88 protein-coding genes, 1 tRNA gene and 1 pseudogene are annotated in these 93,233 nt (G+C 70.4%); 41 read left to right on the forward strand and 49 right to left on the reverse strand.

The window, feature by feature from the left end; translation table 11 throughout:
- Positions 1-247 (reverse strand): annotated as a pseudogene (locus tag AOJ26_RS18235) (DUF485 domain-containing protein); the annotation flags it as partial.
- A gap of 453 nt (positions 248-700) precedes the next feature.
- Positions 701-1,300, reverse strand: coding sequence for a DUF308 domain-containing protein (locus tag AOJ26_RS18240; RefSeq protein WP_053849370.1), 600 nt, complete (start codon positions 1,298-1,300; stop codon positions 701-703).
- A 211-nt stretch (positions 1,301-1,511) separates the two neighbouring features.
- On the opposite strand from AOJ26_RS18240, the gene AOJ26_RS18245 reads away from it, so the two are divergent.
- Both AOJ26_RS18245 and AOJ26_RS18250 read left to right on the forward strand, forming a co-directional pair.
- Entirely contained in the window at positions 1,512-2,696 is a 1,185-nt protein-coding gene (locus AOJ26_RS18245) for a sensor histidine kinase (RefSeq protein WP_053849371.1), read from the forward strand.
- Positions 2,693-3,352 (forward strand): response regulator transcription factor, encoded by a 660-nt coding sequence (locus AOJ26_RS18250; RefSeq protein ID WP_053849372.1) that lies wholly within the window; start codon positions 2,693-2,695, stop codon positions 3,350-3,352. Before AOJ26_RS18245 ends, AOJ26_RS18250 begins: the two co-directional genes overlap by 4 nt.
- Before the next feature lie 22 nt (positions 3,353-3,374).
- Here the strand turns inward: AOJ26_RS18250 and AOJ26_RS18255 are convergent.
- From AOJ26_RS18255 to AOJ26_RS18265, 3 genes are all read right to left on the reverse strand, one after another.
- A tRNA-Gln gene (locus AOJ26_RS18255) sits at positions 3,375-3,447 on the reverse strand.
- Between the two features lie 65 nt (positions 3,448-3,512).
- A complete protein-coding gene (locus tag AOJ26_RS18260; protein ID WP_053849373.1) occupies positions 3,513-4,880 on the reverse strand; it encodes a DinB family protein in 1,368 nt (455 codons plus the stop codon).
- Positions 4,881-4,920: 40 nt separating this feature from the next.
- Positions 4,921-5,862, reverse strand: coding sequence for an NAD(P)-dependent oxidoreductase (locus tag AOJ26_RS18265; RefSeq protein ID WP_053849374.1), 942 nt, complete (start codon positions 5,860-5,862; stop codon positions 4,921-4,923).
- 83 nt (positions 5,863-5,945) lie between these two features.
- On the opposite strand from AOJ26_RS18265, the gene AOJ26_RS18270 reads away from it, so the two are divergent.
- A complete protein-coding gene (locus AOJ26_RS18270; RefSeq protein ID WP_053849375.1) occupies positions 5,946-6,317 on the forward strand; it encodes a winged helix-turn-helix transcriptional regulator in 372 nt (123 codons plus the stop codon).
- Between the two features lie 15 nt (positions 6,318-6,332).
- Here the strand turns inward: AOJ26_RS18270 and AOJ26_RS18275 are convergent, their stop codons facing one another.
- From AOJ26_RS18275 to AOJ26_RS18290, 4 genes are all read right to left on the reverse strand, one after another.
- Positions 6,333-7,079 carry a phosphotransferase family protein gene (locus AOJ26_RS18275; RefSeq protein WP_053849376.1) on the reverse strand — a complete coding sequence of 249 codons (747 nt, stop codon included), beginning with the start codon at positions 7,077-7,079 and terminating at the stop codon, positions 6,333-6,335.
- A gap of 115 nt (positions 7,080-7,194) precedes the next feature.
- A complete protein-coding gene (locus AOJ26_RS18280; protein ID WP_053849377.1) occupies positions 7,195-7,818 on the reverse strand; it encodes a TetR/AcrR family transcriptional regulator in 624 nt (207 codons plus the stop codon).
- A gap of 292 nt (positions 7,819-8,110) precedes the next feature.
- Positions 8,111-9,670, reverse strand: coding sequence for a rifampin monooxygenase (rox, locus tag AOJ26_RS18285; protein WP_053849378.1), 1,560 nt, complete (start codon positions 9,668-9,670; stop codon positions 8,111-8,113).
- Between the two features lie 243 nt (positions 9,671-9,913).
- Entirely contained in the window at positions 9,914-10,597 is a 684-nt protein-coding gene (locus AOJ26_RS18290; protein WP_053849379.1) for a helix-turn-helix transcriptional regulator, read from the reverse strand.
- A gap of 85 nt (positions 10,598-10,682) precedes the next feature.
- Between AOJ26_RS18290 and AOJ26_RS18295 the strand changes: the two genes are divergently transcribed.
- The 4 genes from AOJ26_RS18295 to AOJ26_RS44925 all read left to right on the forward strand — a co-directional run bounded on the left by AOJ26_RS18295 (position 10,683) and on the right by AOJ26_RS44925 (position 14,056).
- Positions 10,683-11,120 (forward strand): DoxX family membrane protein, encoded by a 438-nt coding sequence (locus tag AOJ26_RS18295; protein WP_053849380.1) that lies wholly within the window; start codon positions 10,683-10,685, stop codon positions 11,118-11,120.
- A gap of 472 nt (positions 11,121-11,592) precedes the next feature.
- The gene (locus tag AOJ26_RS18300) at positions 11,593-12,606 is read left to right on the forward strand and encodes an RNA polymerase subunit sigma-70 (RefSeq protein WP_053849381.1); all 1,014 of its coding nucleotides are present in this window, start codon (positions 11,593-11,595) and stop codon (positions 12,604-12,606) included.
- A gap of 163 nt (positions 12,607-12,769) precedes the next feature.
- On the forward strand, positions 12,770-13,225 hold the full coding sequence (locus AOJ26_RS18305) for a DUF6069 family protein (protein ID WP_053849382.1): 456 nt from the start codon (positions 12,770-12,772) through the stop codon (positions 13,223-13,225).
- Positions 13,226-13,357: 132 nt separating this feature from the next.
- Positions 13,358-14,056: an Lsr2 dimerization domain-containing protein gene (locus AOJ26_RS44925; RefSeq protein ID WP_373413156.1), complete on the forward strand. Its 699-nt coding sequence runs from the start codon at positions 13,358-13,360 to the stop codon at positions 14,054-14,056.
- 76 nt (positions 14,057-14,132) lie between these two features.
- On the opposite strand, the gene AOJ26_RS18315 is transcribed toward AOJ26_RS44925, so the two are convergent.
- The 3 genes from AOJ26_RS18315 to AOJ26_RS18325 all read right to left on the reverse strand — a co-directional run bounded on the left by AOJ26_RS18315 (position 14,133) and on the right by AOJ26_RS18325 (position 16,051).
- Positions 14,133-14,579 carry an SPW repeat protein gene (locus AOJ26_RS18315; protein ID WP_053849384.1) on the reverse strand — a complete coding sequence of 149 codons (447 nt, stop codon included), beginning with the start codon at positions 14,577-14,579 and terminating at the stop codon, positions 14,133-14,135.
- Between the two features lie 459 nt (positions 14,580-15,038).
- The gene (infA, locus tag AOJ26_RS18320) at positions 15,039-15,263 is read right to left on the reverse strand and encodes a translation initiation factor IF-1 (protein WP_053849385.1); all 225 of its coding nucleotides are present in this window, start codon (positions 15,261-15,263) and stop codon (positions 15,039-15,041) included.
- On the reverse strand, positions 15,260-16,051 hold the full coding sequence (locus tag AOJ26_RS18325; RefSeq protein WP_053849386.1) for a GNAT family N-acetyltransferase: 792 nt from the start codon (positions 16,049-16,051) through the stop codon (positions 15,260-15,262). The genes infA and AOJ26_RS18325 overlap by 4 nt, the downstream gene beginning before the upstream one ends.
- A 463-nt stretch (positions 16,052-16,514) precedes the next feature.
- Here AOJ26_RS18325 and AOJ26_RS18330 point away from each other — a divergent pair, with 463 nt between their 5' ends.
- A complete protein-coding gene (locus tag AOJ26_RS18330; protein ID WP_053849387.1) occupies positions 16,515-16,889 on the forward strand; it encodes a hypothetical protein in 375 nt (124 codons plus the stop codon).
- A gap of 578 nt (positions 16,890-17,467) precedes the next feature.
- A complete protein-coding gene (locus tag AOJ26_RS18335) occupies positions 17,468-21,331 on the forward strand; it encodes an XRE family transcriptional regulator (RefSeq protein WP_053849388.1) in 3,864 nt (1,287 codons plus the stop codon).
- A 61-nt stretch (positions 21,332-21,392) separates the two neighbouring features.
- On the opposite strand, the gene AOJ26_RS18340 is transcribed toward AOJ26_RS18335, so the two are convergent.
- The 7 genes from AOJ26_RS18340 to AOJ26_RS18370 form a co-directional block, all read right to left on the reverse strand.
- Positions 21,393-21,740 (reverse strand): hypothetical protein, encoded by a 348-nt coding sequence (locus AOJ26_RS18340; RefSeq protein ID WP_053849389.1) that lies wholly within the window; start codon positions 21,738-21,740, stop codon positions 21,393-21,395.
- A 3-nt stretch (positions 21,741-21,743) separates the two neighbouring features.
- A complete protein-coding gene (locus AOJ26_RS18345; protein ID WP_053849390.1) occupies positions 21,744-22,136 on the reverse strand; it encodes a peptidase inhibitor family I36 protein in 393 nt (130 codons plus the stop codon).
- 163 nt (positions 22,137-22,299) lie between these two features.
- Positions 22,300-25,329: a caspase, EACC1-associated type gene (locus AOJ26_RS18350; protein WP_053849391.1), complete on the reverse strand. Its 3,030-nt coding sequence runs from the start codon at positions 25,327-25,329 to the stop codon at positions 22,300-22,302.
- Positions 25,326-25,760, reverse strand: a complete 435-nt coding sequence (locus tag AOJ26_RS18355; protein WP_199828853.1) for an effector-associated constant component EACC1 — start codon at positions 25,758-25,760, stop codon at positions 25,326-25,328. Before AOJ26_RS18355 ends, AOJ26_RS18350 begins: the two co-directional genes overlap by 4 nt.
- A gap of 587 nt (positions 25,761-26,347) precedes the next feature.
- Positions 26,348-26,884, reverse strand: a complete 537-nt coding sequence (locus AOJ26_RS18360; protein ID WP_053849393.1) for a GNAT family N-acetyltransferase — start codon at positions 26,882-26,884, stop codon at positions 26,348-26,350.
- A gap of 171 nt (positions 26,885-27,055) precedes the next feature.
- A complete protein-coding gene (locus AOJ26_RS18365) occupies positions 27,056-27,631 on the reverse strand; it encodes a hypothetical protein (RefSeq protein WP_053849394.1) in 576 nt (191 codons plus the stop codon).
- Between the two features lie 196 nt (positions 27,632-27,827).
- Positions 27,828-28,808, reverse strand: a complete 981-nt coding sequence (locus AOJ26_RS18370) for an ArsR/SmtB family transcription factor (protein WP_053849395.1) — start codon at positions 28,806-28,808, stop codon at positions 27,828-27,830.
- An 89-nt stretch (positions 28,809-28,897) separates the two neighbouring features.
- On the opposite strand from AOJ26_RS18370, the gene AOJ26_RS18375 reads away from it, so the two are divergent.
- Positions 28,898-30,214 carry an MFS transporter gene (locus tag AOJ26_RS18375; protein WP_053849396.1) on the forward strand — a complete coding sequence of 439 codons (1,317 nt, stop codon included), beginning with the start codon at positions 28,898-28,900 and terminating at the stop codon, positions 30,212-30,214.
- A 19-nt stretch (positions 30,215-30,233) separates the two neighbouring features.
- Positions 30,234-30,869: a DinB family protein gene (locus AOJ26_RS18380; RefSeq protein WP_053849397.1), complete on the forward strand. Its 636-nt coding sequence runs from the start codon at positions 30,234-30,236 to the stop codon at positions 30,867-30,869.
- 282 nt (positions 30,870-31,151) lie between these two features.
- On the opposite strand, the gene AOJ26_RS18385 is transcribed toward AOJ26_RS18380, so the two are convergent.
- The 6 genes from AOJ26_RS18385 to AOJ26_RS18410 form a co-directional block, all read right to left on the reverse strand.
- Positions 31,152-32,249, reverse strand: a complete 1,098-nt coding sequence (locus AOJ26_RS18385) for a MerR family transcriptional regulator (protein WP_053849398.1) — start codon at positions 32,247-32,249, stop codon at positions 31,152-31,154.
- Between the two features lie 84 nt (positions 32,250-32,333).
- A complete protein-coding gene (locus AOJ26_RS18390; protein WP_053849399.1) occupies positions 32,334-33,218 on the reverse strand; it encodes a LysR family transcriptional regulator in 885 nt (294 codons plus the stop codon).
- 165 nt (positions 33,219-33,383) lie between these two features.
- Positions 33,384-34,241 (reverse strand): NAD-dependent epimerase/dehydratase family protein, encoded by an 858-nt coding sequence (locus tag AOJ26_RS18395; protein ID WP_053849400.1) that lies wholly within the window; start codon positions 34,239-34,241, stop codon positions 33,384-33,386.
- 554 nt (positions 34,242-34,795) lie between these two features.
- Positions 34,796-35,239: a MarR family winged helix-turn-helix transcriptional regulator gene (locus AOJ26_RS18400; protein WP_053849401.1), complete on the reverse strand. Its 444-nt coding sequence runs from the start codon at positions 35,237-35,239 to the stop codon at positions 34,796-34,798.
- A 319-nt stretch (positions 35,240-35,558) separates the two neighbouring features.
- Positions 35,559-36,119 (reverse strand): quercetin 2,3-dioxygenase, encoded by a 561-nt coding sequence (locus AOJ26_RS18405; protein ID WP_053849402.1) that lies wholly within the window; start codon positions 36,117-36,119, stop codon positions 35,559-35,561.
- A gap of 108 nt (positions 36,120-36,227) precedes the next feature.
- A complete protein-coding gene (locus tag AOJ26_RS18410) occupies positions 36,228-36,851 on the reverse strand; it encodes a MarR family transcriptional regulator (protein WP_053849403.1) in 624 nt (207 codons plus the stop codon).
- Between the two features lie 424 nt (positions 36,852-37,275).
- On the opposite strand from AOJ26_RS18410, the gene AOJ26_RS18415 reads away from it, so the two are divergent.
- The 3 genes from AOJ26_RS18415 to AOJ26_RS18425 are packed head-to-tail and all read left to right on the forward strand — an operon-like array spanning position 37,276 to position 43,355.
- The gene (locus AOJ26_RS18415; protein WP_078959949.1) at positions 37,276-40,380 is read left to right on the forward strand and encodes an FAD-binding and (Fe-S)-binding domain-containing protein; all 3,105 of its coding nucleotides are present in this window, start codon (positions 37,276-37,278) and stop codon (positions 40,378-40,380) included.
- A gap of 45 nt (positions 40,381-40,425) precedes the next feature.
- Positions 40,426-42,249 carry a thiamine pyrophosphate-requiring protein gene (locus tag AOJ26_RS18420; RefSeq protein ID WP_053849405.1) on the forward strand — a complete coding sequence of 608 codons (1,824 nt, stop codon included), beginning with the start codon at positions 40,426-40,428 and terminating at the stop codon, positions 42,247-42,249.
- Positions 42,246-43,355 carry an enolase C-terminal domain-like protein gene (locus tag AOJ26_RS18425; RefSeq protein ID WP_234358589.1) on the forward strand — a complete coding sequence of 370 codons (1,110 nt, stop codon included), beginning with the start codon at positions 42,246-42,248 and terminating at the stop codon, positions 43,353-43,355. Before AOJ26_RS18420 ends, AOJ26_RS18425 begins: the two co-directional genes overlap by 4 nt.
- A 38-nt stretch (positions 43,356-43,393) precedes the next feature.
- Here AOJ26_RS18425 and AOJ26_RS18430 read toward each other — a convergent pair whose 3' ends face one another.
- Positions 43,394-43,990 carry a hypothetical protein gene (locus AOJ26_RS18430; RefSeq protein WP_234358590.1) on the reverse strand — a complete coding sequence of 199 codons (597 nt, stop codon included), beginning with the start codon at positions 43,988-43,990 and terminating at the stop codon, positions 43,394-43,396.
- 295 nt (positions 43,991-44,285) lie between these two features.
- Here AOJ26_RS18430 and AOJ26_RS18435 point away from each other — a divergent pair, with 295 nt between their 5' ends.
- The 3 genes from AOJ26_RS18435 to AOJ26_RS18445 all read left to right on the forward strand — a co-directional run bounded on the left by AOJ26_RS18435 (position 44,286) and on the right by AOJ26_RS18445 (position 45,636).
- Entirely contained in the window at positions 44,286-44,516 is a 231-nt protein-coding gene (locus AOJ26_RS18435) for a hypothetical protein (protein WP_143663518.1), read from the forward strand.
- Between the two features lie 3 nt (positions 44,517-44,519).
- Positions 44,520-44,699: a hypothetical protein gene (locus tag AOJ26_RS18440; protein ID WP_053849407.1), complete on the forward strand. Its 180-nt coding sequence runs from the start codon at positions 44,520-44,522 to the stop codon at positions 44,697-44,699.
- Positions 44,700-44,814: 115 nt separating this feature from the next.
- Positions 44,815-45,636 carry a MerR family transcriptional regulator gene (locus AOJ26_RS18445; RefSeq protein ID WP_053849408.1) on the forward strand — a complete coding sequence of 274 codons (822 nt, stop codon included), beginning with the start codon at positions 44,815-44,817 and terminating at the stop codon, positions 45,634-45,636.
- A 201-nt stretch (positions 45,637-45,837) separates the two neighbouring features.
- On the opposite strand, the gene AOJ26_RS18450 is transcribed toward AOJ26_RS18445, so the two are convergent.
- Positions 45,838-46,575 carry an SDR family NAD(P)-dependent oxidoreductase gene (locus AOJ26_RS18450; RefSeq protein WP_053849409.1) on the reverse strand — a complete coding sequence of 246 codons (738 nt, stop codon included), beginning with the start codon at positions 46,573-46,575 and terminating at the stop codon, positions 45,838-45,840.
- An 84-nt stretch (positions 46,576-46,659) separates the two neighbouring features.
- Between AOJ26_RS18450 and AOJ26_RS18455 the strand changes: the two genes are divergently transcribed.
- On the forward strand, positions 46,660-47,301 hold the full coding sequence (locus AOJ26_RS18455) for a TetR/AcrR family transcriptional regulator (protein ID WP_053849410.1): 642 nt from the start codon (positions 46,660-46,662) through the stop codon (positions 47,299-47,301).
- Positions 47,302-47,384: 83 nt separating this feature from the next.
- Here the strand turns inward: AOJ26_RS18455 and AOJ26_RS18460 are convergent, their stop codons facing one another.
- Together AOJ26_RS18460 and AOJ26_RS18465 are read right to left on the reverse strand one after the other, a co-directional pair.
- Complete coding sequence (locus AOJ26_RS18460) at positions 47,385-48,344, reverse strand: sensor histidine kinase (protein WP_053849411.1); 960 nt, start codon at positions 48,342-48,344, stop codon at positions 47,385-47,387.
- Positions 48,341-49,123 (reverse strand): MEDS domain-containing protein, encoded by a 783-nt coding sequence (locus tag AOJ26_RS18465; protein WP_053849412.1) that lies wholly within the window; start codon positions 49,121-49,123, stop codon positions 48,341-48,343. The genes AOJ26_RS18460 and AOJ26_RS18465 overlap by 4 nt, the downstream gene beginning before the upstream one ends.
- Before the next feature lie 191 nt (positions 49,124-49,314).
- Between AOJ26_RS18465 and AOJ26_RS18470 the strand changes: the two genes are divergently transcribed.
- Positions 49,315-49,767 carry a hypothetical protein gene (locus AOJ26_RS18470; RefSeq protein ID WP_053849413.1) on the forward strand — a complete coding sequence of 151 codons (453 nt, stop codon included), beginning with the start codon at positions 49,315-49,317 and terminating at the stop codon, positions 49,765-49,767.
- 146 nt (positions 49,768-49,913) lie between these two features.
- On the opposite strand, the gene AOJ26_RS18475 is transcribed toward AOJ26_RS18470, so the two are convergent.
- Positions 49,914-50,453 carry a hypothetical protein gene (locus tag AOJ26_RS18475; RefSeq protein WP_053849414.1) on the reverse strand — a complete coding sequence of 180 codons (540 nt, stop codon included), beginning with the start codon at positions 50,451-50,453 and terminating at the stop codon, positions 49,914-49,916.
- Between the two features lie 342 nt (positions 50,454-50,795).
- Between AOJ26_RS18475 and AOJ26_RS18480 the strand changes: the two genes are divergently transcribed.
- Positions 50,796-51,074 (forward strand): hypothetical protein, encoded by a 279-nt coding sequence (locus tag AOJ26_RS18480; protein WP_053849415.1) that lies wholly within the window; start codon positions 50,796-50,798, stop codon positions 51,072-51,074.
- Between the two features lie 234 nt (positions 51,075-51,308).
- A complete protein-coding gene (locus AOJ26_RS18485; RefSeq protein ID WP_053849416.1) occupies positions 51,309-51,857 on the forward strand; it encodes a VanZ family protein in 549 nt (182 codons plus the stop codon).
- 45 nt (positions 51,858-51,902) lie between these two features.
- On the opposite strand, the gene AOJ26_RS18490 is transcribed toward AOJ26_RS18485, so the two are convergent.
- On the reverse strand, positions 51,903-53,129 hold the full coding sequence (locus AOJ26_RS18490; protein WP_053849417.1) for a metallophosphoesterase: 1,227 nt from the start codon (positions 53,127-53,129) through the stop codon (positions 51,903-51,905).
- A 463-nt stretch (positions 53,130-53,592) separates the two neighbouring features.
- On the opposite strand from AOJ26_RS18490, the gene AOJ26_RS18495 reads away from it, so the two are divergent.
- Both AOJ26_RS18495 and AOJ26_RS18500 read left to right on the forward strand, forming a co-directional pair.
- A complete protein-coding gene (locus AOJ26_RS18495) occupies positions 53,593-53,919 on the forward strand; it encodes a WhiB family transcriptional regulator (protein WP_053849418.1) in 327 nt (108 codons plus the stop codon).
- 92 nt (positions 53,920-54,011) lie between these two features.
- Positions 54,012-54,332, forward strand: a complete 321-nt coding sequence (locus AOJ26_RS18500; RefSeq protein WP_053849419.1) for a hypothetical protein — start codon at positions 54,012-54,014, stop codon at positions 54,330-54,332.
- 45 nt (positions 54,333-54,377) lie between these two features.
- On the opposite strand, the gene AOJ26_RS18505 is transcribed toward AOJ26_RS18500, so the two are convergent.
- A complete protein-coding gene (locus AOJ26_RS18505; protein ID WP_053849420.1) occupies positions 54,378-55,931 on the reverse strand; it encodes an amidohydrolase family protein in 1,554 nt (517 codons plus the stop codon).
- Positions 55,932-56,119: 188 nt separating this feature from the next.
- Positions 56,120-56,407: a hypothetical protein gene (locus tag AOJ26_RS18510; RefSeq protein WP_053849421.1), complete on the reverse strand. Its 288-nt coding sequence runs from the start codon at positions 56,405-56,407 to the stop codon at positions 56,120-56,122.
- Positions 56,408-56,652: 245 nt separating this feature from the next.
- Here AOJ26_RS18510 and AOJ26_RS18515 point away from each other — a divergent pair, with 245 nt between their 5' ends.
- Positions 56,653-57,159, forward strand: a complete 507-nt coding sequence (locus AOJ26_RS18515; RefSeq protein ID WP_053849422.1) for a hypothetical protein — start codon at positions 56,653-56,655, stop codon at positions 57,157-57,159.
- 111 nt (positions 57,160-57,270) lie between these two features.
- Here AOJ26_RS18515 and AOJ26_RS18520 read toward each other — a convergent pair whose 3' ends face one another.
- A complete protein-coding gene (locus AOJ26_RS18520) occupies positions 57,271-58,545 on the reverse strand; it encodes an ArgE/DapE family deacylase (RefSeq protein WP_234358591.1) in 1,275 nt (424 codons plus the stop codon).
- Between the two features lie 170 nt (positions 58,546-58,715).
- Here AOJ26_RS18520 and AOJ26_RS18525 point away from each other — a divergent pair, with 170 nt between their 5' ends.
- The gene (locus tag AOJ26_RS18525; RefSeq protein WP_053849424.1) at positions 58,716-59,153 is read left to right on the forward strand and encodes an Lrp/AsnC family transcriptional regulator; all 438 of its coding nucleotides are present in this window, start codon (positions 58,716-58,718) and stop codon (positions 59,151-59,153) included.
- Positions 59,154-59,180: 27 nt separating this feature from the next.
- Here the strand turns inward: AOJ26_RS18525 and AOJ26_RS18530 are convergent, their stop codons facing one another.
- The 3 genes from AOJ26_RS18530 to AOJ26_RS18540 are packed head-to-tail and all read right to left on the reverse strand — an operon-like array spanning position 59,181 to position 61,569.
- Positions 59,181-59,990, reverse strand: coding sequence for a MerR family transcriptional regulator (locus AOJ26_RS18530; protein ID WP_053849425.1), 810 nt, complete (start codon positions 59,988-59,990; stop codon positions 59,181-59,183).
- A 14-nt stretch (positions 59,991-60,004) separates the two neighbouring features.
- Positions 60,005-60,766, reverse strand: a complete 762-nt coding sequence (locus AOJ26_RS18535) for an ABC transporter permease (RefSeq protein ID WP_053849426.1) — start codon at positions 60,764-60,766, stop codon at positions 60,005-60,007.
- Positions 60,763-61,569 (reverse strand): ABC transporter ATP-binding protein, encoded by an 807-nt coding sequence (locus AOJ26_RS18540; RefSeq protein ID WP_053849452.1) that lies wholly within the window; start codon positions 61,567-61,569, stop codon positions 60,763-60,765. Before AOJ26_RS18540 ends, AOJ26_RS18535 begins: the two co-directional genes overlap by 4 nt.
- Positions 61,570-62,135: 566 nt before the next feature.
- Between AOJ26_RS18540 and AOJ26_RS18545 the strand changes: the two genes are divergently transcribed.
- The 5 genes from AOJ26_RS18545 to AOJ26_RS18565 all read left to right on the forward strand — a co-directional run bounded on the left by AOJ26_RS18545 (position 62,136) and on the right by AOJ26_RS18565 (position 67,155).
- On the forward strand, positions 62,136-62,516 hold the full coding sequence (locus AOJ26_RS18545) for a hypothetical protein (RefSeq protein WP_143663519.1): 381 nt from the start codon (positions 62,136-62,138) through the stop codon (positions 62,514-62,516).
- A gap of 342 nt (positions 62,517-62,858) precedes the next feature.
- Positions 62,859-64,613, forward strand: coding sequence for an NlpC/P60 family protein (locus AOJ26_RS18550; protein ID WP_053849428.1), 1,755 nt, complete (start codon positions 62,859-62,861; stop codon positions 64,611-64,613).
- 267 nt (positions 64,614-64,880) lie between these two features.
- The gene (locus AOJ26_RS18555) at positions 64,881-65,900 is read left to right on the forward strand and encodes a DUF4232 domain-containing protein (RefSeq protein WP_053849429.1); all 1,020 of its coding nucleotides are present in this window, start codon (positions 64,881-64,883) and stop codon (positions 65,898-65,900) included.
- Entirely contained in the window at positions 65,897-66,445 is a 549-nt protein-coding gene (locus AOJ26_RS18560) for a hypothetical protein (RefSeq protein WP_053849430.1), read from the forward strand. Before AOJ26_RS18555 ends, AOJ26_RS18560 begins: the two co-directional genes overlap by 4 nt.
- Before the next feature lie 137 nt (positions 66,446-66,582).
- Positions 66,583-67,155: a DM13 domain-containing protein gene (locus tag AOJ26_RS18565; protein WP_053849431.1), complete on the forward strand. Its 573-nt coding sequence runs from the start codon at positions 66,583-66,585 to the stop codon at positions 67,153-67,155.
- A gap of 241 nt (positions 67,156-67,396) precedes the next feature.
- Here the strand turns inward: AOJ26_RS18565 and AOJ26_RS18570 are convergent, their stop codons facing one another.
- Both AOJ26_RS18570 and AOJ26_RS18575 read right to left on the reverse strand, forming a co-directional pair.
- Positions 67,397-67,675, reverse strand: coding sequence for a GlsB/YeaQ/YmgE family stress response membrane protein (locus AOJ26_RS18570; RefSeq protein WP_020120489.1), 279 nt, complete (start codon positions 67,673-67,675; stop codon positions 67,397-67,399).
- A gap of 396 nt (positions 67,676-68,071) precedes the next feature.
- Complete coding sequence (locus AOJ26_RS18575) at positions 68,072-68,989, reverse strand: LysR family transcriptional regulator (RefSeq protein WP_053849432.1); 918 nt, start codon at positions 68,987-68,989, stop codon at positions 68,072-68,074.
- Positions 68,990-69,077: 88 nt separating this feature from the next.
- Here AOJ26_RS18575 and hisD point away from each other — a divergent pair, with 88 nt between their 5' ends.
- The 7 genes from hisD to AOJ26_RS18610 all read left to right on the forward strand — a co-directional run bounded on the left by hisD (position 69,078) and on the right by AOJ26_RS18610 (position 77,060).
- The gene (hisD, locus tag AOJ26_RS18580) at positions 69,078-70,397 is read left to right on the forward strand and encodes a histidinol dehydrogenase (protein WP_053849453.1); all 1,320 of its coding nucleotides are present in this window, start codon (positions 69,078-69,080) and stop codon (positions 70,395-70,397) included.
- An 88-nt stretch (positions 70,398-70,485) separates the two neighbouring features.
- Entirely contained in the window at positions 70,486-71,847 is a 1,362-nt protein-coding gene (locus tag AOJ26_RS18585) for an ABC transporter substrate-binding protein (protein WP_063790288.1), read from the forward strand.
- A complete protein-coding gene (locus tag AOJ26_RS18590; RefSeq protein WP_053849434.1) occupies positions 71,844-72,857 on the forward strand; it encodes a carbohydrate ABC transporter permease in 1,014 nt (337 codons plus the stop codon). The genes AOJ26_RS18585 and AOJ26_RS18590 overlap by 4 nt, the downstream gene beginning before the upstream one ends.
- On the forward strand, positions 72,854-73,660 hold the full coding sequence (locus AOJ26_RS18595; protein ID WP_053849435.1) for a carbohydrate ABC transporter permease: 807 nt from the start codon (positions 72,854-72,856) through the stop codon (positions 73,658-73,660). Before AOJ26_RS18590 ends, AOJ26_RS18595 begins: the two co-directional genes overlap by 4 nt.
- 2 nt (positions 73,661-73,662) lie before the next feature.
- Complete coding sequence (locus AOJ26_RS18600) at positions 73,663-74,511, forward strand: nitrilase-related carbon-nitrogen hydrolase (protein ID WP_053849454.1); 849 nt, start codon at positions 73,663-73,665, stop codon at positions 74,509-74,511.
- Positions 74,508-76,178 (forward strand): glycoside hydrolase family 13 protein, encoded by a 1,671-nt coding sequence (locus AOJ26_RS18605; RefSeq protein WP_053849436.1) that lies wholly within the window; start codon positions 74,508-74,510, stop codon positions 76,176-76,178. The genes AOJ26_RS18600 and AOJ26_RS18605 overlap by 4 nt, the downstream gene beginning before the upstream one ends.
- Positions 76,179-76,286: 108 nt before the next feature.
- The gene (locus tag AOJ26_RS18610) at positions 76,287-77,060 is read left to right on the forward strand and encodes a hypothetical protein (protein WP_143663521.1); all 774 of its coding nucleotides are present in this window, start codon (positions 76,287-76,289) and stop codon (positions 77,058-77,060) included.
- A gap of 143 nt (positions 77,061-77,203) precedes the next feature.
- On the opposite strand, the gene AOJ26_RS18615 is transcribed toward AOJ26_RS18610, so the two are convergent.
- The 8 genes from AOJ26_RS18615 to AOJ26_RS18650 form a co-directional block, all read right to left on the reverse strand.
- On the reverse strand, positions 77,204-77,368 hold the full coding sequence (locus AOJ26_RS18615; RefSeq protein WP_159044317.1) for a hypothetical protein: 165 nt from the start codon (positions 77,366-77,368) through the stop codon (positions 77,204-77,206).
- 65 nt (positions 77,369-77,433) lie between these two features.
- Entirely contained in the window at positions 77,434-78,183 is a 750-nt protein-coding gene (locus AOJ26_RS18620; protein ID WP_234358592.1) for an SDR family NAD(P)-dependent oxidoreductase, read from the reverse strand.
- Between the two features lie 290 nt (positions 78,184-78,473).
- A complete protein-coding gene (locus AOJ26_RS18625) occupies positions 78,474-79,373 on the reverse strand; it encodes a LysR family transcriptional regulator (protein WP_053849439.1) in 900 nt (299 codons plus the stop codon).
- Between the two features lie 323 nt (positions 79,374-79,696).
- Positions 79,697-80,614 carry a Gfo/Idh/MocA family protein gene (locus AOJ26_RS18630; protein WP_053849440.1) on the reverse strand — a complete coding sequence of 306 codons (918 nt, stop codon included), beginning with the start codon at positions 80,612-80,614 and terminating at the stop codon, positions 79,697-79,699.
- A gap of 73 nt (positions 80,615-80,687) precedes the next feature.
- Positions 80,688-81,887, reverse strand: a complete 1,200-nt coding sequence (locus tag AOJ26_RS18635) for an ROK family transcriptional regulator (RefSeq protein WP_053849456.1) — start codon at positions 81,885-81,887, stop codon at positions 80,688-80,690.
- A 19-nt stretch (positions 81,888-81,906) separates the two neighbouring features.
- Entirely contained in the window at positions 81,907-82,773 is an 867-nt protein-coding gene (locus AOJ26_RS18640; RefSeq protein ID WP_053849441.1) for a carbohydrate ABC transporter permease, read from the reverse strand.
- Positions 82,773-83,789 carry a carbohydrate ABC transporter permease gene (locus tag AOJ26_RS18645; protein ID WP_053849442.1) on the reverse strand — a complete coding sequence of 339 codons (1,017 nt, stop codon included), beginning with the start codon at positions 83,787-83,789 and terminating at the stop codon, positions 82,773-82,775. Before AOJ26_RS18645 ends, AOJ26_RS18640 begins: the two co-directional genes overlap by 1 nt.
- Positions 83,790-83,820: 31 nt before the next feature.
- Positions 83,821-85,224, reverse strand: a complete 1,404-nt coding sequence (locus AOJ26_RS18650; RefSeq protein WP_053849443.1) for an ABC transporter substrate-binding protein — start codon at positions 85,222-85,224, stop codon at positions 83,821-83,823.
- 125 nt (positions 85,225-85,349) lie between these two features.
- Between AOJ26_RS18650 and AOJ26_RS18655 the strand changes: the two genes are divergently transcribed.
- From AOJ26_RS18655 to AOJ26_RS18670, 4 genes are read left to right on the forward strand one after another with little or no spacing between them, the layout of a single operon-like run.
- Positions 85,350-86,396 carry a zinc-dependent alcohol dehydrogenase gene (locus AOJ26_RS18655; RefSeq protein WP_053849444.1) on the forward strand — a complete coding sequence of 349 codons (1,047 nt, stop codon included), beginning with the start codon at positions 85,350-85,352 and terminating at the stop codon, positions 86,394-86,396.
- Positions 86,397-86,415: 19 nt separating this feature from the next.
- The gene (locus AOJ26_RS18660; protein ID WP_053849445.1) at positions 86,416-87,216 is read left to right on the forward strand and encodes a sugar phosphate isomerase/epimerase family protein; all 801 of its coding nucleotides are present in this window, start codon (positions 86,416-86,418) and stop codon (positions 87,214-87,216) included.
- On the forward strand, positions 87,213-88,568 hold the full coding sequence (locus AOJ26_RS18665) for an MGH1-like glycoside hydrolase domain-containing protein (protein WP_053849446.1): 1,356 nt from the start codon (positions 87,213-87,215) through the stop codon (positions 88,566-88,568). The genes AOJ26_RS18660 and AOJ26_RS18665 overlap by 4 nt, the downstream gene beginning before the upstream one ends.
- Positions 88,565-90,475: a glycogen debranching N-terminal domain-containing protein gene (locus tag AOJ26_RS18670; RefSeq protein WP_053849447.1), complete on the forward strand. Its 1,911-nt coding sequence runs from the start codon at positions 88,565-88,567 to the stop codon at positions 90,473-90,475. The genes AOJ26_RS18665 and AOJ26_RS18670 overlap by 4 nt, the downstream gene beginning before the upstream one ends.
- A 189-nt stretch (positions 90,476-90,664) precedes the next feature.
- On the opposite strand, the gene AOJ26_RS18675 is transcribed toward AOJ26_RS18670, so the two are convergent.
- A complete protein-coding gene (locus tag AOJ26_RS18675; protein WP_053849448.1) occupies positions 90,665-91,792 on the reverse strand; it encodes a GH12 family glycosyl hydrolase domain-containing protein in 1,128 nt (375 codons plus the stop codon).
- A gap of 245 nt (positions 91,793-92,037) precedes the next feature.
- Positions 92,038-93,060 (reverse strand): LacI family DNA-binding transcriptional regulator, encoded by a 1,023-nt coding sequence (locus AOJ26_RS18680; RefSeq protein ID WP_053849449.1) that lies wholly within the window; start codon positions 93,058-93,060, stop codon positions 92,038-92,040.
- Positions 93,061-93,233 lie beyond the last annotated feature (173 nt).

Consider the following 93,233-nt stretch of genomic DNA (forward strand, 5'->3'; position numbering starts at 1 on the left):
TGACGGTGAGGGTGAGGAAGAAGGCGAAGTAGCCGAGGGCGACGAGGGTGGCCACACGCCGCTGCCAGCGGCAGGCGCGGCGCAGCACGCGCAGGGCGCGGTGGTAACTGGACCACGAACGCTGGCGGGCCCCGCTTCCCGGGCGCTCTCCGGCCGCCGGGAGGGGCTGCGGCCGGAGAGCGGTGGGGGAGGGGACCCGTCCGTTGTGCCGGTGCGGCAGGGATAACTCCGAGCGGTCGTAGGACATCCCAAAACTCCTAGCGCGGTGGGCCCGGCGGTCACGGACCGCAAGAAGGTGGGGGAGCGGAGGCGGTTCGGGTCACCGCACGTTATGCGGGTGTCAGGGCCGTGGATGTGTGTTCCGTTGAACTTTCTGCCGACGGCCCCGCGAACGAGGCGGCCTCGACGGGTGCCCGTGATGGCGACGTGACGGAAGGGACCACAGGTGTCCCCTGTGGTCCCTTCTCCTCACCATCGGTCGTCCGTACGTCGTACACCAGTCCTGATCAGTGTTGGCCGCTCTGACGGAAGCCCACCGGTCGGCGGGACGAGGGGACGTACGTCGAATGCCGCAGGGATGGGCCGTACATCGAGGGGGTGGTACTGCTGGCATATGCCCGCCGACTATCGGTCCGCCTGAATGTGCCCCGGTGCACGGTCAGGCGCCCCACCTCCGGTCGGCCGCTTCCACGGCAGTGTGTCAGCGCTCCGCGCGCCGGGCGCGGATGCTCAGGGCGATGGCGGAGACGAGGAACCAGAAGGCACCGAACGCCGAGTACCCGGCGACGGTGGACAGACTGCTCGTCGCAGAGCCGGAGGAGGCGGCGATGGTGGCACCGGCGAGAACGGACTGCGCGCCGCTGACGACCATGGGCCACTGGGCGCCGACGGTGCGCCGGCGCCGGACCGCCACGACGAGTTGGACCGCTCCGGACAACAGGGCCCAGACGCCGAAGACGAGGAGGGCCGTCCTGACGGAGGAGAAAGCGGCGACGATCATTCCCACGGTGGTGGCGAGGCCGAGAGCCATGTTGACGGCACTGACGTTGTCCGCGGAGCCGGTGCCGGCCAGGCGGCGCTCCAGGAGCGTGGCGATCACGTCCCACAGGGGGTAGACGACGAGCAGCACGGCCGCGACCGCGGTGGGCCTGTCCGTCGACTCCAGCGAGGCGGAGGTCGTCAGGACCAGCGCCACCCAGACCAGGGAGAAGACGACACGGATCAGGTGGAGCGACCGCAGCCCGGAAGGTGTCGGCGCGGTCGCGGTCGTAGCCGGCGAGGTGACGGTGGTCTGTGTCATCGGGAGTCCCGTTGCGATCGTGAGCGGTGTGAGGCGGGTGCCTCGACGACGAGTCTCAGCGGCCTCCGGCGCGGGCGCGTACTTCGAACGAAGTAGTTGTGCCCTCCGCTTCGACGGGACGGGTCTCCGGTGCTCCCGGCGAGCGAAGCGGGCTCGTCGTGTACATCGTTCGAAGTACACGGTCGCGGTGCGCGTGAACGAGAATCGGCACATGGCCGACGCGCACAACACTCAGGACGGACCGGCGGCGCCCCTGTGGGTCCGCCGCCCCGAGGTGCTGCACCGAGGCGCCTACGGGGTGGCCGCGCTGGTGTTCACCGGTCAGATCGTGGCCGTGGCGGTGCGGGGGTCGGACTGGCCGACGGCCCTCGGCGTCCTGCTCGCCGGAAGCGGTGTCGCCCTCTCGTGGCGGCAGCCGTGGGCGGGACTGGTCGTGGTGAGCGCGGCGTCTTTCGCCGTCACAGCGGTGGGGCACGATCCGCTGTCGGTATGGATGATGGCGGTGCTCGTGCTGTTCTCGGTCAGCCTCAGGGGAAAGCAGCCGCTGGTCGCGACCGGCGTCGTGGCGGCGTTCTTCCTGGGCGCGTTCATGACGGTGGGAGGGTTCCGGGGCGGCGCGGTGGTGGGAGCCGCCGCCCTCTTCTCCGCGATGGCGGGAGGTGCGACCGGGGCCGCGCTCCGCATTCACCGGGACCACTGGTGGACCCTGGAGGAACGGGCCGAGAGCGCCATCGCCACCCGTGAGATGGAAGCCACCCGACGAGTGACCGAGGAACGGCTCCGTATCGCCCGGGACCTCCACGACGTCATCGGTCACCAGGTCGCGATGCTGAGCATGCACCTCGGGGCCGCGGAGATCGGACTGCCCGCAGACGCCGAAGCCTCCCGGCAGGCCCTCGTGTCCGCCAGGTCCAGCGCCCGCACGGTCGTCGTCGAGACGCAGCGCATCCTCGCGCTCCTGCGCCTCGGGGACGACGTGGACGGCGACGAGGCGCTCCGGCCGACCCCGGCGCTCAGCGGTCTGCGAGGACTCGTCGCCTCTTTCGGGAGTGTCGGCCTGGACGTCCGGGCCGACATCGAACTCCCCGACGGTTTCGTGGAGCCCAGCGTCGGGGTGACGGTCTACCGGGTCGTCCAGGAAGCACTCACGAACGCCTACCGGCACGGCGAAGGGACAGCGACCGTGGAGGTGCGCGAGCGCGACGGCAGGATCGCCGTCACCGTGGAGAACCGCGTCGCCCGCTCCGCACGTGGCTCCGGCCCCGGCAGCGGACTGGGGCTCGTGGGGATGCGTGAACGCGTCGAGTCGTCCAACGGACGACTCACGATCGACAGCCACAACGGGCGATTCCGGGTCCACGCGGAGTTCAGCCTGCTGGGAGCCGTCGTCCGATGACGCGGATTCTGATCGTCGACGACCAGGACGACATCAGGGCCGGGATCCGGGCGATGCTCCGGCTCGACCCGGGGCTCGTGGTCGCGGGGGAGCTCTCCGACGGGCTCCAGGTGGTGCCCTTCCTCCGGGACCACCCCGTCGACCTCGTGCTGATGGACATCCGGATGCCGGGCATCGACGGTGTCGAGGCCACGCGCCGGATCCGTGCGGAACACTCGCCCCAGGAGACGCGGGTGATCGTGCTGACCACGTTCGACCAGGACGACATCGTGCTCGCCGCGCTGCGCGCGGGCGCCAACGGCTTCCTGAGCAAGACGGTGAGCCCCGCCGAACTCGTCGCCGGAATCACCGAGGTCGTCGGTGGTGGGGGTGCGCTGTCGGCCGCCGCCACGGCCGCGCTCATCGGGCACATGACCGACAGTCCGCCTCCGGTGGTCGACCGGGAACTGCTGCGGCGCTTCGACGCGTTGACCCCCAGGGAGCGGGACGTGGTCCTGCTCGTGGCGAGCGGACTCGGCAACGACGAGATCGCGGCCCAGATGTCCGTGTCGCCGTTCACCGTGAAGACGCACGCGGTACGGGCGATGACGAAGGTCGGCGCACGGGACCGAGCGCAACTCGTCTCGTTCACCTTCCGCGCCGGGCTCTGCCCCTGACGCCGAGCCGCCTGCTTAGGGGCGACGAGGGCAGGATTCGAACCTGCGTCCACCCGGAATCAGAGCCGGGCGCTCCTCCGCAGAGCTTCCTCGTCGCCAGCGCGATCATTGCCCGAACCGCTGTGCGGGGCAACCGATTTGTGCGCGAGGACCGGCTCGGTCACGTCCACTCCTGAGCGGCGGCACGCTTCTGCTTGCCGGAGAAGACCCCCGCCGACCGGAGCGCACCGGCCATGAGCGGATCGGCGACGGCCACTCCGTGGACCAGCTCGGGTGTACGGCGGAAGGCGACGGCCTCCGCCGTCGGCCGGGCGGCGGTCCAGGCACCGGCGACGGGGTCCACCCGATGACGGGCGCAGACCGCTTCGACGAGCGAGCGTGGACACGGCCGCTCCCCCCGCAGCACTTCCCACGGCAGCGGGAGTTCCGCCCAGACGTAGGTGTCGGGATGCAGTCCGCCACCCCTCATGCGGTGCCAGTACGCCACGTCGGCAGCCATCAGCCGAGGCACCTTGCCGGGGCAGATCCGGTCCAGGATCTCGTCCTGCCCGAGCTCGGTCAGCAGCGCGAACCAGTGGGCGCGCGCCGTGTTCCAGGCCTGGGCCGCCTGGTTCCACGTCGACGAGTCGTCACCGCGGCGCACGATCATCGTGTCGCGCTCCAGGGGATGCCGGTTCCAGGCGTCCTCCAGCAGATCCGCGACCTGGCGCAGGAAACCGTTCCACCGCACCAGCAACCGCGTGAGGTCCTCGTCGGACACATGCGCCAGCACTTCGCCCGTGGGGTGCACGTGCGCGACCGCGTACCAGCGGGCCCGCTCGGGTGTGAGGCGCTGGAACAGGGCCTGGGCGACCTCGTCGTAGACCTGACGCTGCCGGCCGTTGGTGAAGACGCTGCGCATGTGGCCGCGCGCCGTGATGTAGGCGATGAAGGCCGCCGTGTCCGGATCCGCGGCGAACAGTTCGTACGGCAGGGCGTGGGCGAGGGCGCCCTTGCCGGTCATGACCACCTCGAGTCGGCGCTGCTCGTGGATGACCCGGGCCAGTTTGCCCTCCATCCGGCGCAGGAGCCGGAAACGCTTGTTGTACTGGCGCTTCGAGATGTCCCCGAGGCCCGCCGCCGCGCGCTCGCTCCGGTCGAGGCGATCCATGCCGAAGTCGTTCTGCCCGTACGCGCGGCCGATCTCCTCGCCTGCTCGCCGGATCACCTCCTCGATCCGCGCCGGGTCGTCCCCCGCGCTGCCCGGGAGGTGCGGCACGTTCGTGAACAGGCTTGCCGCCCGGGCGAGTTGGCGTTGGGCACCGACCGGACGGGCGAACTCCTCCCGCATGGAGGTGTAGCCGTGCCAGAGATTGCGCAGCGAGTGCGCGGCAGCCTTCGCGAGCGCCGTGTCGGTCGCCGCGTCGAGGTCGGTGCCCTGGGCGGCGTACATGTCCTGGATGAGCCGGGCCACGTCCTCCGGACGCTTGCGCAGGGTGAGTGAGGCGTGCAGTTCCCGGAGGATCTGTTCGCTTGTGGGCGACGGCATGCGCCACAGCCTGTCATCACCAGGAACGGGTCTCCACTGGTTATCCGCTTGGCTGTTCAGCGCTCGCTCGGCCGTTGCTGTCCTTTCGGATGCTGTCGATGATGCGGGTCCAGTTGTCGCCGCCGTGGCCGTGTTCGATCGCGTGACGGTAGTGGGCCTGCACGGCCAGGGGCAGCGCGAGGTCGAGACCGAGTGCCGTGCTGGTCTCCACGATGTGGTCGGACGTGGCACCCATCATGGTGACCGTGCTGAGGTCGCCGGGATGCTCTCCGGCGTCGAGCGCGGCACCGAGGTTCGCCTCACCGGCCCTGAGGATGTCGCCGATCGAGTCGGTGAAGGAGGCCAACTCGGGCAGCGCCTCCGCCGCCTTCAGGCCGGCGGCGCCCAGCATGGCGGTGGCGTGCATCAGTGCCGACAAGGTGGTGAGGAACACCGCGAGTTGGGCTTGGTACATCATCTGGGCGAGGCCCGGGTCGACGCCCAGATAGCGGGGCCTTCCCAGTGGCGCCAGCGTCGCCCGGTGACGCTCCATCAGCTCTTCACGGCCGCTGTAGTAGACGTGGGACGCCTCCGTTCCGACCATCGGTGCCGGAACCATGACGCCTCCGGTGAGGAAGTCGGCGCCGTGGCTCGCCGCCCAGGCCGCCGCCTCACGGGTGCGGTCGGGGGTGTCGGAACTCAGGTTGACCAGGGTGCGGCCGGCGAGCGACGCGGTGGCGCCGCCGAGGATGTCGTACATCGCCCGGTAGTCGGTGAGGCTGAGGATCACGAGGTCGCTCGCTTGGACCGCCTCGCCCGGTGTGGTGGCGAGCGTCGCTCCGTCGGCGACGACGCCGTCGGCCCGGCGGGCGGTGCGGTTCCACACGGTGACGGGGTGGCCGGCGGTGAGGAGGGTGCGGGTCATGGCCTGACCCATCGGACCGAGCCCGATCACGGTGACGGGGCTGTTCTGCCTGGCGGGGGCGTTCAGTTGTTCGTTCACCCCTCCATGGTCGGAGAGCGTCGCTAGGGTCGGAAGTACCCACTATTTTCTGCGGTACTTACCTTTTAGTAAGGGGGGCAGGGATGGCCAAGGCACCGAGATGCGGGCCTTACATCTGCGGCATCGACGCGGCGCTCGACGTGGTGAGCGGGAAGTGGAAAGGGCTGATCCTCTGGGAACTCGACGCCCACGGGATTCGCCGCTTCGCGGAACTCCGCCGTGGACTGCCGGGGGTGAGCGAGAAGATGCTGACGCAGCACCTGCGGGAGATGGAGGAGGACGGCCTGGTGCACCGCAAGGTCTACGCGGAGGTGCCGCCGCGCGTGGAGTACTCCCTGACGGAGCACGGCCGTACGCTCAACAAGGCGCTGGAGCCGTTGGGGGCGTGGGGAGTTGAGCGGATACGGCGCGAGGGCGCCGTGGAGGTCGAGGTGGCGGAGGCATCACACAGCTAGCAAGCCCGCGGTGCCTCACATGCGGGCTTTCAGCACGTCGACCTCGCACCCCGGCGCGAACGGGTCGAAACCGTGCTGGACCAGCCAGCGGATCACCAGCAGACTGCGCAAGGACCACCACGCGCGGATCACATCGAGGTCGACGTCCGTGCCGTAGCCGGCGATGACGTCGTCCAGACGCTCCTCGTGTCCGAGGGTGAAGGTGGCGAGGTCGCACAAAGCGTCGCCCTGGCCCGCCTCGGACCAGTCGATGATGCCCGTGACCTCGTCGCCGTCGACGAAGACGTGCGCTATCTGGAGGTCGCCGTGGGTGAACGCCGGAGTCCACGGCCGGAACGCGGCCTCGGCGACCTGCCGGTTGCGGGTGACCAGGTCGGCGGGAAGGACGCCGTGCGTCACGAGCCACTCGCACTCGTCGTCGAGTTCGGCCACCAGCGAGGCGACGCTCCGGCCGGCCCTGCCAGGCCGGGGCGGCAGGGGTGCGTCGTGCAACGTCCGGATGGCGGCACCCGCGGCGGCCCATGCCGTCGGCGCCCCGGTTGCCGGTCCACCGAGGCTTCCGACCGTGGTCCCGGGGAGCGCGGCGATCGCGAGCGCGGGCGGCTTGCGCCACAACACCTGTGGGGTGGGAACCGGCGCGAGGGCCATTGCCTCGACCTCGGCGTCGAGGCGCGACTGATCGGCGTCCACCTTCAGAAACACATCGCCGACGCGCAGCGTCGCACGCTCGGAGTGAGCGACGACGACCTCGACCTCGTCCATGGCCGACCAGTATCCCGGGGATGCCTGCCGACGTCGCGGGGTTTCTCACGTGCGACGACGCGGCCGGCGGTGGTCCGTCACCGGGTGAGGTACGCCTGCGGAGGGCGCGGGCCGCTCACGGTTCGCCGTGGGCTGCCGCGGGCCGGGACCGGTCGGGTCGGCCCAGTCCTGCGACGAGGAGTGCGACCAAGGTGCGCGGGTTGTAGTCGGGGTCGTTCTCCGCGCCCACGCAGAGGTTGCCCACGCCGCGCATCAGCTCCAGCCCTCCGATGCCGGAACGGATCTCGCCGGCCGCCGCGGCGGCGTCGAGGAGCTGTGTGCACACCGGTACGAGATGGTCGATGAAGTAGGCGTGCAGGCTCTCGAAGCCGGCGTTGTCGTGTTGCAGGGCGGCGGCGAGTCCGTGTTTGGTCACCAGGAAGTCGACGAAGAGGTCGATCCACTGTTCCAGCGCCTCGTACGCGGTGGGGCAGCTCGCCAGCAGAGCGGGACCGGCCTCGGCGCAGGTCTCCACCTGGTGGCGGAAGACCGCGACGATCAGGTCCGCCCGGGTGGGGAAGTGGCGGTAGATCGTGCCGATCCCGACACCTGCCCTGGCCGCGATGTCGCGGACCGGCGCCTCCACGCCCGAGGTGACGAAGACAGCGGCAGCCGCGTCCAGCAGGATCTGCTTGTTGCGCCGGACGTCCTTGCGCTGGGACGCGGCGGCTTTCTCCGTGCCCTGGCGACTGTCGCTCACTGCGGGGCTCCTCTCGGCGGATCGCGGTTCCGCATACAGATGGAACGGGGTTCCGTTTCGGCCATGATGGCAGATCGGGCCGGCGGACCGGCCACCGCCACTGCTGTCCTTTCCGCCCGGTTCCCATCCCGCCGACGCCCGCTGACGCCCGCCGACGCCCCCCGACGCCCGCGGACGTCCAGTGCGGGGCACGACCACGCGCGGGCGTGCGTCTGCCCGCGCGTGGTCTGCAACCGCCCCCTCAGGCGAGGGAAGAAGGGGCGACGTACGGCGGCTTGACGGCCTCCCGTGCTCAGTCGCCGACGGGCCTGCCGAACCAGCGCGCGAGGTGCCTGTCGAGGTCCTGCTGATCGTCGCCGATCCAGGCGACGTGGCCGTCAGGGCGTAGCAGGACGCATGGCGCGTCCAGTGCCGCGGTGGGATCCGCGAGGTGGTCCACCCGGTCCGACCAGCCTCCGACGGTCAGGCGTTCGGTGCGGTCCAGCAGGAGTCCCCGGCCGTGGTGCAGCAGATCGTAGAGTCGGCCCTGCTTCACGTCGATGTCGCGCAGGCGGCGGCCGAGCAGCTGGGGGCCTTCGCCGAAGTCGTAGCGGACACTGATCGCGGTGATCTTCTCGATGAGGTGACGGTTCACCTCCTCGAAGTCCATCAGTTCCGTGAGGAGCCTGCGCACGGCCTGCGGCCCCGGCTCGGTGGACAGCAGTTCCGTCTGGGCGCGGGTGTTGTCCAGTACGTCCTCGGCGACCGGATGACGTTCGGCCTGGTAGGTGTCCAGCAGCGTCTCCGGTGCCCAGCCCCGGACCTGAGCGGCCAGTTTCCAGCCGAGGTTGAAGGCGTCCTGAAGGCCCAGGTTGAGGCCCTGTCCGCCGATGGGCGGATGGATGTGCGCCGCATCGCCCGCCAGCAGCACCCGGCCCACGCGGTAACGCTCCGCCAGCCGGGTGGCATCCCCGAAGCGGGACAGCCAGCGCGGGGAGTGGACGCCGAAGTCGGTTCCGGCGACGGCGCGCAACTGCTCCCGGAAGTCCTCGATGGTCGGTTGTGCCGAGCGATCGCTGACTCCCGCGGCCGGGACCAGGACGCTGTAGACGCCCTCGCCGAAGGGCCGGAGCCAGAACCGGTGATGGATCTCGCGGACCTCGGCCGTCCTCGCGGCGATCTCCTGCTGCGGCACACCCACTTCCATCTCGCCCATCAGCGTCTCGTTCCGCGAGGGCTCGCCGGGAAAGCCGACACCGAGGAGTTTGCGCACCGTACTGCGCGCACCGTCACAGCCGACGAGGTAGCGCGAGCGGACCCGCTCCCCGTCGTCCAGTTCGACGGTCACCCCCTGCTCGTCCTGCTCGAATCCGGTGACGGCCCGGCCGCGAAGCACCTGCGCGCCGACTTGAGCCGCGTGCTTCTCGAGCAGGTCGACGAGGACGGGCTGCGGGATGCCCAGCAGATAGGCATGCGCGGAATCCAGGCCCTGGGGTGCGGGTTTGTCGATGGCGGCGAAGAAGCCGCCGGCCGGACGCTGCCTTCCGTGCGGCCGAACGCGGTCCAGCAGTCCGCGCATCGCCAGCAGTTCGAGGCTGCGCATGTGCAGACCGACGATGCGGACGAACGACACGGGTTCGGTGTCCTTCTCCAGGACGAGTACCCGTACGTCGTGCAGCCGTAGTTCGGCGGCCAGCATCGCGCCGGTCGGCCCACACCCGGCGATGATCACGTCGAAGTCGAACCCGGCGGGTTCGCGATCGACACCGGCTCCGGCTTCCGACGGCCGACATCCGGAGACCACGCGTGCGGTGGAGTCGCGGTCGACCGCGTCGTCCGACGACGTCTCGGCGGTGAACTGCGGAGAGTCCATAGGTGTTGCCTTTCGGGAGTGCCTTGTTGTCGAGGCGCTCCCGGCGACACCTACGTCAGTCGCCGGCCGTGACGGAAAGGGGGAGCACCCACATCGCTACAGCGTTCATGGGACTCACCTCCTCGGGCGGTGTCACGGACAACGGCAAGCTACAAGCCCCGCCCTCACCCGTCCACTCCTTTTCCCAGCCGCTCGGAGCACCGCCGTTCCCGGGACCTCGTCTCCCCGGCCCACGGCAGGCGTTCAGGCCCCGGCAGGCTCCAACCGGACGCAGCACCGGCCCGGGGCGGGCGCCAGACAGGCCGTGTACGCGCGCTCGCCCAGGCCCTGAAGGACACCGCGCAGCAGGTGCAGGTTCATGCCGCACACCGTCTGGGTGTGCTCGCGCGCCAAGGCGTGGAAGGGGCAGTTGCCCAGCACGATGGCGCCTGTTTCCTCCTGCCGTGGTTCGAACCCGTACCGCTCCAGCAGCTCGAAGAGGCTTGCGCCGCCCGGTTCTTCGAGTCGCGCGCCGAGTTCCTCGGCCTTGCGGTGCAGTACGTCCCGCACCGGTGCGCCGGTCGCCGCGGACTCCTCCACCGCCTGGGCCAGGAGGCGCCCGGCGAGCTCGTAACGCCGATCCGGGAGGCTGACCGCGATCTGCTTCCCGGAGCGCCGGTACAGCTTGGCCGGTCGGCCCGCTCCCGGTCCCGTCCGCCCGCTGCGCCGTTCATAGACCACGTCGAGGAGGGACTCGTCGGCGAGCCGGTCGAGATGGAACGCCGCGGTCTGCCGCGCCAGGCCCAGTGCGGCGGCCGCGTCATCGCGGCTGACGGGCCCGGGCTGGCGCACCACATGGTCGTACAGCCGCCTGCGGGTCGGCTCGTCCAGGGCGGCGATGGCCGAGACATCGGTGTCGCGTACTTCCTTCGGGTCGTCCACGAACACCAGTGTAAAACCCATGGCCATTGACTAAAGAAGAGAGCGGGGCTTCTATAGGTAATGAAAGTTGTCGATAGAAGGAGAGGTCGTCATGTCCTCCGCAACCGCAAGCACCCCGTCCGCCGCCGCCTCGCGGCGCGGGCAGTTCGCTGATCCCGGCTACCAGGCGTTCGTGATCCTGCGTACGGCCTTCACCGTGGCGCCGATCCTGTTCGGGCTGGACAAGTTCGCGAACCTGCTCGTGGACTGGCCCGCCTACCTCGCGCCGTGGATCAACGACCTCGTCCCCGGCAGCGCCCAGGCGGCCATGTACGCCGTGGGCGTGATCGAAGTCGTCGCCGGGATCGCCGTGGCCCTCGCGCCACGTTTCGGAGCCTGGCTGGTGGCCGCCTGGCTGGCCGGCATCATCGTCAACCTCCTGACCATCCCCGACTACTACGACATCGCCCTGCGCGACTTCGGCCTCCTGCTCGCCGCCGTCGCCCTCGCCCGTCTCGCCGCCCGCTACCACGGCGGGAGGGAGCGCTGACCAAGCCGCGGGCCGTTGTCTCCGGTGGCGGGGCCTGGCACGGCCCGCCACCGGAGGCGTGGGTGCGAGGGGGTACGGCGTCTGGCACGGTGCGGCGGCCGGGAGGGCGGTCACCTCGCGGTATCCGCAGGGGTGGGCGGACCAGGAGGCATGCTTCGCCGACGTCAGGGCGTCGGGTGGGAGGGTGAGCGGGTCGGCCCCCGGCGGAGCGCGGACGAACACAAGAACCTTGGGACTACGCGTGCATGGTCCGATTGACACCGGGCAGACGGGGGTCAGGGCCTTGCAGCGCTGTTCCCCCGTGGTGCTGCAAGGCCCTTTCCGTCGGCTGCCGCCTTGACCCCACCGCCAGGTCCGTCGACCTCGCCGTCAGGTGGACCCACCTCAGCCGCACCGGCCGCCCGGTGATGAGTTTTCGCGTCCGCGCCCGTCATATCTACGACAGGACACGACGAGGCGGACGGATGACGTGATGAGCGTGGACACGCGGCTGGGGGACCTGGGCGATCGCAGGCTGGACGAGGTCGACGAGTCGGCGTTCTCGGGGCTGGCGGAACGGCACCGGCGAGAGCTGCACGTGCACTGCTACCGGATGCTCGGGTCGTTCGAGGATGCCGAGGACACCGTGCAGGAGACGTTCCTCCGTGCCTGGCGGCGACGGGAGACCTTCGAGGGGCGGTCCACGTTCCGGGCGTGGCTGTACCGGATCGCGACCAACGCCTGCCTGGACCTGCTCGCCAAGAGCCGGCCGGAGCCCGCGACCGGCGGCGAGGTGTCGTGGCTCCAGCCCTACCCGGACCAGCTTCTCGACGAGCTGCCCGCGGGCGGCGCGGACGAGCCGGAAACCGTCGCCGTCGCACGGGAGACGATCGAACTGGCGTACCTGGTCGCGCTCCAGCATCTCGCTCCGCGCCCGCGGGCCGTGCTGATCCTGCGGGACGTGCTCGGCTGTCCGGCGAAATACGTCGCGGAGTACCTCGGCGACTCCGTCAACTCAGTGAACAGCGCGCTGCAACGGGCCCGGGCCGGCATGCGCGAACACCTGCCCGCTGAGCGGCAGGACTGGACCGGCGGCGAACAGGACGCGGGGACCCGCGCACTGGTGCGCCGCTACACCGACGCCAGCGTGGCCACGGACGTCGACGCGCTCGCCGCACTGCTGCGGGACGACGTCCGCTGCTCCATGCCGCCCACGCCGGGCCTCTATGTCGGCCGCGACGCGGTGGTCAACGACTGGATCGAGGGCGGCTTCGAGGGCATGAAGGGCCTGCGCGCCGTCCCGACCTCCGTGAACCGGCAGCCCGCCGTCGCCTTCTACCTCTGGCGGCAGGGGGACGGAGAGGGCGCGGAGGGCGCGTACCTGCCGCTGACGATCGACGTCCTGCGCGTCACCGGCGGAGCGATCACCGAGATCATCACCTTCCACGACGACCAGTTCCCGCGTCTCGGGCTGCCCGAGCGGCTGCCGTCGGACGGTACGGCCTGACCCCGCAGCGGACGCTCAGCCGCGCGGCACCCGTGCCCTGGCCGGCGCGGGCGAGCGCGGGCGAGCGGCGATCCCGGTCGAGCCCGGCTGCGACCCCGAGGGACGGGGCCCTCTCATGCCTGTGAACACCCTTACACCTGTTGCCAGATGATGGAGGAGAGACATGAACAGCGTGCACGACAGCGGGCTCGTCGTAGCCCCGGAAACGGACCGGACCAGCAGCATCCGCCGACCTCGCGGTCTCGTGGGCGCCGGCCTCATTGCGGCACTGGTGGCGGTGTCGGCCACCACGCTCGCGGCAGCCCTCGCCCAGGCTGTCGGCGTCGACTTCGAGGTCCCTGACGGTGGCGAGGCGATTCCGCTGTCCGGGTTCGCCGTGGTCACCGGTTTCTTCTCGGTCGTCGGCATCGTCATTGCCGTCGTTCTGCTGCGCTGGAGCGCCCGCCCCGCCGTGCGGTTCGTGTGGGTGACGGTCAGTCTGACCGCGATCTCCCTGGTCCCGCCCCTCCTGGCCGGGGCAGACGCGGCCACCGCCATCGCGCTCATCGGGCTGCACGTTCTCCCCGCGACGGTGATGATCCCCACCCTTGCGCGGTGCCTCCGCAGCCGGACCCGTTGACGGGGCTGCGCCGGGACACATGGTCGGCCCACCACTGTCAGTGGTCCTGCCTACGGTTCTCCGTACGGGTGGGCGCGCTCAGCAAGTGGGCGCCTCCTGCCGGGGTGGAGATCACATATGAAGGGGGCTCCGATGGCCGGGACCGGAGATGTACGTGAGGCGTGGGGCCGGATCACCGCGTGGCTCGAACGGAACGAACCGGATGTTCTGGCGGCACTCGGCGGTCCGGTCAGCCGGTCTGCCGTCAGAGACGCCGAACTGCGCATGGGTGTGGAACTGCCGGAGGAGATGTGGCAGTGGCTGCTGGCGAACGACATCGATGCGGGCAGGCACCCCGATGACCGATCCTGCCTGGTGGCCTTCGGGCTCCCGTTCCCTCTCCCCGGCGGGCATCTCCTCCTGGGGCTGACGGACATCCAGCGGGTCTGCCTCAGCCAGAGGGGACTGGAGGAGGCACAGCCGTCCGCTGACTCCGACCGTCCGCTGTGGCGCCGAGAGTGGGTGCCGATCGCCGCCGAGCGCGACGGTCTGTACGGGACGTTTCTGGACACGCGCAACGGAACCGTCGGGACGTGGGCCGAAGCGCACGGTCCCGAGGAGGGCGTGTACGCCTCGTTGTACGCGTTTTTCCAGGAGGCGGCGGACCGACTGGAAGGGGTCTCCTCGGGAGACTGGAGTGGTCCTGGGGCGCCTGACAGGGCCCTACGGCTCGATTCCCGTCCCGACGACGAGCCGATACGTCTCTGGGCACGCGCCCACGGTTATCAGGTGAATGATCGTGGGCGTGTCCCGGCGTCCATTCGTGAGGCTTTCGAGGTGTCGCGGCGGTGATCGCCGGGTCCGGTTGTATCCGCTGACGACCGACGAATGACCGCCGATGACTTGGATATCCGGGGGAGGGTGACGATCACATGCGCCGGGAGGAGCGGTCGCGGGACGACTGATCCACCGGGCGGGCGGCTGCGGCGGCCATGAGGGCCAGCAGAAGCCCGACCACGCCGACGATGATGTTGTTGACGATGGTCCTGGTGGTGCTGACGTCTCCTGCCACGACCCAGGGAGCGACGATCGTCCACGCGCTGAGTGCGCAAGCGGCCCAGGCCATGCTGTGCGACCGCTCGTATGCCCGGCCGAAACCACCGCTCATGATCACGGCGTATGCGATGCCGACGATCAGATTGTTGACCGTCAAGGTGGAGAAGCCGTTGAATCCCGCGATCCAGGGTGAGGCCGCCAGATAGAGGCCCGTGATCAGGGCCATCGCCTCGACGGCCTGTGCCCTCGGAGTGGTCGCGACACGCTCGGCCATCTCGTGCCGATTGTGCATGTCGAGGATGTCGGGATGTGTTGCCATGTCCGACCGGGGTTGGGTTGTCATTTCGCTATCTCCTGTATGTCTGTTTTGTGTCGTACATGTAGGTGAGTACCCCACGGGGACGAAGTAGTCGTCGCCGAGTCGCCCGCGTCCGAAGGTTTCGCGGGCCCGCGACCTGGCTGCGGCGGCGCGCAGAGGTGGCGTCGAGCCCGTCAGGATGCCGGATGCCCTCGTTGTTCCGCGGCCGTGGCAGTGGCGAGCGCGTGGTCGGCTGTTCCCTCGTCGGGCGGTGGCCCGACAGCCAAGTCGGCCGAACGCGACTGCGACCCGACGGCGACGCCGATTGCGCGGCTCGCGCCCACGGCGCCGACGCGGCCGCGACACCTGTGCCGTCGGCGTGCATCGGCCCGGCGTCCGGCGTCATCGACGCCCCAGTCAGGCGGACACTGTGACCGGGGCGTCGAGTTCAGCTGTCAGGAATGGTGCGACCGCTGTTGACTAGTTCCGGTACCGGAACACGATCCGGCCGCGGGTCAGGTCGTAGGGCGGGAGCTCGACCAGTACCCGGTCCGCCAGCATGATCTTGATGTAGTGCTTGCGGATCTTCCCGCTGATGTGCGCGAGCACTTGGTGGCCGTTCTCGAGCTCCACGGTGAACATGGCGCTGCGCAGGCACTCGACGACCTTGCCCTCGACTTCGATGACGTTCTTGTTCTTGGTCATCGCACCAGCTCCAGATTGCTGCTCATCCGCCGGGCGCCGATGCCCTCGAACAGTGCCGAGCCTGCTCGGTTGGACTCCTGGACCTCGGTCCAGGCCTCGGTGAATCCGGAGCGGTGCAGGGTCGCCAGCGCGTGCGCAAGCAACGCCCGTGCGATGCCGCGGCGCTGCTGGTCGGCCCGGACCGCGATCAGGCCGATGCGCGGGCGGATCGCCGTCACGACGCGGATCAGACCCAGGTAGCGGTCCGGGGCCGCGGCCACCGCGTACTTGGACGGGTCGACGATGGTGTCGCCTTCGCGACGGCGGACCACCTCGGCGGGCATCGACTGCCACCCGACGGTCGCCTCGACTTCGTCACGGATCGCGCGGTCCACGGCCCGCAGCAGACGTTCGTCCGCCTGACCGGCGGGGAGGATCGTCACGCCCGAGGGCGGCAGGACCGCGTCGAGGCGTGTGACCTGGGGATCGGTCGGTACGACGTACTCCCACTCGCGGCGCCGGAGGGTGAATCCTGCCCGCCGCCAGGCGGCTGTCAGCTCGATGTCGGCTTCGTCGACCACCGTGTACAGCGGGGACGGCAGCTCCTTCAGCATCGCTTCGGCGAGACGGTCGAAGGCGGTGTCGTGCCAGGCGTCGATGCTGATGAACAAGCGGCCGTCGGGGCGGTGTTGTGCATGCCCGCGACCGACCACCAGGTCGTCGTCCAGGGCGTGCCATTGCCTGTCCGCGACGCGCGTGATCATGACCGCGTGCTCGCTCAGGCCGGATGTGAAAGGCGTTGGTTTCATCGGAGTCTCCCTCCAGGAGTGCCTCGATCTCAGGCGCTCCTGGCGACACCGAACGTCAGCCGCCGGACCGTGACGGGTTGAGGGAGCACCCACGGGTAACTGCGTTCACGGGGCTCACCTCCATATGACGACTTCACGGTCCACCCGGAAAGTAGCAGCGGGTCGGCGCCGGGCTCAAACCTTTTTCCGGCAGCGCCGGCAGACGTCGGTGGCGTCGGTTGCGTCGGCGGTTCGACCACCAGCGGGCAGGGCCGGCCGCCGGCGACAAGGGCCTTCCGCCGGGTCACTTCGAGCAGGATCGAATGCATGGACGAGGCGACGCGGTCGTCGCAGGGTTGGTGTGCCTGACGGCGGCGGCGGGGGAACTCCTTCGGCCGCGTCGCCAGGGAGGTCCGGCCCGGCATCCGCCAGGGGTCGGTGGTGACGGTCGGCGAGGAGCCGGCCGGGACGGAGGGACACCACAATGCGCAGGATCACGCGGGGCGCCGCCGCGCTCGCCATGGCCACGGCCGCCGTGGCGGCGATCGGAACCAGCTCGGCCGACGCGAGCGACAGGACCGTGTTCGGCTGCCCCGGTGGAGCGGTCTGCATCTATCCGGAGGGCGCTGACATCCACACCAGCAATCCGACGAACGTCTACTACAGCTACGGAGCCCACAACCTCAGCAACCAGTTCGGCAACCACTATGTACTCAACAACCAGTACGGCAGCGCCAACGCCACCGCCCAGCTGTGCAACGGCTACAACGGCGTCAACTGTGTGATCACCATCGGGCTGAACGAGTTCGGCTACTACAACCTGACGCCGATCAACTCCGTCGTCCTCAACCGGCCGTAGCCGCCCCTCAGCAGCCGGGACCGAGGCACGGTTCGCACGCCGACCGCCTTCTCGGTCGTGGAACCGTCCCCGTTCCCGGCTGCGTTCATTTCGACTGGTTCGACCATGAGCCGTCCCCTTGAACGGCGAGCGGAGCTGAGTTCCACGGCATTCGAACGGCGCTCTCGCTGGTACGACCACCGGCGACCCGCGACCCGCGACCGGCGACCGGCGACCGGCGGCCGATGGCCACGACCGTCACCGCCGCGCCACCACCGCCCTGGTCCCGTTGCTGCTGATCCCCTTCTCCGGCGACCCGGTAGCCGCCACCGTCCTGACCTTCCTCGTGGGGGCCTCGGGCGAAGCCAGCGCGAGCGCCCCTCCTGCGCCATGAGCAGGAACCTGTTTCGCCTCATGTGTTCTCTCCTTCCACGAGGCCCGTCCCTGTGCGGAGTGCGGGCCGGCTGTCTGGCCAAGGTGTAGCGGACCGCGCGTCGTTCGCGTTCGGTGACTGGTGTCGAACAGACAAGTCCTGAAAAATGTGGCGACGCAGCCGACCACTGCGACGTGCGGGAAGAGCAGAACGGGGAGGTGCGGCGATGCCGCGCAGAGAGCGTCCGCTGGACGCGGGGGAAGGTCCGTTACTGGAGCTGGCCGCGGGGCTGAGGCAACTGCGGCGCAAGGCGGGCAACCCGCCCTACCGGGAGCTGGCGGAACAGGCGCACTACTCGATCTCGACCTTGTCCTCGGCGGCGTCCGGGCAGCGACTGCCCACGCTGGCGGTGACGTTGGCGTACGTGCGCGTCTGCGACGGCGATCTGGCGGAATGGGAGCGCCGCTGGCAGGAGACGGCGGAGCAACTGGGGGAGGCGTACACCGAGCCCGCCCCGGTGGAGGAGTCCGGCCGGGCCTCGCCGTACGCGGGGCTGCGGTCGTTCCGGGAGCAGGACGCGCAGTGGTTCTTCGGCCGGGAGCGGCTCGTGGAGGACCTGACCGAGCGGTTGCGGCGACAGCGGTTCGTGGTGGTGATCGGAGCCTCCGGGTCGGGCAAGTCGTCACTGTTGCGGGCGGGTGTGGTGCCACGTCTGCGGGCCGCGATGACGACGGTGGTGGTGACGCCGGGGCCACGGCCGCTGGAGGAGTGCGCCGTACGGCTGGGCGCGCTGGCGGGGCTCACGCCGGGCGGGGTGTACGAGGAGCTGCGGCAGGATCCGGCGAACCTGGGCCGGGTGGTGCGTCAGGTCGCCGCCCGTTCCGAAGCCGGTGATGGCGACGGCGATGGCGGCGGCGAGAGCACGGGCGACGGCAACGGCGACGTGGTGCTGGTCGTCGACCAGTTCGAGGAAACCTTCACGCTGTGCCCGGACGACGGCGAGCGGGACTGCTTCATCGAGGCCCTCGTGACCGCTGCCCTGGACAAGGGCGGCCGGTGTCGGGTGGCCCTCGGGGTGCGCGCCGACTTCTACGCGCACTGCACCCACCATCCGCTGTTGGTGGAGGCGATGCGTGACGCGCAGGTGCCGGTCGGACCCATGAGCCTGGACGAACTGCGCCGGGCCGTGGTGAGACCCGCCCAGCGGGCCGGACTGACCGTCGAGGGCGCGCTGTTGGCCTCGCTCACGGCACAGGCGCACGGCCAGGCCGGAGTGCTGCCGCTGCTGTCGCACGCTCTGTTGCAGACCTGGCGGCGACGGCGGGGCAACGCCCTGACGCTGGCCGCGTTCGAGGCGGTGGGCGGACTCGAGGGCGGTCTGGCGCGCACCGCCGAGGAGTTCTACCAGCAGTTGGAGCCGGGGCGACGCGAGCTGGCCCGGCGCGTGTTCGTACGCCTGACCGCGCTGGGGGAGGGGACGGAGGACACCCGGCGCCCGGCGCGCCTTGCGGAGCTGGAGGGGCTCGCCGGGGCCGGTGACGGCGGCCTCGGCGCCGTACTGGACCGTGCGGCCCGGGCGCGGCTGCTGACGTTGGACCACGAGCGGGTGGAGCTCGCCCACGAGGCTCTGATCCGGTGCTGGCCCAGGCTGCATGGATGGCTGTCCGAGGACCGGGAGGCCCTGCGGACCCTGCGTCAGCTCACCGGCGCGGCGCAGGTCTGGGAGGGACTGCGCCGGGACCCCGGTGCGCTGTACCGGGGCACCGGCCTCGACCTGGCCGCCGGGCTCGACCGCGCGTCCTTGTCCGTGGTGGAGCGGGAGTTCCTGGACGCGAGCCTCGCCGCCCGGACGGCCGAACAGGCGGCGGCGCGGCGGCGCGTGCGGTTCCGGCGCGGAGCGGTGGCGCTGCTGACCGCTCTGGTCGTCGTCGCGAGCACGACCGCGGTCTTCGCCGTGCGGGCACAGCGGGCGGCGGACCGGCAGCGAGACGCGGCCAGTTCGCAGAGGGCCGCGGAGAAGGCCACGGCACTGCGGGCGTCCGACCCCGCGCTGGCCGCGCAGGTGGGGCTGGCCGCCTACCGGCTGTCGCCCACCCCCGAGGCCCGGGGCACCCTGCTCAGCACCTTCGCCACCGCGTACGCCACGCAGTTGCCCGACTGGACGAGCACCGCCACGACAATGGCCTTCAGCGCCGACAGCCGGGTGCTGGCGACTGGCGACAGCGACCGGACCGTGCGCCTGTGGCGTGCCTCGGACGCCCACCGGCCGGCCGAGTTGAGCAGGCTGCCGCGACTGACCGGACCTGTCCGCACGGTCGCCGTCAGCCCGGACGCCGGTCTCCTGGCCGCGGGAGACGACCTCGGCGCGACCCAGCTGTGGGACATCGGCGATCCACGGCACCCGCGACTCGCCGCCCGCCTGCCCGCCGCCGCGGGCCCCCTCACAGGACTGGGTTTCGCTCCGGGCGGCCAGACCCTGGCGGCGGTCTCCCGCGACGAGATCCGGTTGTGGCGGCTGTCCGATCCACGACGGCCGCGTCTGTCGGCCGCCGCCCGTGTGCCCGCCGCCGTGACCGCGGTGGCGTTCCGCCGGGACGGGCGCGCGCTGGCCACGGGCCACTCCGACCGTACGGTGCGGCTGTGGCAGGTGACCGAGTCCGGTCGGCGGCTGCGGCAGTCGCCGCCCGCGACCGCCCACGGCGGTACGGTCGACGCCCTCGCGTTCGCCCCGGACGGCCGCACCCTGGCGACCGGTGGCGCCGACTTCACGGTCCGGTTGTGGGACGTGGCCGGGTCCCGACGGCCGCGCGCGACGGAGGTGCTCTCCGGGCACACCGACGCGGTCGACGCCGTGGGCTTCAGCCCCGACGGCCGCACCCTCGCCTCCGCCGGCGTCGACGGCACGGTACGACGCTGGGAGTTGACCGGACACGGTCCCGGCCGGGCGTCGGCCGTCCTCATGGGCCACACCGGACGTGTCGTGTCGCTGGTCTTCAGCCCTGACGGCCGCACTCTGGCCACCGGCAGCGAGGACCAGACCGTACGGCTGTGGGACCTGCCCGGACCGGCGATGACGGGTCACACCAGCTCGGTCTACTCCGTCGCCTTCAGCCCGGACGGCCGCACCCTGGCCACCGGCAGCTACGACCGCAGCGTGCGCCTGTGGAACCTCACCGACGCGCGGCGCCCCCGTCAGCTCACCGAACTCACCGGGCACACGGCCCCCGTCAACTCCGTGGTGTTCCGGCCGGCCGGGCACACCCTGGCCAGCGGCAGTGCCGACGGCACACTGCGCCTGTGGAACGTCGAATCCGCGCACCGCGCTCGCCAACTGCACGCCGTGGCCGGTCACATCGGCCACATCAACTCGGTGGCGTTCAGTCCCGACGGCCGCGTCCTGGCCACCGGCGGCGAGCGGGGCAGCGTACGGCTGTGGGACACGACGGACCCACGACGGCGTCCCCGTCCCCTGTCCGCGATGCCGGGCACCCATGCCGTGGACTGCGTGGCCTTCGCCCCGGACGGCCGCACACTGGCCGTGGCCGACAGGAACCGCAAGGTCACCCTGTGGAACGTGGCCGGGCCACGGCATCCCGCCCGCGCGGCCGTTCTCGCCGGCCACACCGGGGCGGTGAAGTCGGTCGCGTTCAGCCCGGACGGCCGCACCCTGGCCACCGGCAGCGAGGACCGCACCGTACGACTGTGGGATCTCACCGAGCCGCGGCGTCCGCTCGCACGGGACCGGTTGACCGGCTACACCGACGGCGTCATGGCGGTCGCCTTCGCCGCGGACCGTCGCACGCTGGCCGCCACGAGCTCCGACAACACCGTACGGCTGTACGGGCTTACCGAGCGCGGGCGAGCCCGGGAGCTGGCCGTGCTGGCGGGTCACACCAAGCCGGTGGACGCCGTCGCCTTCAGCCCGGACGGCCGTACCGTGGCCACCGGCAGCGAGGACTGGACCGCGTTGCTGTGGGACCCCGCCGTCGGACGGGTGGCCTCCCGGATCTGTCACACCGTCACTCCGGAGATCACTCGCGCCGAATGGCGCCAGTACTTCACGCAGCAGAGGTACCGCCCACCGTGCTGAGTTCCCGTCGGCGGAAGGGCCGTTCACCCGTCAGGTGGTGAACGGCCCTTCCGCGCGCCCGTCAGAAGAAGCAGTCCGAGACCCATCCCCGCACGAGGATCCGGTAGTTGAGCACGTCGTGCCAGACATGGCTGACCCGGCCGTCCGGACAGGCCGTCGAGGGGCCCGAGGTGGACGCGTACCAGTGGACGCAGTCGCCGTTCTGGGCCGTACCGACCCACCGTCCACCGGGTGCGTCACGCATGGTGACGTTGGTTCCCTTGATGACGCTGACCGGGCCGCCCGGAGTACAGACCTGGGCGGCCGTGGCCCGGGTCGGCGTCGGCGAAGCCGCCTCGGCGGAGGTCGCCGTGGCGCTCAGGACCATCGCGCACCCGAGCGCGGCTGCGGCGAAGTGGCGTAAGGGCATGGTTCAGTCCTTGGCCAGGCAGGAGACGCAGGCGGCTTTGAAGCTGTACGCGTTGAACCCGATGTCGGGATTCTCGGAGTGCGCCCGTACCGCGTGGGACCTTCCGGTGCAGTTGCTGTTCGCGTAGAAGTACCCCTCCTGACGGTGATAGTGGGCGTACGAACGCACGGAGCCGACGTGCGAGGTCAGGTAACACCCTCCGGAGACGAGATCGCCGGTGTACGAGATGCCGCTGCCGCTGAAGTTGGCGCCGGACCACCAGCAGTACGACCCCTGGTTGCAGGGGGCCGCGGCCGGTGCCGCCGACGACGGGGACGCGCCCAGCATCAGCAGAGCGGCCGCGGCGCCGGCGGTGAAGGCCTTGGCGAGGTGCGTGGAGACCGTGGGTAAAGCCATGTCGTTCCTCTCCGGGAGTTCAGCAGAAGTCGCGCGGTGTTCGGCTCAACAGGTAGCAGCTCGGGGTTGTTCGCCTTCGGGGCGCCGGTGCCGAACAAACAACGCACGGAAAATGCCGGGCAGGCTCTGAGCCCCCCCATCGCCCACGACCTCGATGGGGGGCTCAGGGGACCTTCACGGTGAAGTGCGAGACCGCGTGCGGTGCCGCCGTCCGGAAGGACGCGATGTCTCCGAAGAGGGCGAGCCCTACTCGGTCACCCTTGGGGGACACCGCGATGGCCATCGGGGTCTGTTCCACGTCGACAGGACTCGCCAGAGCCTTCATCGTCCTCGTGTCCACGACCGAGACACTGCCGCCGTCGAAGCGGTTGTTGATGACGTACAGGCGACGGCCGTCGGGGCTCACGGCCATGCGGTGCACGACGGAGTCGGGCAGGTCGGTCATGCCCTGCACCGTGCCGCTCTCCGTGTCGACGGACACGGCCACCGAACGCTTGTCGTCGACTTCACCGCCACTGGTCTCCACGACCGCGAAGAGGCGCCTGCCGTCGGCGGGGTCCGCAGTGAGCGACCCGGCCTTGCCTCCGAGTTCGATCGGGGTCCCGACCGCCTTGCCGGTGTCCGGGTCGATCACCGAGACAGAGGTGCCGCGGGCCACGTAAAGACGACGGCCGTCAGGACTTACCGTCGCATCCGCCCAGTCCTTGCCCAGCGGAACGCGGCGGCCGGAGACCTGGTCGGTGCCGGTGTCGATCGACGCGGCCTCGTCGGGCGTCTTGCTGAACACCCAGGCACGGTGGCCCGGTGCTGTCTCGATCTTGACCGGCGTGCCGCCGAGGCGCAGGGGTGCGCCCACGGGTTCCAGTTCCGGTGTGGCGACCACCGTGACGGTACGGGCGGCGGGCTGTACCAGATACAGATTGCCGTCGTCACTGCGGGCGATGTCCGTGGCCGCCGCGTCGAGCGCGACAGGGCCCTTGACGGTCCGGCCGTTCACAGCGTCGACAGCGCTGATCGATCCCGGCGGGTCGTCGCGCGCCTTGATCGCCCAGTACAACTCGGTGATGACATAGAGGTTCCTGCCGTCCTCGTCGTAGGCGATGCCCAGCGGCGTCACCGCGGAACGGTCCGCCATGCGGCCGGCGAGAACGCCACCTCCGAAGGTCAGGGCGGCAAGCATGACGAGGCACGCCACCGGTGTCGGCCACCGCGGCCGCCGTGGCGGCCCCTCCGCGGCACGGCCCCAGCGCGCCAGGATTGCCGCGAGGGCGGCCAGCGCCACCGGTGCGGCCGCGGCCGGCACGAAGTTGATCAGGGGCTCTCCGAACCCGCCCAGCCACACGTACCCCGCCGTCATCACCCCGAGCGTGACCGCCGTCCAGCCGAGCAACAGGGTGTGGCCGAATCGACGTGGGACGAGTGCGGCCGCGCTGACGGGGACGACGGCCGCCGTCACGCCGGTGACCTGGAGAGCCTGGAACCACCGAGAGACATCCGGGCGCGGGTTGACCTGTCGAAGCCCGGCGAGCTGGTGCAGCAGAAGTGCGCACCCGAGGACGCCGACCAGGACGACCGCGCACGCCGCGCCCAGCACGATCCAGCTCCGGACACCACGCGGCGGCCGGAGATCGAGGGTGGCCTCCCCGGCGCGTACGAGAGAGAACACGGCGAGTGCAGTGGCCGCGAAGACCAGCGCGTGACCGGCGAGTTCGAACCAGGCGACGTCCTTCAGCAGGTCGAAGTCGCCGGTCGCGTCGTCGGCGAAGTACACGATGCCCCATGAGGACGCGGCCGCCGCTCCGAGGATCAGACCTGTCCCGGTAGGCCTCCGGAACTTCGGAACGATCAGGAGAACCGCCGCGCCCAGGGTGACCGCGGACATGCCCACGGCATACCAGCCGATGCCGCCCCCCGCCTGTGCGCCGAACGGGGAAAAAGCCGCACTGTGCCGCAGCAGTCCTTGGATCATCAGCGCGGAGGCGAGGACGGCCAGGCCACCGGCCAGCCCCCGCAGGCCGAGGGCGTACAAGCGTGTCCCGACTCGCTGGGCAAGGATGTGGGCATCCGAACGAAGGCGTGCCGCACCAAGCCGGAGACTCTCCTTCAACAAGTCCGCGACAGACGGCACTTCGGGGTCACCGCTTGGGGGTTCCGGCGGGTTCTTCTCCGGCGTCCGGGGTGTGCTCGGAGCCGGCGCCTCCGCGACCTGCTCGCCGGGCACCGTGGTGTCGGCGGTCACGTCCGGCTCCGACGGTTCCCTCCCCAGCAGTGCCCTCGCCGCCGCCGACACCTTGCGGCTGTCGTCCCCGGCCAGCCGTTCGAGCTGCTCTCCCACCTTCGTCCGCACCATCTCGTTGCCGACCCGGCGCAGATGGGCGAGGCCGTCGAGGGCGGACAACCGGTCGTCGGGGACGGGGCTGCTCAGGGCGTTGCCGAGATAGGTGGGCAGGGACCAGTGGATGTTGCGGGCGATGACGATACGGCCCTCGACGTCGTCAAGCCGCTTGGGCCGTTGCTGAGGCATCTCGTCGACCACGCGATCGTGGACGTACCGGTACAGCTCGTCGAGCGTGATGTCACCGTCGCCGTCCAGGTCGGCGGTCCCCTCCCGCAGGCCGGTGACCAGGTGACGGGTAAAGACCGACTGGACGGCGGAGCCACTGAGCCGGTCGCCCTCGTAGGAGTACTGCATGGCGTCGGACGCGGTCAGGACCGTACGGCCCCGGCCCTGGAAGCGTTCGAGCGTGTGTATCTGCGGGTCCGACTTGGTCAGGCGGGCCGCCGGGAAGGCGCCGCTGTAGCAGCAGTCGAGAATCAGGACCTTGCGCCGCGACTCGCTGCCGCTCATGGCCTGATCGACCTGCTCGGCGGCCAGTGAGGTGAACAGGAGGCTGCCGCGGCGGGTGTTGCGCATGGCCAGGTACAGTCGGCCGTCCTCGTCCTTGAGCCCGTGGCCGGTGAAGTACAAAAGGACGAGGTCGTCGCTGCGACGGTTGTCGAAGAGGTCGCCCACCGCTTCGCCGACCCGGTAGTGCGGTTCGTTGACGAGGAGGGTGACGTCGAAGCCGGCGACGGCCGGGTCACGCAGGACGTCGGCGAGCGCCTCGGCGTCGTGGGCGGGGGCGGTCAGGCGGCTGAGGCCCGGATCGTCGTGCTCGTACGTGGCGACCAGCAGCGCGAGACGACGGCTCATGACGGATCGGATCCACCGTGACGTCGGATGAACGCCTGTATGAGAGCGGCGCGTTCGGAGTCGCCGGCGTGCTCCAGTTCCAGGCTGTCCTCACCGATGGTGACCACGATGCGATCACGTGCGCCGCGCCGCCCCAGCCAGTCGCGCAGGGTGTCCACCAGCGCCGTGAGCACCCCGCCGGACGCGCTGAGAGCCACCACGATCGCGCCGATGGTGACGGCATCACCCTTCGTGCCGGGCGGCGGCGGAGCTGAGGGGGCAGGGCGCGGACGGACGCCGTGCAGGTCTCCGAGCTCCCGGCGCAGAGCACGGGTCAGCCGCTCCACCGTCTCGGCTTCGCCGCCGTCCGGGACGATGCGCAGCCCGACGGCCAACTCGGCCTCCTGCGCGCTGCGTGCACTTGCTCTGTCCATCGGGTCCGACGCGTTCATGAGCACCCCCGTTGCCTGTTCACAGTGTGGCGCTCAAGCAGGTGCCGCGGCAGCCCTTTGCCGCACACGTCAACTCTGCGTGACGTCTTGGGCGAACTGGTGGCCGTTCATCGAGCGATTGCGACCCGGACCGACGGAGAGGCGGTCGAGGGCCGAGTCCGGGGTGTCGGGAAGGGGCACCCGCTGGAGTACCTTCACGACCACGGCTCCACGCCGTGGGCTTTCACTTTCCATCACTCGTTCGCCCTGGAGAAAACACCGGCCAGGAGCAAGCAAATCGGGCCGAAGGGTGACCAAGTTCGCTGAAAAGGGAGCCTGGACGACTGGTTCGCTGTCGAGACGTTCAGCATCCACGTAGAAATGACCGTCCGCCGCTAAGGCTTTGGCGGTGATCGAGCCGACTGCTCCGGTGACGTCACCGACGGTCCGAAAAGGGCTTCCGTACTGTGACGATTCAGGACCATCTCCGAGCGCTGGCCACACGAGCAATGTGCTCTCCATCCGAGACCCGGATATCGTCGGGCCGATCGCGGCAAGCCTGAGGTGTTCCGATGGTCCCGGTACTCGTCTCCACCATGGTCGGTGTGTCAACGTGCCCTGACCGGGGGCCACATGCCGAGCCACTGCTCGGCGTCCCAGGCCTTGAACCGCTCGACTTCGACGAACCCGAGCTTCGCCGCGAGACGTATCGAACTGACGTTGGCGGACTGGGTGGTGAGCACCACCGGTTCGCGGGGAAACGCGTCGGCGAACCAGTCGAGTGCTGCCGCGCACGCCTCGGCGGCGTATCCGCGTCCCCAGACCCGCGGCAGGAACAGATAGCCGAGTTCGGCCTTCCCCGCGGCTGCCGGCCGACGGTGCCCCGTTGCTCTCCGGAGGAGGATGTGGCCGATCATCGACCCGGCCAGCTCGACGACGAAGCTTCCGGGCCACTGCTCGGGCACTTCGGGTATCTCACGCTCGAGTTCGGCACGCGGGCGGGGACCCCCGAGGTAGGTGTGCACCTCCGGCGACGCCAGCAACTCGACGAACACCGCCCGGTCCCGGGCCTCGGGCGCACGGAGCACGAGCCTCTCGGTCCTGATCGGGGGAGGCGGCCAGGAGGCAGGTCCAAGATCAGTCATGCCGGGCAAACTATCGCAGCCCGCTGAGCAGTTGCCGCGGGGACCGGAACAGAGGTGACCTCGTCATTCAGGCGTCGTCTCAGTCGCGGGTAGGCCGAGAGCGGATGAGCCGGGATGCCCCAGTGGCACGACTGTGCAGGCACATTGACGGTGGGGGCCCGTCGTACCGACTCAGTTGCGCAGCCGGGCGAGTTCGTCGGCGCGACGGCGGTCCTTCGGGCGACCGAGGGCCCGGCGCATGCGGATCAGGTCGTCGAGTGCGGCGTAGCGGATGGTGAATCCTGCGGGGTCGCGCGTGGTTTCCGCCGAGGCCAAGCAGGGGGTGACATCCATCGCACCCCAGCGCAGCTCGGGAGTGCACAGGTCTCCACTGGCACCGGTGACCCGGTAACCCACCTGGGAACGAGCGAGATCGGGCAGTTCGGTGCAGCCGCACCGGGCCAGGGCATCGCGCAGGGCGCGTGCCTCGGCTGGGGTGCCGTCCCAGAGCAGGTCGAGGTCTCCGGTCAGTTCGGTGGATCCGTGCATGATGCCGGCGACCTGGCCGATGACTATCGCGCGCGAGCCGGCGTCGTGGATTGCCCGGAGGAAGGGGAAGGGATCGAAGCCGAGTGCCCCGTCTGTGGCGAAGGTGCCCAGGAGATCGTCGGCTTCCTCTGGGCGGCGCCCGATGGGGACACGTGCTCGCGTTGCGTCTTCGGTTCGGGCGATGGCTTGCCGCAGGCGCAGGGCAGCTGTCTGGCTCATGTGCCCATCCAACACGAGCGAACCCTGCCGGCGATCAGAAGGGGTGCGGCCCGGGTTCGCCCGCACCTCGTCGAGTAACGGCGGCGCCGGAGAAGCCTGTTCCCGGTAGTCCCGGCCCTCATCGCGAAGTGTCCGGAAGCCCGTGGCTCGGACGCGGCGAGTGTCGGGTGCGGACAAGCGGTGCTGGTCTGGACGCTCAGCCCGAAGCGGCCACCAGCGCCTCGCCGAGCGGAGTGCGCCGGTAGAGCACCGAGCGTCCTGACCGGGCGCGGACGAGCAGCCCCGCGTCCCGCAGGATGGCGAGGTGGTCTCCCACCGCGCCGGGCGCCATGGCGAGGCTCCGGGCGAGGTGGCTGGTACTGGCCGGGGCGTCGAGCGCCGACAGCAGCCGGGCTCGGGCCCGGCCGACCAGAGCGGTCAGCGCGTCCGGCCGGGGGCCGGTCTCCTGCTCACCCCACAGGGCGGCGGTGCCGCGGGCGGGGTAGATCAGGGTTCTGGGCCAGGGGTCCTCCAGATGGGCGGCGATGTTCGCGACGAAGACCGAGGGGATCAGCAGCAGTCCGTCACCGACGAGGTGGACGTTTCCGGCTGGGGGAAAGGCGCCGATCTCGATACCGCCGGCACGCCAGTCGATGCTCGGGTGCAGGCTCTCGATGGCCGTGGCCCAACCGTGTTCGCCGATCACCCCCACCCGGTGCACGACATCGCGCTCACAGATCGCGCGCAGTTGCGGCCAGTCCGTGGCGAGCAGCTCCTGCCACGCCCGGTCCATCGCCTCCGCGATCCTGGAGACGGCGTCAGCGGAGTCCAGCACCGCACGCACGCGGGGATCCCGGGCGGCCCGTCCGGTCGCGGTGGTGGCGAATTCGAGGCGGGCCGCCTCCAGCGGGGTGGCCCGGATCACGGCCAGGTCGTCCGCCCAGGTCTGTGTGAGGCCGCGCGGGGGCGGGGCCACGAAGTTCGGTCCGGACTGCGGGGTGTGCAGGGCGAGGACGGCGTCCAGTTCCGTCTCGCGGCGAAGCCGTTCGAAAGCGGGCAGGAGCCGGGCTGCCCAGGCGCGCGGCAGCGGCCGGTTCTGGCCGGCGAGCGAGCGCAACAGCAGGCAGAGGTCCATCGCGGGCGACAGTGCGAAGCGGCTGCGCAGCAGGTCCTCGACGGAGACTTCGAAGCGGAGCACCCCGCGATGCTATCGCCGAGGCCCCGCTTGGATTCGTCCAGCGACGAATCATTGGTGAGCGGTAGGGGTGCACGGCGAGGCTGCGCGTCATGACCCCCTCTGCCGGACCCACGCAGGGCGACCACCGTGCCACGTATCGGGAGGTGCTGGCCGAGCCGCGATTCCGGCTGCTGTTCACGACCCGAGCCGTCGCGATCACTGCGGCCTCGCTGCGGATCACGACGTTCTCGGTGCTGGTCTTCACGACCACCGGCTCGGCGCTGCTGAGCGCACTGGCCTTCGGCATCGGCTTTCTCCCGCAGTTGTTCGGCTCGCTGCTGCTGGGCTCGCTGGCCGACCGACTGCCGCCCCGCGCCCTCATCGCCGGGGGGTACGCCCTGGAGTGCGCCGCCGCTCTGCTGCTCGCCCTGGTGCGGATGCCGATCGCGGCAAGCCTCGGTGTCGTGGCGCTGGTCGCCCTCGCCGCACCGGTGTTCGGCGGCGCGTCGAGTCGGCTGGTCGCGCAGTGGCTGGAGGGCGACGCCTACGTACTGGGCCGTTCACTGAACAACATCGCCTCCTCCGGCGCGCAGTTGTTCGGTCTGGCACTGGGAGGTGCGGTCGTCGCCGCAGTCGGCCCGCACCGGGCGCTCGTGGTGAGCGCCGCCCTCTACCTCGGCTGCGCGCTCGCCGTCCGCATCCGGCTGCCCCGGCTGGAGCGGGGAGAGATCGGCGGCACGCCTGGCGGCGCTCGGGGCGATGGCGGGACCGTCCGGGCGAGCCTGCGCGGTGCCGGCCTGCTGCTGCGCGGACGCACCGTACGACGACTGATGCTGGCCCAGTGGCTACCGTCCGCGTTCGTGGCGGGCGCGGAAGGGCTGATCGTCGCCTACGCGGGAGGACACCACTTCGCGCCCGGCCGGTACGCGGTGCTGATGGGCTGTCTGCCGGTCGGCATGCTGGTCGGCGACCTGCTGGTGGGCCGACTGCTACGGCCACGCACCCGGGAGCGACTGGTAGTCCCGTTGATCGCGTTGACGGGGCTGCCGCTGGCCGGCTTCGTCACCGAGCCCGGGGTGGGCGTCTCGTCCTTTCTGCTGCTGCTCTGCGGCTTCGGGCTGGCCTACGGTCTGGGCCTGCAACGGCCGTTCCTGGACGCCCTTCCGCGGGACGGCCAGGGCCAGGCCTTCGGTCTGCTCGGCTCGGGCAGCATGACGTTGCAGGGCGTCGGGCCGGCCTGCCTCGGCCCGGTGGCCGCAGGCATCGGAACAGGCGGCGCGATCGCCCTGGCAGGCGGCGCGACGGTACTCACCGCCGGCTGGATTCTCACCTGGCATCCGGCCACTGCACCGGCCCCGGTCCGGAACCGCTCGACGAGAGCAGAGAAGGGCACAGAACAGCACGCCTGCGGCTCTCCAGCGCTGTGATACGGAAGGCTCATGCCGCATGACCGGTGAATTCGTGAAGGACAGCCTGCACGGGAGACTGCGGCGGGACCGCGAGGCACTGCTCTGGAAACTCGACGGCTTGTCCGAGTACGACGCCCGCCGACCCTTGACGGCGACCGGGACCAACCTCCTCGGCCTGGTCAAGCACGTGGCCACCGTCGAGGCCAGGTATTTCGGCGAGGTCTTCGACCGCCCCTGCCCCGAACCGCTGCCCCGGTGGCAGGACCACGACGGCAGCGACCTGTGGGCGACCGAGGACGAGACCCGCGATCAGATCACCGGGTTCTACCGGCGCACGTGGGAGCACTCGGACGCGACGATCAACGGGCTTCCTCTCGACGCCCCGGGCCACGTGCCGTGGTGGAAGGAGCCGTACCCCAACACGAACCTGTTCGCCATCATGGTCCACGTCCTCGGCGAGACCGTCCGCCATGCCGGGCACGCCGACATCCTGCGCGAGGGCCTCGACGGCCGGACCGGGGTGCGCGCCGAGAACGAGCAGCGGATCGACGAGGCAGCCCGAGCGGCCCACTGGGCGAAGATCGAGCAGGCTGCCGAGTCGGCCGCAGCAGTCGAGGCAGCGGCAGCCGGCAACCAGCCGCTCCTGCCCCCGTCCGGGCACTCGTCTCCATGAGATCCCTGGTGAGCGGGTGGCTCGGCGCCGTGAGGACTTGTCGGGCCGGTCCCTGTTCGACGAGCTTGGCGGCGTCCAGGACGGCGATGCGGTGGGTCATGGCGCCGGCGTCGAGGTCGTGGGAGATCAGGACGAGGGACGGGTCGTCACGCGCTCACCCGCCGGAGCCTCCCCGGCCTCCTCACCACCCTGCTCCGCGACTCGTCGCAGATGAGGACGAGGGCGCGAGCGAGGGAGGCGACCGTCCGGGAGCCGCCATGACGCTGACACTGCCGTTGCGGTTCAGGCGATGAGCAGGCGAAGGCCCAAATCTGCCGCGTCGAGGTCGGCGAGGTCGCTGTTGTGCTCGGCCCACCGTCCGGATGTGAGGTCGTCGGCGAGGTTTCGTACCGCCCGCTCCTCGGCCTCCGGCCCGACCCTCGTCCACACCGACATCGCACGCCGCACGTGATCCTCTAGATACGCCCCGGGCCGGCGCCAGTAGGCCTCGAAGAGGCCGTCGGCGCAGTCCCACGGGACGGGCACCGGCTCAACGCGGGCACCGATCGCGTCGGCCATCCCCGCGAGGGAGGGGAATTCCGCGAGGACGGCGGCGAACTCGGGCAGGTAGTCGCGGGTGAGCCAGAACCGGTCCTGCCAGCCCGGCTCGTCGGTGTCGAACGTGAGCACCACCACACGTCGGGCCACGCGCCGCATCTCACGCAGTCCAGCTGTCGGGTTCACCCAGTGGTGAACGGTGGAGACGGCCATCGCGACGTCGAAGGAGCGGTCCTCGAACGGCAGGTTCTCCGCGGCGGCGGCCACGCACGGCGCCGAGCCGGCAGGCCGCTGCTCCCGCATGACGGCCGAGGGCTCCACCGCGGTCACGTCGCGATCGGCGGGCTCGTAGGAGCCGGTGCCGGCGCCGACGTTCAGCACCGTCCGCGCGTCTCCGAGCGCGTCCCAGATCTGCGCGGCGATCCGCGGATCGGTACGCCGGGTCGCGGTGTAGGCACCGCCGATCGCGTCGTACAACCGCGCGCCGAGCATCTCCAGTTGCTCCTCCGGTGTCACCTTCAGTCCCCTTGCCCGCGCCCTGAGTTCCCTGTCGATGGCCGCCACCATGGCGTCGGCGCGATCACGCCGCTCCAGCATCAGGCCCCGCAGCCGGCGCAGGTGCGCGACCGTGTCGGCGGACGGGTCGCCGACCAGTTCCGCGACCTCCCGCAGCCCGAAGCCCAACCGCCGGTAGGCCAGCACCTCACGCAACCGCTCCACGTCGGCCGCCGAGTAGGCCCGGTACCCGGCCGGGGTCCGCGCCGACGGCCGGACGAGCCCGATCGCGTCGTAGTGATGCAACGTGCGGACGCTCACGCCGGCGAGCTCGGCCACGCGTCCCACGGTCCAGTGATCCTCCACGGCTCCGACTATGCGGCCTGACGTCACGTGAGGGTCAAGGAGTACTCATCGCAGCAAAGTGCAGCACTAGAGCTCCCGCGTCCCGGGCCGGCCCAGCGTCTCCGTCGCGGCCTCGGCGAAGTCGTGGACGAGGGGGGAGCGCCGGGACGACACCCATGCCAGGGCGACCTGGTTGGGGCCGAGGTCCTCCACGGGCAGCGGAACGACGTCCGGGCGGGTGTAGAAGGTCGCGGTGGACAACGGCAGTACGCACACGCCGGCACCGGAGGCCACCAGTTCCAGCTTCTCCTCCACCTGGTGGATGGCCGGGACCTCGGGGCGCCGCCCTTCGCGCAGTTCCACGGCCACGTCACGCCACTCGGGTACGGCATCCGGGTCCTGGAGGAGATGCTCGGAGGCGAGATCGTGCACGGTCACCGAGGCGTGGCCCGCCAGGCGGTGCCCCACCGGCAGTACGACGACCCGGGGCTCCTGGAAGAGCGGCCGCACCTCCAGCCCGCGCCGGTCGACGGGCAGCCGTACGATGCCGATGTCCGCCCGGCCGTCCAGCAGCACCTCCACCTGGTCGTGCCAACTGGTCCGCAGCAGACGTACGTTGACGTCGGGGCGGTGCTTGGCGAACGCGGCCGTGGCCGGGGTGACCGTGATGCCGGGCATGAAGCCGACGGTGAGGGTGGGGGTGTCCCGCGCCGCCGCCCTCGCCCGCCGCAGGAGTGCCTCGGCCGACGCGAGCAACGGCACGGCGTCCTCCAGTAGTTGCTCTCCGGCCGGCGTGAGCAGGGTGCCGCGCCGGTCACGGTCGAAGACCGCTGCGCCGAGTTCGTCCTCCAGGCTCCGGATCTGACGGGACAGGACCGGCTGCGCGATGTGCAGCCGCTCGGCAGCGCGTCCGAAGTGGAGCTCCTCGGCCACAGCCACGAAATAACGGAGCTTCCGCAGATCAAGATCCACCCGGACTCACCGCTCCCTCTCTGCGGGGCGACGGCCCGTCCGGGCAGTCGGCCGTTCTGAACGACTCCGCCGGCGTCCCGTGGGGCGACCGGGGCAACCAGTGACGAATCTACCGTTCCGGTCGTGGTCGGCCGCCGCAGGCAGGGCGGAGGCCGACCCGGCCGGTCACTCGCCGGCGAGCACGGCCAGCGGGTCCGTGTGTGCCGGGACCCACCCCAGTTCGGCCTCGGCGCGCGCCGGGGTGAGCTGCTGGTCCAGCGCGAAGGCGTCCGCGATCGGGCCCATCTGCTCGCGGGCCTGCTCCAGGGTGAGGGAGGCGACCTTGCCGTCCAGACCGACGGACCGCGCGATCGCCAGCGCGCACTCCTTCGCCGTGGGGTTCACGCCGCCTACGCCGACGTACACCGAACCGGGCTTCGCCTTCACAGCGGCGGCGTAGAGCTCCGCGATGTCGTCGACGTGGACCAGCGCCCAGCGGTTGTCGCCGTCGCCGATGTACGGAACGGCGCCCGCTTCCCGGCCCGGACCGGTGTAGAAGATGTCGATCAGACGGTTCTCGCCGCCGTACAGCAGCCCGGGCTGCACCACGACGGGGCGGCCACCCTGCTGGGCGCGGCGCAGTACGGCCTCCTCGACGGGCTTGCGCCAGGCGACCACCGGCGGCGGGTTCCAGGGGGCGGTCTCGTCCACGACTCCGTCCGTGTCGCCGTAGACCCAGGTGCCGCCGGTGTGGACGTAGGCGCCGGTGCCGATGCCGTCCTGCATGGCGGTGGCGGCCGCGAGGTCCTCGTCCCCGGTCTCGGCCTGCGCCAGGTGGATCACCGCCTCGGCGCGGGCGGCGGCCGCGTTCAGCACACTCAGGTCCCGCAGTCCGCCGCGCACCGGCGCCGCGCCGAGGGAGGCGACGGTCTCGGCGGCGCGGTCGTTGCGGGCCAGCGCCTCCACGGTGTGCCCGTGGCGGACCAGCGCGCCGATCGTGGCCTTGCCGATGTATCCGGATCCGCCGGTGAGGAAGATCTTCATGGTCAGGGGCTCCTGTCTTCGCAGGTGTCGTTGGCTTCGCTGATCAGCGTGCGTCCGGCGGCGGTCGTGCGTCCAAGACCTCTTTCGGCGTCTGTGATACCCGGAGGGCATCAGGGGGCTCTGTTCCGGTCCGTCGTGGTGGGGGTCCGGGTCTCCATTTCTCCCGCCGGCTCGCTTCGTCGCCTGCGGCCGCGCCAGCGCTGCGGCGGGGCCGTGACCGGTCCGTCCCACGAGTGCGGCAGCCGTGCGCGTCGGCGGGGCTGTCGTCGGGCACGGTCTGTCCGATCCCGGCCGGACTGGAACCGGAACAGGTCGGCTGGGTGGACAGCGTGCGGGAAGACCTCACCGTGCATGAGCAAGCCGGCCGTCCGCGCCGCCGCTTCCACCGGATCACCGAAGGCGGCGCCGAGCAGGCGTGCGGTGCCCTCGCGCACACCTGCCGCGCCCGCAGACGACCTCTGCCGGGAGGGGCTGCCGCAGGCCCGATCGCCGACGGGGGAGTGTCATGAACGCCCGGCTCCGGAGGGCACAGCGCCCTGCACCGCGGTACCCCCTCAGGGCGCCGTGACCCGCGGGGACTCGCCCCAGTCCGCCGCCAGCGTCTGCCGCAGCGCCTCGACGGCCGACGGGCCGATGCGGTCGGCGAGGACCGACTCGATGACCGCGATGGTGGCCTGGGCCCGTTCGTGGACGCGCAGGCCCTCTGCCGTCGTGCGGATCAGGATCCTGCGCGCGGAGCCGGGGTCGGGGATCTGTTCGAGCAGACCCATGCCGATGAGGGCGTGCACCACCTGATGGGCCGTCTGCCGGGTGACGCCGATGCGGCGGGCGAGTTCCGACACGGTCGTACCCTCGGGATCGAGTCGCGCGAACACCGATGCCTGGGTCGAGGTCACCGGCTGCTCGCCCGCCGCCTCCATGCTGGCGAAGAGGGCGTCCTCGAACCAGCGACGGGATTCGGCGAACAGTTGAGGCAGATTGGCCACGCGCTGGCTCATGGCTCCTTCATGGGGTCGGTGACAGGCGGGATTATCCCCTGCCGCCGTGCCCGACGCCCTTGCCGTCCCTTCCCCGGTCGGCCGCGTCGACATGCCGGGCGGCGAGGTCGAGGCTCGCGGTGAAGCACCGTTATACGTCCTCCTCCTCGATCCCCGCCCACAGGTGGTTGCCGCCCCGCACGCTGACCGTCGATGAGTCCGTCAGCGGTCATGGACGGTGTCCTCGTGCCGGGGCGTGGTGCGGTGCGGGGGAGTCCGGCCGTCCGGCCCGGAGCGGATCGCCGCCGCGGCATGCCGCAGCGCCTTCAGGTACGGCATCTCAGCCCTCCGTACGCCATTCGTGACCCGGCAGGAAGCGCACGTCGTACTTCTGCGGCACGGTGGCGAACTTGCTGCCCTCCGGGACGAACGGCTTTGCGGGCAGGGTCAGTTCGTCGGTGGGGGTGCCGAGGCTCTCGAAGAAGCGCTCGAAGGTGCCGCCCGGTCCGGCGGCCACGCCGACGATCTGGGTGTGGTGCCGTTCCATGCGGTAGGCGTGGGGGCAGTTCTTCGGGACGAAGCCGAAGTCGCCGGGCGTGAGCAGCTTTTCGTGCTGTTCGCCGTCCAGGTCCTCCACGAAGAGGCGGACCGCGCCCTGGGTGACGTAGAAGACCTCGTAGGTGTCGGGGTGGGAGTGCGCCGGGATCAGCTCGCCCTTGGGGCCGTCGCAGGTGAAGAAGTTGAAGGTGTTCTCGGTCTGCTCGCCGCCTGCGTAGACCGTGAAGAGGTCACCGAAGAGGTGGGCCCGGTCCCCGTGGCCCTTCTCGATGAAGTACGGCTTGCCCGGCTCGGGCGGGATGCGTGAGCGGGTGCGATACCGGGTGGCGTACTCGATGGTCATGCGGAACCTCCGGCCGGATCGAGAGCCATGTCAGGTTACCTGACATTAATGGTGGGAGTAAGGCCTTGGCGAGATCACTCGCGGGGGCGTGGCCGGTGTGGCTCCGCTTCAGTCCAGGTCTCGGACGCTGTCGCCGTTCGCCCGACGGCGGCCTGCCCGAGGGGGGTTCGGTGGGGTCGGGTTGAGCGGGTCGTCGATCAGGCCCCCCACCCGGCGCGTCTCGTCGAACGGGTCCACGGCCATCTCGTGCGCCGCCGTGGTGAGGGCCTTCAGGGCGGGGACGAGCCCGGCGCGCGCGTCGGCGGGCAACCGCTCGACGAGCGAGCGGATCTCGGTACGCCGGTGGGCGAGGACCCGCGCCACGAGGTCCCGGCCGGCGGGGGTGAGGCGCAGGATGACTTCCCGCCGGTTGCCGGGGTTGGTCCTGCGGTCGATGAGCCCGGCGGTCTCGAGGCGCTCGACCATGCGCAGGGCGGTCGAGGGGTTGACTCTCAAGGTCGCTGCCAGTGCGGCGAGCTTGACCGGTCCGCAGGTGTCCAGCACCACGAGGGCGCGGAGCTGGGGCAGGGTGAGGGATTCGTCGGTGGAGGCGAGCGCCCGTGCGGAGATCGCGACGAGCAGTCTTGATGCAGACATGACCGCCATGGTGACGTCCTCGGCTTCCTGGTCGAGCGCCGAACGGGCAGGCGAATCATCCGAGGGCTGCGGGTGCGGGGGATCCTGGCGTCTCATCGCTGTCTGTTCCGCTTCTCCGTCGCGTGCGGTCTGGGATCTGGACTGGTTGCGAGGGCGACCCGGGTGAGCCGGGCCGTTCGGCCCGCTCGGGGTACCCCTGCTGCGCCGGGTGCATCCGCCGTGCCCGGCTCGCGGTGATCACGTACCGGATCTAACGTCTGAACCGACGGTCCGCCGGTACTCGCAAAGAAACGCGTGTGGAGGCGGGGCGGGTGCACGGCAGCCCGTGGGCTCACGGAGCAGGGTCGCTGAAATGCCCGCAAAAAACATCATTGCACAGTGCAATGGTGGGTACTCGCGGGTCGGAGGCTCGCCGAAGGCTCACTCACCGCCGCGAGGCGAGGTGCGCGCACGGGTCGACGAGTCCTTCAGCACATGATCCCGCCTCGCACACGGGGCAGGCCGAAGGAATGGTTTCCCGATGAGTCCTACTTCGCGACAGGGCGGCCGCGGCCCGGGCGGCGGGCGGCCCGAGTCGGTCGACGTGGTGGAACTGGAGGCCGCGCTGCGAGCCGCCGTCGACGGCGAGGTGCGCTTCGACGCGGGCAGCAGAGGGGCGTACGCCACGGACGGCTCCAACTACCGCCAGGTACCCCTGGGGGTCGTGGTTCCCCGCACTGTGGACGCGGCCGTACGGACGGTGGAGGTGTGCCGGAGGTTCAGGGCCCCCGTGCTGTCCCGCGGCGGGGGCACCAGCCTGGCCGGGCAGGGGACCAACACCGCCGTGGTCATCGACTGGACCAAGTACTGCCACGCACTGGTCTCCGTGGACCCGGACGCCCGCACCTGCGTGGTGGAGCCCGGGATCGTCCTGGACGAGCTCAACCGGGAGTTGTCGGACCACCGGCTCCAGTTCGGGCCGAAACCCTCCACGCACAGCCACTGCTCCCTGGGCGGGATGATCGGCAACAACTCGTGCGGCGCGTCCGCGCAGGCGTACGGCAAGACCGTGGACAACGTGCGCCGGCTGGAGATCCTCACCTACGACGGCACCCGCATGTGGGTCGGGCCGACGGACGCGGAGGAGCGGAAGCGGATCGCGGCCGAGGGCGGTCGCCGGGCCGAGATCCACTCCGGTCTGGAGCGGATCGTGACCGAGTACCTGGCGGACATCCGGCAGGGCTACCCGAAGATCCCGCGCCGGGTCTCCGGCTACAACCTGGACTCCCTGCTGCCCGAGAACGGCTTCGACCTCGCCAAGGCACTGGTCGGCAGCGAGGGCACTCTGGTGACGGTGCTGCGCGCCGAACTCGACCTGGTGCCGGTACCGGCCTGCCAGGCGCTGCTGGTCCTCGGCTACGACGACATCTGCCGCGCCGCCGACGACGTACCCGAACTCCTGCGGCACTGCTCGCCCGGACAACTGGAGGCGCTCGACGGCCGGATGGCGCAGCTCATGCGCGAGGAAGGGGCCTACCTCGACTCCCTCGACACCCTTCCGGACGGCGACAGCTGGCTGATGCTCCAATTCGTCGGGGACAGCCCGGACGACGTGGACGAGCAGGCACACGCCCTGCTGCGGGCGCTGGGCCGCAGCGAGAAGGACGCCACGGTGGCCTTCTCCGACGACCCGGAGCGCGAGCAGAAGATGCTAAGGGCCCGCGAGGCGGGACTCGGCGTGACCGCGCGCCCGCCGGACGACCGGGAGACCTGGGAGGGCTGGGAGGACTCCGCCGTACCGCCCGAGCGGCTGGGCGACTACCTGCGTGACCTGAAGAAGCTGTTCACGGAGTTCGACTACGACCACCCCTCGCTGTACGGGCACTTCGGCCAGGGCTGTGTGCACACCCGCATCCCGTTCGGGCTGAAGTCCGCCGAGGGTGTCGCCGGCTTCCGCCGCTTCCTGGAACACGCCGCCGACCTCGTGGCCTCCTACGGGGGCTCACTGTCCGGCGAGCACGGCGACGGGCAGGCCCGGGGCGAGCTGCTCACCCGCATGTTCGGCGAACGGCTCGTGACCGCGTTCGGCGAGGTGAAGGCCCTCTTCGACCCGGACGACCTGATGAACCCGGGCAAGGTCGTCGACCCCAACCCCGTCGACGGACAGTTGCGGCTCGGCCCCACGTGGCGGCCGACCCCCACCGACACCCACTTCGGCTACCCGGACGACGAGCACTCCTTCACCCGGGCCGTGATGCGCTGCGTCGGCATCGGCAACTGCCGCAGCCACCAGGGCGGTGTCATGTGCCCCTCCTACCGGGCCACCAAGGAGGAGGAGCACTCCACCCGAGGGCGCTCCCGCCTGCTGTTCGAGATGCTCGACGGACACGCCGACTCGGCCGTCACCGATGGCTGGCGCTCGACCGAGGTCCGCGACGCCCTCGACCTGTGCCTGGCCTGCAAGGGCTGCAAGTCCGACTGCCCCACGGGTGTCGACATGGCGACGTACAAGGCGGAGTTCCTGGCCCACCACTACGAGGGGCGCCCGCGTCCGGCGGCCCACTACTCCATGGGCTGGCTGCCGCTGTGGGCCCGTCTGGCACAGGCCGCCCCCTCCCTGCTCAACAGCGTGTTGCAGGCCCCGGGACTGGCCCGCGTGGGCAAACGGCTGGCCGGGGTGGACGACGCCCGCCAGGCGCCGCTGTTCGCACCGCAGTCGTTCCTCGCGTGGTGGCGGGAGCGGGACGCGGACCAGCCGGACCCCGCCGACCCGCGGACCGTGGTGGTCTGGCCCGACACGTTCAGCACCTTCTTCCATCCCTCGATCGCGATCTCGGCGGTACGCGTCCTGGAGGACGCCGGCTTCCGCGTCGCCGTGCCGACGGACGCCGTGTGCTGCGGACTGACCTGGATCTCCACCGGGCAGCTCACCGTCGCCAAGAAGGTCCTGCGCCGCACGCTCGACGTCCTGCGCCCGTACATCGAGGCCGGCACGCCGGTCATCGGGCTCGAACCGTCCTGCACCGCCGTGTTCCGCTCCGACGCGCCGGAGCTGATGCCCGACGACCAGGACGTGCGGCGCCTGGCCGGCCAGTTCCGCACCTTCGCCGAACACCTCGTGCACCACGCGCCGAAGGACTGGCAGCCACCCGCGCTGACCCGGCAGGCCGTCGTGCAGACCCACTGCCACCAGCACGCGATCATGAAGGACGACGCCGACCGTGAACTCATGCGCCGCGCCCACCTCGACGCCGACGTGCTGGACGAGGGCTGCTGCGGCCTGGCCGGGAACTTCGGCTTCGAACGCGGTCACCACGAGGTCTCCATGGCCGTCGCGGAACAGGGCGTGCTGCCGGCGGTGCGCGCGGCCGCCCCCGACAGCCTGCTCCTGGCCGACGGATTCAGTTGCCGCACCCAGATCGAACAGGGCGACACCGGCCGCCGGGCCCTGCACCTGGCCGAGGCACTGGCCCTCGGCCTCGACGGCAACCTGCCCAGCGACCATCCCGAACGCCTGGCCCGCAGGCCGTCCGGGCCGTCGCGGTCCGCGCGCTGGGCGATCACCGCGGGCGCGGTCGCACTGACGGCGGGCACGGCCGCCCTGGCCGGCCGCAGCGCCGCGCGAAGCCTGCGAGGCCACCCGTAACCCCCCAACCGACGTACGCACACGTCCCATCGGAAAGGTCAGCACATGTCGACGAAGGTCTCCGACCACATCCTCGAACGACTGCGCGCCTGGGAGGTCGAGCACGTCTTCGCCTACCCCGGCGACGGCATCAACGGACTGCTCGCCGCCTGGGGACGCGCCGACAACAAGCCCCAGTTCGTCCAGGCCAGGCACGAGGAGATGGCCGCCTTCGAAGCCGTCGGCTACGCGAAGTTCTCCGGCAGGGTCGGCGTGTGCGCCGCCACCTCCGGACCCGGCGCCATCCACCTCCTCAACGGGCTGTACGACGCGAAGCTGGACCACGTGCCCGTCGTCGCGATCGTCGGGCAGACCAACCGCAGCGCGATGGGCGGCTCCTACCAGCAGGAGATCGACCTGCTGAGCCTCTTCAAGGACGTCGCCTCGGACTTCTGCGAGATGGTCACCGTCCCCGAGCAGTTGCCCAACGTCCTCGACCGGGCCATGCGCACGGCCATGGCACGCCGCTCGGTGACAGCCGTCATCGTCCCCGCCGACGTGCAGGAGCTCGACTACTCCCCGCCCGAGCACGCCTTCAAGATGGTCCCCTCCAGCCTGGGCATGTCCCACTACGCGCCCGTGCCCGCCGACTCCGACATCGAGCGCGCCGCCGAGGTCCTCAACGCCGGTGAGAAGGTCGCCGTCCTCATCGGCCAGGGTGCCCGCGGCGCCCGCCAGGAGGTCATGGAGGTCGCCGACAAGCTGGGTGCCGGCGTGGCCAAGGCCCTGCTCGGCAAGGACGCCCTCGACGACGACCTGCCCTATGTCACCGGTTCGATCGGCCTGCTGGGCACCCGTCCGTCGTACGAGCTGATGCAGGACTGCGACACCCTGCTGGTCATCGGATCCAGCTTCCCCTACACGCAGTTCCTGCCCGAGTTCGGCCAGGCACGCGCCGTGCAGATCGACATCGACCCGCACATGGTCGGCCTGCGCTACCCGTTCGAGGTCAACCTCGTCGGCGACGCCCGCGTCACCCTCCAGCGGCTGCTGCCCCATCTGCGGCCGGCCAAGAACGATGCCTGGCGCAAGAAGATCGAGAAGAACACCGCCCGCTGGTGGGAGGTCATGGAGCGGCGTGCCGCGGTGGACGCCGAGCCGATCAACCCCGAGTACGTGGCCCACGCCCTGAACGGCCTGCTGCCCGAGAACGTCATCCTGGCCGCCGACTCCGGTTCCGCCGCCAACTGGTACGCACGCCACCTGCGGCTGCGCGGTGGGATGCGCGGCTCGCTCTCCGGCACGCTGGCCACCATGGGCCCGGGCGTCCCCTATGTGATCGGCGCGAAGTTCGCGCATGGCGACCGTCCCGCGATCGCGCTCGTGGGCGACGGGGCGATGCAGATGAACGGTCTCGCCGAGCTGATCACGGTCGCCAAGTACTGGGAGCAGTGGGCGGATCCGCGCCTCGTAGTGGCGGTGTTCAACAACCAGGACCTCAACCAGGTCACCTGGGAGATGCGGGCCATGTCCGGCGCCCCGCAGTTCCTGCCCTCGCAGTCCCTGCCCGACGTCGCCTACGCCGACTTCGCCCGGTCGGTGGGCCTGGGCGGGATGCGGATCGAGAAGCCGCAGGACGTGCAGGGCGCCTGGGAGACGGCGCTGGCGGCCGACCGGCCCTTCGTCCTGGACTTCCGCACCGACCCGGCGGTGCCGCCCATCCCGCCGCACGCGTCCCTCGACCAGATCGAGGCCGCGGCGCTGTCCGTCCTCAAGGGCGACAGCGACCGTGCCGGGATGGTCCGCCAGGGCTTCAAGGCCAAGGTCCAGGAAATGCTGCCCGGCCACCGCCGTCGCGAGGACCGGCCCGGTACCGGAGAGGATCAGTGACGCGCAAGGAGACGGTGGAACGGCTGGAGACGGCCGTCTACACGGTGCCGACCGACACGCCGGAGGCGGACGGCACCCTGAGCTGGGACAGCACGACCCTGGTGCTCGCGACCGTGCGCTGCGGTCCGGTCACCGGGATCGGCTGGACCTACGCTCCGGCGGCCGCGGCCCGGATCGTCGACGACGTGCTCGCCGACGTCGTCGTCGGCCGCCCCGCCTTCGACGTGCCGGGGATCAACGAGGCCATGCAGCGGGCCGTGCGCAACGCCGGCCTGCCCGGGGTCGCCGCGCAGGCGATCTCCGCCGTGGACATCGCCCTGTGGGACTGCAAGGCCCGTCTGCTGGACCTGCCCCTGGTGGACCTGCTCGGCGCGGCCCGCGCGGAGGTGCCGGTCTACGGAAGCGGAGGGTTCACGACCTACGACGCCGAACGGCAGGACCGCCAACTACGGGGCTGGGCGCAGGAACTGGGCGTCCCCCGCGTCAAGATCAAGATCGGTGAGTCGTGGGGGCGGTGCGAGGAACGCGACCTGCGGCGCGTCGCCGAGGCCCGCGCGAGCATCGGCGACACGGCGGCGCTGTTCGTGGACGCCAACGGCGCCTACGGCGCCAAACAGGCCGTCCGGGTCGCCGCCGCGCTGGCCGACGAGGGCGTGACCTGGTTCGAGGAACCCGTCTCCTCCGACCACCTCACCGCCCTCGCCCACGTGCGCGACCGTGTCACCGCCGACGTCGCCGCCGGCGAGTACGGCTACACCCTCCCGTACTTCGAGCACATGCTCGCCGCCGGAGCGGTGGACTGCCTCCAGGCGGACGTCACACGGTGCGGAGGCATCACCGTCTGGCTGCGCGTCGCCGCCCTCGCCCACGGCAGGGGTCTGGACATCTCCGGCCACTGCGCACCGCACGCCCACGCCCACGCGGCGGCGGCCGTGCCCAACCTGCGGCACCTGGAGTGGTTCCACGACCACGTCCGCATCGAGGGCATCCTGTTCGACGGCGTCCTCGACCCGGCGGGCGGCAGCGTCGACCCCGCCGAAGGCACCGGGCCCGGGCTGGGTCTGGCTCTGAACACCGAGCGCGCCCAGCGGTATCGGGTGACCTGAACAGGAGTGCCGTACCCGGGTACGACGCCTCGGCCGCACTACTGCGCCCAGTGCGCCATGTCCCGCGCGGTACCGATCAGGCACTCCACGTCGGTCGGGAAGCCGGCGAGGGCGTGGGCGGTCAGGCGCAGGTGGCCCTCCAGGCAGACCAGGCGGTCCTGCCGCTCGCCGACGAGGATGAGCGGAGGGAACCTCTCGCCACCGGTGAGTGCGTGGGAGGCGTCGACGAACGGTTCGTTCGGTACGTCGAAGGCCCGTAGCCCCGCTCTGATGCGTGCCGCGGCGTCGGCCGGCCGGCGACTGCCGCCCGACAGTTCGATCCAGTACGAGTAGTCGAGGTACCGCACGCCGGCAACCTCGTCGGCGGACAGAACCGCCCTGGTCCACGTGACGTCGGTGGGGAAGTCCTGGAACAGGCCGCGGTTCTCGCCGTACCCGCGCGTCGCGGCGAGCAGGGCGCGACGTGCGAGGTTCGCTCCGGTGTCGGAGAAGTCCGGGCGCGTCAGCAGCTGTTCGTCATGCCCGGCTGCCTCCAGCCGGGACCGGAGGTTCCGGCCGAACCTGGGGCTGGACAGCTCGCCGCCCAGGAAGCAGGCGATCATCTCGTCCTCGCTGCTCACGCCCAGTACTCGCACGGCCCTCAGCATAGGTTCGTTCAGCGGCCTGACGGTCGTGTCGGTCGCCGCGCCCGTGAGCTGTGCGACGCCGTCCGCGACACGGAGACTGCCGCCTCCGGCGACGGTACCGTCGTGCAGCGCGAGGTAGGGCACCACGCCGGCTGTCGCGAAGTACCGTTCGGGGGCGGCCCCCGCCGGCGCCGCAAGGTGCCGTCCCGCCGCAGTTCGCGTCGGCGGCGTGAGCAGCTTCCCAGGACGGTCGCCCGGGTGAGGGACTGGCCCCGGTCCGGGGCCGGGGGAATGATCAGGGCCCATGGGAACACGGGCACGTTGGGGGACACGCGCCGTCATCGCCGTATGCGTGGCGGCCGTGATGTGGCTGCTGGTGACCGCCGTGCGGGACGGCTGGGGTGTGGCCGACCCGGTGGCGAGTGTCCTCGGCTCGGCCGCGGGACTCGTCGCCCTGGTCCTCTCCCTGCGGGCGGCCCCTGATACGCCGTCCGCCACGACCAGCCACCCGGCGCCGCCCGAGGTGCCGAAATGATGGGTGAACAGGGACGAAGCGGCTGTCGTCGTCAAGGCTGTCCGCAGGCGTACCGGGTGCTGGGGCACCATGGGGCGGGAGGTGAGCGGCCGCGTGGTCGTCGCAGCGGAGGTCGCGGAGGAGACCCGCCTGATCACCGGGGACACCACCGAGTTGTTCTCCTTCGAGTACATGAGTGGCTGACAGGGAAGGGCTCGGTCGCCGTTCGGCGAAGGTGCCCCCGTGATCCTGCCGTTCCCCGGCCGCCGAGTAGTTTCTTGACTCTCACACCGTGTCAGGCGGTCAGCTCGGAGACATCATGTTCACCATCGGAGACTTCGCCCGGCACGGCCGCGTCTCGATCCGGATGCTGCGTCACTACGACGCCACCGGACTCCTGCACCCGGCTCATGTCGATCCCGCCAGCGGCTATCGCTACTACACCGCCGCCCAGCTCGCCCGCCTCAACCGGATCATCGCGCTCAAGGACCTCGGGTTCACCCTCCAGCAGGTCCAGGACATCGTGGACGAGAAGGTCGGCGCCGAGGAGCTGCGCGGCATGCTGCGGCTGCGGCGGGCCGAACTGGAGACCGCGATGGCTGCCGCGGGAGCGCGGCTGGTCCAGGTCGAGGCGCGGCTCCGAGCGATCGAGAGCGAGGGGCACATGCCCACGAACGACGTCGTCATCAAGAGCGTTCCTCCCACCCGGGTGGCCGAACTGACCGCGAGCGCCGCGAGCTTCGAGCCCGAGGACATCGGCCCGGTCATCGGACCGCTCTACGACGAGCTGTTCCGGTGCCTGGAGGCGGCGGGCATCACCCCCACGGGTCCCGGCGTCGCGTACTACGAGGACGCCCCGGAAGGCGGCGGCAGGATCAGCGTCCATGCCGCCGTCGAGGTCTCCGCACCTCTCCAGGACGGCGCCTTCCGAGTCCTCGACCTGCCGTCGCTCGACCAGGCGGCGACCATCGTGCACCGCGGCTCGATGGACACCGTCCTCCCCTCCGCCCAGACGCTGGCCCACTGGATCGACGCCCACGGCTACCGGTCGACCGGTTATCCCCGCGAGATCAACCTGGAGTGCCCGGAGGACCGCGACGACTGGGTGACGGAACTACAGGCACCAGTGACCCGGGCCTGATCGACCGCCACCGGAGCCGACCGGTGATCACGCTGGGGCAGCGGGAGACCGCAAGGGTGTCCCGCTGCCCGACCCGTCGTCGCGGGACGCGCCCTCCGAAGCCGCGGCCACGCGCTCGTCGCTCCGGGCGCTGGGCCGGTACGACGCACACGTGTGGCCCTGTCGCTTCGAGGTGGCAGGACGCGCACCCCGGGCCGTCGTTCAGACCCGGGTGTAGCCGCCGTCGGCGAAGAGTTCGGCGCCGGTGACGAACGACGAGGCGTCCGAAGCCAGGAAGAGGGCGGCCTCGGCAATCTCCTCGGCGTCGGCCAGCCGCCCCAGGGGCACGAGGGCCTCGGCGAACTGTTCGACGTCCGGCCCGGCGGCGCCCAGCAGGCCAGGGGTGCGCGTGGGCCCCGGGCTGAGCAGGTTGACCCGGAAGCGGCGCTCCCGCGACTGGCGGGCCCAGTTGTGCACGAGGTTGCTCACCGCCGCCTTCGAGGCGCTGTAGACCTCGAGGTGCTCATTGGGCCGCACGCTGTTGCTCGAGCCGATGACCAGGACGGACGCGTTCTCCGCCAGCAGCGGAAGTGCTTTCTGGACGGTGAACAGCGGGCCCTTGACGTTGACGGCGAGCGTCAGGTCGACGTTCGCCTCGGTGTGGGCGCCGAGCGCCGCGTCCGCGACGATCCCCGCGTTGGCCACCAGCACGTCGATGTGTCCGGCCTCCTCACGGACCCGCGTGTAGAGCGCGTCCAGGTCGGCCAGGACCGAGACGTCGGATCGTACGCCGATGGCCGCGGGGCCCAGTTCCTCGACCGCCGCTTCGAGGCGGTCGAGGTCCCGGCCGGTCACGAACACCCGCGCGCCCTCCCGGACGAAGCGGTGGGCGATGGCCAGCCCGATTCCACTGGTCCCTCCGGTGATCACGGCCACCTTGTCGTGCAGCACGCCTGGCATGTCGAACCCCTTCGGTTCTGGAATGGATCGTCCACAACCTAGGGAGTAATGGACGATCGAGTCAAGAATGGATAGGCTGAGAGCATGCCGAGACCACGCGCGTTCGACGAAGACCGAGTCCTGGAGCGGGCCCGGGAACAGTTCTGGGCGACCGGCTACGCGGGAACCCGGATGGACGACATCGCCCAGGCCACGGGTCTCGGCAAGGGCAGTCTGTACGGCGCTTTCGGCGACAAGGGCAAGCTGTTCCACCGTGTGTTCGGTGACTGGTGCACCGCGGTCGTCGAGGTGGCCGAAGGGCGGCTGACGGGTGGCCCGGACGCGGAGGCACTGGCCCGCCTGTCGGGATACGTGCACCTGATGGCGGAGAACACCGCCTCCGACATCGAGCGCCGCGGATGCCTGTTGGCCAAGGGCGTGGCGGAACTGGCCCAGCACGATCCGACGGTCGCCGACCGGTCGGCGGAGACCATGACGGCGCTGCTGACCCTGCTGCGCACGGAGATCAGCGCGGCCCAGCGCCACGGCGACATCGACAGCACTGCGGATCCGGAGCGGTTGGCGGCCCTGCTGCTGACGGTGGTCCGCGGTATCGAGGCGGTGGGCAAGGCCGGCCTGGCCCCGGAGACAGTGCGGAACATCGCGGACACCGCACTGGCGCTCCTGCCCGTGCGTGGGGGTGAGGAACGCCCCGTGACCGGGCGCGGCACGGCGCGCGAGACGTAGCCCGGCGCCCTCATCCGAGGGACCCGGTCCAGGCGGCGCAGGGTCGCAGGTCGCTGCGTTGCACCGCCCAGGCGCTGCTGCCGTCAGCCGGTGAGCTCGGTGTGGAGGCGGACGGTGGTCCCGGTGTCGGGGGTGGAGCGGATCTCGACGAGGTCGCAGAGCTGGTGGGCGAGCCACAGGCCCCGCCCGCCGGCCTGGGTGCTGGTCGGTCTGCGCCGTCCCGCCAGGGGATCCGCGATGTAGCCGGCATCGCGGAACTCGCACACGAGGCGGCGGTCCTCGCCCCAGGTCCGCAGCGTGCCGTGTCCGCCGCCGTGGCGGATGCTGTTGGTGGCTATCTCGGTGGCCGCCAGGTGCAGCTCGCGCAGTCGGTGGCCGCCCAGCCCGAACTGTTCGGCGCAGGCCGAGATCTTCTCCCGCATGGCCTGCAGGTCACCGCTGGCGTAGATGAACTCCTCGTAGGGGTCGCACGGGTGGCTCAGCGGCGCGAAGGCGAACGGGGCCTGCGAGTCGTAGTCCGTACACGCCGAACTGCGTCCGCCCGACCGGATCCGGGGGTGGCAGCGGGTGAGCTGCTCCAGGGCGGCGTTCTCGCCAGAGGTGTCGTAGGGACACAGCAGCCACAAGGCGGGGCCGTCGGCGAAGGCCTTGTTCAGCAGCCACTCGTGATAGCGGAGCTGTTCCGCCTGCGCCTGACTGCGTACTTCGTCCCAGGGGGACTCGCCGATCCCGCGCACGGGCCGCCCCTCCGCGGCGTGCTCGCTGATCCATTCCTGCCAGGCTCCGATGAGCCGGCCCGGGTGGTGCGCCACCGCGCTGGTGTCGACGTAGTGGACCGTCCCGTCTCCGGGCACCTCGGAGCGGAGAAGGGACGCCTTGTGCTCGGGGACGGCCACGACGACCGCCTCGCCTCCGTCGAGGGCTTCCTGGATGAAGCCGACGGTGCCCTGGAGGAACTCGTCACGGCCCGCGTACGGGTACAGCTCGTGCCGGTAGCCGGCCTGGGTCGGCGGGGGAGTGTCGGAGTGCGAAGGGAGAGTCACGGTGCCATCACCACCGGGATCGAGGGGACGGCGAAGCCGGACAGATCCCACGCCAGCCGCAGTGTTTCGTTCGTGCCTTCCAGGACCACCTTGCGGTCGGGAAGGTGTCGGGCGGCGTCCGCCAGGGTGCCCATCGCAGCCGCGTCGAAGAACTCCAGGCCGTGGCAGATCAGGCGCACGGTCGCGTTCTGCGCGAGCAGCGTGCACAGGACCGCACCGAAGGCGCCGGCGCCTTCGGCGTCGATGACCCCGTTCACCGTCCAGCCTTCCTTTCCCGTCCGGTACACCCGGAACGCTGGTGATGCCGGACGGCTGCCCAGGTGGTGGGGGTGCACACACCTGACTTCTTCCAGTGTAGAAGCGTCCCACTCGGCACCTCGGTAGGCGCAGACCACAAGGGCACCGCTGTCCGCAGCGAACTCCTCCAGATCCAGCTCGCTGCGCAGCAGCTCCTCGGGGCCCTCGGGCCACGCGCCAGGAGTCACGTGGTGCAGCACGCGCAACGACCGGTACCCCTCCCGTCCGGCGCTCTCCGCCTCACGGCGCACCGCGGCGATCAGGGAGCCGCCCAGCCGGGCGGGGTCGAGCACCGTCTGCGCGTACTCGCCGGCCGTCTGCCCGGCCGGGCCGACGATCATCACCTTGTCGCCGAACAGGGCCCCGTCCGCGACGAAGGCCCGGCTGCGGTCCATGACGTCGTCCGTCGGCCCCATGAGCTGGCAGATGTGATCACCGCTGCCGGCCTCGTCGAGTGTGGCCAGGGTGCGCGCCCCTCTCACCGATCCTCCCTCGCTCTGATGCGCTCAACCCTACTGACATACCCCGTACAGCGTCCGGGTGGGTGATCTCCAGGCGGGGCGGGGCGTGGGGCGGATGCGGATGCTCAGAGGTAGTCCGCGCTGTCGATCACACGTGCGCGTAAAGCTGCGGAGTCCGGAGCTGGCCTTCAGCGGGCTGTCATCATGCTCGGGTGGTCCACGACATCGTGTTCTTCCTCGCACCCGACGACAAGACCGCTGCTGCGACACGTCTGCGGGGACCCGGCCGGGCCTTCGAGACAGTCGCCTGCCGTTTCGTCGAGCCGGACAGCGCCATCGTCGAGTGGGACATGTACTTCGCGGAGCCTTCGGCCGAGGCCCCACCGCTGGAGCGGCTCCTCAAGTGGACATGGCCGGAGTGGGTGACCGCACCCTTGAACGACGGCGTCGAGGTGTTCGCTCTGCCGGAGCGGCTGACCCGAGCACTGGCCGGCGCGAGCCCGACCCAACTCGAGGAACTCGCGGACCGCTGGTCCGCGCGGCTTCGATCCGAGGACGGAGACGACATGACCGACGATGACCTGTCGGCAGTCCTGCGGGGAGTGGCCCGGCTCGCGGCGTCCGCGGTGAACACCGGTGGCGGCGTCTACAGTTGGAGCTTTTGACCCCGCCTGCGAAGGCGGCGGCCTACCGCGTTTCCGTGTCTGCCCGAACACGTTGGTGCCCACTGCGCCAGCAGTCTGATGCTGGCGCAGTGGGCCGATTCAGTGTCAGTTCTGCTTGCCCGGAGGGGTGTTGACCCGCTCAGGCGTCAGCCGTACCAGGTTTGGATGAGGCCGACGTTGTCGTTGAGGTTCGCGCCGAGGTACGGCACGGGGAGCCGGAAGGTGGTGGCGTAGTTGAGGGCGCGGTTGTGGAACGTCGCCACGGTGCAGCGGTTGTACCCCCTGGCCGAGCTGATGTTCTGCGACCAGTAGGAGTCCGGGTGCAGTGAGTAGCCGGAGCTGTCGCACGGCCCTGCGTTGCCGTAGACGCTGGTGCTGGGCGTCCGGTAGTCGGTGTTGGCGTACCAGACCATCAGCAGGGTCGCCTGGGCGGACCTGCCACCGGTCGCGGCCTTGGTTTCGAGGTGGGCGCGTGCGTCGGCGGCCGACTTGGTCGAGCAGTAGCGGTAGAGCTCCGGCGAGGCTTTGCCGTTCGCGGGTGCCTTGCCCACGAGGACCGCGCAGTTCTTCGGTGCCGGGGCGGCGGTGTCCGCCGCGCTGTTCGGTGCGCCGGTCATCAGCAGGCCGGACACGCCGGCCGCCGCGATCAGGCTCGCGATGCTCTTCCGGCGGGTGAGTACGGTCATTCGTTTCCCCCTTCATGGTGTGCCGTGCGGGCGTGGACGGTGTCCGGTCGCGGGGTGCGGCCGGGGAGTCCGATCCAGGTGTAGCCGTTGGGTCCTTGTTCGCCTTCGGAGTCCTGTTGTCGAACAAACAAAGCCCGAAAAACCGCGCGTTGGCGCGAGTGTGATCACTGAGATGAGCGCTGATCGGGGCGTGCGGCCGTGAACACGCCCGCCATTTCGCTCCAGACCGAAAGGACTCGCCCCTGCGACGGTGCCGAGCGCAAGCTGACTGCGGAATCCGGGACCTGTTCCGCGGGGGACCGGTATCGCGTGTCTGATGGCTCATTGATGAGGGGTAAGCCGATGATCAAGAAGATGATGCAGGCGACCGCCGTGTTGGTGCTCGCCATGGGGACTGTTACGGGCGTCGCCGCGACCGCGCAGGCCGGCGAACAGGGCGTGCGGCCGACTGGCGACAGGGGCAGCGTCAGTGTCCAGAGCGTGAAGTGGCAGGGGCCGTTCGGAACCTATTCCTCCTGCCTGACCGTCCAGAACGAGTTCCGCCGCTACTACGACATCACCATCACGTGCACGTACTACGCTTCCTCCGGCTACTACTTCGCGTACGAGGACGGTCGCTGAACAGCAGAGATTCCAGCGACCAGGAGGAGACAGTGAGCAAAGGCTTGGGTTCGGCCCCGGATCACGGGACCCACGCCGGGCGCAAACACACCGCTGAGCCTTGAGCTCCATGCCAGTTCAAGGTTTGCCCTCACGATGACCGTGTTCGTCACGGCCACCGACGCCGATCAATACGCTGCCGATATGTGCCGCCGGTGAGACTGCCGATGACAACCGGATGGAAGAGGTGGCAGGGTGCGACTCGAGGGGTGGCACGGCTGGGTCGGTACGTTCACCGGGGTGGTGCTCCTCACGGTGGCCACGTTGCCGGTGGCAGTGCTGGCGGCGTGGGCTCTGGCCCGCCGACGGAGGCTCGCCGGTGCCAAGGCTGCGACGGCATCGCGCACGTCGATTGCCGAGGTCGGCATCGTCTACGGGACAGTGCCGCCGGTCTGGTTGATCCTGCTGCCGGGCGACGAGGACGGGGCGGTGGTGAACCTGGTGCCGCTGCGGGACCTGCTCACGATGGACACGGCCCAGATCGTCGGCAACCTGCTGGTGTTCGCGGCGCTGGGGTTCCTGGCCCCGCTGCGGTTCACGGCGCTGGCATCGGTACGGCGGGTTGTCGCGCTCGGTGCCGGTTGCTCGGTCCTGGTCGAGACAGGGCAGTACGTCCTGCATCTGGACCGGGTGTCGTCCGTGGACGACGTACTGCTCAACACCGCCGGCGCGGGTCTGGCCGCACTGGCGTCACGTGTCTGGTGGCGCCGCACCGGCAGAAGCTCGCTCCCCGCTCAAGCCTGAGCCCCGCGGCCGACTGACCAGTACTCGGTGAGGACGTCCGGACGCTCAGTGCTGAGGCGAGGTGGATCGATGCGGGGAGCGGAGCACGAGCAGGGTGATCTCGCTGGGGGCGAAGACGCGGAACGGCGGGCCCCAGAAGCCGGTGCCGCGGCTGGTGTAGAGGAGCGTGCGGGGGCCGTGGTGGCTGAGGCCGGCGAGGGCGGGCTGGTCCAGGCGGACCAGGTAGTGGAAGGGCCAGATCTGGCCGCCGTGGGTATGGCCGGAGATCTGGAGGTCGATACCGGCGGCGGCCGCCCGGTCGACGAACGTGGGCTGGTGTGCCAGGAGGAGGACGGGCAGGTCAGGGTCGGCGCCGTTCAGAGCTCCGGCGAGGTGTGCGCGGTGCCCTGCCAGCCCGGAGGACTCCGCGGTGACGTCGTCCACGCCGGCGACCACGAGGGTGTCGCCTCCGCGCTCGACCAGTTGATGGCGGTTGCGCAGCGGCTCCCAGCCCAGTTCGTCCATCAGGTCGACCCAGCCCTGGGCCTCGCTGTAGTACTCGTGGTTGCCGGTGACGTAGACACGGGCCTTGCTTGCCCGCACGGTCCCGAGGGGGGCGGCCTGGGCGCGTCGGCGTTCCGCCGTGCCGTCCGCGATGTCGCCGGTGTGGCAGACGAGGTCGGCTTCCAGTGAGTTGACCGTCTCGCACACCCGTGCAGACCAGCGTGCGCGATCGAGTGGGCCGTAGTGGGTGTCGGTGATGAGCACGACTCGCAGCCCGTCCAACCCGGCGCCCAGTCGCGGGAGTTGTACGTCAAGCCGGCGCACGCGCGGCACGCGGCGGGCCTCGGCGTACCCCCAGGCGAGCAGCACGGCGGTTACGGCGAGGGCTGCCCAGGTGACGATCCGGGCCCGGTCCTGGCCGTCGCCGACGCCGGCCGCTATCAGAACGACCCGCAAGAGGACGCCGAGCAGGATGGACCAGGTGAACAGGACCCAGACGCTCCCCAGCAGGGTGTCGCCCATGATCGCCGCCCAGTCCTGCTGACGCCGACCGTGCCCGCGCACCATCGCGAGCGGCATACCGATCAGACCGAGGGCGAACAGCCCGGTGCCGACCAGCGTGACGGGCAGCGGCCAGTGCTGGCCGCCGTACAGCAGCACCCAGCAGGGCACGGCCCACAGGAGAACGGGCGCGATCAGGGGGAGGTAGCGCATGAGGCGGTGCAGTCGGCTCTGCCGCGGGGCTTGCGCTTCACCGTCGGTGGGCCGGGTGTTGCTGGTGTCGGTCACGCTGCTCCTCCTGACCGGGCTGCCGTCTCGCGCACTGTATCCGGTCGCCTTGGGCCGGCTGACTGGTGGCCGCGGGGGCGGCGGCCCAGGGCGTGGGGTGTGCCGGGCGGCGCGGTGACCGCCGCGGAGTGCGGCCGTGGGGGAGCTGCGACGAACGGCAGTTCACCGTGCCGCTTGTGCTTCGCCGAAGAGCCGGCGTGCCCGTCGCGGGCCAGGCCGCACTCGGCGAACGGGCCGTCCGCGAGCGAGCCCCCAACAGCCTCGGTGTGTCCCGAGGTGCCTTCTGAGCCTGCACACATAGCGCCGTTACACCCTGAAGGCAAACGCCGCTCACTCGAAGGTGTGACGATACGGTGCTGATGGACCGATTCTCCGAACGACGTAGTGTCATATGCCTGTTGCTTCGAGCACGGGGCAACAGGCAATGCACGAGGCGGGTCAGAGGAGAGGACGGCATCACAGGATGGCGGACACCGACTGGAGTGAAAAGGGGCTGTGCCGGACCGCGGACCCCGACGACCTGTTCGTTGAGGGCGCTGCGCAGAACCGTGCCAAGGCACTGTGCAGCGGCTGCAGCGTGCGGACCGAGTGTCTCGCCTATGCCCTGGACCAGCGCATCGAGTTCGGCATATGGGGAGGAATGACCGAACGCGAGCGCCGGGCCCTGCTGCGGCGCCGTCCCACGGTCACCTCCTGGCGCCGCCTGCTCGCGACGGCTCGCGAGGCACACGAGCGCAACAACAACACCGTGACCGCGGTCCCTGGGAGACCGTCTCATTTGGCCAGTTGACGGGGCTGTGAGCAGGGGGACTGACAGAGCGGCTCGGCTGTGCCGTCGTCGACCTGACCCGGGACGGTCAGGTCGCCGCCGATAATTCGCCCATGAGACCAGAAGTGCAGGCGTTTGTTGCTCACGGCCCGCTCCCCGACTGTGACGCCGACGAGGAGGAGATCGACGGTCGTGTCCGTCAACTTGAGGCGATAGCCCGGCCGGTCACGTCCGAGGAGGCCAATGCCCTGGCCGCCTGCTTCGGTCCGGACGACTGCTACGGGGTCGCCTGGACGCTGCTGCACCTGATCGAAACGGCCCCCGGACCCGTGCCCTCAGTTGCCCAACCCGCCCCGGACGCCGGCGAATGGCAGCGCACTCTTTGGGCGCGATGGGGAGGCGGAGCGGGCCACGAGGACAACTCGCCGCAGTAGCAGAGCGAGACGTCGACACAGGTGGAACTGGGGGTGTCACGGGCGTCAGGGGTGTCCTCCGCAACCGCAACCTGTCATCACCGCTCCCTCCTCGGGCGGCGGGGTCTGTGCGGCGGCCTCTTCCACCGCCGCGAGCAGCCGGCGGCGTTCCTCCGGCGGAATCCACCTGCCGTCGACGACCACGCCGTGGATGCGGCGGGTGTTGCGGATGTCGCGCAGCGGATCGGCGTCGAGGACGAGCAGATCAGCGGCCTGGCCGCGGGCCACGGAGCCGACGGCGGTCAGGCCGAGGGTGTCGGCCGCGTCCCGCGTCGCCGCGCGCAGAGCTTCCGCCGGGGTGAGGCCGGCAGCGACGAGGAGCGCCAGCTCGTCGTGGAGGGCGAAGCCCGGGACGAGGTATCCCGTGCCGGTGTCGGTGCCCGCCGCCAGCCGCACACCCGCGCCGTGCAACTCGCTCACCAGCCGCAGCCGGTGCGCGAAGATCCGGCGGATCTGCCGTCGCTGCTCGGGAGTGCGCCCACCGGTCAGGGCCGAGAGCTGGTCCGGCCAGCTCTCCACCTGCCAGGCAGGCAGGTACTTCCATTCCTCGTCCCGGGCCGGGACCTCGTCGGGCAGCTCCAGCGTGCGATGCACACTGAGCGTGGGGACGACGGCTGTCCCCTCACCCGCAAGACTCCGGAAGAGGGCGTCCGTCCGGTCCTGGTCGTATCCGCGCACCGCCCGCCATTCGAGGGGATGCACCTGCTGGAACCAACTGTGGTACCGGGACAGGCTGCTGGGGTCGCGCGGATCGATTCGTACGGCGGCCAGACGGCGCCGTATCTCCTTCTCGTGCCGTGAGGTGGCCAGGAGCAGCGCGTGCAGGTGCTCGATGCTGCGGTGGCCGGTGGCGCCGGCCTCCGCGATCCGCACCGTGTCGGGGCAGTGCCCGAGGTGGGGAATGCCCTGGCGCCGGGCCTCGTCCGCGATGGCGAAGTACGACTCGCGGGACAAGCGGGAGTACACCTTGACGAAGTCGGCGCCCTCGCGCTTGACCCGCCGTACGGCCCGCCGGGCCTCTGCGGCGTCGCGCACTTCGATGGTCGGGCCCACGTCGGCCGCCCACAGTGAGGGCGTGCCGTCGACGATGGGGCTGCCGACCACCCAGCGGGGGCCGAGCAGTGCACCGCTGCGGATCTTCTCCCGCCACTCGTGGTGGACCGGCTGACCCCGCATCTCCCGGACCGTGGTGACGCCGGCGAGGGCGTACAGCGGCGGAACCACTGTCTCCGGGCCGTCGCTGTGGGTGTGCGCCTCGATCAGTCCCGGGATCAGGTACTTGCCGGTCAGGTCGACCGTACGGGTGCCAGGGCGGAGCCGTGTGCGTGCGCTCGGGGCGAGTCCGGTGATGCGGCCTCCCTCGACGACGACCGTCATGTCGGGGGCCGGAGGTCCTCCCGACCCGTCGACCACGGTGACGTGTGTGAGCGCCAACGGGCCGGTGCCCGCGCCGGTTTCCCCCCTCGTCCGGGCCGCGCGTGCCGTGTCGGCGGAAGCCGTGCTCGGCAGTGCCGTACCCGTCATGGCGACGGCCCCGACCAGGAACCCTCGTCGGGCCATGCCGTGAGATGCCCCAACTGCTGCTTCGGACATGCCTTTTCCCCTCCTGCTGGTGAATCCGTCGAACGTGTCCGCCGACCCCACGACTCTGGCGGACAGGGGGCGACAGGACAGTGCGGCCAGACCGTGCATATGGAGGTGTTGCTGGGACCACCGGGCACCGGCGCTGGGGGGGACCGTGCCTTCTGCTACAGAGGGGGACTGGTGAGGTCGATCCAAATCCACGGGGCGCGGTGCCAGGAGCGAACCTCACCTACGACCAGCTCGATCGTGCTGCCCACCGCCGGTAGCTCCTGAGCCAACTGACGCACTCCCGGCTCTCCGCCGCGACGGATGACGTCCAATGACGCGCCGACCGGCTCGAAGCCCTGGATCTTCGCGGTGACACCCCAGGGCTGGTGACTGGTGATCGTGGCGTGGACGTGTTCACCAGGGCGGAGGTCGCTGAGGGGACGGGCCGGGGGGTCTGCGGTCACGCGGTGGTCCTTCTTCGTCGGTTCTGGGGATCCGAGGGGGACGGCGTTCGTGAAAGCGTAGTTGACCAAGGAGCACCGAGCTGGATGGCAGTGAGCGGCGGCCACCTGCCTAGGCGTCCGCTGGGCTGCCGGAGGTATGCGCCCCCTCCCTGTGACAGAATTGAACATGTTCAACGCGTCTGACAAGGTATCTCCCTGACCCACTGCTGTCGGCTGGCCATGTGGGCTGAGGGCGGGAGGTCCTGATGGCGGGCGGAAGCAGGCTGCGTGTGTGCGGGGCACACCTCGGTGGCTTGATGGTGGTGTTGGCTGCCCTGATGGGCTGCGCCGGTCCATATCAGTACTACGGCGGAACAGGGATACACGACGCCACGACCGCCGAAGTCGCTGGGGGCTGGGAGAACATCGAGGGGACCCGAGTGATGCTTCAGCAGGACGGAACGGCTCTTCTCGAAAAGCTCGACGGTCAGGACTTCGACTTCGAGGACGGCTGGCGCCTGTCCGGTACGGGAACCTGGCAACTGACTGACGAGGAGGACGGACAGGTCGTCCGGCTCGCACTGACAGCCCGGACCCGAGTGGAGAGCCGTTCCCCCACGACGGCTGACACCTCGGCCCCTGAACCTCCCTCGACATACGTGTGGTCCTTCTACGTGGACCGCGACCAGCACGACGAGGTGAAGCTGTTCTTCTTCTACGGCGATCCCGATGCGGGGAACACATACGCGATGACGCGCGAGACAGGCACATAGCCGTTCGATGATCGCTGGGGCCGGGCCGGCACAGGCCCTTGGTAGCGGACCGTACCCTCCAGGTTGGGACCTCTGGTACGAGGCAGCGGGTTGAGGGAGAGGCTGGGGCCACTACTTGGTGCCGACCGTGCGCAGTGTGGCGAGCACCAGTGCCCGGGTCACGGTGACGATGTCGCTCACGCGGATCTGTTCCTTCGGACCGTGGGCGAGGCGTACGTCGCCGGGGCCGTACTGCAGCGTGGGGATGCCCGCCCCGGAGTACAGTCGCAGGTCGCTGCCGTACGGGGCGCCCTTCTCGGAAGGTCGCGGGCCGCCGGTGACGTCGGCGTGCGCGTCGGCGACCTGGGCGGCGAGCGGATGCCCGGCCGGCAGCCGTCCGCTGGCGAACTGTCCGCCGGGCCACGTCACCGTGGCGGGGTGGGAGCGCAGCCAGGGGTCAGCCGCGCAGGCTTCGGCCACGCACGCCTCCAGTTCGGTGCGTGCCCGGGCCGGATCCTCGCCCAGCTTCACGCCCATTCTTCCCTCGGCCACCAGGAGGTCGGGCACGCTGCTGGCCCAGTCGCCGGAATGGACCGTTCCCACGGACAGCGGGTAGGGGATGGGGTATTCGGACATGAGCGGGTCGGCGCCGACGTTGCGGCGGGCTTCCAGACGGGCGAGCGCGCGGTGGATGGGCAGATATGCGTCGATGGCGCTCACCCCCACGTATCTGGTGCTGCCGTGGGTGGCGCGGCCGGGTACTTGGATGCGAAAGGTCAAGGCGCCGGCGTTCGCAGTCATGACCGCACCGCTGGTCGGTTCGGTGATGATGCAGGCGTCGCCGGTGTGGCCGCGTTGGAGGGTGCCGAACGCGCCGAGCCCTCCGTCCTCTTCGCTGACCACGAAATGCGCGGACACCTGGCCGCGCAACCTTGCGCCCGCCTCCCGTATCGCGGCCAGGGCGGCGAGTATCGCCACCACACCCGCCTTCATGTCGCACGCTCCTCGTGCGTGCACCACGTCCCCGGTAATCCGCGGGCGGAAGGGGTCGCCGTCCCAACGCGACAGGTCTCCGGAAGGGACGACGTCGACGTGCCCCTGGAGGATCAGGCTCGGCCCGTCGCCCCGGGGTACCGTGCCGCCCACCAGGCCCCACGCCTCGGTGCGCGGGGCCTCGCTGCCGGGAAAACGGGGATGGTCACGCAGCTCGGGCAGGTTCATGGACCACAGGTCGACATCGAGGTCCATCCGCTTCAGGTGCCGGGCAAGGACGTGCTGAACCTCGGACTCCGCGGCGCTTCCCGTCACGCTCGGAACAGCAAGGAGTTCCAGCAGCAACCGGGCGATGGCCGCCTCGTCGACCGCGGCCAGAGCCGAGGCTTCCACATCGCTCAGGCTTGCTGTCATCTCACCACTGCTCCCAGCACGTGACATCAGGACAAGCCGGAGACTATGGTCGACGGAGAACGCAAGCAATCGCCATTTGCTGCTGTCTACTGTCGTTTTCTTGCAATGTGAGCGGTCGTGTGGCCGTTTCTTGCGCGGGCGCCGCAGGTTCCGACGTCTGGAGTGAGGGCATGGACGCCATCGATCAAGCGATCATCCGGCACGTGCTGCGCGACGCGCGGGCGACATACGCAGAGATCGGCAAGGCGTCCGGGCTGTCCGCGCCCGCTGCCAAGCGGCGTCTGGACCGCCTCGTGGCCACCGGAGCGATCCGCGGCTTCACCGCTCTCGTCGATCCTCAGGCGTTGGCCTGGCATACCGAGGCTTTCGTCGAGGTCTACTGCACCGGCAATCCCACCCCCGCCGAACTGCGCCAAGCCCTGGAGGCCATCCCCGAGGTCATCGAGGCCTGTACCGTCTCGGGCGCCGCCGACGCAGTCGTCCATATGCTCGCCAAGGACATCCCCCACCTGGAACAGGCCATCCAACGCGTGCGCGCCACCGCTCCTGTGGAGCGGACCGAGAGCGCCATCGTGCTCTCCCGGCTGCTGAACCGGCCTCGCGTGTGATCGACACCTTCGGCTGCTGGGCGAGGGTCAGTGTGGTGCCGGCCGGGCAGTCGTCGATGGTCCGGTGGTGAGTCGGTCTGCGGGCACTCGCTCGATGCGGGTCCAGCCCTTCCAGCCACGTTCCTGCAGTACTGCCAGCACGTGTTCGGCGCCCGGCGCCCACTCGAGCACGGTGGAGTCCATCAAGGCGACGAATTGGTCGTCGAAGCCTTCGTCGCCCACCTCGCCGGCCTCCACGGCGCGGATCATCAGGCGCTCCAGGACGTCGGCGAGTCCCACGATCCGGGGATCGCCGGGCAGCCAGTCGAGGTCCCCGGTGAAGAAGCCGTAGAGTGCCACCATGTCGGGGTCGTTCAACTCCTCGTGCTTCTTGGCGATCACTGAGTCGATCAAGTCCGGCACCTGTGCGGCGATCATGATCCAGGCGTCCCGCTCCAGCTCGATGTACGGCTCCACGACGCCGAGACCGCGCAGGCGGTCGAGGTAGTCCACGACACTCTGCGGGAGCGCGAGGTGCTCTCCGGCGGCGAGCCGGGCGAGCCGCCTGCGGGTGTCCTGCAACCGCCTTATCTCGGTGCGCAGTTGCTTGTCGATCTCCCGGACGCCGCTGAGGAAGTCGTCCGGGCCGGCGTCGAGGAGTTCCTGCACCCTGGCCAGCGGCACACCGGCGTCGGCCAGGGTGCGGATCCGGATCAGTCGCACGACCGCGGTGGAATCGTAGGTGCGGTACCCGGACCGGTCGCGCCGGGGTTCGGGCAGCAGTCCGATCTTGTGGTAGTGGCGTACCGCCCGTACCGTCACCCCGGCGTACGTCGCCAACTGACTGATGGTGAGCATGGGCCCAGCCTGCCTCAGGCGATCTTCCGGCGGTAGGCGGTCATGGCGAAGGCGTACGCCACGACGAGGATGCCCACGCACCACGCGAGCGCGGTCCAGATGTCGTCGCCGACCGGTTGCCCCGTGAACAGGGCACGGATCGTGTTGACGATCGACGTCACCGGCTGGTGCTCGGCGAACCAGCGCACCGGGCCGGGCATCGTCCTCGTGGGCACGAACGCCGAGCTGACGAACGGCAGGAAGATGAGCGGGTAGGCGAACGCACCGGCCCCCTCCACCGAGGACGCGGACAGACCGGGGATCACGGCGAGCCAGGTCAGCGCCAGGGTGAACAGCAGCAGTATGCCGGTGACGGCGAGCCACGCCGACACTCCTGCTCCCGAGCGGAAGCCCATGAGCACCGCGACGGCCACGACGAGCACGAGTGCGATCAGGTTGGCGACCAGAGAGGTGACGACATGGGCCCACAGCACCCCCGACCGCGCGATCGGCATGGACTGGAACCGCTCGAAGATCCCGCTCTTCACGTCGGTGAACAGCCGGTACGCGGTATAGGAGATGCCCGATGCGATCGTCATGAGCAGGATGCCGGGCAGCATGTAGTTCACGTACGGAACCGACCCGGTGTCAATGGCGCCGCCGAAGACGTAGACGAACATCAGCATCATGGCGACCGGTGTGATGGCGGTCGTGATGATGGTGTCCATGCTGCGTGTGACGTGGCGCAGGGTCCGCCCCGTGAGCGCGGCAGTGTCGGTGAAGAAGTACGAGCTCATTCCTGGCCCCCGGTGGTCGTGGTGACGGCGTCGCCCTGGTCGCCGCCGATGACCGCGAGGAAGATCTCCTCCAGCGTCGGCTGCTTCTCGACGTACTCGGCCTTGGCCGGCGGGAAGAGCTGCTTGAGTTCGGTAAGGGTGCCGTTCACGATGATCCGCCCCTGGTGGAGGATGGCGATCCGGTCGGCCAGGTGCTCGGCCTCCTCCAGGTACTGCGTGGTGAGCAGCACCGTCGTGCCATGACCGGCGAGTTCCTTTACCGCCTCCCACACCTCGATGCGCGCCTCCGGGTCGAGTCCGGCCGTCGGCTCGTCCAGGAAGATCACCGGCGAGTCTCCGATGAGGCTCATGGCGATGTCCAGGCGGCGGCGCATCCCGCCCGAGTACGTGGACACGCGTCGCCCTCCGGCCTCGCTCAGCGAGAAACGCCTCAGCAGGTCGTCCGCGATCGTGCCCGGGTCTTCGAGGTGACGCAGTCTGGCGACCAGGACGAGGTTCTCCCGACCGCTGAGCATCTCGTCGACGGCCGCGAACTGCCCGGTGAGACTGATGGACTCCCGCACGCGCGCGGGTTGTGCCGCGACGTCGAAGCCGTTCACGCTCGCCGTGCCCGCGTCGGCCTTCAGGAGCGTGGCGAGGATCCGCACGGTGGTGGTCTTGCCCGCCCCGTTGGAGCCGAGCAGGGCGAAGATGCTGCCCGGCGCCACGTCGAAGTCCACGCCGCGCAGCACGTCGAGCTTCCCGTACGACTTCCGCAGCCCCCGCACGCGCATCGCCGGACCGGCGATCGTCTGGGCCGTCATGGTCATCTGTCTCCTTTGCGGACCTGTGCCACGCGACTGCGAGGACACCCGTGCCGAAAGGATGGAGGGTTGACCCTACGTCAAGGTCAAGCCCGCTCTGCCGGGTCCGCTTCGACCACGGCTTCCCCCTCGTGGCGCTGTTGCGGGGGCGCCCGGCACTCCGTTCCCAGCGGGGCCCGAATCCGACACCCTGGAGATCCTTCCGCGAGGAGTTCGCGGTGCTTTCGCGGACAAATCCCGCCATGTGGCGGTGAGTTGACCGCCTCCTGCATGCTCATGCCATGAAACCGTCGAGTGACCAGGAAGGAGACGACTTGCTTCCCCGGCTTCTTGGTAGTGATCGATCCTTCGCCGCCGCCCCCGCAGCGGCCGGATGCTGGGTGCTGCGTCTGTGGGCAATTTCCCTGCTCAGATGCCTGTGAGACGGTCACTGTCCGTGCGTAACGGAATGTCACCTCTCAGTCAGCTGTTGGCCAGTACATGACTAACTTGGTCGACCGCTGCCGGTTAGCGTTTTCCGCGCTGGACATCCCAGCAGACCGAGTGTCAACAGGGGGATTCCTTTCATGCGTATGAAAGCCAAGGCCATCACAACGGTCGCGGCAGGCCTGCTGGCCGTCGCGGGGCTGTCCGCGCCGACCGCCGCGGCGGCAACGTCCGGCGACCGGGATGCCCGGACAGTGACGTCCGACCGGATCGCCGCCAACACGTGGGTCTACACGTGGACCAGCGCGAACATCCGCAGTTGTGCCTCCACAGCGTGCAGCATCAACTACACGGTCCCCGCCAACTACCAGCTCAGCGCCATATGCTGGGCCCACGGCCAGTGGGTGAGCCAGAACGGCGTCTCCCACGACAAGTGGGTCCTGCTCGGCTCCGGCTCGAGCTGGATCTGGGGCGGCCTGCTGAAGGGCAACGAGACGGGCAACGTACCCAACGAATGCTGAACTCCGTTGGAACGGCGAGTAATCACCCTGCTCGGAAGCTGAACCAACAGGTGGTGCACAGGCGCGTTCCGCGACCGAAGTAGGCGACTCGTCGCTTCCCGAAGGCCACCAGCGAATTCCCCGTATCCGGCAGGGGATCCGCTGGTGGCCTCTTGCGTGCCAGGGGCGCGTTCGCAGCGGCTCGGGCGTCGTAGGCAGTCGTTGGAAAGGCACTCCCGTCAACACGCGCTGTCCTCACGGTGTATGGGTGTCGACCCTGCCCGAAGGGTGGAGCTCACCTGCTGCCTGCCGAAGTCGGGGCCGCCGTGACCTGTCGACGAGCGGTGACGGATCATCGAACACATGTCTCTCACATCTCGGCGAAGACTCATCGCCGCCCTGGCAGCCTCCGCCGCCGTCCCGGTCACCGGCCTGGCCGCCGTCCCGGCGCGAGCCGTTGCGCTCGCCGACGTGCCGGTCCTCCCGGGGCCGGGTGGACTCCCGTCGGCCCGTTCGTGGGTGTCCATGGCACCGCTCGGCGCGGCGCACTTCACCCCGGTCGCCCTCGCCACCCCGCTCATCGTCACCGCGCTGTCCGGCACCCCGGCCCGCACCGAGGTGACCTCCGGAGGAAGGCGCGTCGCACTGCTGACCCACGGTGCGCGGACCGTCGTACTGCCCGGCCCGCAGCGGACGTTCGCGGAGAACAAGCGTCCCTTCGTGGACGACTTCCAGCGGACACTGCCGGACCTCGCGCTGGACGAGCCGGACCGCGCGTATTGGGGGACCTCGCCGGGCGGCGGCAAGTGGGTCACGTCGGAAACCTTCAAGACGGACTTCTCGGTGATGCCGGGCGCCGGGATCATCGACCTCACGACCGCCGGGTCCAGTCGGCACGCCAGCCTGCGCGACGACGAGATCACCGACGTCGACGTGCGCTGCACGGCGAGGTTCGACAAGGTCCCCACGGGGCAGGCCTGTTCGTTCGCGCTGACCTTCGGTTACGTCAGCACCCAGAATCACTACCGGGCGCGGCTGTCCTTCCTCACCACAGGGGCGGTCGAGATGCGGCTGGAGAAGGAGGTCACCAACGACGTGGCCTCGCTGGCGACGGCGGTCACCCTGGCCACGGGCGTGCCGGCGGGGACCGAATGGACGGTCCGGGTGCGGCGGGAGGGCACCCGGATCCGGGCGAAGGCCTGGCAGTCCGCGTCAACGGAACCCGGTTCGTGGGCCTTTGACGTCACCGACTCCACGTCCACCTTGATCAAGGGCCGGGTGGGCGTGCGCGCCTTGGCCAACGACGGCTGCACCAACCTGCCGATGCGACTGTCGGTGAGCGGTCTTGAGGTGGACGCCGCGAACTGGGCGGTCCTGCCGACCGTCACCCACGGGGACTGGGTGCGTGTGCTGCCCGAGCCGTTCGACGGCACCTGGACGCCCGAGCTGGAGCGGACGATCCGCGGCTGGGCCGGATCCACCGGCCCGGACGTCCTCGCGTACGCCGCGATGTTCCTCGGCGGCGCCACGACGGTCACGGCCGGCGCAGGACCCGCCCAGGGAAAACAAGTGCTGGGCGAGGCCGGCTACGGCTACCTCGACACACACGGCTACCGCCTCGAAGGCGCCGACTTCCACGAGTACATGAAGGTGGGCTGGACCTTCCCGGACGGCACGTACAAGGGGCCGTCCAGCAAGCAGGTCGGCAACCTCGACTGCTCGGGCTACACGCGGATGGTCTACGGCTACCACCTGGGCGTGCCGCTGGCCGCCGACGAGGACACCTCCGGTACCCGGATCCCGCGCAAGTCACGGCACATCGCCGACTACGCGCCGGGCGTGGTCGTCGACCGGGCCACCGGGACCACTCCACCCGCCGCGCCCCTGCTTCAGCCCGGCGACCTGGTGCTGTTCAACGCCGACTCCAGCGACGACGGGGTCAGCCTGACGATCGACCACGTCGGTATCTACCTGGGCCTCGACGGCGACGGCAAACGCCGCTTCCTCTCCAGCCGCAAGACGGTCAACGGGCCCACCATGTCGGATCTCGGCGGCGCGTCCCTCCTCGACGGCTCGGGGACGTACGCCAGGACACTGCACACCGTGCGCCGCATCTGAACCGGGTCAGCAGCCACGACGTCCCGTGAGCTGGGGGAGGGGCGCCGACGTCCACCTGTCGCGGGCCCGCACCCGCCGTGCCGCGGTCCCCGGCAGCCCGAGGCGGCGCCCACCCTCGGGCTGCCAGGCCGACCGAACTCGCCCTGGCAGCACGGCAGTAGAGGGCCCGTTGCGGACCTCCCTGCCAAATGATCTGTGACAGCGCTGTGACCGGAGGTGTGGGTTCCGCCACAGCCCGCCGGGGGTGTCCCCTGGTGGGGTGGGCGAATGCCGACCGCCTCCCGCACCGTTCCCGCCGTCCTCGCCGCTGCCCTGCTGCTCGCCGCCTGTGGTTCTCAGAGCGCCTCGTCCAGTGGGGACGCAGATGCCGGCGGCGGCCGGGTGAGAGCAGAGGCGCTGTGTCCGTCGGACTTGCCTCAGTACGGCAGCCCGCCGTCCGCGGAGCCGTCCGTCCGTCCCTCCGGCACGCCGACCGCGCTGCCCCTGCCCTCGGCGAACGGTGACGGTACGGCCGGGGACGGCGTGAAGATCACCGCGCTGTACGCCTGGGGCCCGCGAAGCGGCTGCGCGGGAGTCGACTACAGCGCGGACTTCGAGATCACCAACCAGCGGACGGAGACGGCCACTTACACGGTGACCTTCGGGTTCCTCTCGGCGTCCCGAGGCGGGGGTGACAACGTGCGGAAGACCGTCGAGGCGGTCGGCGCGGGTCAGGTCGTCAAGGGCACCGTCGTCCTGGAGGAGGGGGCCGACAACGCACCCGTGACCGGCGTAAAGGTGATCAAGGTGCGGAGCGTTCCCGAAGCCGAGGCGCCGTCCGCCTCGGGCACGTGCCCTGACTCCGGCACGCACCTTTACGCCGACGAGGGGGACGCGGCCATGGGCCTGCGCGTCGTCGGCCTGCACCTGGTCAACTGCGGCATCCAGGCTGTGCGTCTCAACGGCTATCCGAAACTCGCGCTCGAGGACGAGGACCACCACCCCGTGGACGGTGTGCGCATCCTCCAGGGAACCGATCAGATCAGCACCGGCCTCGGAGGGGACAGCGGGCCCCAACCGGTCGTCCTGCGTCCGGGGCAGGCCGCGGTGGCCGGACTGGCCTGGCGCAACACCACCCAGGCAGGCGAACCGGTGAACGCGCCCTACGTCCGCGTCTGGGCCACACCCGCCGCTGATCCCGTGATGGTCGTACCCGAACTCGATCTCGGCACGACAGGGAAACTCGGCGTCGGTCCGTGGCGCAAGGACGACACGTTCAGGGACCCCGCCGGCGCCGCCCGTCCGTGATCGCGCTCCTCGTCGTGATCGCGTGCGCGCTCGCCGTGTACGTCCTCGCGCACCCGCGCATCGCATCCGGGATCAAGGTCGTCTTCCTCACCGCGCCACCAGTGGCCGGAGTCGTGTGGCTTCTGGAGGAGGTCTTCGAGATGACGTTCACGGCCGGGGTCGTCGGCGCGCTGTTCGTGGTGTGCCTGGTCGCCCTTCTAGGGCTCCTCGGACACCCTCGCCTGCCGACCTGGACGAAGCTGATCGTGTTCTGCACGGTTCCGGTGGCGGCGCTGTCCTGGCTGCTGGTCGTCACGGCGGACGACACGATCAAGGACCCCGGTGAGGACCCGTGTTCCCTGTACTACGGGGGTGTGGGCAGCTCCAAGGCGTTTCCCCCGCAGGCCTATTGCCGCTACGAGGACGGCAGCACCCACGATCTCGCGACCGGCACCCAGTTCGTGTTCTGGGTCTGCTTCACCGTCAGCTTGGCTCTGCTGTCCGTCGGACTGTGGCAGGTCGTACGGGACCCGGGAACGCTCGTGCGGCAGTTCAGAACGCTGTGAGGAAGCAAGGGTGTGCGGCACCTGCCGCTCGGGACCCGGGACGTAAGGATTTCGTCATCTCGTCCCCGGCTGTGTCACGGCCGTTCGCACCGTTGAATGAGGTGCCGACAGCAAAGATCCGTGGAAGTGAGGCCGGGATGGGGCGCGTGCGGGAGACGTTGGGCAGACCGTTGGCCGTGGGGGCGCTGGCGGTGGCGGTCGTCGCTGTCGGCTTCGGGCTGTACTGGTTCCAGCCGTGGAAGCTGTGGCAGGACGAGACGGTGGAGGAGGCGCTGCCCGGAGTCGTGACCACCTCGGCCCCGTCGACGGCGGAGCCCACGGCCTCCGCGCCGGCATCGCCCAGCTCGGTCGCGGAGCCCCGGACCGTGGCGAGTGGTGACCTGATCAGCCACGAACACGCGACCACGGGCACGGTGAAGCTCGTACGGCTCGCCGACGGCTCCCATGTCGTCCGGCTGGAGAACCTCGACACCAGCAATGGTCCCGACCTGAGGGTGTGGCTGACCGACGCGCCGGTGAAGGAGGGAAGCGCGGGCTGGCGCGTGTTCGACGACGGGAAGTACGTCAGCCTCGGCAAGCTGAAGGGCAACAAGGGAAGCCAGAACTACACCGTGCCCGGTGACGTCGATCCCTCCGCCTTCAGCAGCGTGAGCATCTGGTGCGACCGCTTCGACGTGTCCTTCGGCGCGGCGGAACTCTCCCGCGCCTGACGGGTGCCGGCCGCTGGCCCGGGGTGCTGCGGCCGGGAGCGGGGAGTTCTGACGTCGCCGCCCGGTCGCTCGGAAGAGCCTGCTGGGAGCGGACACACTGATGCGGGCCACGGACGTACTGTCCGTGGCCCGCATCAGCTGTGTTTCCGTGCGTGTCACGCGGCGTTCGGGCTGCGTGTCACGGGTGTGCTCGCCTCAGCCTGCCTGACGTCGAACGGCACGCTCGGCCGAGTCCGGCAGGTCAGGCGTGGCGGTGGGACCGTCGATTACCCGTGACCACTCGGTACAGCACGAGCAGGATGAGAGAGCCGACGATGGCGGCTATCCAGGTCGACAGGTCGAAGAAACCGTCGATCGAGTCGACACCGAAGATCACCTTGCCGAGCCAGCCTCCGAGAAGACCGCCGACGATGCCGATCAGCATGGTGATGATGATGCCACCCGGGTCCTTGCCGGGCAGCAGAAGCTTGGCGATAGCGCCGGCCAGCAGGCCGATCAGAATCCAGGCGATGATGCCCACGTCTCCTCCTCGTTCAGAAATACCTTCCTCACCCGAATGCGCCCGGACGGGGAAGATAAACCTGGAATAAAGATGATCTGTATGGGGATGGTGACCGCTCCGGGCCCGGACCGCCGGAAACGACGGGTCCGGCCCGTCGGTGATCGGATTGCCCGCGGAGCTCGCGGCAATCCCACCAAGTGCGTTCTCGATGGACGCGCACCCAGAGACACGCCAGGACATGTCCGCGACCAGTCGCCGCGCCGCATCCACGAGCGAGCTGCCGGGCAGGGCCCGGGACCCGTGCCGACACTTCGACGACGTTGATCTCGGCAACAGTCGCCACCCTCCAGCGGCGACCCGGTCAGGCGGCGACGGCCAACTCGCCGTGGCGATCCCTCAGTTCATTCGGCCCGTTCAGTGAGCAAGCAACATCCGCCGAGCCAACCGAGTGATCTCCCGAGTGGCCGGTGACAGTACCGATCCCTGTCGTCGCACCACCGCGATGGTGTCGTACAGCGGCTCCGCGAACTCGACGGTGTGCAGGTTGTCCGGGAAGGCGCGGCTGCGGGCGACCGCACGCGAGACGATGGTGTCTCCCGCGCCCCGGGCGACGATGTGCAGGGCGGATTCGACGTGTTCGACCTCGATGGCGGCGGACAGGGTGACGCCCTCCACCTGGGCGCGTTCGGCGAGTTGGCGGCGGGTGGGGTCCCGCCAGCCGTAGTGGGCGTCGTAGAGGATCAGGTTCGCGGCGGCGAGGTCTGCCATGGTGACCGGTCGTGCGGTGTGGCTGGGGTCTGCGGAGACGTACACCACCTCGTCGCGCATGAGGGGGGTGACCTCCAGGCCCTCGGCGTCGATGGGCAGGACCACCAGCCCGGCCTCCAGGTCGCCGGCGCCGACGGCTTCCACGACCTCGACGGAGTTGAGGCCGACGATGCGCAGCCGCACCTTGGGGTGGCGGGTGTGGAAGGTCTCCAGCAGCTCGGACAGGAAGTAGTAGTCGGCGTTGCGCAGCAGGCCGAAGGTGGCCACGCCCCCGTCGAGGGAGGTCAGTGAGCGCAGGGCGCGGTCCGCGCCGTCGGCGGCCTCGATCGCCTGCTGCGCGTAGGGCAGCAGTTCCTCGCCGGCCGCGGTCAGGACCAGCCGGCGCGGTCCGCGGGTGAACAGCGGCACCCGGTAGTGGTCCTCCATCCGTCTGATGAGCTCCGAGACGGACGGCTGGGTGGTCCGCAGTTCGTTCGCGGCGGCGGAGAACGTGCCCAGGCGCGCCGAGGCGAGGAAGGCGCGGAGCTGGTTGAGGGTGATCGCGGCGACGGTCGGGGAGGACATGTCGACATCGTGCCATAGGGCGACCCTATGCGAGGTCGAGGAAAAGTCGGGGTTGTCCTGGGTCAAGCGCTGCTTCAGGCTCTGCTGTATGAAATTGAGCCACCGCTTCACCACCGATTTCGCCAACCGCTTCACCCTGCTCAAGGCTCCTGCCGTCGACGCGCCGCCCGCCCAGCGTGACCCCGAGGTGATCGAGACCGTCAGCCGCATGCTGTCGGACATAGAGCGCCACGGCGTGGACGCGATCCGCCGGTACGCGCGCTCCCTCGACGGCCAGCCCGACGGCGCGGTCGAGCTGGACGCGGCACAGGTGGCCCGGAGCGGGGACCGGCTGCCGAAGGAGCTGCGGGCGGCGATCGAGCTCGGCGCCGAGCGCACGCAGCGCTTCGCCGGGCTCCAGCGCGCCCACCTGTCGGACTTCGAGGAGGAGATCGCTCCCGGCCTGGTCGTGGGCCAGCGGTACGTGCCGGTGGGAGCCGTGGGCGCGTACCTGCCGGCCGGCCGCTTCCCGCTCACCGCGAGCGCCTTCATGACCGTCGGGGTCGCCAAGGCCGCGGGCGTCCCGACCGTCGTAGGGTGCACCCCGCCCCAGCCGGACGGCCGCGCCAACGACGCCGTGACCTACGCCGCCCACTTGTCCGGCATCGACCACCTCTACGTCCTGGGAGGCGTGCAGGCCCTGGCGGCCATGGCCTTCGGCCTCCTGGACCGGCCGCCCGTCGACATGATCGTGGGCGCCGGCAACGCCTACGTGGCCGAGGCCAAGCGCCAACTGTTCGGCACGGTCGCCATCGACCTGCTCGCGGGCCCGTCCGAGGTCGCCGTCATCGCCGACGAGACCGCCGACGCCGAGGCGGTCGCGGCGGATCTGCTCGGCCAGGCCGAGCACGGTCCCACGTCGCCGGCCGCTCTGGTCACCACCTCCGAGCGCCTGGGACGGGACGTCGTCGCCGCCGTCGACCGGCAGCTCTCGGCCCTGGCCACCCGGGACATCTGCGGCCCGGCCTGGCGCGACTACGGGTCCGTCATCCTGGTGGACAGCCGGGAGGACGCCGTCGCGGTCATGGACGAGCTCGCCCCGGAGCACCTGGAGGTGCACACGGGCGAGGACGACTGGTACCACGGCGCCCTGCGCAACTACGGCTCACTCTTCCTCGGCCACTGGAGCACGGTGGCCTACTCGGACAAGGGCATGGCCGGCACGAACCACACCCTGCCGACCGCGGGTGGCGCCAAGCACAGTGCCGGGCTGTCCGTCTCCCGCTACCTCAAGCCGCTCACGTACCAGCGCATCGCCCGTGCGGCCACGCCGCTGCTGGCCGAGGCGGTGGAGGTGATCTCCGCCAGCGAGGGCATGGCGGCCCACCAGGCCACGGCAACCCTGCGGCTGCGCACCTACGCGGGCTGACACGGGTGCAGTAGCCACAGCATTCTCCCGACCCAGCAGTCAGCAGCCCTTACGATCCGCCGATCAGCACAGAGAACCGGTGCACGATATGAAATCGCTACGACGCGAAGGCGCAGGCCCGCCCCGCTCCGCCGCGGGCGCCGCCGCGGCCGTCGCGCTGGCCACCCTCCTCGCCTGCGCCGCCTGCAGTCCGCCCGGGGCGGGCAAGGGGACCGCCGCAGGCGACATGGTCGCCGTCACCGACCCCGTGACCGCCCGACAGGTCGCCGCCCTCGGCGACGTCACCTTGCGGATGTGGGCGGACCAGGCGGAGAAGCCGCTGATGAGATCGGTGGTGCCGGCGTTCGAGAAGCAGTATCCGAACGTCAAGGTCGACATCACCTACAAGAGCTTCGACGACCTGATCGCCACCGTCGTCAACGCGGCGTCCGGCACCAACCCGCCCGACCTGTTCGAGGGCAACATCGGCTACGCGGTCGACGGGGCGCTGGTCAAGGCGAAGCTGGTGCGCCCCCTGGACGACGTCGCGGCCGCCTACGGCTGGATCACGGGCACCGGCGCGAGCACCCTCGCCCCTGCCCGCTGGAACGGCTCAGGCACCGCCTTCGGCAGCGGCAACCTCTACGGCATGTCGCCCATCAGCGAGGTCCAGGGCATCTACTACAACAAGGCCCAGCTGGAAGAACTCGGCCTGAAGCCACCGCGGTCCCTCGCCGACCTCGAGAAGGACCTGCCAGTGGTCAAGAAGGCCGGCAAGCAGCCGATCATGCTGGGCAACAGCGACCAGTACGCGGCCACCCACATCTTCTCCGACCTGGCCGTCACCGAGCAGACACCGGCCTCGATCCGGGACTGGATCGGCGGCAAGGCGGGCACCACGTTCGTCACAAAGGGCAACGCCAAGGCGGCCCGGACGATGGCCGACTGGGCGAAGAAGGGCTACTTCGGCTCCGGCTACGACGGCTTGAGCAACGAGGACGCCATCAGCCGGTTCGCCAAGGGCACGGGCGTCTTCTTCGTCGGCGGCTCGTGGAACGGGGCCACGCTCGACCCGGCGAAGTTCGGCTTCGGCGCGCTGACCACCGGCGGCGCGGGAGCCACCGCCTCGCCGTGGCACATCTCCGCCTCCTCCAAGGTCACGCCCGCCGCGGTCGCCTTCCTCGCCGCCCTGCACACCCCGAAGGCCGGTCAGGTGATCCTCGACACCGGGCGGCTGCCCGTCGTCACCGACGGCGTGAAGGGCACCAACAGCCTGCAGACCCAGACCCTCGACGCCCTCAAGCGCACGATCGCCGCGGGCACCCAGGTCGGCTACTACGACTGGACCGCCTCCGACATGCTCAACGTCATGGGCGGCAAACTCCAGGAGGTCATGGCCGGGCGCACCGGCGACACACAGTTCCTGAAGGCCGTCCAGGAGTCCTGGCTCAAGGCGAGGCAGGCGCAATGACCACCGCGGCCACCACCCCGAAGCAGGGCGCCACCGCCCCGACACCAGCGGCCCGCACCGACCGCACCCACGGCCCCCGCCGCCCCTCCCTCCGGTCCTACCTCTCCTCCCGGTCCTGGTCCTCGCTGCTGTACGTGGCACCCGCACTCGCGTTCTTCGCCGTCTTCGTCCTGTACCCGATCGGCATCTCCGTCTGGTACTCCTTCTACGCCTACGACGGCCTGACACAGGGCACGCCGGTCGGCTGGGACAACTACACGGCCGTCTTCACCGACAGCGAGCTGCGCGCCGCGCTGCTGCACTCCCTGGTCCTGCTGTTCTTCTACGCCGTCCTGCCGGTCTGCGTCGGCCTGCTGCTGGCCGGGGCCATGTCCCGGATCCGGGTGTACGGACTGACGGTGTTCCGGGCGGTGCTGTTCCTGCCGCAGATCCTGTCCAGCGTCGTCGTCGCCGTCGCCTGGCGGAACCTGCTCGCCGTCGACGGACCGGTCAACACGGTCCTCAAGGCCGTGGGGCTGGGCCGGTTCGCCACGAGCTGGCTGGGCGACTTCGACACGGCCCTTCCGTCGATCGGCGTGATCGGGGCCTGGGTCGAGTACGGGCTGTGCATGGTGCTCTTCCTCAGCGGCATCGTCGCCATCGACCGCTCCACCTACGAGGCGGCCCGCCTGGACGGCGCCGGGCCCGTACGGGAGTTCTTCGCGATCACCCTGCCCGCGCTGCGCCCGCAGATCTCGATCGCGCTGATCCTCACCGTCACCTTCGCGCTGCGCAACTTCGACCTCATCTGGAACACCACCCGGGGCGGCCCCGGCACCACCACGACCGTGCCGAGCCTGTACGTCTACCAGGACGCGTTCCAGAACCGCATGCTCGGCCGGGCCTCCGCGCTGGCCATCGTGCTGACCGTGGTGATCCTCGCCGTCGTCACCGTCGTACAGCTCGCGCTGCGGGAACGCGAGCGCCCGCTCCGCCGTTTCGCGAGCCCGGGCAGGAAGGTGCAGTCATGAGAATCGCCCGCAGCGAGAGCGTCGCCACCCACGCGCTGCTCGTCCTGGCGTCCGTCGTCGCCGTCTTCCCCCTGGTGTCGATCATCGTCTCGTCCCTGCACGGGGTGGCCGGCTCGGGCGGGGTGTCCTTGGCGAGCTACTCCACGGCCTGGACGCAGGGCCGGTTCGGGCCCGCGCTGCTGTCGAGCGCGCTGGTGGCCGTCACCGTCGTGGTGGTCACCGTGGTGCTCGCCGCCCTGGCCGGTTACGCGCTGGCCACCATGCGGGTGCCCGGCGGCCGGATCATCGTCGGCCTGCTGCTCGTGGGCCTGGTCCTGCCCTACGAGGTGACGGTCCTGCCCCTGTACGAGCTGCTCACCGGATGGCATCTCGTCGACACCTACGGGGCGTTGATCCTGCCGCAGATCGCCCTGTCCGTCCCGCTGGGCGTGTTGTGGATGCGGTCGTTCTTCGCGTCCGTCCCGGTGGAGCTGCTGGAGGCGGCCCGCATCGACGGCACGAGCCGGCTGCAGAGCCTGCGCCTGGTCGTCCTGCCCATCGCCGGGCCCGCCCTCACCACGCTGAGCACGGTCCTGTTCCTGTTCACCTGGAACGAGTTCCTGCTGGCGCTCATCCTCGTGCCCGACAACGCCTCGGTGCAGACCGTGCCGCTCGCGCTGTCCTTCTTCTCCGGCGCCGCCCGTTCCAGCGACCCGGCGGTCACCGCGGCCGCCGCCGTCCTGGTCGCCCTGCCGGTGCTGCTGGCGTACGTCTTCCTCCAGCGGCGCCTGATCAGCGGCCTGACCGAAGGAGCCGTCAAGTGACCATGCCCCTGCTGCCCGAGGACACCGGCGTCGCCCGTGTCGTGTGCGAACAACTGACCCCTGAGGTAGGGGAGTTGGCCCGTAACAAGGAGCTGGCCCTCGATGCCGTGCGGCGTGCCCTGGCCGACCGCGCCGACATCGTCGTCCTGCCCGAACTGACCACCTCCGGCTACGTCTTCGCCGACGCCGACGAGGCCCGGCGTACGGCGATCACCGCCGACGACGCCTTCTTCACCGACCTCGGCGACCTCCTGGCCGGCACCCGTACCGTCGTGGTGCTGGGCTTCTGCGAGGACGGCGGCCCGGTGCTGTACAACAGCGCCGCCGTCGTCGACGCGAGCGGAGTGCGCGCCGTCTACCGCAAGACCCATCTGTGGGACCGCGAGACGCTGTTCTTCACCCCCGGCGAGCGCATGGCGCCGGTCGTCACCACCCCGCACGGCCGCATCGGCGTCCTGATCTGCTACGACCTGGAGTTCCCCGAGATGCCCCGCCGACTGGCCACGGCGGGCGCCGACCTCATCGCCGTACCGACCAACTGGCCCCTGGAGGAGCGCCCCGCCGACGAACGCCCCGCCGAGATCATCCAGGCGCAGGCCGCCGCACGGGCCAACGGCCTCTACATCGCCTGCGCGGACCGCGCGGGCACAGAGCGCGGACAGGCCTGGACGCAGGGCACGGCCGTCATCAACCAGTACGGCTGGATCACCGCCGCGGCCGGCGACGAGCGGCCCCGGGTCGTCGCCGACCTCTTCCTCCACCTCTCGCGGGAGAAGATCCTCTCCCCGCACAACGACCTGCTCGGCGACCGCCGCACCGACCTCTACGCCCAGGAGAGCCCCCAGCTATGACGTCCGCCGACACCGCACCGCCCGCGCCCGCCCACCTCGCCGCGGACGACGACTGGTGGCGCACCGCCGTCATCTACCAGATCTACCCGCGCTCCTTCGCCGACAGCGACGGCGACGGCACCGGCGATCTGCCCGGCATCACCGCACGCCTCGACCACCTCGCCGACCTCGGCGTGGACGCCCTGTGGCTGTCGCCGTTCTACCCCTCGCCGCAGCGCGACGGCGGCTACGACGTCGCCGACTACCGCGCGGTCGACCCCCGTTACGGCACCCTCGCCGACTTCGACGCCCTGCTGGCCCGGGCCCACACCCTGGGCATCCGCGTCGTCGTCGACCTCGTACCCAACCACTGCTCCAGCGAACACACCGCGTTCCGGGCCGCGTTGGCGGCGGCCCCGGGCAGCCCGGAGCGGGACCTGTTCCACTTCCGCGACGGCCGCGGCCCGGACGGGGGCCTGCCGCCCAACGACTGGACGTCGATGTTCGAAGGGCCGGCCTGGACGCGGGTCACCGAGGCCGACGGCCGCCCCGGGCAGTGGTACCTGCACCTGTTCGACCCCGGCCAGCCCGACTGGAACTGGGACAACCCCGCCGTCCGCGCGGACTTCGAGACGACGCTGCGGTTCTGGCTCGACCGGGGCGTCGACGGCTTCCGGGTCGACGTCTGCGACGCCCTCGTCAAAGCCGACGGCCTGCCCGACTGGCCCCACCCGACCCACGGGGTCATCGAACCGGTCGACGGCGTCATGCCCCCCATGTGGGACCAGGAGGGCATCCACGACATCTTCCGCGCCTGGCGCAAGCTGCTGGACTCCTACGACGGCCACCGCATCCTGTGCGCCGAGGCCTGGCTCCCGCCCGAGCGCGCCGCCCGCATCATCCGCCCCGACGAGATGCACCAGGCCTTCAACTTCCGCTTCCTGGAGACTCCTTGGGAGCTAGACGCCCTGCGTGCCGTGATCGACGAGTCCCTGACGGCCAACGAAGCGGTCGGCGCGCCCACCACCTGGGTCCTGTCCAACCACGACGTCATGCGCCACGCCAGCCGCTTCGGCTACGACGGGCCCGTCGCCCTGGAGCACGGCGTCGGAGCCGACGACCCCCAGCCCGACCGCGCGGCGGGCCTGCGCCGGGCCCGAGCGGCGACCGCACTCATGCTTGCCCTGCCCGGCTCCGCCTACCTCTACCAGGGCGAGGAACTCGGCCTCCCCGAGGCGACCGACCTGCCGGACTCCGCCCGACAGGACCCGGTGTGGGAACGCTCCGGCCACCGCATCCGCGGCCGGGACGGCTGCCGCGTACCACTGCCGTGGACCAGCCAGGGCCCTTCGTTCGGCTTCAGCGACACCCCCGACACGTGGCTCCCGCAGCCCTCCTACTACGGCACCTACGCAGCTGAGTTGCAGCGCGACGACCCCGACTCCACCCTCCACCTCTACCGCGGCCTGCTGCGCCTGCGCCGCCACCACAGGCTGGGAACAGGGGAGTTGCGTTGGCTGTCGTCCCCGGACGGCGTCCTGCACTTCACCAACGGCGCGGTCGAGGTGATGACCAACCTCGGTCCCCACCCGGTCCCACTGCCCCCTTCCCGCCACCTCGTGATCGCCTCCGCCGCGGTGACGGATCATGTGGCACCGGACACGACGGTGTGGCTCGTGCGGGACTGATGCGGGTCAGTCGGCGGCCGTTCTCGAACATGTGCAGCGTGGTGCTGAAGTAGCAGGCGCTGTATAAGAGTTGGGAAGAACGGGGTGCCGGGGGCGGGGGAGACCCAGATGCGTGCGATGCGTGGTGGGATGTACGTGGCTCTGGCGTTGACAATCCTCTCGGGGACGTCGTGCACGGCCGACGGGCGCAGCAGTGAAGCGCGGGCCTTCGAGGAGGCGCTTCGGCCGCTGCGTCAGGCGAAGTCGTTCAGGATGGCGGGGGAGTTGCGCAGCCCGGACGGGGCGCAGGTGAGGTTCGCTGCCCGCCTCGACGGCCGCGGCGCCTGCACGGGGACGGTGGGAGGCGCGGAGAGTCTCCTGATCGGCAAGCAGGTGTGGACACGCTGGTCAGACAGTGCCCTGCCCGCTGCCGTGAGCAGGCTTGCCGGGGACGAGCAGGTCACGGAGTTCGATCCCGCTGCGGATCCGGCCGAGGACACGCGGTGGGCCGCGGAGAAGCTGCTGCGGGGCACGTACATGGTGACGGACTTGCCGGGCGCCGTGGCGGAGACGGAGGGCATCGCGCCGGTCTGCCAGACAGGACTGTTGCTGGCGGAAGCCTCTTCGGGCGCCGGTGAAGTGACCTCCGGCCCCGTGACGGTGCTCGACGGTGAGCGACTGCGTCCCCTCTCCAGGACCACGGGTCCGGTGACCGTCCGGGTCCACGTGCCGGCGCAGGGCAGTCCGGAAGCACGGCTTGCCGAGTACCGGGTGGAGGGAGGCAGGTCTCTCTCAATACGGTTCAGCGATCTCGGCAAGCCCGTCACCGTCCGCCGGCCGGACGGCGAGCAGACCATCGCGTCCAGGGATGTGCTGGCGGTCCTCGACCGGGGTGGCTCCTGACGGGCACGCCCAGGACGCCCACGGCCGTGGTGACCGCCCCTGTCGGCACCGTCGTCCTGCGATCGAACAGCGTGACCACGCTCTGCGGTGCTTCCCGGCCGAAGAACATCTCCAGGTTTCGCGCTGAGCGGCCGGCCGCGTCGCTACTGCGCAGGAAAAGCCGACATCTGTGCCGTGACGCCGTCGGTCAACTGCTTCACGGCGGTCGACGACAGGACCCGTTCCGCAGTCGTCACGTTGCGCACCGCGGCCACGATCTGATGCGGCGGGGCGTGCTTGAGGACGTAGCGGCTGCCCCGCCCGGACAACTGGAAGAGCCTGGCGCAACGTGACGTCCGCTGCACCAGACCCTTCGGCGCTGTTGTCGTACGGCTCAGACGGCGACGCGACCGCCGTCGACGGGGACGATCGCGCCGTGCACGAAGCTCGCCGCTTCACTTGCCAGGAAGGTGATCACGGAGGCGACCTCCTCCGGGCTCGCCGGGCGGCCCGCGGGCGCCTGGGCGGCGAGCCCGCCCAGGTCGTCGCCCATGCCTGCCGTCCCCTCGGTACGGGTCGGTCCGACCCCGACGGCGTTGACCCGCACGCCCTGAGGGCCGTACTCGGCCGCCCACGACTTCGTCAGCAGATTCACGGCGGCCTTGCTCGACCCGTAGAGGGCCATGCCCGCCATCCCGAAGTCGGCCACCATCGTGCTCACGTTGACGACGGCACCACGGCCGCGCTCCGCCATGGCCGGAGCGAGCTCGGCCACCAGGTAGTACGGGGCCTTCACGTTCAGCGCGTACACCGCATCGAACTGCGCCTCCTCGGTGTCGGCGGTCGGGCCGAACGGGTAGATGCCGGCGTTGTTGACCAGGATGTCGACCGCGCCGCCGATGTCCGTTGCGCGCTGCGCGAGATCGCGTGCCGCCGCCACCGTCGTCAGGTCCGCGGCGAGGAAGTCGGCCTTGCCCCCGCGCGCCCGGATGGCGGCGGCCACGGACTCACCACGAGCCGCGTCCCGTCCCGCGACCAGCACGTGTGCGCCACGCTCGGCGAGGGCGGCCGCCGTCGCCGCTCCGATGCCGCTGGTGGCGCCGGTGACCAGGGCGACGCTGCCGGAAAGGTAGGAAGAATTCACGGTAAGCACTCCATCGAAAAGTCGGGTTGCGTGCCACAATGTACGCATCATTTCCGCGGAGTGCATTCGATCGCTGCCCCTTTCGATGTCTCCCAATGTGCCGATCATTGCTCTTGGAGAACGTCATCGGCGTCGCGAATATCCACATATGAGCAGGTCAACGGCTTGCAGTCGATTCTGGGCCGCAATTCCGGAGGGAAGTGGCAATCGAATTCACTGATGGCGGCGACCGCTTATTCATATAGCGGGAGCAGGTTGAATCCGAAGTGCAGAGCGCGTCGAATCCTGCCTCAGTGGAGGTCTGCCGTCGGAAGTCCTGTGATGAAGGCGGCCAGGTCGCGCCGTCGGGAGTGGGTCGGCCAGGCGACCCAGGTGCGGCGGACCAGCGGATGCCGGTGCAGTGGCTTCCACACCACGTTCTCGGGCAGCGGCTGGGACCAGCGGGGCGGCGCCAGGGCGAAGGCCTTCTCGGTGCCGACGGCTGCCAGCTTGACCTCGGCGATCAACGACTGATCGTGCGGCGGCTCAGGTCCCAGGTCGAGGCCGAAACTGCGCAGCACCGAGGTCACTTCGTCGTACCACGCCGGACTGCCGGAGCGGGGAAAGCTCACCCACTCCAGGCCACGGAGGGTCTCCAGGCGCACCCCCTCGTCGTCCGCCAGCTCGGCGGCGACGCTCGCGGCCAGCAGCACACCCAGCTTCTCCGTGACGACCAGCATGGCGTCCAGGTCGGGGTCCGCAGGAGGTTCCCGGAGCAGACCGATGTCGAGGTCACCGGCGCGCAAGGCCTTCAACTGGGCGGCCGATGAGAGGTGGCGGGCCTGCACGCGTGTGCCGGGGCAGGAGGCCGCCACCTGTTCCATGGCCGGCTGGAGCAGGTCGGACGGGAGTTCCAAGGGGATGCCGATGCGCAGCAGCCCGCATCCCGGGCTCGTCAGGCTCGCCATGGTCCGCATGGCCTGGTCGTGGCGGGCGATCACCGCGCGGGCCTCCGCCAGCAGGGTCTCGCCCTCCTCGGTGGGACGGACGCCGGTGTTGGTGCGGATCAGCAGCTTCAGCCCGAGTTGCCGCTCAAGGCCGCTCACCGTCTGTGACAGCGCCGACTGGCTCATGTGCAGTCGGCGGGCGGCGGCGGACATGCCGCCCTCCTCGGCGACCGCCACGAAGGTTCGCAGTTCCCGCAGTTCCATCTCTCCATCCCAGCACACGGTCCACCGACCGGGCATCCGCCGGCCAGAAGGTGCGCCGATGGCCGCGTTCGCCCCCGGCGATGGCGGCTGTCCCGCAGTGAACCGTGCCTTCGACCGCAGTGGTCAGCCGGAGGGACCGTACCGGTGGCACCCCTGTGAGGGGGCCCTGCCCGGCGTACCCGAGATCCGACCGTCGGCGGGACCGGCCTGCTCCGGGTCACGCTGCTGCTCCGCCTGCGGGAACCGCTCGACGGCGCGCCATCGTCCTCGCCGCCGACCCGGCAGGGCCCGCTCGACCTGCCCGCCTGGTGCCACGCCGGCAACTAACTCGGCTGGGCCAACCTCCTGTAGGGGTGCGAGGCCTGTTCGATGAGGCGCTGGAGGTACAGCCCGCGTGCCGCGTCGAGTTCGCCGGGTCGGCCGGTGCGTACCGCTGTGGCGAAGGCGCGGCGCAGGACGGGCCAGCACTCCTCGTGGTCGATGTCTGCCGTGTCGTAGGCCAAGGGCTGCTGTGCTCCATAGAGTTCGACGCGGGTGACGGCCCGGGGGACCGCGACCGCGCCGGAGAGGGACGCCTGGCTGACCACGCCGTTCTCGTGCTCACAGGTGAGTTCGATCCAGCGACGCGAATCCCCGGTGCCGCGCACGGTGTGGATGGGGCCGACGGCGGCGTCGAGGAGGTCGAGGAGATGCGGGCCCAGATCGAGCAGGGCGCCGTGTTCCAGGCGCCAGCCGGTGGCGAACTCCCCACCGAGGAAGGCACCGTGCAGGTAGCAGGAGCGTGCGCCCGTGACGGGGAAGGTGCGAGCGGCCCGGAGGAAGGCCTCGGTGGCCGGGTGGAAACGCTTGGTCAGCACCAGTTGGGAGACGACCCCTGCTTCCTGCACGGCTTCGGCGACGCGCTCGGCGGCGGCCAGGTCGGGGCCCAGGGGCTTCTCCAGGAGCAGGGCCTTGCCCGCCTGGGCGGCCCGTAGCGCGAGTTCGGCCTGAACGGCTGGTGGCACGGCGAAGGCGACGGCCTCACAGCGGTCGAGGAGGTCGTCGTAGGAGGCGGCGACGTGTGCGCGGTAGGGGGCCGCGGTCTCCTGCGCGGCCTCGGGACGGCGGGCCCACACGGCGGCGAGGCGGGTCTCAGGTCCGGCGGCGAGCATGCGGGCGTGCATGGCGCGCGCCCAGGGCCCGGCGCCCACGAGGCCGACCTCGACGGGTTTGTGCGTCCAGGAAGTGGCGGGGGTGGTCACGAGGTGTCCTGTCTGTGCTCAGGTCCGCGCACGGGCGGCCTGGTGATGCTCGGATGGTGCGGTGAAGGGGCGTTCACGGGGCGAGGGCGGCCAGGCGGGAGTCGGCGCGGGCGGCGGAGTAGAGGATCTCCACGACCATGGCGGCCGCCCCGATGACGCCCGCGTGGTCGCCCAGCCGTGAGGTGACGACCTGGAGGTTGGCGGTCGCGCGAGGGAAGGCCCGCTGGTAGAGCAGTTCGCGGACGCCGGTCATGAAGGGCGCCCCGGAGAGTTCACCGGCGATCATGAGCACTCCGGGATTGAGCAGGCTGACCACGGTGACGAGGACCTCCCCGGCCCGTCGTCCCGCCTCGCGGGCCAGCCGGATGGCGTCCGGCTGGCCTTCGGCGAGCAGTCGTTTGACGTCGGAAGCCGATGCCGCTGCGATGCCCAGGGCCGACAGGTGTCCGGCGATCGCGCGGCCGCTGGCCACCGCGGCCAGGCAGCCGTGCGAACCGCACATGCAGAGTGCGTCGGGCCGGTCGTGCAGGCGGATGTGGCCGATGTCGCCCGCTCCGCCGTCTATGCCGCGGTACACCTGGTCGCCTACGACGACGCCGGCGCCGATGCCGGTGGACACCTTGACGAGCACGAACGCCGTGCAGTCGCGGTGGTTGGCCTGGTGCTCGGCGAGCGCCATGAGATTGGCGTCGTTGTCGACGAAGACGGGGACCGGGCCGCTCTCCATGCTGGGGCCGACGTGCTCGGCGTAGGCCTTCTGCAGCCGCTCCCGGACGGGGTACTGGTCCCAGCCGGGCATGATCGGCGGCTGGACGACACGGCCGGTGGCCCACTCGACGGGGCCGGGGACGGAGACGCCGATGCCGCAGATGTGCCCGGCGTCCACCCCGGCCGCGGTGATCAGCTCCGGAAACCAGCCGGCCAGTTTGTCCAGTACGTCGTCGGGGCCGTCACTGATGAGCATCGGCCCGGTCTGCTCGGCGAGTATCGTGCCGGCGAGGTCGAGGACGGCGGCCCGGGCATGCCGGGTCTCCAGGTCGACGGCGATGACGGCGGCGTGGGACGGGTCGAAGACGATCTTCTGGGAGGGGCGGCCGCCGGTGGAGGAGCCGGTGGTGTGCTTGAGCCACCCCGCGCGGTTGAGGACGTCCAGACGCTGGCCGATGGTCGATCGCGACAACTTGGTGACCTGCAGCAGGTCGGCGCGGGTGTTGGCGCGTCCGCTGCGGATGAGTTGCAGCACCTCTCCCGCACTGACCTGATTCGCTGGCAGCAATTGGTCCCCCGTGTTCTCAGCTCTTGTCGGCACCACTGGTCAAACCTTCGGTGAGCAGGCGTTCGGCCGCGAAGAACAGGAGTACCACGGGAATCGTCAGCACCACGGAACCGGCCATCAGGACGGTCTTGGGCACCTCGACGCCGTTGGACAACTGGGCGAGGCCCAGCGAGACGGTCCACTTGTCGGGGTCCGCGGCCAGGAAGAGCAGCGCGAAGAGGAACTCGTTCCAGGCGATCATGAAGACGTACAGGCCGGTGGCCATGAGGGAGGGCAGGGCCAGCGGAAGGATCACCTTGCGCACCGTCTGCAGGCGGCTGCAACCGTCGAGTGCCGCAGCCTCCTCGATGGAGTAGGGGATGGTGACGAGGTAGTTCTTCAGCATGTAGATCGACACCGGCACGGTCTGGGCGACGTAGACGATGGCGAGTCCGACCAGGCTGGAGGACAGGTGCAGCTTGGCGAAGATGACGAACAGCGGGACGGCCAGCAGGGTCGCCGGGAAGAGGTAGACGGCCAGGAAGAGCGCGCTGACCTGGCGGTGGCCGAAGAACTTCAGGCGGCTGACCGCGTAGGCGCCGGGCACCGCGGCCAGCAGGGTCAGGGCGACCGTGCCGAGCGACACCAGCGCGGAGTTGAGCAGGAACTTCACGAAGCCCTGGCCGCCGTCGTCGGTGGAGCGCAGCACGTCGCGATAGGTGGTCAGGGTGAAGTCCTTCGCCGACAGCCACAGCGACCCGGGGTCGAGCAGCAGGGCGTCGATGGGCTTCAGCGACAGCAGCAGCATGTAGTAGAAGGGCAGGAGGGTGATCACCGCGAGGAAGGCGATGACGATCCAGCGCAGTACGCCGAAGAGGCGGTCCTCGAACTGAGCGCGGGTCATCACGACTCCTCCTGAACCTTGTTGGCGAAGAACTTGAAGTAGAAGCCCAGAAGGATCATGAGCGAGACAGCGAGGACCAGGGCCTGCGCGGCGGCCGCTCCCACGTCGTAGCGGGCGGTGAGGAAGTCGTAGACGCGTACGGCCGCGACGTCGGTGCCCGCTCCGCCGCCGGTGAGCAGGTAGACGTCGTCGAACTTGTTGAAGGTCATGATGAAGCGCAGCACGCACAGCAGGGCGATGACGGGCATGAGCTGCGGCAGCAGGATGTGGCGGAAGCGCTGCGTGGGAGTGGCGCCGTCGACCAGCGCGGCCTCCTCCAGTCCGTCGGGCACGGCCTGGAGCCGGGCCAGGATGAACAGGAACGCGAAGGGGAAGTAGCGCCAGCACTCGAAGGCGATGACGGTCAGCAGCGCCAGCGGGATGTCGAAGTGCACGCCCAGCAGGTGGACTTCGTACTGGCGGGTGGACAGGAAGGCGATGGGGTCGTCCCAGCCGAACAGGCGGCGTCCCCAGTCGTTGACCACGCCGTACTGCGGGCTGAGGGCGACCTCCCACACGAAGGCGACGGCGACGACGGGCGCGACGTAGGGCAGCAGCATCGCCGCGCGCAGCAGTCCGCGGCCCTTGAACGGCTTGCGCAGGGCGAGCGCGGCGATCAGCCCGAGGACGACGGAGCCGAGGGTGGAGCCGATGGTGTAGATCAGGGTGGTGGTCAGGCTCTGCCAGAAGCCGGCCGAGTCGAAGACCTGGCTGAAGTTATCCAGGGTCCAGTTGCCGAACAGGCCCATGCCCTGGATGTCAACCAGTTTGGCGTGCTGGAAGGCGAGCAGCACGGTCCAGGCGATGGGCAGGATCACCACCACGAGGACCACGACGAACGTGGGGGAGACGAACGCCAGGCCCGCGCGGTTGGCGCGGCGGCTCGCGGTCATCGGGCGGCGGCGCTCGGCGGGCCGGTCCGCGGACCTGGTGCTGGTGTCCCGGCGCTGCGGTGCGCCGGCTGGTGCTGTAGTCATGAAGAGACCTTTGTGACGTGCATGCGGGCGGCTACTGGAGGGACTTCTGCAGGGCGGCGACGTCGTCGTCGGCTTCGTGGGCCGCCTCGGAGGGGGAGATCTGTCCGCTGGTCATCGCGCCGATGGCCTTGGGGACGGGAAGTTCGCCGTTGGTGGCGCCGACGAGGGCGCCCTCGCCCTGGGTGATGCCCCAGCGCCGCATGTGGCTGACGCCGGCGGCGAGCTGGTTGAGCAGGCCGGGCGGGTAGACCTGGTCGAAGGGCTTCTTGGTGTCGACGCCGATCTTGCTGTGCCGCCAGGTGTCCAGGTAGCGACGGGGCTGTGCGGCGGTGCCGTTGCGGACGGGGATCTTGCCCTCGGGCGCCATGCCGAACCACGACTCGTAGCCGGTGCCCATCATGTACTCGATGAACGCGCGCGAGGCCGCGGTCTCGGCGGTCTTCGTGGTCACCCATGAGGTGATCTCGCCGAACTGCGCCGGTTCGGCGGCGTCGGGGCCCTTCATCGCGGTGACGATGCCGCTGTTGTGCGACAGGTACTGCGAGTCCTTCTTGCACTGCGGGCAGCTCGGCAGGGCGTCCTTGCGCAGGCCGGCGAGTTCGTCCAGCAGGAACGAGGACCAGATGATCATCGAGGACTGGCCGGCGAAGTAGGTGGCGCGGGTGGAGTCCACGGTCTGGGTGCCCGGTGCGCCGTAGGTGCGGGCGAGCTCGTCATAGGTGGAGAACGCGGTGCGGCACCGGGAGGAGTCCAGGGCGACCGTGTGCTGGTCGTCGACCAACTGGCAGTCGTTGGCCAGGGCGAGGCTCTCGAAGCTCTGCGAGGTGAAGACGTCGCTCGGGTCGGTGGCCGCGGACATGCCGTAGCGGCCCTTGGTGGTGAGCGCCTTGGCCGCGGCGGTCGCTCTGGCGTAGGTGTCCGGGGCGGGCAGGCCCTTCTCGGCGAGCTGGTCCTTGCGGTAGACCAGCAGTTGCAGCCAGGCGTCGGAGGGCACGCCCAGGCTGGTGGCGCCGTCGGAGGTGAGCTCCAGGGCGTTCGCGTTGAAGGTCTTGCGCCCCAGCTCGCCGATGATGCGGTGGGGGATGTCGGTGTTGAGCAGGCCGTTGCTGTACATCTGCCAGACCTGACCCATCGGGGCGGCGCCGATGACGTCGGGCAGGGTGCCCGAGGCGGCGGCCGACATGATCAGTTGGGGCATCTGGCCCTCGTCGACGCCGACGAGATGGACCTTGATGCCGGTCTTCTTCTCGAACCCCTTGATGATCTTCTCGGTGACCGCGACGCGGTCAGGAAGGTTCTCCTGGGACCAGACGGTGATCTCCCGGTCGGGCTTTCCGGGTCCCGTGCTGCTGGAGCAACTGGTGAGCAGCCCGACTGACAGGGCTGCGGTGATGCCCACCGCGATCACGCTGGATCGCCGGCTCTTGGTGCGCATTGCGTGTCCTCGTTCCGACTTACGTCTACTGCGCAGGCATCTCAGCATCACTTTTGCTTGTTGACAAGACATAAGTTGCGGTTATTGTCGACGCAACCGCACCCGCAACCCTTCCGGAGTCATCCGTGGAACGCGTCGTCCAATTCACCGGCCCTCGCCAGGTGGAGGTAACCGAGCAGGTCAGAGCCGCCCTACCCGCCGGTCACCTCCGAGTCAGCACCCGCTACTCGGGCATCTCGGCCGGTACCGAACTCACGGCCTACCGCGGCACCAATCCTTACCTGACCCGCACCTGGGACCCCGAGGCACGCCTCTTCCGGGACGGCGCGGCGGGCATCGAGTACCCGGTCGCCGGCTGGGGCTACTCCGAGGTCGGCGAGGTCGTCGAGGTCGCCCCCGACCTGGACGGCACCCCCGGCCTGCCCGAGCCGGGCGATCTGGTCTGGGGCATCTGGGGCCACCGCAGCGAGGGCATCGTCCCGGCCGAGCGCATGATCGGCCACACGCTTCCCGCCGGACTCGAACCGCTGGCCGGCGCGTTCGCCCGGGTCGGCGCGATCGCCTACAACGCCGTCCTGGCGGGCGACATCCACGTCGGCGAGGACGTCGCCGTCTTCGGCCAGGGCGTCATCGGACTGCTCACCACCCGCCTGGCCCAGCTCAACGGCGCCCGCGTCACCGCCGTGGACGCCCTCGACGGCCGCCTGGAGACCGCCAAACACCACGGCGCCCAGCAGACCCTCAACGCCCGCACCGACGCTGTGGCCGAACGCATCCGCGAGGCCACCGCAGGCCTCGGCGCCGATCTCGCCATTGAGATCAGCGGGGCTTATCCGGCGCTGCACGAGGCCCTGCGCTCGGTCGCCGTCGGCGGACGCGTCGTGGCCTCCGGCTTCTACCAGGGCGACGGCATCGGCCTGCGGCTGGGCGACGAGTTCCACCACAACCGTGTCCAGCTGATCTGCTCCCAGATCGGCGGCGTCCCCCCGCAGTTGGCCCACCGCTGGACCGTCGAGCGCCTCCAGCAGACCTTCCTGCGCCTGGTGGCCGAGGGACAGATCGACGTCGCGTCCCTCGTCAGCCACGTCGTGCCCGCAGACTCCGCCGCAGACGCCTACGTCCTGCTGGACGAGCGCCCCGCCGAGGCGCTGCAGGTCGTACTGGAATTCTGAAAGTCTCGAAAGGCCCCTCATGCTCAAGACCGCAGCGCAGGAACAACTCCTGCCCGGAGACACCCTGCAAGCCAAATGGGACTTCGCCCAGCAGGCCGGCTACGACGGCATCGAACTGCGCGGCAAGGGCGACCTCCACTTCGCCTCCCGCCTGGACGAACTGCGTCAGGCCCGCAAGGACGGCGTGGTCATGCCCACCGTGTGCGTCGACATGCTGCACTTCTTCGCGGCCTTCGACGCCGGACAGCGCCGTGACGCCCTCACCCAGATGAAGTCCCAGCTCACCGTCATCGCCGAGATCGGCGGTCTCGGCGCGCAGACCCCCGCCTCCTACGGCATGTTCTCGCGCCGCCTGCCGCCCTTCGAACCGCCCCGCAGCGAGGCCGAGGACCGCGAGATCCTCCTCGAAGGCCTCGCGGAACTGGGCGAGCACGCCCGCGCGCAAGGCGTCACCCTCTTCCTCGAGCCGCTCAACCGCTACGAGGACCACATGGTCAACCGGCTGGAGCAGGCCGCGGACCTCATCCGCGCCACCGGCCTGGACTCGGTGCGCATCGGCATCGACAGCTACCACATGAACATCGAGGAGGCCGACCCCGCCGCCGCGATCCTCGCCCATGCCGACGTCATCGGCCACGCCCAGGTCTCCGACTCCAACCGCTTCCAGCCCGGCGCCGGCCACCTCGACTGGCCCGCCTGGCTCGGCGCGCTGCACACCATCGGCTACGACGGCTACCTCGCCCTCGAATGCCGCCTCACCGGCGACCCCGTCGAGGCCGTCCGCTCCGTCCCCGCCTTCCTCAAGAGGTCCGGCGCGTGACGACCCTCCTGAACCGGCCCGCGCCCACCGCCTCCGCAGCCCTGACACTGCGGAGCGGTGCGGCGCGGGTCCTCTTCGACAACTGGACCGGCACCTCCACCGTCCCCTCCCGCACCCTCTACCCCCACCAGTGGAGCTGGGACTCCGCCTTCATCGCCATCGGGCTGCGCCACCTCTCGGTCCGCCGCGCCCAGCAGGAGCTGGAATCCCTGCTCGCCGGACAGTGGACCGACGGACGCATCCCGCACATCGTGTTCAACCCCGCGGTGCCCCATGACGCCTACTTCCCCAGCCCCGACTTCTGGCAGTCCTCCCGGGCCGGCCGCGCGGCCGGCGCACCGGCGGGCCAGGAAACGTCGGGCATCGTCCAGCCCCCCGTGCACGCGCTGGCCGCCTGGCTCGTGCACCAGGCGGATCCCGAGGAATCGCGGCGCCGGGGCTTCCTGGCCCGCGTCCAACCCCGGCTCGCCGCCTGGCACGACTACCTCGTGACCCGACGCGACCTCGGCGGCGCCGGCCTGGCCGCCGTTGTCCACCCCTGGGAACCCGGCATGGACAACAGCCCCTGCTGGGACGCGGCCCTCCAACGAGTCGCACCCGCCCCGCCCGAGACCTTCCAGCGCGCCGACCTGGACCACGGCCACCCCGCCGAGCGACCGACCGACCTGGACTACGGCCGCTACGTCCGCCTCGCCACCGACTACCGGGACGCGGGCTACGACGACGCCACCGCACCCCGCTCCTTCGCGGTGGAGGACCCCACCTTCAACGCTTTGCTCGTCGTCAGCGAACTGGCGCTGGCCGCCCTGACCGAAGAACTGGGCGGGAGGAGCGCACCCCACACGACACGCGCCGCGGAACTGACCCACCGGATGGTGACCCGGCTGTGGGACGAGGACTCCGGCCTGTTCCGCGTGCGCGACCTCCACGACGACACCCTGGTGGACGAACGCAGTGTCACCGGGCTCATCCCGCTCATCGTGCCCGACCTGCCTGACCATGTGGTCGCCGGCCTGCGCCGCACCCTCGACGGGCCGCACTTCAAGGCGCAGGGCACCCGGCTCGTCCCCAGTTACGACCTGATGGCTCCCGCCTTCGACCCCACCCGCTACTGGCGCGGCCCGGCCTGGTTCAACACGGCGTGGCTGATCCACCGCGGCCTGCGGACCCACGGCTACCACCAGGACGCCCACCGCCTGAAGCGCGAGTACCTCACGCAGGCGGGCGCGTCAGGCTTCGCCGAGTACCTCGACCCCGTGACCGGAGCGGCCCGCGGCGCAAGCCGCTTCTCCTGGACCGCCGCCCTCGCCCTCGACCTGCTGCACCACGCTCCCGAGGAGCCCACACCATGACCGCGGCCGACACCAATATCCAACTCGTGCGCGACGCCACGTTCGCCCGGCTGCGCACCGACGGCGGCATCACCGGCACCCACGGCACCGCACCCGACGGGCTCTTCCTGCACGACGGCCGCCACCTCAGCCGCTGGCAGCTCACGGTGGACTCCACCCGCCCCGTCCCCCTGATGCCGGCCACGGCCCAGACGGACGACACCGCCACCAGCGTCCTGACGCCCGCGGGCACCCGCGACAACCCGCCCGCCTACACCGTCTTCCGAAGCCAGACCGTCACCGCCGGCACCCTGACCGAGCATCTGCGTCTCGTCAGCAACCGCCCCGAGCCGGTCACCGCCCGCATCGACCTCACGGTCGACGCCGACTTCGCCGACCTGTTCGAACTGCGTGCCGACGACCGCCACTACACCAAGGCCGACAGCCGACACGAAGTCCATCCCACCAGCGACGGGCTGCTGTTCGACTACCGGCGAGCCGACTGGCACGCCCGCACGGCTCTCACCTGCGACCCGGCCCCCCACGCCCTCGCTCCCGCCGAGGACGCCCCGCAGTCCACCATGCGCACCCTGACCTGGCACATGGAGCTCGACGGCCACGGCGAGGCGGACCTTCACCTCACCGTCCGTGCCCACCCGCCCGGTCTGCCGGACGGTCCCCCAGCAGTGCCGCACCCGCGACGGCGGCCGTCCACGGCGACCGACGACCTCGGCCGCGCCTGCGAACGCGGCCTCGCCGACCTGGACCTGCTGACCATCCCGGTCACCGGCGTCGACGGCGAGCAGGTGCACGTCCCGGCCGCGGGAATCCCGTGGTTCCTCACTCTCTTCGGCCGCGACTCCCTGCTGACGTCGTACTTCCTGCTTCCCTACCGGCCCGGGACCGCCGCCGCGACGCTCAGCGCGCTCGCCGCGACCCAGGGGGAGCGCTACGACGCCTTCAGCGGCGAGCAACCCGGACGCATCGTCCATGAAACCCGTCACGGCGAGCTCGCCCACTTCCGGCAGATCCCCTACGGCCGCTACTACGGCTCCGTCGACTCCACGCCTCTCTTCCTCGTCCTGCTGCACGCCCACTACGAGACAACGGGAGACCGCTCCCTGGCAGTCCGCCTGGAACAGCACGCCCGGCGTGCCGTCGACTGGATGCTCACCGACGGCGGCCTCGACCGGCACGGCTACCTCGTCTACCACCCCGACCCCGACGGACTGATCAACCAGAACTGGAAGGACTCGGACGGCGCCGTCTGCTTCACCGACGGCACCCAGGCCAAGGGGCCCATCGCCGTCTCGGAGGCCCAGGGATACGCCTACGACGCACTCGTACGCACCGCGCGTCTGGCCCGTGACATCTGGCAGGACCCGCGATACGCACAGCGCCTGCGGCAGGCCGCCGACCGGCTGCAAGCCCGCTTCCTCACGGACTTCTGGATGCCCCGGGCCGACTTCCCGGCCCTCGCCCTGGACGGAGACGGCCGACAGGTCGACGTCCTGGCTTCGGACGCCGGGCACCTGCTGTGGTCAGGCATCCTCCCCGAGGACCACGCCCGACGTACGGGCAGGCGCCTCCTGGAACCGGACTTCTTCTCCGGCTGGGCCATCCGCACGCTGGCCGCGGGCCAACGGCGCTACCACCCGCTGTCGTACCACCGCGGCAGTGCCTGGCCCCACGACAACGCCATCATCGCCCTGGGCCTGGCCCGGTACGGACTGGACGCGGAAGTCACCGCCGTCACCGAGGGCCTGGTCGCCGCGGCGACCAGGCACGGCCATCGTCTGCCCGAGGTGATCGCCGGATACGCCCGATCCGCAACCGACGGCCCGGTGCCCTACCCGCACGCGTGCACCCCGCAGGCGTGGGCGGCTGCCACGCCGTTGGCTCTGCGCACGGCTCTCGGGCAGAGCTGATTCAAGACCGATGTCGATCTCCAGACGCTGCCAGACCCCTGAACCCGTCGGAGCCTGACGGTTCATCGACCAGTGCGTGTTCGCACGGGCGGCCCTGCAGCGGAAGGCGCCGATGTCGCGCAGTGCGTGTCAGGCGTCTCCCGCCGCAGCGCGTCGGTGAACAGGACGGGCCCGGGAGGCGGGCGTGGTTCACGCGGTGGTGCAGGCGGTGCCGTTCAGGCTGAAGGCGGAGGGCTTGGTGAAGGTGCCGCTGGAGGTGCCCTGGAGCCCGAAGGTCGCCTGGCTGCCGGCCGCCAGCTCGCTGTTGTGGCTCACGCTGCTCGCCGTGACGGCTCCGGAGGACCCGGAGAGGGTGGCGTTCCAGGCATTGGTGAACTGCTGCCCGGAGGGGAGGGTGAACGCGAGCTTCCAGCCGCTGACAGGGGTGGTGCCGGTGTTGGTGACGGTGACGTCGGCGGTGAAGCCGCCTTGCCAGGCGTTCGTCGCGTAGGCCACCTTGCAGGCCGTCGCGCCACCGGGCGTTCCCGGGCCGGAGGAGCCCTTGTTGACGGTGGAGGAGAACGAGGTGACCGCGAGCCCGGCCCCGTTCTGCCAGGGCTCGAAGCCCGCCTGAATACTCGTCAGGTACCAGTTGTTCTGCGCGAGTCCGCGGGAGACGGCCTGCCGGACGAAGTCCATGACGTCGAAGTTCCAGCTCGCCATCGCCGACGGCGCGACGAACGACAGCACGTCGTTCGAGCCGTTGTTGCCGGACCACACCTGCCAGTTGCGGCCGCCCACGGTGGCGTTGCCGACGAGGGAGCCGACGGGCTGGACGGATCCGACCTTGTTGAACCAGATCATGATCTCGGTCCGGTTCACTCCGTCGGTGCGGGGCGTCGGGTCGAGCCAGATGTCGTACGCGGCGTCGTACACCGCGTTGTTGACGTAGCTGAACGAGATGCTGGAGGGCGCACTGGAGATGGTGCTGAGCTGGGCCGGAAGGTTGGTGCCGGGGGAGCAGTTGGTGTAGTGGCAGCCGTTGAAGATGGACGGGTACGACTTCGGGGCGCCGTTCGTGGGGACGGATCCGTCGGCCTGGGTGATCCTGAATCCCGAGTCGTTCACGCTGATGCACTGGGTGGCGCTGGTGCCCCAGCGGTTGTTCTGGACCACGTAGCGGCCCTGGATGGTCGTCGAGCCGTAGGTCTCGCAGATCGTGGTGTCTGCCTGCGCTCCGGAGGCGCTGGTCAGAAGCGCGGCGAGCGAGACGAGCAGGGTGAGCAGCACGCCGAGTGTGCCCCGCGCGCCGCGCGCGTGGTGCGTTGAAGGTCGCATGCGGATCCTCTTCGGAGGGGTGGGGGGATGGGGGAGCGCTCCCACAGTCGGATTGGGAGCGCTCCCATTCCCTCGGGTCGGCACGGACACTAGAGTCGGTTCAGGTTCATGACAAGAGTGTCGGCGTGAAGTCGGTGAATTGATTCGGAGAGCGCAGTTCAGAGGCGCACACACCGCTCGGTGCGCCGATATTGGGAGCGCTCCCCGAAACTTTCGCCCAGCGACGATCAGGTGGACTCGCGCGATCAGGTGGACTCGCGCGCCACCAGCTCCGTACGGAGGATGACGTGCCGCCAGGCCACGGCACCCTCCTCCATCTCCTCCAGGAGCAGCCGGACCATGGCCCGCCCGATCGCCTCGATCGGCTGACGCACCGTGGTCAGCCGGGGCGTGGTCTGCTGGGCCAGCGGGAAGTCGTCGAAACCGATCACGGCGACGTCCTCGGGCACCCGGCGTCCGGCCGCGTGCAGCGTCTCCAGGGCTCCCGCGGCCGTCGTGTCCGACGCGGCGAGAACCCCGTCGATCTCCGGATGCCGTCGGAGGAGTTCGGCCATGGCGCGGCGTCCGCTCTCCGCGGTGAAGTCGCCCTCGGCGACGAGGGTCTGCTTGCCCTCCACGCCCGCCAGCGCCAAAGCCTCCTGGTAGCCGCGCACTCGGCACTGCGTCACGTACATGTCGGTCGGCCCGGTGATGGTGGCGATCGCTCTGCGACCTCGCTGGAGCAGGTGGGAGACGGCGCTGCGGGCTCCGCCGACGTTGTCCACGTCGACGTAACTGACGTATTCGTCGCCGGAGCGGCGCCCCAGCAGCACGGTCGGCAGCCGGGCCTCGGCAAGCATGTCCGGCAGGGGATCGCCGGCGTGCACGGAGATCAGCAGGACGCCGTCGACCCGGCCGCCGCGCGCGTACTCGAGGAAACGCTGCCGCTCGGCGTCCGAGCGCACCAGGGTCAGCAGCAGTTGCATGCCGGTGTCGGACAGTGCGTCCCCGAGCGAGCTGACGATTTCGGAGAAGAAGGGCTCCGCGAACTGCCGCCAGTCCGGTTCCGTCATGACCAGGGCAACGGCGTCGGCCCCTCTCCCGGCCAGGGAGCGGGCGGCGAGGTTGGGTACGTAGCCCAGTTCCTCGATGGCCCGCTGCACCGTCCGGCGTGTCGACTCCTTCACGCCTGCGGCGTTGTTGATGACGCGGGAGACCGTGCCCCGTCCCACCCCGGCGTGGGCGGCCACCTCCTCCAACGTCGGCGTCCCCGGGCGCCGTTTACCCATGACCACCTCCCCCACGAGATCACCGATCTTACGGGGGTGCAGGCGTCGAGCACACGACTTTGCCGGGGGCAACGGACACGTCGAACGGATCGGCGCCGGCTTCAACGGCCGCTCGGTTGCGCTCCGGCCGAACTCGCCGTATTCGTCGCAGGGATGGCGGGCGGGACGGGGAC

Origin of the sequence: Streptomyces sp. NRRL B-24085 (assembly GCF_001282115.1) — a bacterium.
Taxonomy (GTDB): Bacteria; Actinomycetota; Actinomycetes; order Streptomycetales; family Streptomycetaceae; genus Streptomyces.

Bases quoted from the DNA above. Each gene is read 5' to 3' on its own strand.
- AOJ26_RS18525 (WP_053849424.1), top strand. From the start codon at position 58,716: ATGGACGCCATCGATCAAGCGATCATCCGGCACGTGCTGCGCGACGCG.
- infA (WP_053849385.1), bottom strand. From the start codon at position 15,263: ATGACCAAGAACAAGAACGTCATCGAAGTCGAGGGCAAGGTCGTCGAG.
- AOJ26_RS18455 (WP_053849410.1), top strand. From the start codon at position 46,660: ATGCCGAGACCACGCGCGTTCGACGAAGACCGAGTCCTGGAGCGGGCC.
- AOJ26_RS18555 (WP_053849429.1), top strand. From the start codon at position 64,881: ATGCCGACCGCCTCCCGCACCGTTCCCGCCGTCCTCGCCGCTGCCCTG.
- AOJ26_RS18350 (WP_053849391.1), bottom strand. From the start codon at position 25,329: ATGAGCCGTCGTCTCGCGCTGCTGGTCGCCACGTACGAGCACGACGAT.
- AOJ26_RS18675 (WP_053849448.1), bottom strand. From the start codon at position 91,792: ATGCGACCTTCAACGCACCACGCGCGCGGCGCGCGGGGCACACTCGGC.
- AOJ26_RS18670 (WP_053849447.1), top strand. From the start codon at position 88,565: ATGACCGCGGCCGACACCAATATCCAACTCGTGCGCGACGCCACGTTC.
- AOJ26_RS18245 (WP_053849371.1), top strand. From the start codon at position 1,512: ATGGCCGACGCGCACAACACTCAGGACGGACCGGCGGCGCCCCTGTGG.
- AOJ26_RS18340 (WP_053849389.1), bottom strand. From the start codon at position 21,740: ATGCCCTTACGCCACTTCGCCGCAGCCGCGCTCGGGTGCGCGATGGTC.
- AOJ26_RS18405 (WP_053849402.1), bottom strand. From the start codon at position 36,119: ATGACCATCGAGTACGCCACCCGGTATCGCACCCGCTCACGCATCCCG.
- AOJ26_RS18660 (WP_053849445.1), top strand. From the start codon at position 86,416: ATGCTCAAGACCGCAGCGCAGGAACAACTCCTGCCCGGAGACACCCTG.
- AOJ26_RS18575 (WP_053849432.1), bottom strand. From the start codon at position 68,989: ATGTCCTCCCCGACCGTCGCCGCGATCACCCTCAACCAGCTCCGCGCC.
- AOJ26_RS18535 (WP_053849426.1), bottom strand. From the start codon at position 60,766: ATGAGCTCGTACTTCTTCACCGACACTGCCGCGCTCACGGGGCGGACC.
- rox (WP_053849378.1), bottom strand. From the start codon at position 9,670: ATGGACTCTCCGCAGTTCACCGCCGAGACGTCGTCGGACGACGCGGTC.
- AOJ26_RS18450 (WP_053849409.1), bottom strand. From the start codon at position 46,575: ATGCCAGGCGTGCTGCACGACAAGGTGGCCGTGATCACCGGAGGGACC.
- AOJ26_RS18625 (WP_053849439.1), bottom strand. From the start codon at position 79,373: ATGGAACTGCGGGAACTGCGAACCTTCGTGGCGGTCGCCGAGGAGGGC.
- AOJ26_RS18445 (WP_053849408.1), top strand. From the start codon at position 44,815: ATGTTCACCATCGGAGACTTCGCCCGGCACGGCCGCGTCTCGATCCGG.
- AOJ26_RS18355 (WP_199828853.1), bottom strand. From the start codon at position 25,760: ATGAACGCGTCGGACCCGATGGACAGAGCAAGTGCACGCAGCGCGCAG.
- AOJ26_RS18605 (WP_053849436.1), top strand. From the start codon at position 74,508: ATGACGTCCGCCGACACCGCACCGCCCGCGCCCGCCCACCTCGCCGCG.
- AOJ26_RS18345 (WP_053849390.1), bottom strand. From the start codon at position 22,136: ATGGCTTTACCCACGGTCTCCACGCACCTCGCCAAGGCCTTCACCGCC.
- AOJ26_RS18610 (WP_143663521.1), top strand. From the start codon at position 76,287: ATGCGTGCGATGCGTGGTGGGATGTACGTGGCTCTGGCGTTGACAATC.
- AOJ26_RS18475 (WP_053849414.1), bottom strand. From the start codon at position 50,453: ATGACCGTACTCACCCGCCGGAAGAGCATCGCGAGCCTGATCGCGGCG.
- AOJ26_RS44925 (WP_373413156.1), top strand. From the start codon at position 13,358: ATGGCCGGGACCGGAGATGTACGTGAGGCGTGGGGCCGGATCACCGCG.
- hisD (WP_053849453.1), top strand. From the start codon at position 69,078: ATGAAATTGAGCCACCGCTTCACCACCGATTTCGCCAACCGCTTCACC.
- AOJ26_RS18410 (WP_053849403.1), bottom strand. From the start codon at position 36,851: ATGAGACGCCAGGATCCCCCGCACCCGCAGCCCTCGGATGATTCGCCT.
- AOJ26_RS18360 (WP_053849393.1), bottom strand. From the start codon at position 26,884: ATGACTGATCTTGGACCTGCCTCCTGGCCGCCTCCCCCGATCAGGACC.
- AOJ26_RS18590 (WP_053849434.1), top strand. From the start codon at position 71,844: ATGACCACCGCGGCCACCACCCCGAAGCAGGGCGCCACCGCCCCGACA.
- AOJ26_RS18250 (WP_053849372.1), top strand. From the start codon at position 2,693: ATGACGCGGATTCTGATCGTCGACGACCAGGACGACATCAGGGCCGGG.
- AOJ26_RS18600 (WP_053849454.1), top strand. From the start codon at position 73,663: ATGCCCCTGCTGCCCGAGGACACCGGCGTCGCCCGTGTCGTGTGCGAA.
- AOJ26_RS18565 (WP_053849431.1), top strand. From the start codon at position 66,583: ATGGGGCGCGTGCGGGAGACGTTGGGCAGACCGTTGGCCGTGGGGGCG.
- AOJ26_RS18520 (WP_234358591.1), bottom strand. From the start codon at position 58,545: ATGACAGCAAGCCTGAGCGATGTGGAAGCCTCGGCTCTGGCCGCGGTC.
- AOJ26_RS18315 (WP_053849384.1), bottom strand. From the start codon at position 14,579: ATGGCAACACATCCCGACATCCTCGACATGCACAATCGGCACGAGATG.
- AOJ26_RS18640 (WP_053849441.1), bottom strand. From the start codon at position 82,773: ATGACCCGCGCTCAGTTCGAGGACCGCCTCTTCGGCGTACTGCGCTGG.
- AOJ26_RS18480 (WP_053849415.1), top strand. From the start codon at position 50,796: ATGATCAAGAAGATGATGCAGGCGACCGCCGTGTTGGTGCTCGCCATG.
- AOJ26_RS18595 (WP_053849435.1), top strand. From the start codon at position 72,854: ATGAGAATCGCCCGCAGCGAGAGCGTCGCCACCCACGCGCTGCTCGTC.
- AOJ26_RS18270 (WP_053849375.1), top strand. From the start codon at position 5,946: ATGGCCAAGGCACCGAGATGCGGGCCTTACATCTGCGGCATCGACGCG.
- AOJ26_RS18305 (WP_053849382.1), top strand. From the start codon at position 12,770: ATGAACAGCGTGCACGACAGCGGGCTCGTCGTAGCCCCGGAAACGGAC.
- AOJ26_RS18275 (WP_053849376.1), bottom strand. From the start codon at position 7,079: ATGGACGAGGTCGAGGTCGTCGTCGCTCACTCCGAGCGTGCGACGCTG.
- AOJ26_RS18400 (WP_053849401.1), bottom strand. From the start codon at position 35,239: ATGAGCCAGCGCGTGGCCAATCTGCCTCAACTGTTCGCCGAATCCCGT.
- AOJ26_RS18325 (WP_053849386.1), bottom strand. From the start codon at position 16,051: ATGAAACCAACGCCTTTCACATCCGGCCTGAGCGAGCACGCGGTCATG.
- AOJ26_RS18495 (WP_053849418.1), top strand. From the start codon at position 53,593: ATGGCGGACACCGACTGGAGTGAAAAGGGGCTGTGCCGGACCGCGGAC.
- AOJ26_RS18240 (WP_053849370.1), bottom strand. From the start codon at position 1,300: ATGACACAGACCACCGTCACCTCGCCGGCTACGACCGCGACCGCGCCG.
- AOJ26_RS18375 (WP_053849396.1), top strand. From the start codon at position 28,898: ATGACCCCCTCTGCCGGACCCACGCAGGGCGACCACCGTGCCACGTAT.
- AOJ26_RS18545 (WP_143663519.1), top strand. From the start codon at position 62,136: ATGCGTATGAAAGCCAAGGCCATCACAACGGTCGCGGCAGGCCTGCTG.
- AOJ26_RS18395 (WP_053849400.1), bottom strand. From the start codon at position 34,241: ATGAAGATCTTCCTCACCGGCGGATCCGGATACATCGGCAAGGCCACG.
- AOJ26_RS18680 (WP_053849449.1), bottom strand. From the start codon at position 93,060: ATGGGTAAACGGCGCCCGGGGACGCCGACGTTGGAGGAGGTGGCCGCC.
- AOJ26_RS18515 (WP_053849422.1), top strand. From the start codon at position 56,653: ATGGCGGGCGGAAGCAGGCTGCGTGTGTGCGGGGCACACCTCGGTGGC.
- AOJ26_RS18365 (WP_053849394.1), bottom strand. From the start codon at position 27,631: ATGAGCCAGACAGCTGCCCTGCGCCTGCGGCAAGCCATCGCCCGAACC.
- AOJ26_RS18330 (WP_053849387.1), top strand. From the start codon at position 16,515: ATGCGCAGGATCACGCGGGGCGCCGCCGCGCTCGCCATGGCCACGGCC.
- AOJ26_RS18415 (WP_078959949.1), top strand. From the start codon at position 37,276: ATGAGTCCTACTTCGCGACAGGGCGGCCGCGGCCCGGGCGGCGGGCGG.
- AOJ26_RS18260 (WP_053849373.1), bottom strand. From the start codon at position 4,880: ATGCCGTCGCCCACAAGCGAACAGATCCTCCGGGAACTGCACGCCTCA.
- AOJ26_RS18420 (WP_053849405.1), top strand. From the start codon at position 40,426: ATGTCGACGAAGGTCTCCGACCACATCCTCGAACGACTGCGCGCCTGG.
- AOJ26_RS18300 (WP_053849381.1), top strand. From the start codon at position 11,593: ATGAGCGTGGACACGCGGCTGGGGGACCTGGGCGATCGCAGGCTGGAC.
- AOJ26_RS18295 (WP_053849380.1), top strand. From the start codon at position 10,683: ATGTCCTCCGCAACCGCAAGCACCCCGTCCGCCGCCGCCTCGCGGCGC.
- AOJ26_RS18650 (WP_053849443.1), bottom strand. From the start codon at position 85,224: ATGCGCACCAAGAGCCGGCGATCCAGCGTGATCGCGGTGGGCATCACC.
- AOJ26_RS18500 (WP_053849419.1), top strand. From the start codon at position 54,012: ATGAGACCAGAAGTGCAGGCGTTTGTTGCTCACGGCCCGCTCCCCGAC.
- AOJ26_RS18645 (WP_053849442.1), bottom strand. From the start codon at position 83,789: ATGACTACAGCACCAGCCGGCGCACCGCAGCGCCGGGACACCAGCACC.
- AOJ26_RS18530 (WP_053849425.1), bottom strand. From the start codon at position 59,990: ATGCTCACCATCAGTCAGTTGGCGACGTACGCCGGGGTGACGGTACGG.
- AOJ26_RS18505 (WP_053849420.1), bottom strand. From the start codon at position 55,931: ATGGCCCGACGAGGGTTCCTGGTCGGGGCCGTCGCCATGACGGGTACG.
- AOJ26_RS18435 (WP_143663518.1), top strand. From the start codon at position 44,286: ATGGGAACACGGGCACGTTGGGGGACACGCGCCGTCATCGCCGTATGC.
- AOJ26_RS18550 (WP_053849428.1), top strand. From the start codon at position 62,859: ATGTCTCTCACATCTCGGCGAAGACTCATCGCCGCCCTGGCAGCCTCC.
- AOJ26_RS18380 (WP_053849397.1), top strand. From the start codon at position 30,234: ATGACCGGTGAATTCGTGAAGGACAGCCTGCACGGGAGACTGCGGCGG.
- AOJ26_RS18585 (WP_063790288.1), top strand. From the start codon at position 70,486: ATGAAATCGCTACGACGCGAAGGCGCAGGCCCGCCCCGCTCCGCCGCG.
- AOJ26_RS18540 (WP_053849452.1), bottom strand. From the start codon at position 61,569: ATGACGGCCCAGACGATCGCCGGTCCGGCGATGCGCGTGCGGGGGCTG.
- AOJ26_RS18335 (WP_053849388.1), top strand. From the start codon at position 17,468: ATGCCGCGCAGAGAGCGTCCGCTGGACGCGGGGGAAGGTCCGTTACTG.